Below are 112,412 nucleotides of genomic sequence, written 5' to 3' on the forward strand. Positions count from 1 at the left end.
CGGGCTTGCAATCGACCGCGACGACCCGGCCTATTCCATCGCCTTTACAGAGGTACAGGCGGATGCGCCGGTTTTCCCTTCCACACGCGCCGTGCTTGAAATTCAGGGCCTGACCGGAGCGGCGTATATCGAGCTTTCCGGCGGCAACAAGGATGGCGAGCGCATTCTGCAGAAAGCCGTCGAAAGCGGTGTTCCGGCCGAGCTGACGGCCGATCTTTCCAGCGTCACCAACCTGCTTGCCACCGCCGACAAGATACTGAAGCGCGCCGATGGCGCCATCGGCGAATTGCAGGGCTTCGTGCAGGATGCGCGCGGCCCGCTGACGCAGACGGTTCGCAATGCCGAAAAATTCTCCGATGCGCTGGCGGCAAACTCCGATGGCATCAAGAATTTCATTGCCAGCCTCAGCTCGCTTTCCACCACCGTACAGTCGGTCTCGGTGCGCCTCGACGGCACGCTGAGCGCCATCGAAGATCTGGTGAAGGCAGTGGATGCCGGCAAGATCGATTCCATCCTGTCCAATGTCGACAAGGTGACGAAGGATGTCGCGTCGGCTTCGAGCGATATTCAGGGCATCATGGAAACGGTGCAGAGCACGGCGCGCAATTTCGAGGCGGCAAGCACGGAAGTGCAAACGGTCGTCAAGCGCGCGGATGAGCTTCTCGCCTCCGTCGATCCCGCCAAGGTGGGCACCGTGGTTGACGACGTTTCCTCTGCGACCGCCGATGCGCGCGATGCTGTCGCGAACTTCAAGCGGATCGCCGATGATGTGGGCGCACGGCGCGCCGATATCGATCAGGCGGTTTCCGATTTCACCGAGATGGGCCGCAAGCTGAACCTGGCCTCCAGCCGCGTTGATGGGATTCTCGCCAAGGTGGACGGCATGCTCGGCACTGACGACGCCAATTCGCTGTTTGCCAAGGCGCGTGAGACGCTCACCTCCTTCAAGGCGGTGGCCGACAATCTCAATGCCCGCATCGGGCCGATCGCCGACAATCTGACCCGCTTCTCAAGCTCGGGCCTGAAAGATTTCCAGGCATTGATCGGCAGCACGCGACAGACGGTGGACAATCTCAACAATGCCATCACCAATATCGACCGCGATCCGCAACGGTTGATTTTCGGCGGCGAAACCGTGAAACAATATGACGGCAGAACAAGGCGCTAAGAGGGGTATGGGCCAATGAGACTATCGATGAACGGCCAACGCCGCGCCCTCGTTCTAGCTCCGCTGTTTGCTGCAATGATGGCGGGCTGCGCGGGCGCGCCGAAGAACGATACCTTCGATCTCTCCGTCTCGCCGGCGGCGGTGACGCAGGGGCCGTCGCTGAAAAGCCGTCAGCTGCTGATTGCCGATCCGACCGCCCTGAAGGCGCTGGACAGCGAAAACATCGTGGTGCGGCTTTCGGGCTCGGAAGTGCAATATCTCGGCAATTCGCAGTGGAGCGACCGCCTGCCGCGTATGGTGCAATCCAAGCTCGTGGAAGCGTTCGAGGATACCGGCAAACTCGGCGGCGTCGGCAGGCCGGGGCAGGGGCTGGCGATCGATTATCAGGTCGTGAGCGATATCCGTGCCTTCGAGATCGATACGGCGAAGAACCTCGCCAATATCGAAATCTCGGTGAAGCTCCTCAACGACCGAAACGGCACGGTGAAGGCGCAGGAGGTGTTCCGTTCCAGCGCCCGCGTCAGCGGCTCAGGCAACGCCAATTTCGTGAAAGCACTCGACCAGGCCTTTGCCGCCGCGACGCGCGAGATTGTGGCCTGGACGCTGAAGTCTCTCTGACGGTTGGTCCGTGCAGGCGCGGTGCCGGCACGGACGCTATCGGTATTTTCCCGATCGTTTCAGGCGGCGTCCTGCTGCGACTTCCATTCCGGCAGGGGGAAGACGCGGTCGTAGCTCCAGTTGAAGACAAAAGCATAGACCACGTAAAAAAGCGCGAAGGAGATATCCATCACCAGCGCGTGGGCAAGGCTGATATTCAGATACCAGGCGATGAAGGGCATCAGGACGATCAGCAGGCCGAGTTCGAACAGCACCGCGTGCCCGACCCGAATGGCGGGTGTCTTGAGCGTGGTGCCCTTCAGGCGCTGCATGGCGTGATCGAAGCCGAGATTATAGACGTAATTCCAGATGGTCGCGAGCGTGGCGCTGACGAGGCCCACGACGCCGATATCCTCCATGGGCATGCCAAACAGCAATGCGCCGAGTGGAATGACCAGCAGAAGCCCGATGATCTCGAAACTGAGGGCGTGGCGGATACGATCTTGCAGGGAGCGCATTCTATTCTCCGGTTTGTGACCGGGCCGTCCCGCATGCTGTCGCCGATGTGGCCGAGGTCGTCCTCGCGCCTGGTCATATATAGCTTTCGGGCGGATTTTTCAAGCATGGGGGACTTGGGGAGTGTTCCGCCTGCTTCGTCTCGCCGCCGCGGAAGAAAAAACAGGCGGCGACACGTTCATTCTTTCGACTGCACCAACGAAACCGTGATCGGAACAAGACCAGTGCATTTTCGTTATCGCTTACGGAAGGAGTCGTGCAATGCAGCAGAATTCCCTCGAAGGAAGAACGATCAAGGCCGCCAACCAGGCGAAGGTTTCGACTTACACGCCAAGCCTGATTTCCCTCAAGGGAAGTTACGTGGCGATGATATTTCGCAGACCGCTTTGCGGAAATCCGCTGGATCTGCGGAAGAAATAACAAAGCACGGCCAGTTCTGGCGCACCATTCGCATATCGAAACGACGACTGCCGACGTTAAGTTTATAAGGTGTCTCTAAAGTGTGATTTTCAATCCGGTTCGTCTCCACCTAGACTGGAGATTGCCATAAAAGCGAAGGGAGAATGACATGAAATCAGTTCTCATTATCGCCGCTGTCTTTGGTTTTTCCGCCAGCGCAGCGCTTGCGGAATGCGCGGGTCATGAAAAGATCAACGCTTCCGTCCCTGCCGTCGACCGCGAATTCAAAACCGCAAGCATCGTTCCGCCGACGGAACCGGCTGACAAGCCCGTCGTCATCCTGAAAAAGACCGATCGCCTTCCCGCCGCGGCGGTTGCCACGACCGGCGAGCCCGAAGCCGCAATGCAACGCATGCAATAAGACAGGACCATGATCTCTTCATTCTGAAAATCCCGTGCGCGATGTGATCCGCACGGGATTTTTCATTACCTGGCTGCGTCGCGCCGCCGCCGTTTTGCAGCGTTTGAACGTCACCAGAAAGGCAGACAGCCTCAGCTGTCGAGCTTCAGCGACAATTGCCGCGGTCCTTCGCTCTTCTTGAGCACGTAAAGCGGCCGGGTGATGATGACCTCGGTGCGCCGCTGCAATTCGCGCCGGCGTTCCAGCGCGCGCTCGCGCATGTCACGGGAACGGGCCACGACGGTGAGGGCATTTTCTATGGTTGCGTCTGCTGTGTTCATCGCTGACCTCCATAATGTTCACTATATGTTCTCATTATTGGCCGCTTGTGTCAACACTAAGGCAGGCTGTCAGCGCCATTCCGACATTGCTGGGTAAACAGGGGCGTATCACGTGGCAGCGGGCGTGGGGCCCGGCACGGCTCCGCAAGGCGCATCATGCGCCTGCGGTGGAGACGTTTAGCCTACGCCAGCCTGGGGATCGGTGTGTGGGGATAAATATCAGAAGTACCCGGGCGCTGATCCGCCCCGGCGGCAGGGTGCATTCAGGAGTGGGGGCGTTGGTCCGGCGCTGGGAGCGTCGATAACATATCGGTGAGATGTTCGCTGGCGAGCGCCACGATGGCGAGTGCGGCCTGCTGGCGGTTCCAGCCGGCATGTTCGGCTTTTTCAATGAGCCCCTGAATGGAGGGTTCCAGTGCAAACTGGCACTCGGCCTGATAGTCCATGGTGTCGATCGAAAGCGACGGGGAATTGATTGCGGCCCGCATCGTTTGGTCTCCCTGTTTTCCGTCATGTCCTTCAAACGCGAAACGCAAATTGGAACATGCACATTCAGAGGCCGGTGATACCGGATATGCCCCGCAGGGCCCGATATCACTGGCAGCGAATCCCCCAGCAGGCGGGAGTTAACGGCAAGTGCCTGTCGCTGTCAACGAATGCCCGGTAGCGATGAGGCGGGGATGCGCTTTTTCAGAGGCTTCGGTTGCGGAAGGGTTTTCGTCTCCAGATCAGCAGAGCCATGACATAAAGCGCGAAAAGGACGAACCATGTGACCGGAAGCACCATGAAAAGCGCCGCGAAAGCACAGCTTCCCTCGAAACAGGAGCCGAGGAGCCCGGAATCGGCAAGGGCTGCCGATAATAAAAACGCACATACCCCGCTCCCGACCGCGCCGAGGACGAACAGCAATATGGTGATGAGTAATCTCATAATCTCGATCATAGGGATGATTGAGACAGCTTTGCGGAAGTAACGTCACCGCAACGCCGAGAATCGCGCTTTCGTCCGCTTCATCGCAAGATTTTGAAGAGGCATCCCGGGATCGTTGGTTGCCTCGACGCAGCATGACTGAAAAACCGCCCGGGGATTATGTCAATTTCCTTTCTGTGGCGCGGTTTTAACGTATATCTTGATTAATGGTGGTATATTTTGTAATATATTGTGTAATATAAATATTATTGTGATGGATTTGAGAAAGTTCATTAGTATTTTTGCTTCATAATTTTGTATCTAGGTTAGGCGATATATCCCATTTTTATTTCATTGATATTTTAACCATCACTTACTGACAAGCGGCACGGGCTCACCATCCTGCGGCTGTTTCGCGAGGAAAGGATAGCAAATTTGTTCATTCTTTCATTCCCGGCTTGCCCGACCGGCAAGCTCTCGGGCCTTGTGGCCTGCGCCATCGTGCTGACAGGTTTCCTGACGCAGGCTTCCGCTCAGTCGCGCGCCTGCAACGACCCTACGCCTGTCGGCAATCTCAACGAAATGTTCGATGCCATCTTCGCCTGCTGGGCGCCGCCGGAGGACACGGAGGGACTGGTGGTGACGCTGCAGTTCATTTTGCACAAGGACGGAAGGATAAGGGACAAGGTGGTGGTGATTGCCGCGCGCCCGCAGGAGGATAGTCCAAGACGCAGGGCCTTCATCGAATCCGCCATCGAGGCGGTAAGGCGGGCGGCACCTGTTCCCTTTACCGAGCAGTTTGGAAGCCGTATCGCCGGCCGGCCGCTGGCGCCGCGTTTTGTCGGTGTAAAAGAGCCTGTGCCGACGCTGGAACTTTAGAGGAGGTCAGGCGAAAACACGCGCGCCGCTTCGAGCGCTGGCGTCGTGACTGCCGGCAGCAAATTTACTGCTATCGCGCGGAATGCCAGACCTAAGACGAGGCTTCCGAATCTCACGCGATGCTTCAATCCGGCATCGCAACGTCTTGTCATTATGGAGAAATTTGGTGGGTGATGTAGGGCTCGAACCTACGACCCGCTGATTAAGAGTCAGCTGCTCTACCAACTGAGCTAATCACCCGACCGGCACCGTGTGGCGGTGTGAGGGGGCGTATAAAGGGGAAGTTTGGGCTTGTCCAGCGCGTAAATGAAATTTCTTCGATTTTTGTGACGAAAAAATTTCGGCCGCGCTGGAAAAGCCTGGAAATACGGGGTTTTACGGATTTTTTCTTTTCGTCATCCGCGCCTGAACGCCCGCCCGATAAAGATGAGGATGCAAGCGCCGATGAAGCCGGCGATCAAATATCCCAGCCAGCCGGTCAAAACGATTCCGAAGACCGAAAGGATGGCGTTGGCGATGATGGCGCCGACGATTCCGAGAAGGATGTTCATGAAAACACCCATATTGCTTTTCATGAATTGTTCGGCGAGCCACCCCGCGACGCCACCGATGATGATGGCTGCAATCCAGCCAATGCCAGCAGATTCCATGATTTCCTCCCATGTTTGCTGCACGATCAAAGGTGATGATTCGCGCGGGGAAAAGCAAGGTAAACTCCTGAAAACCTCGCTTCATGCGGGTGGTTTTCCGCGCTGCAGGCGCTAAATAGCCTGATGCGGTGCAAGAGATGAAAGGCGTGGATGTGCGGTTGATGTTTGGCGGATGGATGAGCGGCAGGCGGGTGCTTCACAAGCGGGCGGGCCGTGGCCGGCGTAGCGGCGGACTTGCCGCCTTTCTGGTTGCGATTTTTGCGCTTTTCAGCGTCTTGAGCGTTGCGCCTGTCTCGGCGCAGGAGGCGACGACGCCCACGGCGCCGGGCGCCATCCAGCCCTCGACCATCGAGCAGGCAAAAGCCGATCTGGAAAAATGGAAATCGGATCTGGCGTTTATTTCGGGACAGGTGGAGGCAGGCGGACGCGATGACGCCCAGCTTGTCGATCTCAAGGGGCGGGCGGACGGTATCGCCGCCGATGCTGCCGCAACCAACACCAAGCTTCGCGCGCGACTGGACCAGATCAAGACCCGGCTGGATGCACTGGGTGCCGCGCCCGGCGAAGGGCAGCCTCCGGAAGCCGACATGGTGACGGACGAGCGTAACCGGCTGACGGCGGAACGCGGCGAAGTGAATGCCGTGGCCGGCGAGGTGGAGGCCACGGCCAATAATGCCGCACAAATTTCCAACAATATAACAGCCGTCCGCCGGGCGCTGTTTGCCGCAACGCTGTTCAAGCGAACGGAAGTCTCCGCCGAGACGCTCGGTGATGCCTCGTCCGCCTTCCTGACGGAACTCACCAACCTCAACAATGCCTTCAGCAGCTGGGCAGCCTATGTATGGAATTACAAGCGGCTGCCGATGTTCGGGGCGGTGACGCTGTCGATCATGGCCGCATTGCTGTTTCTGGTTGGCGGCTACCGTCTTTTCGGCAGTCGTATGGAGCGGCGCGCCTTCACGGGGGCACCATCCTATTTGAGACGGCTATCGGTGGCCTTCTGGTCCACCATGGTGCAGTCGCTGTCGCTGTTCCTGTTTCTGCTGACGTCGGCGTTTTTCCTTGATAATTTCAACGTGTTGCGGTCCGACATCGCGCCGATCCTGTTCGGCGCCATGGCGGTCACGGGCTTCGTTTATTTCGTGTCGCGGCTGAGCTATGCGATCTTTGCGCCGACGCAGCCGGAATGGCGCCTGCTGAAGGTTTCCAATCGCGGCGCACATCAGCTGTCCTCGGCCGTGCTTTTGATGGCGCTGGTGAATGGTCTCGATTATCTGTTCGGCACCATCAGCGAGACACTTTATTCGCCGCTTATCGTCACCGTCGCCAAGAGTTTCGTCGCCTCGATCATCATCGGCCTCATTCTGCTCGCCGTATCGTTCCTGAGGCCGGTGATCGGCGAGGGGCAGGATTACGAGACCGGCAACCAGCGCCTGCCGCGCTGGCTCGTCATTCTGCTGCGCATCGGCGGCCTCGTTCTCATCGGCGCGTGCCTGACGGGTTATGTCGGTCTTGCGCGCTTCCTCGCCACGCAGATCGTTGCGACAGGCGCGGTGCTGGCCACCATGTATATCGGCATTCTCTCAGGCAAGGCCATTTCCCGGCAGGGCGCCTTCGCCGAATCGCTCGTCGGCCGTTACCTTGCCCGCCGTTATGGCCTTGGACCCGTGCCGCTCGATCAGGCCGGGCTTGTGGCGGGGCTTGGCATCTATGCCGTGGCCTTGACCTTCGGTGTGCCGCTCATCCTGTTTTCCTGGGGCTTCCAGCCCGGCGATATAGAAAGCTGGGCTTATCGCCTGCTGACGGGCATCACCGTCGGCAATGCCTCGATCTCGCTGATCGGCATTTTCGGCGGCATTCTCGTCTTCGCCATCGGTTATATCATCACGCGCTGGTTCCAGAAGTGGCTGGACAGCAACGTCATGGCGCGCGGCCAGGTGGATGCCGGCGTACGCAACTCCGTCAAGACAGGCATCGGATATCTCGGCATTGCGGTTGCGGCCATTTTCGGCGTGTCTTCCGCCGGCCTCAACCTCTCCAGTCTGGCGCTGGTCGCTTCCGCCCTTTCGGTCGGTATCGGTTTCGGCTTGCAGAATATCGTGTCGAACTTCGTCTCCGGCCTCATCCTGCTGGTGGAGCGCCCGTTCAAGGTTGGCGACTGGGTGGTGACGGGAACGACCGAAGGCACGGTCAAGCGGCTTTCGGTGCGCGCCACGGAAATCGAGACCTTCCGCGGCCAATCGATCATCGTGCCGAATTCCGAATTCATCAATTCCTCCGTTGGTAACTGGACGCACCGCAACCGCATCATGCGCGCTGAAATACCGGTCTCCGTTGCCTATGATTCCGACCCGCAGCGGGTCATGGACATTCTGCTTGAGCTGGTGCGCGCCCAGCCGCCGGTATTGCGCAATCCCGAGCCGCATGTGGAATTCCTCCGTTTCGGCGACTTTTCGCTGGATTTCGAACTGCGCTTCCATCTCGCAGACCTCTCGAATGGGCTTGCCGTGAAGAACTCCCTGAGGATCGCCATTCTCCAGCGCTTCCGCGAGGAGGGCATCGCCATCCCGTTCCCGCAACGCAACCTCAACATCCACGTGGAAGGCGACGCCAATCCGCAGATGCTGGCAGCCCTGCTTTCGGAGGAGGGCGACAAGGCGGTGGTGGCCCATACGGGCGCCGCATCGCCAGAGAAAGAGGCGCCGAAAAACGACAAGGCGACAGAGCCGAAGGAGAAACCCGGCGCGAAAGCGTAGATCGCTGTTGATCGCGGACATTGAGTTCCGGCCAGTGGGCTCGCCGGTTTTCCCCTTCTCCCCGGCAGCGAGAAAGGTCGCGGCAGCGGGTTGAGGGGGCGCGCTCTGCGGAGTCCGGCAACGTTGCCCCTCATCCGATCCTCCGCGCCAGCTTCTCTCCGGCGGGAGAAGAAAAGAGCGGCAAAGCTGTGCAACGTTCGTCCGGCACGCTCCGCAATTTCTTCCCTGTCGCAGCACCCTATGGCCATGTCGCAATCAGGCGGCTGAACAACCCGCAAGCGCTTCATATTCCTCCCATCCAAAGCTGGCGGAATAAGGCAAAGCCAGCGCTTTTCAGGGGTTCTGTAAATGAAGACACATGCACGGGCGGTGGTGATCGGTGGCGGCGTCGTCGGCGTCTCGACGCTTTATCATCTGGCCAAGAAGGGCTGGAGCGACAGCGTGCTCATCGAGCGCAAGGAGCTGACCTCCGGTTCCACCTGGCACGCGGCCGGGCTTCTGCCGCTGTTCAACATGAGCTACTCGGTTGGCCAGATCCACAAATATTCCGTGAAGTTCTACGAGGAACTGCAGGAAGAGACCGGCATGAATGTCGGTTTCTCCAAGGTCTCCAACATCCGTCTCGCCCGCACCAAGGATCGCTGGGACGAATATATGTATTATGCCGGCATTGCCGAGACCATCGGCGTGCGCGTCAACATGCTGACGCCGGAGCAGGTGAAGGAGATCTGGCCGCTTTGCGAGACGGACGGCCTGCTCGGCGCCATCCAGCATCCTGACGATGGTTATATTCAGCCCGCCGATCTGACGCAGGCGCTGGCCAAGGGCGCGCGTGACCGCGGCGCGACCATCTATCGCAACACGACAGTCACCGCCATCGAGCAGCTTGAAGACGGTCACTGGAAGGTGACGACAGACAAGGGCGAGATCATCGCCGAACACATCATCTCCTGCACGGGCTCCTTTGCCCGCAAGACCGGCGAGATGGTCGGCATCAACATTCCGGTCATTCCGGTCGAGCATCAGTACATCGTCACCGAGCCGCATCCGGCCATTCAGGAACGCCGCCGCCAGGGCTTGCCGGAAATGGGCGTGCTGCGCGAATCCGACTCGGCCTGGTACATGCGTGAAGAGGCGGGCGGGCTGATCCTCGGTCCTTATGAAGTTGGCGCGCCGGTCTGTTATGTCGACGGTCCATCCGATGACAGCGAATATGAGCTGTTCCAGGAAGAACTCGATCGACTGATGCCGCATATCGAAACCGCCATGGTGCGCGTTCCGGCCTTCGGCGAAGTCGGCATCAAGAAGGTCTACAATGGCGCGATTGCCTATACACCTGATGGCAATCCAATCGTCGGTCCTGCGCCGGGCCTGAAGAATTTCTGGCTGAACGAAGGCCATTCCTTCGGCATCACCGCCGCTGGTGGTGCTGGCTGGCAGCTGGCCGAATGGATCGTCGATGGTGAGCCGACGCTCGACCTGATGGGTGTCGATCCGCGCCGCTTCGGCCCTTACGCAACGGAAGGTTACCTCATCGCCAAGAACGAGGAAGCCTATGCCAACGTCTTCACCATGCATTACCCGGATGAAGAGCGCTCTGCCGCGCGCCCGCTGAAGACGACGCCGGTTTATGACCGTCTGAAGAAGCTCGGCGGCGTGTTCGGCTCCGTCTATGGCTGGGAGCGCGCCAACTGGTATGCGCCCGAAGGTTACGCGCTGCGTGAGGAAGACCTCGGCGTTGGCGCCGACGTCATCACCAGTCATAACCATGCACCGGCTCTGGATGACGGCCGTATCGTTGAGAAGTGGTCGTTCCGCCGCTCGAACTACTTCGAGCATGTCGGCAACGAAGTGAAGAACGTGCATCAGAATGTCGGCGTGCTCGATATGTCGGCCTTCGCGAAGATGGAGGTTTCCGGCCCCGGCGCGCGTGCCTGGCTCGACAGCATTCTCGCCAATGCGGTGCCGAAGAAGCGAGGCCGCATCGCGCTCACCCATCTTCTGACGCCGAATGGCGGCGTGAAGGCGGAGTTCACGGTCTATGAATGGGCGCCGGGCCGCTTCTACATGGTTTCGGCCGGTGGTCTCGAAGCGCATGACCATGACGTGCTGTTCCGCCTGGCGCCGACCGATGGCTCGGTCGTGCTGCAGCCTATCACCCAGAAATACGGCGTGCTGGTTCTGGCCGGTCCGAAATCGCGTGATCTCCTGAAGAAGCTGACCCGCACCAGCCTTGAGAACAAGGACTTCCCCTGGCTCACCGGCAAGCAGATTTCCGTCGGCGTTGCGACTGCGCATGCGCTGCGCGTCAACTTCGTGGGTGAACTTGGCTGGGAGTTGCATCACCCGATCGAGATGCAGAACTACATCTTCGACCGGTTGATGGAAGCCGGTGCCGAATTCGGCATCAAGCCTTTCGGTATCCGCGCCATGGTTTCCATGTCGCTCGAAAAGTCCTATCGCAATATGGGCCGCGAGCTTTCGGTGGAATACAATGCCTATGAATCGGGTCTCGACCGTTTCCTGCGCCCGGAGAAGAGCTTCATCGGCCGCGACGCACTGGTGGCCTACAAGGAGGCGGGCCTGAAGTCGGTCTTCTCGACGCTCACCGTGTCGGGCAATACGGATGTCGATGCGCGCGGTTCGGAAGCGATCTTCGATGAAAACGGCGCACTTGCAGGGCGCGCGACGAGCGGCGGTTTCGGCTGGCGTCTCGGCAAGTCGATCGCGCTCGCCATGCTCAAGCCGGAATATGCCGCAGTCGGCACCAAGCTCAAGATCCGCATTCTCGGCACGTCCTATGACGCTGAGGTGGTGGAAGAAAGCCCGTTCGACACCGACAACGCGCTTCTGCGCGCATAAGACCAAAATCCCCTCCCAAAGTCGGAATACGGCCCCTCGCGGGCCGTATTTCCGTTTAAGTAAGCATGTGCTCAACTGATGCTTCAGGAAAAGTGCTATTAATCATTCTGAAAAATGAGCCTGCTATCTTCCGCTGACATACGATGGGGGATCGGGGCAGAATGAATTTCCTGGGCATCACGGGCATGCAATATTCGGGCGTGCCTTTTACCAATAACCGCATTTTACTGGCGGAAGACAGTAACGTATTTACCCAGATGGTGAGCCGGCGGCTCAACGAGATGCTGGGCGTTACCGTGGAAGTATGCCGCTCCTTCGAGGAATTGCAGGCCTGCTACGAACATTCTTCCGAGCCGGTGACGCTCGCCATTTCCAACATCAACCTGCCGGGCGCGGAAAAGGGTGAAGCGCTGGAATATCTGATCGATCTATCGATCCCGACTATCGTTTTCACCAGCACCTTTCACGAGGCGACGCGTGAAACGCTGATCGCCAAGGACGTGGTGGATTATATTCTGAAAGACAATATCTTCGCCGTGGATATGCTGACGGAATCCGTCTGCCGCTTCCTCACCAACCACCGCCATCATGTGCTGATCGTTGACGACAGCCCGACGGCGCGGGCGCTGCTTTCGAGCCGTCTCAAGCGTTATAATTTCCGCGTCAGCCTGGCAGACAGCGGTGCGAAGGCGCTCGATATTCTAAGGGCCAACCCCGATATCGGCCTCGTCGTCACCGACTATAACATGCCCGACATTGACGGTTTCGAGCTGACGCGGCGCATCCGCACCGTGCGCGGCTCCCATGAACTGCGCATCATCGGTGTTTCCTCCTCCACCAACCGTCTGCTGTCGGCGCGTTTCCTGAAGGCTGGCGGCAATGATTTCATGCTGCGGCCCTTCATTGATGAAGAGTTCTATTGCCGCGTCAACCAGAACCTCGATACGCTGGTGCAGATACAGCTGGCGAAGTCCGGGGTGCGGCCGGCTGCGTGAGCCGGACGCTCGTCTTCAAAGCTGAGATTCAAGCGGCAGGAAACGCATGATGCCGGCGATGAGGCGGCGGCCGATAGCGGCGTCTGGCTCGCGCCGGTAGGTCTTGGTACGGCCCTGTTCCTCCGTCGTCCAGACGATGCGGTTGCTGCTGTCGATCTCCAGTTCAAAGCTCATCGTGCGGCGGATTTCCTCGGCGAATATTTCGTCCATGCAAGCGACCAGCGGCGGCGATGTGAAGACCACGCCCATCTCCGTGTTGAGGGAGGCCGAGCGCGGATCGAAATTCAGCGAGCCGATATAACCTGTCATGCCGTCACGCGTGAATGCCTTGGTGTGCAGGCTCGCCTGTCCGGAACCGCGCAGGGTGAAGTTCGGCTGGTCCACCTGCGAACGCAGCTCGTGCAGGCGCACGCCGCCCGAGAGAAGCGGCTTGCGATAACGGGCATATCCGGCGTGAACGGCGGCCACATCCGTCGCCGCCAGGGAATTGGTTAGGATGGCCAGCGATACGCCCCGTTCGGCAATATCAAGGAAAATCTCAACGCCCTGTTTGCCGGGAATGAAATAGGGGGATGTGACGTGCAGGCTGTCGCTTGCCGCCTGCAGCAGGGGCAGCAGGCTTTCCATCAGGAAGTTGTGGCCCTTCCGCCGCTTGCCTGCCGCTTTTTCCGGAGGATCGGCAAGCACATCCACGGAACCCACCCAGTGCATGCGGTCCGACATCAGGAAATGATCTCGGTCATACTGGCTTTCAACGCGCTCAAGATAAGGTTTTGCGGCTTCGCTTTTTGGCAGGGCGTCCAGCTCGCGCCGTAATCTTGCGAGTTTGCTCGGCCTGCGCGCCAGAAGCGAGCGAACGGGGACGGAAACGGCGCTGTTCCAGTAATCATCGAAGATTTCCGTTGCGTCGGCCACGACGTCACCGAAGCCGAGAATATCGAAATCGTGGAAATTCGCCCGTTCGGCCGCATCGAAATAGGCGTCGCCGATATTTCGACCGCCAACGATCACCGCGCGGCCATCGGCAATCCAGGCCTTGTTATGCATGCGGCGATTGACACTGCGAAAGCGCAGCAAAAGTTCCATGCCGCGATGGAGCATGTTCTCCCGCGCCCGGGTGGGGTTGAACAGGCGAAGTTCGATGTTGGGATGGCTGTCGATGGCGTGGAAAATTCGGTCTGACATGGAGACGCCGAGATCATCGAGCAGCAGCCGTACCCGCACGCCGCGATCGGCCGCCGCGATGACCTCGCGCATCATCAGCCGTCCCGTCAGGTCCGCATTCCACATGTAATACATGAGATCGAGGCTACGCCCGGCCGCGCGCGCCGCCGCGACGCGCACCGCAAATGCATCGAGATTGGAATGTAGCAGGCACAGCGCATTCTTTTCGCTCCAGCCGTTCTTTATGGTCTGCCAGTGCCGATCCAGCACAGTTTCGTCCTCAGTGACGGGCAGGGCGGCGGAGGGGCGTTTGGGAATGGATTTTTCCCGCTGTTTACCGATGACGACAAACAGGCTCGGCCCGACGAGCAGCAGAAGAATGATGATGAAGACCGTAAATGCAGTCACTTGTTTTGATCGCTCCCGGCCTGGAGAGTATCAGGCGGGATGGAAACGCGCGAGGGAATAAAGCGTTCATTTCGGTTCGGCGGCAGTATGAAAAACCGGTACAGGCGCGACAACGGGCTTGCCAAACACATAAGTGCGTGCTTATGTGTATTTATGACAGAGAACGATATATTCCGGGCACTGGCCGATCCCACGCGCCGTGCCATTTTCGAAAAGCTGGCGGATGGTGCCATGAATGCCTCTGCCCTGCGCGAAGGGATCGAGATCAGTCAGCCGGCCATGTCGCAGCATCTTTCGGTTCTTCGCGGCGCCGGGCTAGTGGTTGAAAGACGGCAGGGCCGTTTCGTCAATTACGAGGTCGATCCGGAGGGGCTGACACGCATTGCTGCGTGGCTCGGCAAATATCGCGCCTACTGGCCACAGCGCATTGAGGCTCTCAAACTCCTGCTGAAGGATATGGACCAATGAACAGGGATGCAGCGGAAGCGCCGAAAAACGGCATTGAACTTGAATATGATCTGGACGAGCCGCCGCAAAAGGTCTGGCGCGCCATCAGCATTGCAGCGTTCCGTGAAAACTGGCTGCCGAACGAGGCTCTGGCGGAACCTGACGCGATCGACATCAAACCCGGCGAGGAAGTGCGCTACCGGCTGCGTGAAGACATTCCACCATTTCTGGAAAGCACCGTAACCTTCAGGATCGCGGCCAATGCCGAGGGCGGCACGAGCCTTCGCATCATTCATGAACTGCCCACAAATACCGGCCGGACGATGAAGGCCGCCGCAAACCACAACGGCCCGCCGATCAAGCTCGCCGCCTGATCCCACTCGTTTCCCGACATTTTCAAACACAGGAGTTCGCCGATGCGCGAAGTGATGCAACTCGTCCCTATGGTCGTCGAACAATCATCAAGGGGAGAAAGATCTTTCGACATTTATTCGCGCCTGCTGCGGGAAAGGATCATCTTTCTCAATGGCGAGGTCAACGATGCAGTTTCAGCGCTCGTCTGCGCGCAATTGCTGTTTCTCGAAGCGGAAAACCCGAAGAAGCCGATCTATCTTTATATCAATTCTCCGGGTGGCGTCGTGACGAGCGGCCTGGCGATGTACGATACGATGCATTACATCCGCGCCCCGGTTCACACACTCTGTATGGGCACGGCCCGTTCCATGGGATCGTTCCTGCTAATGGCGGGCGAACCGGGCGAGCGCACAGCACTTCCCAATGCCAGCATCCACATTCATCAACCGCTGGGCGGTTTCCAGGGACAGGCATCGGACATGCTGATCCACGCCGAGGAGATGCAGCAGACCAAGCACCGCATGACGCGGCTTTACGCCGAACATTGCAAACAGAGTTATGAGAAATTCGAAGCGGCCATGGATAGGGATTTTTTCATGACGGCGGAGCAAGCGTTGGAATGGGGTCTGATCGACCGCGTTTTGGGCGTTCGTGAGGATATCGCGGCGTAGTGCCGGGTACTATCCGCAAGATGTTGTTTCCATATCAACACAAAAGGCAGCGCCATGCGCTGCCTTTCAAAGGTCTATCCGGATGATCAAATATCCAGATTATCTGCAAAAGCCGCCCGCTCCTGAATGAAGCGGAAACGGGCATCGGCCTTGGTGCCCATCAGATTGTCGACAGCCTCGCGCGTGCCCTCGAAGTCCACGTCATCGATCTCGACGCGCAGCAGGGTGCGCTTTTCGGGGTCCATGGTGGTTTCCTTGAGCTGGGCGGCCATCATTTCACCGAGGCCTTTAAAGCGGCCCACTTCGACCTTTTTGCCCTTGAAGACGGTTTCCATCAGCTCGGCGCGGTGGGCGTCGTCGCGGGCATAGGCGGATTTCGCGCCCTGACGGATGACGTAGAGCGGCGGCACTGCCAGATAGAGGTGGTTGCCGCGAATGAGTTCCGGCATTTCCTGATAGAAGAAGGTGATGAGCAACGAGGCGATATGGGCGCCGTCGACGTCGGCATCGGTCATGATGATGATGCGCTCATAACGCAAATCTTCTTCGCGGTACTTGGTGCGGGTGCCACAGCCGAGCGCCTGGATGAGATCGGCGATCTGCTGGTTGGCGGAAAGCTTTTCGCGGCTGGCACTGCCGACGTTGAGGATTTTACCACGCAGCGGCAGAATGGCCTGATTGGCGCGGTTGCGCGCCTGTTTGGCCGAGCCGCCAGCCGAGTCACCCTCGACAATGAAAAGTTCGGCGCCTTCGGCCGTGTTCTGGGAGCAATCCGCGAGTTTGCCGGGCAGGCGCAGCTTGCGCACGGCGGTCTTGCGGTTGACTTCCTTTTCCTTGCGGCGGCGCATACGCTCTTCCGAGCGCTCGATGACCCAGTCGAGCAGCTTTGCCGCCTCGGCCGGGTTGCCGGTCAGATAATGGTCAAATGGATCGCGCAGCGCGTTTTCGACGATGCGCTGGGCTTCGACGGTGGCGAGCTTGTCCTTGGTCTGGCCGACGAATTCCGGCTCGCGGATGAAAACGGAGAGCATGCCGGCCGCCGAAATCATCACGTCATCGGTGGTGATGTCCTTGGCGCGCTTGTTCTGCGTCAAGTCGGCATAGTTCTTCAGGCCCTTGGTGAGCGCGATGCGCAGGCCCGCTTCATGCGTGCCGCCTTCGGGTGTTGGGATGGTGTTGCAATAGGAATGGATCTGCGTGTCGCCGCCGTACCAGGTCACCGCCCATTCCAGCGCGCCGTGACCGCCGGTCTTTTCGGTACGGCCTGAGAAAATCTCGCGGGTGACGGTAAATTCCTTGCCGAGCGTGGCGGCGAGATAATCCTTCAGGCCGCCCGGGAAATGGAACACGGCCTTTTCGGGGATTTCTCCATCGGCCGGCACCATGCCGGGATCGCAGCTCCAGCGGATTTCGACGCCGCCGAAGAGGTAAGCCTTGGAGCGGGCCATGCGGAAGATGCGGGCCGGTTCGAATTTCGCGTGATCGCCGAAGATTTGCGGATCGGGATGGAAACGCACGCGGGTGCCGCGGCGATTATGCACGTCGCCAAGCTCTTCCAGCGGACCGATCGGCAGGCCGCGCGAAAAACGCTGGCGGTAAAGCTTGCGGTTTCGCGCCACTTCCACTTCGAGAAGATCGGAGAGCGCATTCACCACGGAGACGCCGACGCCGTGCAGGCCGCCAGAGGTCTCGTAGGCCTTACCGTCGAACTTGCCGCCGGCATGCAGCTTGGTCATGATGACTTCGAGCGTCGATTTGCCCGGAACCTGCGGGTGGTTCTCCACGGGAATGCCGCGGCCGTTATCGGTGACCGTCAGGAAGCCTTCGGCATCGAGATGAACCTCGATGAAATTGGCGTGACCGGCGACGGCCTCGTCCATGGAGTTGTCGATGACTTCGGCGAAGAGGTGGTGCAGCGCCTTCTCGTCCGTGCCGCCGATATACATGCCGGGACGCATGCGCACCGGCTCGAGGCCCTCAAGCACGCGGATCGATGATGCGCCGTAGTCGTCACCGGCTGGAGACGCGGGCGGCGGAGGGGCAGACGACGCGACGGGGGCCGCGGCTGCAACGGCTGCGGGTTTCTGCTGCACGTTCACATTGGCAGCAGCGGTCGCCGGGGCCTTCACGGGCTTCGCCGCGTCCTCGTTCGTGTCCGTGTCGCTGTTTCGTGCCGCCGGAAGACCGGAGAAGAGATCGTTGCTGTCGTCCATCATGTCCAAAGTTCAAAAGCGTGTGTCAGAATTTCGCCATGCGAATCATTTTGCCATCAGCGTCAATATACCGCCAAACGTGGTTCCCGTCCGATTGAACCGGGGTCCGCCTAGGCAAGCGCGGCGCATCCTATGTCACGATTGTGTCAGGGTTTCGCAACAGGAGGATTGCGCTGCCGGCCTTGCGATGGCAAGTCTCGCAGCCACGAATGAACGGTTAGCCAAGGCATGTCCACAGCTCATTTCACGTTTTGTACTCTTTTCAGCCTGACTGTGGCGGCCATGCCCGTCGCAGCCTCCGCCGCCGACGGGCCGCTGCGGCCTTTCAAGGACGAGTTGTTTTCCGCGCAGACGGTGCTTTCCACGGGCGATGGCGGCGCATCCGAAGTCATCGACTACAAGGAGATGCGCGACATCAACGGCCGCGACGAGGTGCCGGAGCGGCGGGTGAAGCGGCAATATGTGGATATGGCGCCGAAGAAGGTGCAGGCACTGGAAACCGTGACGTTCGCGGGCAGGGCGCTTGAGGTCGGTCGCGTCGGCCCGGCCAGCGGGCAGGCGTTCACCATCATCTTCATCCATGGGCGCGGCGGTGACCGGCGGCTTGGCATGAACGACTATACGTTCGGCGGTAATTTCAACCGGCTGAAGAATCTGGCCGTCGCCAATGGCGGCACCTATTACGTGCCGAGTGTTCGTTCCTTCGATGAGAACGGCGTTGCCGACATTACGGCGCTGATTGCGGATGCGGCCAAAAAATCCGGCGGCAAGCCTGTCATATTGACCTGCGCCTCAATGGGCAGTTTCATCTGCTATGGCATTAGCCGCGACAAGGCAGCCGTTGCCAATCTCAAGGGAATGGCGATCCTGGGTGGCGCGGTCGATCCTGACTTTCCCAAAAGCGCTTTCGCGAAGGCGAAGAAGCCGGTCTGGTTTACCCATGGCAGCGCCGACAAGGTTTATTCGGCCGATCAGCAGGCGACGATCTTCCGTACGCTGTTGAAGGCTGGGGAGCCCGCGCGGTTCACGCGCTATGAGACTGGCAGCCACGGCACGCCGGTGCGGATGACCGACTGGCGGGCGGTTCTGAACTGGATTTTGAGCCGATAAGGGATCGCGGCGGGCTCGGTCACGACAAATTTTGCCAGATTTGCCGCTCGTTTTAACTCTTGGGCCGCTTTTTTGTACCAATTGCTGCCCGCTGCGGTTAAAGGAATATCCGGGAAATTGCGGCAGAGCTTCTGTCGTGATCAAGGGCCGTCAGCGGCTGAGGGATGGGGCGCCGCCAGGGCTGCGCCCCGAGACAAAGGGAATGGGATACGCATGACGCCGAATGTTCGACCGCTTGTTGCCGGAAACTGGAAGATGAACGGCACGCGTGCCTCGCTCGACCAGATCAAGGCCATGGCAGAGGGTGTCAAGGGCGCGCTGTCCGGGAAGGTGGATGCGCTGATCTGCCCGCCTTCAACGCTGCTTTATGTCGCGACCGCGCTCTGTGACGACAGCCCGCTGATGATCGGCGCGCAGGATTGCCACCAGAACGCCTCCGGTGCCCATACTGGCGATATTTCCGCCGAGATGATTGCCGACTGCTTCGGCACCCACGTCATCGTTGGTCACTCCGAGCGCCGCACCGACCATGCCGAGACTGATCACCTGGTTCGCGCCAAGGCATCTGCCGCCCATGCGGCCGATCTCATCGCCATTGTCTGCATTGGCGAAACGGCCGATGAGCGCAAGGCGGGCCAGACGCTCGATATTTTGAAGCGTCAGCTTGCCGGCTCGCTGCCGGATGAGGCAACGGCGGAAAATACCGTTATCGCTTATGAACCCGTCTGGGCGATTGGCACCGGCCTTACGCCGACGGTGGACGATGTGCGCGAGGCTCATGCCTTCATGCGCGACGAGCTCGTCAAGCGCTTCGGCGATGCCGGAAAGACCATGCGCATCCTTTATGGTGGATCGGTAAAGCCGGCTAATGCGCTGGAACTGATGGGCGTTGAAAACGTCGATGGCGCGCTGATTGGTGGCGCGAGCTTGAAAGCGTCGGACTTCCTGTCCATCTATGCGGCATATGAGCGACTGACGGCCTGAATGAGGCTTTCCTGAAAGAGTATCGGGAAAGGGGCTTGGAATAAGCCTTCGCCTCATGTAAAGAGCCGCAAAACCTTCTTTATGGTGCTCCGCGCGGGGCATGGAATGGATTGTCATGCAGACCGTTTTGATTGTTATTCACCTCATGATCGTGCTGGCGCTTGTCGGCGTGGTCCTGATCCAGCGTTCCGAAGGCGGCGGCCTCGGTATCGGCGGCGGTTCGGGCTTCATGTCCGCGCGCGGAACGGCCAATGCCCTGACGCGCACCACCGCGATCCTTGCGGCGCTGTTCTTTGCAACGTCGCTCGGCCTTGGTCTTCTGACCCGTTACGAATCGCGTCCGACCGATATCCTGAACCGTATTCCGGCCACGCAGGGCCAGGGTAACGGCATTCTCGACACGCTCGGCCCGTCGACGACGCCTTCGACGCCGGCTCCGGCTGAAAATGGTGTTCCGACCAATAACGGCGCTGCTGCTCCCGCACAGACCACACCGGCTCCGGCTGCTTCCGGCACGGCCGCTCCGGCCCCGGCGCAGCCCGCCGATCCGAACACAGTTCCGACCGGTCAATAAGCCCGGTTCTGATTTAACGCTCCGGCAGGCCAAAAGCCTGCCGGTTTTCTTTTGTTCGCATTCCGGCCAGTTGAATTGTGAATTCGTCAACAGCGAATTTGCAACAGCATGAAATTTGGGCTGGCGGAATCAGAGGTAAAAAGGTATCCGGTGAATCCCATGGCGCGATATGTATTCATCACAGGCGGCGTGGTCTCCTCTCTCGGTAAGGGCATCGCAGCTGCTGCACTCGGAGCTTTGCTGCAATCCCGTGGTTATCGGGTGCGGCTTCGCAAACTCGACCCCTATCTGAACGTCGATCCCGGCACCATGAGCCCGACACAGCACGGTGAAGTGTTCGTGACTGACGACGGTGCCGAGACGGACCTCGACCTTGGCCACTATGAACGCTTTACCGGGCGTTCGGCCACCAAGACCGACAACATCACCACCGGTCGCATCTACAAGAACATCATCGACAAGGAACGGCGCGGCGACTATCTCGGCGCAACGGTTCAGGTCATTCCGCATGTCACCAACGAGATCAAGGATTTCGTGATCGAAGGCAATGACGATTACGACTTCGTCATCTGCGAGATCGGTGGCACAGTGGGTGACATCGAAGCGATGCCGTTCATGGAAGCGATCCGTCAGCTCGGCAACGACCTGCCGCGCGGCACGGCGATCTATCTTCACCTGACGCTGATGCCCTATATTCCGGCGGCAGGCGAATTGAAGACCAAGCCGACCCAGCATTCCGTCAAGGAACTGCAGGCGCTCGGTATTCACCCCGACATCCTTTTGGTGCGCGCTGACCGGGAAATCCCGGAAGCCGAACGCCGCAAGCTTTCGCTGTTCTGCAACGTGCGTCCTTCCGCCGTCATCCAGGCGCTGGATGTGGCGAATATCTATGACGTTCCGATTGCCTACCACAAGGAAGGCCTCGATTCGGAAGTGCTGGCCGCTTTCGGCATCGAGCCGGCGCCCAAGCCGCGTCTGGAGCAGTGGGAAGAGGTCTGCAACCGTATCCGCACGCCGGAAGGCGAAGTGACGATTGCGATCGTCGGCAAATATACCGGCCTCAAGGACGCGTATAAGTCGCTGATCGAGGCGCTGCATCACGGCGGCTTTGCCAACCGCGTCAAGGTCAAGCTCGAGTGGATCGAGTCGGAAGTCTTCGAAAAGGAAGATCCGACGCCCTATCTCGAAAAGGTCAACGGCATTCTGGTGCCGGGCGGTTTCGGCGAGCGTGGTTCGGAAGGCAAGATCATGGCGGCGCAGTTTGCGCGTGAGCGCAACGTGCCCTATTTCGGCATCTGCTTCGGCATGCAGATGGCGGTCGTGGAAGCGGCCCGTCATCTGGCCGGCATCGAAAATGCCTCTTCGACCGAATTCGGTCCGACGTCCGAGCCGGTTGTCGGCCTCATGACCGAATGGGTGAAGGGCAACGAGCTGGAGAAGCGCTCCTCCAAGGGTGATCTCGGCGGCACGATGCGCCTCGGCGCCTATAAGGCGGCGCTGAAGAAGGATACCAAGATCGCCGAGATTTATGGCTCCACGGATATTTCCGAGCGCCACCGTCACCGCTACGAGGTGAATGTGGACTACAAGGACCGGCTGGAAGAATGCGGCCTCGTCTTCTCCGGCATGTCTCCGGATGGTGTGCTGCCGGAAACGGTGGAATATCCTGATCATCCGTGGTTCATCGGCGTTCAGTACCATCCGGAATTGAAGAGCCGCCCGCTCGACCCGCATCCGCTTTTCGCTAGCTTCATCGAAGCGGCGGTGGAACAGAGCCGGCTGGTTTGACGGTTTGAAGGATTGTGAAGAGGGCCGCGAAAGCGGCCCTTTTTTGTTTGCGGGAAGTCAGGACATCTCCTCCGTCACCCCGGACTTGATCCGGGGTCCAGTGCGATCAAGTCTTTGATCGCAAAAGACTCTTTTCACGGCGCAGACGCGCCGTGGCTGGACGCCGGATCTAGTCCGGCATGACGGAGAACTCTTCCCCGACTGACCATCCTGAGATTCGTTCGGAATGGGCTTGTCTTTAGTTGAGCAAACAAAAAAACGGGCCCGAAGGCCCGTTTTGCATTCCACCAAAATTCAAACAGGCTTACTTCGGCCCGATCATGTTCTCCGGGCGCACATACTGGTCGAATTCCTCGTTGGTGAGGTATCCGCCACCAACGGCTTCCTCGCGCAGGGTCGTGCCGTTCTTGTGGGCGGTCTTGGCGATCTTGGCGCAGATGTCGTAGCCGAGCTTGCCGTTCAGTGCAGTGACGAGCATCAGAGAGTTTTCGACCCCCTTCTTGATGTTGTCTTCGCGGGCCTCGATGCCGACGACGCAATTGTCGGTGAAAGAGACGGCCGCGTCGCCCAGAAGCTGGACGGACTGCAGGAAGTTATAGGCCATCATCGGGTTATAGACGTTGAGCTCGAAGTGGCCCTGCGAACCGGCGAAGGAGAGCGCTGCATTGTTGCCGAAGATGTGGGCGCAAACCTGCGTCAGTGCTTCCGACTGGGTAGGGTTGACCTTGCCCGGCATGATGGACGAGCCGGGCTCGTTTTCCGGCAGCGAGAGTTCGCCGAGACCGGCGCGGGGGCCGGAGCCGAGGAAGCGGATGTCGTTGGCGATCTTGAAGAGTGCCGCTGCTGCCGCGTTGATCGCGCCATGCGAGAAGACCATGGAATCATGCGAGGCAAGCGCTTCGAACTTGTTCGGCGCGGTGACGAAGGAAAGGCCGGTGATCTTCGAAATTTCCTCGGCCACCTTTTCGGCAAAACCAACAGGGGCATTGAGGCCCGTGCCGACGGCCGTGCCGCCCTGGGCGAGCTTGGAAAGCGCAGGCAGGGTGGTTTCGATGTTGGCGATGGCGGAGGCGACCTGCGCGGCGTAACCGGAGAATTCCTGGCCGAGCGTCAGCGGCGTTGCATCCTGCGTGTGGGTGCGGCCGATCTTGATGATCTTTTCGAACTGCTTGACCTTGGCTTCCAGCGCCTGATGCAGGTGCCTCAGGCTCGGCAGCAGGTGGTGAACGATCTGCTCGACGCAGGCGATGTGCATCGCCGTCGGATAGGTATCGTTCGAAGACTGGCTCATGTTGACGTGGTCGTTGGGATGAACCGGCTTCTTGCTGCCCATTTCGCCGCCGAGCATCTCGATTGCGCGGTTGGAAATCACCTCATTGGCGTTCATGTTGGACTGGGTGCCGGAGCCGGTCTGCCAGACGACGAGCGGGAAATGTTCGGTCAGCTTGCCGTCGATGACTTCCTGTGCGGCGGCGATGATGGCTTCACCGATCTTTGGGTCGAGGCCGGCGAGCGCCATGTTGGCGCGGGCGGCGGCCTGCTTGACGATGCCGAGCGCGCGAACGACAGAGGCGGGCTGCTTTTCCCAGCCGATCTTGAAGTTGCCGAGCGAGCGCTGCGCCTGCGCGCCCCAGTAGCGATCGGCCTGAACTTCAATAGGGCCAAATGTATCGGTTTCCGTCCGTGTGGCTGTCATCAATCTTGCCTTTTTACTCGTGTTCCTCCGCCAAAACGGCGCCTTCGCCCGCCTTGCGCGGCCGATATATAGAATCATCGCGGCGGCAAAGAAAGCCGCTGCAATGCGGCGCGGGAAGATATTTCCCGTCGTTGCGCGGCGATTTGCCTGCAGCGAATGCAGCAAGGCGAAAAACCCGGCCGCGTGGCATTTTTACTACGTCATGAAAAGGCAGGAAAACCGGGCTTGTACCGGGGCGGGCGCTCAAAGCAAAGTGAATGAAATAAATAGAAATTTAACCATTCTCGCCAATTCTGGAAATTACGTTTTTACGGCTTTGGCTGTATTATGAGGTTCATTTCGGCACGATTTTGAGCTTTGGGCGTTTTCTTTTCAACAGGCCGTTGATCGGCTAGACAGGCATGAAACTAATGCCCGCCGTTTTTGCCGGTGGTGCTGGGTGCTACGAGGATCAAATTGCAAGTCACATCTGGAAAATCATCGGCAGCACTGGTGCTGGCTCTCGGTCTTTCCGTTTCCACCGCTCTTCCCGGCAGCGCCGGTGCGGTGACCCTGATGGACCTCCTGCGCGGCGGGCCCGGCAAGATCGCGCGGGATCGCGGCGAGTTGCCGCCGGCCGGCATCGTCACCTCGCCATCCGGCTCCGGATCGGGTGCCGGTCAGAGTGCTGATGCTTCCGATCCCGAGCCTTTGCCCCGCGTTTCCGGCCCACGCTATTATGATTACAAGGCGGATACAGCCCGGGCGGTGAACACCGCGAATTTCGGCGAAGGCCTTGCCAATCTCAAGTTCAGCGCCACGCCCGAGATCGCCAAGGCGCTTGAGGCTTATTACGGCGCTGGCGGCAAGACGTTGTGGGTATCCGGTGGCGAACTGACCGAGCGCGCCAACGCCGCCATCGCTTTCCTGGAGACGGTTGGCGAAAGCGGTCTCGATCCCGCCGATTACAGCATTTCCGCACCGGCCAAGGATGTGACTGCGAGTATCAGCAGCAATGTTGCCGGCACCACATCGAACGGCACACCGGTCGAGACGGCTTCGGCGCCTGTTTCCGATGCCTATCAGCGGGCGCAGATGCAGTTCGAGCTGGCGCTGTCCGCCAAGGTTCTCGCCTATGTGCAGGATACGACCCGTGGCCGCGTCGATCCGAACCGGCTGTCCGGTTACCATGATTTCAAGCGCAAGACGGTGAACCTCGCTCCCGTGCTGAAGCTTGCTGGCCTTAGCCCAGATGTGGCCGCTTATCTGCGCAGCCGCGAGCCCTCCAGCGCCGAGTATCAGGCGCTGAAGGCAGAGCTTGCCCGCCTGCGTGGCGAGGGCGATGCCGCCCATGTCGTTCGTGTTCCCGCCGATCTGGTGCTGAAGCCCGGCAACAGCAGCGCTGACATGGCGAGTGTCGTCAAGGCTATCGAACATCGGGCTTCTCCCGCCTTCAAGGCGGAACATGCCGCAACGATCTCCGCTTACCAGCAGACGCCGGATTACACGCCCGATCTCGTCGATCTGGTGAAGGCGTTCCAGAGCGAAAATGGCCTGAAGGCGGATGGCGTCATCGGTCGTGCGACCGTGCGCGCCATGGTCGGCGAAAGCAACGACGCGAAGATCGCCAAGGTGCAGGTGGCCATGGAGCAGATCCGCTGGCTGCCGGCCGATCTCGGCCAGCGTTACGTCTTCATCAACCAGCCCGCCTTCATGGCCTATTACCACAATGATGGCGTCGAACAGTTCGGCATGAAGGTCGTGGTCGGCTCCAAGGCCAACCAGACCTATTTCTTCCAGGACGAGATTCAGACCGTCGAGTTCAACCCCTATTGGGGCGTACCGCAGTCGATCATCATCAACGAGATGCTGCCGAAGCTGCGCCGTGACCCATCATACCTCGATCGCCTGGGTTACGAAGTGCAGGTGAATGGGCGCGCCGTGTCATCCTCCAGCGTCAACTGGTATGGCTCGACCAACGCCGTTTCCGTGCGCCAGCCGCCGAGCAGCGACAATGCGCTGGGCGACCTGAAAATCCTCTTCCCCAACGCACATGCCATCTACATGCATGACACGCCGGCCAAAAGCTTCTTCAACCGCGACATGCGGGCGCTGAGCCACGGCTGTATCCGCCTGGTCGACCCGCGCCGCATGGCGGCTGCCGTTCTCGGCACCAGCGTTGACAAGGTTGGCGAGCAGATTGCGTCAGGCAAGAACCGCGCCGTGCAGGTGCCGGAAAAGATTCCGGTTTATGTGGCCTATTTCACCGCCTGGCCGGATAAGGACGGCAAGGTCCAGTTCTTCGATGATGTCTATGATCGCGACAGCTACGTGCAGAAGGCCTTTGCGGTGACGACGAAGGCAAGGGCCAGCTCGATCTGATTGGGGTCTATTCAAAAGAAAAGCGCCGGAGACGGCGCTTTTTTTGTTTTATGGATCGGTTTTGGAGTAGTTCGGCTGCAGACCCTGTCAGGGATGTTGGGCGTAAATGGGTACTCCGTCACCCCGGACCTGATCCGGGGTCCAGCGCGATCAAGTCCTTGATTGCAAAGGCTCCTTTCACGGCGCAGACACGCCGTGGCTGGATGCCGGATCAAGTCCGGCATGACGGACGGCAGGGAAGTCGTTTAGCTCTCATTGATGTCGAAAGTGCCGTTTCCTTGCGTTTGTCGCTCAGTCTCTCAAGCCGCGGCCGCACCCCTTGCAATCAGCTTCTCGAACAATGTCGGTGTCAGCGCATCAAAATTATCGATTACTACATCCGGCTTCAGCTCGGCCATCGGTACATCCGTGTAACCGAAAGTGACGCCGATGGAGGGCACGTTGGCGTTTTTCGCGGCGAGGATATCGTTGATGCTGTCGCCGACCATGACCGTGCGCCTGATATCGCCGCCAGCCCTTTCGATGGTCCCCAAGATATGGCGCGCGTCCGGCTTGCGGAATTCGAACGTGTCGCCACAGGTGATGGCCGCGAAATACGGCGTAAGGCCGAGTTTGTCGAGCAGCGGTACAGCGAGGACTGCGGTCTTGTTGGTGCAGACGGCAAGCGTGATGCCGGATTGCGAAAGCGCATCCAGCGTTTTGACGATGCCGGGGTAGGGGCGGCTTTCGCCGGGCATTTCAGCGCGGTAATGGGTGATGAAGCGTTCGTAGAGCGGATCGATTTCGGCTTCCGGCAGCTCCGTTTCGCGCAGTGCAAAGGCCCGCTTGATCATGACCCGCGCGCCCTGGCCGACGAGATGCGTCAGGTCGTCGTAGGTGACGGGCGCAAGCCCGGCGGCGGCAATGGTATGGTTGAGGCTCGAGACGAGATCAGCGGCGGTATCGACCAGCGTACCGTCGAGATCGAAAATGGCGAGCGGGGAGAGCGGGCGGGATGTCACGGAAACGGCCTCTTGTAGAATGCGGGGCTGAGCTATTCATGCTTTCATTCGCGCCAAGCCTAGGCAAAGCCACCTGTCTTTGCAACCGCATCACAACGTTCTGTTCGTTGCCTTGAAAAAGGCTTTCGTTTGGCTTTCGACCCGTGTAAACAGCACGGCGACGACAAAGCTACCGGAGTTTCAGGCACATGGATGCCCGCCAGATGAAAATCAAGGCCGCCGAGGCCGCATTGTCCCATGTACAGGATGGGATGCGGCTCGGTATCGGCACGGGTTCGACGGCCGAGGAATTCGTCCGGCTTCTGGCCGAGAAGGTCGCCGCCGGCCTCAAGGTCGAGGGCGTGCCGACATCCGAGCGCACCGCGCGTCTGTGCGTCGAGCTTGGCGTGCCGCTGAAATCTCTCGATGAATTGCCGGAACTGGATCTGACCATTGACGGTGCGGATGAGGTTGACCACGCGTTGCGGCTCGTCAAGGGCGGCGGCGGTGCACTGCTGCGCGAGAAGATCGTCGCGGCGGCATCCGCACGCGTGATCGTCATCGCCGACCAGAGCAAGGTTGTGGAGACGCTGGGCGCCTTTCCTCTGCCCATCGAGATCAATCCGTTTGGCCAGGTTGCGACCCGCATCGCCATCGAAAAGTTGGCATCGCGGTGCGGCCTGTCGGGTGAGTTGAAGCTTCGCTCTTCCGGTGACGGCGTCTTCATGACGGATGGCGGACACCTTATTCTCGACGCATCTTTTGGCCGTATTCCTGATGCAGAAGCGCTAGCACGCGAGCTGAACACGATTCCCGGTGTCGTCGAGCACGGACTTTTCATAAATTTGGCATCGCTTGCCATTATCGCTGGCCCTGAAGGCGCCCGCGTGATGCAGGCAGTATAACAGGAGCGAGATTTTCATGATCAAACTAGCGGGACTGGGCAAAGCTGCCGCTGCTTCGATCCTCATTTCCGGCATCGTGTTCGGTACTGCCGCACGCGCCCAGGAAATTTCCGAAGCGCATGTTGCTGCCGCGCGGCAGGCGATCGCCTCTCTTGGCGTTACCGACCGTTTCGACGACATTCTGCCGGGACTGGCCGAACGTCTGAAGGCCGAACTTATTCAGGCTTCGCCGAATGTTCAGGATGCGATCACCGCGACGGTTGACGCCAAGGCGCTTGAGCTTGCACCGCGCCGCGCCGATCTCGAGCGTGAGGCCGCGCTGACCTATGCACGTGCTTTTTCGGTCGAGGAACTGAACGCCATCTCCACCTTCTACAGCAGCGAAGCTGGCAAGAAGCTGTTGAAGGACGGCCCGATTGCGACCCGCGAACTGATGAAGGCTGCCGATATCTGGGCCGCCGGTATCAACCGCGATCTCAACGCTGCCAGCATGACCGAACTGCAGAAGGTCGCCGGCGCTGATCTGAAGCCGCTTCCCGCGGATCACAATGCCACGGGTGGCGCTCCGGCTGCCAAGCCATAAGGCGCTTTTCCAGGTTCAGAAATATTCAAAGCCCGGCCGCAAGACCGGGCTTTTCATTTGTGCGCCGCAGCACCTATATGTGGGCGTGAATGCACCGCTGCCCGTTTGCGGCTGATGGCGGTTTTGATCAGGGGTTTTGACTATGACAGCTTATGACTACGATCTCTTCGTCATCGGTGGCGGTTCCGGCGGCGTGCGCAGCGGCCGTGTGGCTGCCTCGCTCGGCAAGCGCGTGGCGATCGCCGAGGAATACCGCTATGGCGGCACTTGCGTCATCCGCGGCTGCGTGCCGAAGAAGCTGTTCGTCTACGCCTCGCAGTTCCCCGAGCATTTCGAGGATTCTGAAGGTTTCGGCTGGAGCGTCGGCGAGCGCAGCTTCGACTGGAAAAAGCTGATCGCGGCGAAGGACAAGGAAATCACCCGTCTCGAAGGGCTCTACCGTAAGGGTCTGGAAAACGCCAAGGCCGATATTTTCGACAGCCGGGCGGAACTCGTGGATGCCCATACCGTCAAGCTGACGAAAACCGGCGAAACCTTCACCGCCGAGCGTATCGTCATCGCTGTCGGCGGCACGCCGAACGAACACAAGGCGCTGCCCGGCCACGAGTTGACGATTTCGTCCAACGAGGCTTTCGATCTCGAGGAGCTGCCGAAATCGATCCTGATTGCCGGCGGCGGTTACATCGCGGTGGAATTCGCCAATATCTTCCACGGGCTCGGCGTTGAAACGACATTGATCTATCGCGGCAAGGAAATCCTGTCGCGCTTCGATCAGGATATGCGCAAGGGCCTGCATGAGGCGATGGAGGCCAAGGGCATCCGCATCATTCTGGAAGACATCATCGAGGAAGTCAGCAAGGACGGCGCCGGCGGTTTCGTGGCCCGCACCAAGCAGGGCGCTTCGCTGCATGTGGGCCTGGTGATGCTGGCGCTTGGCCGCGATCCGAATACCAAGGGGCTCGGTCTCGAGAATGCCGGTGTGGAGGTGGACGCCCGCGGCGCGATCGTCGTTGACGATTATTCGCGCACGAACGTGCCCAGCATCTTCGCACTTGGCGACGTCACCGACCGGGTACAACTGACGCCGGTGGCGATCCACGAGGCGATGTGCTTCATCGAGACGGAATACAAGAACAACCCGACCAAGCCGGATCACGAGCTGATTGCGACGGCGGTATTCTCGCAGCCGGAAATCGGCACTGTCGGCCTTTCGGAAGAGGAAGCCGGCAAGAAATACCCGGAACTGGAAGTCTATCGCGCCCAGTTCCGTCCGATGAAGGCGACGCTATCTGGCCGTCAGGAGAAAACGATCATGAAGCTGATCGTCAATGCCGCTGACCGCAAGGTCGTCGGCGTGCATATCCTCGGCCATGAGGCCGGCGAGATGGCGCAGCTTCTCGGCATCACGCTGAAAGCCGGCTGCACGAAGGATGACTTCGACCGCACCATGGCCGTTCACCCAACGGCGGCAGAGGAACTGGTGACAATGTATTCGCCGAGCTATCGCGTCGTAAACGGCGAGCGGGTCTAGCTCATCTTCCGCTCCGGCTTCCAGCTCGTCTCTGCCTGATAATGGCGGCTGCCATCGAATAACGCCTCGTTGCCCTTCAGGAGAGCGACGAGGCGATCTATGGCGAGCCGCATTTCCGGGGCGTGCCGGTCGTCGTCGTTGACGATGATCCAGAGCGGATGGGACAGTTCCTCGATGATCTCGCCGTCGCGGACGAGGCCGGGGACGTTGTCACCAATAAAGCAGGGCAGGACGCCTTTTCCGGCCCCGCTCTGGATCAGGCTCGGCAAAAGGGCAGGGGCATTCGTCCAGGTGTGGATCAGCGGTTCCCGATGCCGGAACACCCATTTTTCGGCGTCGGATTTCGCGACCTCGGTGCCGATCGAAATCCATTGCTCAACATTCTTGCCTGAGCTGTCGCGCGCGCGATAGGCGCAATAGGCAACGTCGACCGATTTCCGGACGGCGAAATTCCCGGCGGCTGGCCTGACGTGCCTGATCGCGATCATGCCGCGCTTGTAGGTCAACTCGTCGTCATTCTCACATTGCTTGCAGCACAGGCGGAAAGCGTCCGACGGGCCGCGAATGGCCGCCGCATTGGTGGCTATGAATCCGGCAATCCAGATGTCACTCGACAGAGAAACGATCGGTAGCGAAAAAGCGTCGCTGTGCCATTGAGTGATTTCCGCCGCGCTGTTGCGCATGGACCTTACCTTCTCGAACAGGACCTGGCCGTCCGGTGCGAGCCGGTATCCGTTCTGACTCCGAATAAAGAGCGTTCGCCCCATTTTGCGTTCAAGAAGCATCATCTTTCGGCCAATCGTCGGCGCACTGAGCCCGGCTTTACCCGCCGCGCCGGCGAGGCCGCCCTCTGTGGCGACAATGTCGAAAAGCCTCAACTCGTCCCAGTCCACTTCTGTCACGGCATCCTCTCCACATCATGGCAGCATCTTAGCCGCATCAGGGCCTGTCTTCTCCGTTCAGATATGAAACGGGTCTTTCAGTCCTGCCTCTATGCTTGCTGCAGGGCGCAACCTAACTCGTCTCCAACAAAGGAGACAGACATGTTACCCGAAACCATGTTCCTTATGGAGAAGATTAGACACATGGAAATCCGCCACGGAAGAGGCGGGTGTGTTTCCGAATGGGAGAACTGGCCTTGCTCGCCACTGGACCGGCTTGTGGTGTTTCTCTTGCATCTGCCCCATTCCCTGCGCCGATATCTCTGCATCAAGCCCGGAAGTCGGTGACTTCGGAGGGATGGGCAACCATCCACGGAAACTATTTAAATCGTTTGAAATCATTTTTCTCCTTCATGGCGGATCAAAACGGTCCGAAAGAGGGCGGGCGGCGCGCGGATGTCTATGCAAAGCCTGTGCTTGGAGCTATAAGCCGCTCAAATTTCCGAGGCGGTCGCGCGGCGCTTGCGCGGTCGAAAGAAGGGTAAGAACATGGCACAGAATTGGACCCCCGGCAGCTGGCGGCAGAAACCGATCCAGCAGGTTCCCGAATATCCTGATGCGGCAGCGCTTGCGGCAACGGAAGCCACGCTTGCAACCTATCCGCCGCTGGTATTTGCCGGTGAGGCCCGCCGCCTCAAGAAGCAGCTTGCCAATGTGGCGGAAGGCAACGCCTTCCTGCTGCAGGGCGGCGATTGCGCCGAGAGCTTCCTCGAGCACGGCGCGGACAATATCCGTGACTTCTTCCGTGCCTTCCTGCAGATGGCCGTGGTGCTGACCTATGGCGCACAGCTGCCAGTCGTAAAGGTGGGACGCATTGCCGGCCAGTTCGCCAAGCCGCGCTCTTCCAACGTGGAAGTGCAGGATGGCGTGACGCTGCCGTCCTACCGCGGTGACATCATCAACGGCATCGAATTCAACGAAGCCTCGCGCATTCCGAGCCCGGAGCGTCAGCTCGACGCCTATCGCCAGTCGGCGGCGACGCTGAACCTGCTCCGCGCTTTCGCAATGGGCGGTTATGCCAACCTCGAAAACGTTCACCAGTGGATGCTCGGCTTCATTAAGGACAGCCCGCAGGCCGACCGTTACCGCAAGCTGGCCGACCGAATCTCCGAAACCATGGACTTCATGAAGGCCATCGGCATCAGCGCGGACAGCAATCCGAGCCTGCGCGAGACCGACTTCTTCACCAGCCATGAGGCGTTGCTGCTTGGTTACGAAGAAGCCTTGACCCGTATCGATTCCACCTCTGGTGACTGGTACGCCACGTCGGGCCACATGATCTGGATCGGTGACCGCACGCGTCAGCTCGACCATGCGCATGTGGAGTATTTCCGCGGCATCAAGAACCCGATCGGCCTGAAATGTGGTCCGTCGCTGACGCCCGACAATCTGATCGAGCTGATCGACGCACTGAACCCGGCAAACGAGGCCGGCCGTCTGACGCTGATTTGCCGTTTCGGCCATGACAAGGTGGCGGACAGCCTGCCGAAGCTCATCCGTGCTGTCGAGAAGGAAGGCCGCAAGGTCGTCTGGTCCTGCGATCCGATGCATGGCAACACGATCACGCTCAACCACTACAAGACGCGCCCGTTCGAGCGTATCCTGTCGGAGGTCGAAAGCTTCTTCCAGATCCACCGCGCCGAAGGCACGCATCCGGGCGGCATCCATATCGAGATGACCGGCAAGGACGTGACGGAGTGCACGGGTGGCGCGCGCGCCGTGACGGCGGATTCGTTGTCCGACCGTTACCACACCCATTGCGACCCGCGCCTCAATGCCGATCAAGCACTGGAACTGGCGTTCCTGCTGTCAGAGCGCATGAAAAGCGGGCGCGACGAGAAGCGCCTGGCAATCGCCAGCGCTTGATGGAAGAGCTGAAAGTCTCTCTGCGCTTGCGCGAGGTCTGATCGTGCCGGACTGAAGATCTGGTCCGGCTTCGGGAGTGTGAGGCTCCCGCTCGCGCTTCAGCCTCTGGTAATGATAAAGCCGCCGGATTTCCGGCGGCTATTTTTATCTGTGGCTATAGGCTTACTGTACCAGAGCCGGCTGCTGGCAGCGGACATCGGTAACACGAACATCGGCTTCGCCGATCTTGACGCCGAGAACCAGAAGCGTGTTGTAAAGCAGCGTATCAACCGGTGCGGTGACGAGGGACAGCGTGTTGGCGAGCGCCGTCTGGATGACGCCGAGGCCGCCAAGGTTGAGGAAGAGAATCCTGATGTCGAGATCAAGGTTCTTCAGCAGCGAGCTGACGAGCGTCGTGACGGTATCCTTCGTGGAGACGCTCTTGATCTTGCCCTGGGCAATATCCAGCTGCGTGAAGGTCAGCTTGGTCTTCGTCATGTTGGTGGCGTTGATGAGGGCGCTGCCGTTGACGGCAAGCAGGGCAGAATCCACGATTGCCGCCTTTGTCACGCGCGGGTCCCGTCCGAAATTGGCGAAGGCCGTGGTATCGACATTGCCAAGTGCAATTTCTGCAACGCCGGGAACAACTTCGACATCAACGGTTCCCTGTCCGCCGCCCGTGCAGCGAATGTCCGCAAGCCGGGCTTCCGCGTGGGCGACTTCCACATAAAGCGGGACATTGACCTTGAGGCCGGCGATTGCCTGGAGCCCATCCACCACGACATTGACCGCAAGGCGGGTCTGGGCGGTACGGACCACGGTGCCCTGGCCGCCAACGGCGAGCGAAGGCGTTTCGACCGGCGGCTGGCCGATGGCGAGTGTCACCTTGGCCGAGGCGAGGCCGAGAACATTAGCGCCGAGATCAAGCGCCAGCTGGTTGCCGCCATTACCGGCAACGGCTGCGGCATTGAGAAGGTCGAAGACGCTGGCATTGACCTTGAGATTTTCCCCGCTGCCAATGAGCTTTTCGGTGAAGGGACCGAGATTGACGATTTCTTCTAGCTTGAGCTTGATGTTGCTCTTGCCGGCGGTTTTTTCCAATGTCTTCAAAACGGTGACGACGGCTGGCTGCAGGCCCGTCGTTTTCGTCAGCGCGTTCAGGAACTTGCCGTAGGTAATCTCCGTCTGCAGCACGTCCTTGTAGGTGCCGGCGGTGAGGCCAAGATCGATCGCTAGAGCTTCGACGACATGCAGCGCGTTGACATCGGCATCGACGAGGGCCTGATAGTCCATGAGCTTGAGCGAGACCGTGGTGCCGAGCAGACCGCCGAGCAGGCTGTTCAGGAGGCCGTCATTGAGGCTGGCAAGCCGCGATCCCACCGAGAATGCGGCGACTTTCTGAGACGAGGCGGTTCCGGCGGCCGAAATCCTTGGCGGCGTTGTAAAGGCCGAAGCGAAGAAGATCTGGCCCTTTTCGAAGATGTTTACTTTCACCGCATTGGTCGGCTGGGCGTTTTCGACGAACCGCTGTCCGACCGGGAGGCTGGCATCCGGTTCATAATGGCCTTTGACAACCTCGGCGTAGCCGTGGGTTTTGGCAAACTCATTCCGGGGATCGAAAGGCTGCAGCCCGGTTGGCGTTAGCAGCCCCTGCGCCGTCCTGACGCCGAGGTCCAGGCCGTTGAGTGCAAAATATTGCTGCACCGTCTTTTCGGCGTCGGTGACGTTGGCTGCTGCCGAAATGGCCGCGAGATCGGCGGTTTGCTGCAATTGCCGCTTCTGCAGGGTCAGATAACCGTAATCGACGCCAATCGCCAGGATGCCGATAAAAAGCGGCGCCGTCAGGCCGGCGGAGATGGCGATGTTGCCGGCGCGATCCCTCAGGAATCCGGAGAGCAGGGAATGGATGGTCCTCATGTCATGCTCCTCCGATCCGGATGGTGGAAAAACGCCGGATGACCGGCTCGGGCAGGGTGTAGCTGTAGAGGCTCCAGATCGGCAGATCACGGGCGTCATATTCGACTTTCACCGTGAACTGGTTGGCATTGGCGGGATCAGTGGCGACGTTGACCGTGAAGTGTCTTTTATCCAGGAAGGCGTAGCCGAGATCGCTCTTGGCGACGAAGTCCCGGGCGAGCTGCTGGCGCTCGGTTGTGTTAAGACCGGCGACCGCCGTTCTTGCCGCGTCGGCGGCGATCTGCTGCACCGAATAGGCCGCCATCAGATAAATGCCGTAGGCAATCATGGTCAGGAGGACGAGAAAGAAGATTGGCGCGACAATGGCGAACTCGACAGCGTTCGAGCCGGACCGATCGCGAAGGAAACGCACTGCATTACGCATAAAGCACCCCCGTTCCTTAAGGCACCAAGGTTCGATGCCTTGATTTATTATTTTCGGAAATGCTAATTTATAGGTGTTAATTTTGTGTTGACGTGCGCTTATGGGTTGCAGGCCTGTGTAAACCTTCGCGTCTGCTTCAGATCAGGCGCAGGCCCTTGAAGCTGGCGTGGCCATCCTTGCCGATGATGATATGGTCGTGGACGGCGATACCGAGCGGCTTTGCCGTATCGATGATGGTCTTGGTCATCTCGATATCCGCACGCGAAGGTGTCGGGTCGCCGCTCGGGTGATTGTGGATTAAAATCAAGGCGGTAGCGGATAGTTCGAGAGCGCGGCGCACCACTTCGCGGGGATAGACCGGTGTATGGTCCACGGTCCCGTGCCCCTGCACTTCGTCGGCGATGAGGACATTGCGCTTATCGAGGAACAGGATGCGGAACTGTTCGCGCGTTTCATGGGCCATGGCGGCGTGGCAATAATCGATGACCGAGGACCAGGAACTCAGAACCTGCTTGTTGCGGATTTCGCTTTTCAGCATGCGCTGGGAAACGGAGGCGACGAGCTTCAGGTCGAACGCCACGGCTTCGCCCACGCCCTTCACCTCCTGCAACAGCGGCAGAGGTGCACCGAGTACACCGCCCAGCGTGCCGAAACGGGCAAGGAGCGCCTTGGCGATGGGCTTTGTGTCGCGCCGCGGTATCAGCCGGAACAGTAAAAGCTCCAGCAACTCATAATCGGCGAGCGCCGCGTCGCCGCCATCGCGATACCGCGCCCGCAGCCGGTCCCGGTGACCATGATAATGGGCGGCATCCGCCGGCGGTTCGATGACAGGCACCGGCTTCTTCACCGCATTTCGCGGCTCGGCGAAAAAACCGCGCTCGTCCGCCCCTTCGAAGAGATCGCCTTCGCCCGCCTGAAAGCCGGACGTCGTGGAAAGCTCGGCGGGAGGCGGGGCGGGGCGTCTTGCCATGGGCGGTCTGGCCTTATGAAGGGGTAAGCGGCGGCAGGCCCGGACGGTCGAAGCCGCCGGGCGACAGCGTGAAGATCTCGCAGCCGGTGGCCGTGACGCCAACGGCGTGTTCATATTGGGCGGACAGCGAACGGTCGCGCGTCACCGCCGTCCAGCCGTCGGAAAGCACTTTCACATGTGGTTTGCCAAGATTGATCATGGGCTCGATGGTGAAGATCATGCCTTCCCGGATTTCCGGGCCTTCGTCCGGACGGCCGTAATGCAGGATGTTTGGCGTATCGTGGAACAGCCGCCCAACGCCGTGCCCGCAGAAATCGCGCACCACCGAGCAACGTTCGGCTTCCGCATAGGTCTGGATCGCCGCGCCGATCGCGCCGGTGCGCACACCGGGCTTTACAGCCGCGATACCACGCAGCAGGCATTCATAGGTCACTTCCATCAGCCGCTCGGCAGCGCGCTTGATCTGGCCGACCGGATACATGCGGCTTGAATCGCCATGCCAGCCATCGAGCACATAGGTAACATCGATGTTGACGATATCGCCTTCCCGCAGCGGCTTCTCATCGGGAATGCCGTGGCAGACCACATGGTTGATCGAAGTGCAGACGGATTTGGTATAACCACGATAATTGAGCGTTGCCGGCAGCGCGCCGTGATCGGCGCCGAATTCGAAGACGAAACGGTCAATGGCGTCCGTTGTCACACCCGGCTTGACGATTGCGGCGAGTTCATCGAGACAACGCGCCGTCAGCTGGCACGCCTTGCGCATGCCGTCGAAATCCTCAGGGGTGTAGAGGCGGATGACGCCTGTATTCTTGAGGGGGGCGGAGGCGGCGTCGATATAGGTGACCATCATAGTGCTTTCTGTCTCTTTACGTCCCTGTTCATAAAACAGCCGGACGCCACTCGTCCATCTTAACCGTTCCGTTGACTGAAATTTGTGCCGGGGTGACCGCGCATTTCACGGCATAAGCCTCCACGCCCCGCGCCATTGCCCGTTGGAAAGCCAGCGCATAGACCGGATCGAGATCGTCGCAGATGCGCATCCGGTCGCAATCGCCGCGCTGGATGAGATAAAGCATCACCGCCCGGTGACCGGCTTCCGCTGCATCGCCCAGTTCCTCGAGATGCTTTGCGCCGCGTTTGGTGGCGGTATCGGGGAATTCTGCAAGGCCCTTCTCGCGCATGAAATGTACGTTCTTGACTTCCACATAGGCGTCCGGCCGACCGGGTTCGGATAGCAGGAAATCAATGCGGGAATTGCGCCCGTATTTCTGTTCTCGGCGGATTATCGAATAGCCGGCGAGTTCCGGGATACGGCCGTTCAGGATCGCCTCTTCCGCCAGCCGGTTCGGCATGCCGGTATTGATGCCGACGACGGTGCCATCGGCCTCGACCATTTCCAGCATATGACGGTATTTACGGGTGGGGCTGTCATGTTGCGACAGCCAGATGCGGGAACCCGGCGTCGTCAGCCCACGCATGGAGCCGGTGTTGGGGCAGGACCCGGTGATCGCCGTGCCGTCTTCCAGAACTGCGTCGAAGAGGAAACGTTTGTATCGGGAGATCAGCGTTGCGGGAACGAGCGGGGGCGTGAAGAACATGATGCCTTGAGGTAAGCTTGTGTGTTTGCAGGGTCTTTTTGTCCCTCATCCCTGTGCTTGTCACAGAGAACCAGCCAGCCCAAGTCCTTGGGCTGAAGCAAGTCTTTCGCCGCGTAGACCGGCGCCTACTGGATTCCTGTGACAAGCACGGGGATGAGGGTGACGGGGAACGCCTGTGGAAGAGGCCTTTCTGCCGTGTACTGGTCATCTTTTTCACAGATATTCTACAAAAGAACATAGGTTCCCGGCGCATCGCCGAGCACCGGGCGCTTGCCGTCCTCCGGTTTCCGCGCCTTTACCTTCTCGGCGTTCTGGCTTTCGATCCAGTTCTGCCAGTGCACCCACCACGAACCCTTATGAGGTGTGGCGGCGGCCTGCCAGGCGTCGAAGTCTCCGGCTGGTGATGGCCCCGTCCAATACTGATACTTCTCGAGCTGCGGCGGGTTCACGACGCCGGCAATGTGGCCGGAAGCGCCGAGCACGAATTCCACCGGCCCGCCAAACAGGGCAGCACCCGTGAACACCGATTTCGCGGGCGCGATATGGTCATCGCGGGTGGCGAGATCGTAGACGGGTATGTTGATGTCGCCGAGATTGATGCGCTTGCCGGCAACGCGCATCAGACCGCGGGCGAGATTGTTCTCGAGGTAACAGTTGCGCAGATAGTACGAGTGGCTGGCAGCCGTCACCCGGGTGGAATCGGAGTTCCAGTAGAGCAGGTCGAATGGCAGGGGTTCGGTGCCGCGCAGGTAATTATCGACCACATAGGGCCAGATAAGATCGGAGGCGCGCAGCATGTTGAAGACGGTGGCCATGATCGAACCGTCAAGATAACCGACGGCCTGCATGTGTCTGTCGAGCGCGTCCAGCTGACCTTCGTCCACGAAGACCTTGAGGTCTCCGGCATGGATGAAATCGGTCTGGGCGGCGAGCAGCGTGGCGCTGCGGATGCGCTCATTGTTCTGCTGTGCATGCAGCGCCAGCGCCGAGGCCAAAAGCGTGCCGCCGACACAATAACCGACGGCGTTGATCTCCTTTTCGCCAGTCCGTTCCTCGATGGTATCAAGCGCAAAGTCGATGCCTTCGCTGATATAATCGTCCCAGCCTTTTTCGGCCAGACCGGCATCCGGGTTGATCCAGGATACCATGAAGACGCTGTGGCCCTGTTCGAGGCACCAGCCGACGAAGGATTTCTGCGGGTTGAGATCGAGAATGTAGAACTTGTTGATCCAGGGCGGCACGATCAGCAGCGGCCGTTTGAAGACCTTTTCCGTCGTCGGCTCGTAATGGATGATTTCGCAAAGCGCGCTTTTCGCAACGACCTTGCCTGGTGTGACGGCAATGTTCTGGCCAATGACGAATTTGCTGTAATCGGTCTGGCGAAGCTTCAGATGGCCGTTTCCGGCCGCGACATCCTCCGCCAGCTGCGCCATGCCCTTGACGAGATTGGCGCCGCTGGAGGCTACCGTCTCGCGGAAGACCTGCGGATTGGTGAAGACGAAATTGGCCGGAGAAAGCGCCTCTGTCACCTGCCGCATGTAAAACAGCGCCTTGGTGCGGGTGTGCTCATCCAGCCCCTCCGCCTCCGTCACCATCCGGTCTGCAAAACCGACGGTCGTCTGATAGGCCTTGAGAAGAAAATCGAAGAACGGGTTGGCCTGCCAGTCGGCATCGGCAAAACGTTTGCTTCTGCGCTGTGCAGGGCCGCTTTCGGCCGTTTTCTCCGAGGTCGAATCGGAGGCTCCGGAAAATTGCGCCACCGATTTCGACCACAGATCGTAATAGCTCGACAGCAGATGGGTCTGCGCTTCCAGTGACCGCTTCGGCTCGGCCATCCAATATTCGGCGACATCGGAGAGCGTCTTGACCAGATCGGTCACGGGATCGGCGCTCGTCTGCGGAATTTCGCCGCGTTCGCGTGGCGCCAGCCATTCACCGGCAGCCTTGCCGAGGTTTTCGAGTGCGCGTGCGATGTTGATCGCGAAGGTTTCGGGGTCGCGGATCAGGTAGGCCTCGGCGGAACTGGCGTCGAAGCCGGGCGTTTTGTCACCCTTTTTCGTGCCCCCGCCGTCAACACCTGCCATGCACCATCCTCCACCAAATTTGTGTTTGCACATTCTGCATGAAAACGAATACAAGTTCCACCAGCAAGGGGAGGCCGCAAAGGGCCGAACCGCGGTCGAATTCGATATCGGCAGATATCCTTACAGGCGGAACATGACGATGGGCAAGCACATGGGCAAATGCGGCACATGGGGAACATATGCGGAAAGCGCCGCAAGAATAGCGTTCCTCTCGCTCTCCGGCGCCATGCTCGTCACCACGCTTGCCGCCTGCAAGGCCCCCGAGCCGATTGTCGCGCCCGCCCATATGCGCCGTCCGACGGCTGAAATCGTCGGACCTCGCCCGGTCAGCGACACCGCGGTAAGCCAGAAGCGCGACACCGGGACCTATCCGACGTTCTCGCAGCCGCTGACGGCCGCTGGCACGCAGATGGGCGACGACGAAGCCTCAACCATGGAATCGAGCCTGTCTCGCCTCGGCGCGGCACGGCGCAACGGCCAGATATCGGAAGCCGAATATAAGCGCCGGGTGGCCGAGCTGCGGGCGCTGGCAGAAAATCAGAAGCCGGTTGCAACGCCTGCATCGCAGTGACGAGCTGGGCGAGTGCATGTCACTTGTTTCTTCTCCCATAGGGGAGAAGTCCGCGGCAGCGGGATGAGGGGCAAGCTCTCCGCATATCTCCGCGTTTGCCCCTTCATCCGGCCCGTCGGGCCACCTTCTCCCCGCCGGGGAGAAGAAACAAGCGGGGATGCCGAACGTCCTACAGCGACAATCACGGCTGAAGGTTCTGTCGGCCCGGCAATCATAACTCCTTCTTTACCCTGCCTTTGAACCTTCCGCTTACCGAAGATGTTAAGCGGATGGATGCGGTTTGCAGCTTATGGTGCAGCCATAACAAACAGGCCGCTGAAAAAGCGGCGCACAGGGTGAAATATCATGAAATGCATCGCCGCTTTGCTGGTCCTTGCCGGTTTTGCGCTCGCACCAGCTCAGGCGCGGGCGCCGCACATCAATTTCGGAACGTCCGCACTTCAGGGGCGATGATCGAGGGGGGCGGCTGTCAGTCGTTGCCTGCCGCTTCACTCAGCGCATCGAGATCGGGCACGGTGATGTGACGGTTGTTCTCGATGCGGATAATGCCTTCCTTTCGCAGCTTTGTCATTTGCCGGCTAACGGTCTCGATGGTGAGACCGAGGAAATCGGCAATGTCGGCACGCGAGAGCGGCAGGTCGAAGCATGACTTGTCGTCGTTTTCCGGGTCGATATGGGTGGCGATCATATAAAGGAAGCTGGCAACCTTTTCCTGCGCCGATTTGCGCCCCAGTGTCAGCATCCAGTCACGTGCCTCGTCCAGTTCCTTGAGTGACTGGCTGTGCAGCTTGCGTTCCATATCAGGCACTTCGGAGACCATGCGGTCGACGACGCGGCGCGGAAAGAGGCAGATTTCCACATCGGTTGCGGCTTCCGCCGTCATCTTGCTTTCCGCCATGAACGGACGGCCAAGAAAATCCGGTGCGAATTGCAGGCCGACGATCTGCTGGCGGCCATCCGACATCATTTTCGACAGCTTTACCACGCCATTCAGGATATTGCCGTAGGAGGTGACGAGCTCGCCCTGGCCAAGAAGCTCATTGCCGGCCTCCAGCTTTTTGCGGCTGGAATGGCGGTTCAGATCGCAAAGCTGCTGCGGTGTCAGCGTGCTGCAAAGACCGCCGTGACGCGCCTCGCAGGAGCGGCAAACAACCGGCTCTTCCGAATTGTGGATGGTCTTCTGCAGCGTGTCCATAAGCCTTTTCCAATGCTGGCTTTGCGGGACGATTGCGACTCTGGATATCAAATCCGGTCTCTTTAAAGGCGTGTGCGCTGTAGCCGTCGTCCCCGCGTCTACTTTAGCAAGAACTTATGGCTCAATTTGATTGAAGTCAAAGTTGCAAACTGTCGCAGCCGCTACTGAAAGAGGGGAAATCGACATTTTCTTGATAAAAGGCAAATCGGGTGATGAATATCGACCTTCTTCACAAATATTCCGGGGCAGTGCCGCGTTACACGAGCTATCCGACCGCGCCGCATTTCCACGAGGGAATCGATAATACGACCTATCGCGGCTGGCTCGGCGCACTCGGTCACAGGAATCGCCTGTCGCTTTACCTGCATATTCCCTATTGCGACCGGCTTTGCTGGTTCTGTGCCTGCCATACCAAGCACACGCTGAAATACGAGCCGATTGCTATTTATCTTGAAGCACTTAAGCAGGAAATTGCTGCGGTCGGCGCACTTGTTTCGCCTGACGCCGTGGTGAGTGCCGTGCATTTCGGCGGCGGCTCGCCGACCATGCTTGACCCGCAGGACATGCAGGACCTGATGGACTGTCTGCGGCGTCACTTCACTTTCGGGCTGGCACCAGAAATCAGCGTTGAGATGGATCCCAACGATCTGGACGAAAGCCGCTATGACGCGCTTGCCGCCATCGGCATGTCGCGGGCGAGCCTCGGGGTGCAGGATTTTGATGACAAAGTGCAAAAAACCATCAACCGCATCCAGTCTTTCGAGCAGACGAAATCCGTGGTGGACGCCGTGCGGGCGAGGGGCGTTCACTCAGTCAATTGCGACATTCTTTACGGGTTGCCGTTCCAGACATGCGAGACACTGAAAACAACGGTCGATCAGATCGTATCGCTTGACCCTGATCGCATCGCGCTTTTTGGCTATGCCCATGTTCCCTGGATGAAAAAACACCAGTCGCTGATCCCCGAACATGCGCTGCCCGATGTTGCCGAACGCTACCGCCAGATGACGGTGGCGGGGGAGATGCTGAGGCAGGCCGGATACAGCCAGATCGGCATCGATCATTTTGCCCGGGCGACCGACACATTATCCCAGGCCGCCCAGGCGGGTGCCCTGCGCCGCAATTTTCAGGGCTACACGACCGATACTGCCGATGCGCTGATCGGGCTTGGCGCATCATCCATCGGCCGGCTGCCGCAGGGCTATGTGCAGAACATGGTGGCAACCGGTGAATATCAGCGCATGGTGGGTGAGGGCGGTCTTGCCGCCGTGAAGGGCATTGAGTTGTCGCAGGACGATCATCTGCGCTCGCATGTGATCGAAAGGTTGATGTGCGATTTCTCTATCGATCTTTCGGACTTGCAGCACCGTTTCGGTAAGGTGAGCCATTCCGTGAGGGACCAGGCGCAGCAGTTTGCCGCAGGCGACAGGGACGGTCTGGTGCGGCTGGATGCCGATATTTTTGCCGTGACGGAGGTGGGAAGGCCGTTTGTACGTAATATTGCGGCAATCTTCGATACCTATCTCGGCAATGGGCGCGGCCGTCATTCGGTTGCTGTTTAGGCAACAGTTTTGGGGCAAATTTCAAAGTTACGTCACGAAACCATTGGCTTTTTTGCGCGACTTGCCTATGTGGTGCGTCAGAAAGAATAATTCATACGAACGACAATAAGGATTATGGGCGTGACAGCTACATTCGACAAGGTTGCCGACATTATCGCCGAAACCAGCGAAATCGACCGCGAAACCATTACGCCGGAGAGCCACACGATCGACGATCTGGGCATCGACAGCCTCGACTTTCTTGATATCGTTTTCGCGATCGACAAGGAATTCGGCATCAAGATTCCGCTCGAGCAGTGGACGCAGGAAGTCAATGAAGGCAAGGTTTCCACGGAAGAATACTTCGTGCTGAAGAACCTTTGCGCCAAGATTGACGAATTGCGCGCGGCCAAGGGCTGATATGACGGTGCCCGCTTCCGGCGGGCATTTTCTTTTGATGCCGCCTGCGGGCAAACCATGACTAACCGACCAGAGACGGGCCGGACGGATGCTGCTTGAATATTTCCAGATGATCGACAAGGTCGAGGCCGTGGACATGACGGCGCGCACGTTGAAGGCGCGGTCCGTTGTTCCCGATAAAAGCCCTGTTTTCGAAGGCCATTTCCCCGGCATGCCGCTGGTTCCGGGTGTGCTTCTGATCGAGACAATGGCGCAGGCCTCCGGCATGCTGGTTCTGGCATTTTCCGATTTCGCGTCCATGCCGTTCCTGATGTCGGTCGATGGCGCCAAGATGCGGACTTTCGTGGAGCCGGGTGCTGTTCTCGACATCGAGGCAGTGCTTGAGCATGACGGTTCGGGCTTTGCGGTTACCAAGGCAAAGATCACCTCCGATGGCAAGAAGGTCTGCGACGCGCAGCTGAAACTGCGCACCATGCCCTTCAGCGAGATCCCGCTTGGGCCTATCGTCAAGAAGCGGGCGGAAGAAGTTTGCCTGATGGCGGCGATTGCCGCCGATGCACGGAAATAAGCTTTTTCATTCGTTTCGGAGAAGACAGTTTTTCCTGTCGGCCCGGTTTTGATGCACGAAAATCGTGGGCTCGCGACGGTGGATCGGGTCTTCGCCATTGCCAATCCGCACCGCGCGCTTTATTCCGCAACGCATGAAGTGGTTGTTCGCAACCGCTGTTGGATAGCCGTGACCGTTTCGGCGGGGCCGGCTGCAAAGGATGACAGACGATGAAATCTGACAATGATGTGGTGATAACAGGGGTCGGCATCGTGACCTGTCACGGCGTTGGCAGCCAGGCGCATGTGGCGCTTCTTTCGGGAACCGCCGCGCCGGCGACGATTGTCGAGACGGAAAAATTCAAGCCATATCCGGTTCATCCCATGCCCGAGATCGACTGGTCGGCACAGATCGCCAAGCGCGGCGACCAGCGCCAGATGGAAAACTGGCAGCGTCTCGGCGTTTTTGCCGCCGGTCTTGCACTTGATGATGCCGGCTTGAAGGAAAATGCCGAAGCCTGCGCCACCATGGATATGATCGTTGCTGCCGGCGGCGGCGAGCGCGACATCAATGTCGATACGCTGATCGTTGACGAGGCTTTGAAGCGCAACGACCGCGAAAAGCTGCTGAACGAAAAGCTGACGACGGAACTGCGCCCGACGCTGTTTCTCGCCCAGCTTTCCAACCTGATGGCCGGCAATATCTCCATCGTGCACAAGGTTACAGGCTCTTCCCGGACCTTCATGGGCGAAGAAGCGGCCGGCATTTCCGCCGTCGAAACCGCGTTCCATCGCATTCGTTCGGGCGAATCGAGCCACGCTCTCGTGGGCGGCGCCTTCTCTGCCGAACGTCCAGACATGATCCTGCTGTTCGAAGCCATCGGGGCGCATGCGCAGGGCGAATGGCAGCCCCTGTGGTCGCGCGAAGGCCAGGAAGGCGGCGGCATGGTTTCCGGCTCGCTCGGAGCCTTCCTCGTACTGGAATCACGCAAGCATGCCATCGAGCGCGGTGCGCGCATCTATGCCCGCATCGACGCCATCGAAGGTGATCGCGGCAGCCGCGACGACGGCAAAATGGAAAAGCGCATGGAGCGTCTGCTGGCCCCGGCAACGGACAGCGCCGCGACCGTCGTCTTCTCCGGCGCCAGCGGTTATGACGGCGTTACGGCCCGTGAGAAGCACATTCTCGAAAAGACCTTGCCGAAGGCTGCCATCCGCGGTTTCGGCGGTGTCACGGGCCATGGACTTGAGGCGCAGTTTCCGCTCGGCCTCGCTCTGGCGGCGCTGACGCTTGAAAGCGGTGCCAAGGTTCCTACCTTCGACGCGAATGCGGAAAAGCCAATGGGCGAGGCGGCGACCGAGGCTGTCGTCACCACTGTTGGCCATGTCCGCGGCGAAGGTGTCGCCGTTCTGTCCCGTGACGTGTGAGGAGAAAGACCATGACCAATTTTAAGGATCATCTCGGTCGCCCGATCGTCGCCGTCACCGGCATGGGCATCATTACCTCGCTCGGTCAGGGGCTTGCCGATAACTGGGCGGCGCTGACCTCGGGTAAGTCAGGCATTCACAAGATCACCCGTTTCCCGACCGAAGGGCTTTCGACCAGGATCAGCGGCACGGTGGATTTCATCGATATTCCGGTTCCGAATTCCGTCGAACGTTCCTATGCCTTCGCGCGCGAAACCACCATCGAGGCGCTGGCGCAGGCCGGCATTTCCGGTGACTTTGACGGCCCGCTGTTTCTCGCAGCGCCGCCGATCGAGCCGGAATGGAGTGCCCGTTTCGAGCTTGCCGACCGCTCTCCGCCAGCCACCCAGCCGGGTGATGCCTATGAGCGGTTCCTGACGGCCTTCCGTCAGCGTCCCGATCCGGCATTCCAGGAAGCAGCGCTGTTTGGTGCCATCTCCGAGCGTCTGTCTGACCGTTTCGGTACGCGCGGTCTGCCGGTTACCCTGTCGACCGCCTGTGCATCCGGCGCGACCGCGATCCAGCTCGGCGTCGAGGCCATCCGACAGGGCCGCGCCGAACGGGCTTTGACGGTCGCGACCGATGGTTCTGTCAGTGCCGAGGCGTTGATCCGCTTTTCGCTGCTGTCTGCCCTTTCGACCCAGAACGACCCGCCGGAAAAGGCTTCCAAGCCGTTCAGCAAGGACCGCGACGGTTTCGTGATCGCTGAAGGTGCGGCAACGCTGGTGCTGGAATCGCTCGAAGCCGCCGTCGCACGCGGCGCGAAGGTTCTCGGCATCATCAAGGGCGCCGGTGAAAAGGCTGACAGCTTCCACCGTACGCGCTCTTCGCCCGATGGCGGCCCCGCGATTGCGACGATCCGTGCGGCACTGGCCGATGCGGGCGTGGCCGAAACCGATATCGGTTATATCAACGCCCACGGCACCTCGACGCCTGAGAACGACAAGATGGAATATGGCTCAATGCTGGCCGTCTTCGGCGAAGGCCTGAAGAACATTCCGCTGTCGTCCAACAAGTCGATGATCGGTCATACGCTGACCGCCGCAGGTGCTGTGGAAGCGGTGTTCTCGCTGCAGACCATGCTGACTGGCACGCTGCCACCAACAATCAACTATAACAATCCCGATCCGACCATCACGCTCGACGTGGTGCCGAATGTGAAGCGGGATGCCGAGGTGGGTGCGGTTCTGTCGAATTCCTTCGGGTTCGGCGGGCAGAATGCAAGCCTTGTCATGACGCGGGAACCGGCTTAACCGGTTCGTTACAACAGGGGCGTTTCCGAATGACTTGCGGAAATGCGCCCGTTTCTTTGATTTCGCATTCCAGCCGCAAAACCGTTACAGAGTTTTGCTGGAATGATTTTAGATAACGCCTTCGGGCGAAGGACTGATATATGCGCGCTCTTCAACTCGTCGACGACCGGAAGCTCGAAAAAGTGGATCTGCCCGAACCGGATGCGCCGGCGCCGGGCGAGGTAACGCTGCGCGTCAAGGCCGTGGCGCTCAACCACATCGATGTTTGGGGCTGGCGCGGCATGGCTTTCGCCAAGCGCAAGATGCCGCTCACAATCGGTGCAGAAGCCTCGGGTGTGGTGGAAGCCATCGGTCCGGGCGTATCCAACGTGCTGCCCGGCCAGCTGGTCGCGATCTATGGCGCGCGCACCTGCGGGCTGTGCAAACCCTGCCGCGAAGGCCGCGACAATCTGTGCGAACATGTCCAGGGCGTGCACGGTTTCCATCTCGACGGTTTCGCGCAGGAAAAGATCAATATTCCTGCCCGCCAGCTCGTGCCGGCGCCGCATGGCGTCGACGCCGTCGGTGCTGCTCTTGCGCCGGTGACGTTTGGCACGGTTGAGCACATGCTGTTCGACAATGCCAAGCTGGAGTCCGGCGAAACCATCCTCATTCACGCCGGCGGTTCGGGCATCGGCACGGCGGCAATCCAGCTTGCGAAGAAGATGGGGTGCACCGTCATCACGACAGTCGGTTCCGATGATAAGATCGAACGGGCGAAGGCGCTCGGGGCCGATCATGTGATCAACTATCGCACAGACCGTTTCGAAGGCGTCGTGCGCAAGCTGACGAAAAAGAAGGGCGTCGACGTCGTGTTCGAGCATGTCGGCAAGGATACCTGGGCGGGTTCGATGTTCTCGCTGAAGCGCGGCGGTCGTCTCGTCACCTGCGGTTCCACATCCGGTGTTTCCACCGACATCAACCTGATGATGCTGTTCCAGCAGCAGCTGAAACTGCTCGGCTCCTTCGGCTGCCGTATGGAGAACATGGCCAACGCCATGCAGAAGATGGCACGTGGCATCGTGCGTCCGGTCATCGACACCGAAGTGACCTTTGACGATATCGACCGGGCGCTGGAGCGCATGGAGACGCGTCAGGTGTTCGGCAAGATCGTGCTGCGGATGGACTGAGCATCTTGAAGCTGTTCCTGACACGGATCGTCCTGAAACTGGACCACTTCCGGCAGTGGCTGATTGCGACATTCGCCTTCGGCCTTCTCAACCTGCTGAAGCTCTTTCCCGCCGATGCGGGCATTCGCGCCGCTGACAGACTGGCACGCTGGGTGGGGCCGAAAACCGGCCGCCACAAGCTGATGCTCTACAATCTGGCCCGCGCCTTTCCGGAGAAATCCGAAGAGGAACGGCTGGCAATCGCCATGGACAGCTGGGCTAATATGGGCCGGCTGGCGGCGGAATATGTCTTTCTCGACCGGCTGTTCGATTTCGATCCGGAAAAGAACGAGCCGGGACGCATCGAGGTCCAGGGCATCCCGACCTTCCTCGAGCTGCGCGACAATCCGCGGCCTTTCATCGTCTTTACCGCCCATAGCGGCAATTTCGAACTGCTGCCGGTTGCCGGCTCGGCTTTCGGTCTCGATGTGACGGTGCTGTTCCGGCCACCGAACAATCCCTTTGTGGCCGAGAAAGTGTTCAGTTTCCGCAAGGAGCGCATGGGCAATCTCGTGCCCTCGCATGCCGGCTCCTCCTTCGCGCTGGCGCGGCAGCTGGAAAAGGGCGGTGGTGTGGGTGTGCTCGTCGACCAGAAATTCGGCAAGGGACTGACGACGAAGTTCTTCGGACTTGAGGTTCGCACCAATCCGCTTCTCGCCAAGCTGGTGCGGCAGTTCAATTGCGATGTCTATCCTGCCCGTTGCGTGCGCCTGCCCGATAATCGCTACCGGCTGGAAATCGAACCGAAGGTTGAGATTCCGCGCGATGACAAGGGCAATGTAGACATTCAGGCGACGGCGCAGCTTCTGAACGACAAGGTGGAGAGCTGGGTGCGCGAATATCCCGGCCAATGGCTGTGGTATCACGACCGGTGGGACGTTAAGCACCAGATTTGAGGATGCTGGCTGGCTCGTGCTCTCAGAGCAATTTTCACAAAATTAGGCGCAGGAACTGTGCTTTTCGAAATTTTTCCATAGTAGTGGAACCTCATTTTTCGTTCATGGATTATCGAAATTGAAAAAATAGCAGCGGCTGTGATATTTTGAACAACAATCCCCGCCGTGTTTTCGTGCTTCGTTACGTCATTTTTAAGCGCGGAGACGCTATTATCAGGGATAATTGGTCTATCCTTTCGGATTAGGATCGGGATGTTTGCCCGTTCAGGGAGAGTTGGGTTGAAAGATTTGATTGAGCTGTTCTGGCTGCGTTATACGGAACTGCAATCTGCCGTTGGTAAAAACGAGGCCGACAAGATCGCAGTGCTGGAGCGTGAACTGGAGCAGCTTCTCGAGCGCGTCGTCGGACGCAAGACCGAAAGCTCCGAAGACATTCGCGAGCAGTTCCGTTTTGCTATCGATCTCCTCAACCACGAGGCGGAAGACCTTGGCTGCGTGCAGCGCAATTCCGAACTTCTGCGAACGCTCGTCGACCGTTACGTCGGCATGCCGCTCAAGGCGAAAGTGATCGGTGACGAAGATGCAGACAGCCTCGAATGGCACCACCGCCATCTGATCCTCGATGAAGATATGCTCAACGATCTCGATGAGCCTGTCGTCATCGTGTCCCCCGGTTACCGCGTGTCCTTTGCCAATGCGCTCGACGCCTTCCAGCGTAATGCGCCGGAAGGGCTCGTCGGCTGCCACATCGCCGAACTCGTCGGTGTCCACCGTTTCCAGAACGCACTCAGGGAAAAGCTCGATAATTGCTTCAAGGGCGATACGTCGAAATATACCTATGCGGAAGACCAGAACGGTCGCACAATCGTCAAGTCGCTCGAAATGTCGCCTTGTTATTCTTCCGCCTACAAGCTCGTGGGTGCCATGGTGGTCATCCGCGAAATTGCCGATCGCAGGCGCCGCGCTGCGGGTTGACCCAAGCTCCCCTCATATCCGAAGGACGGGCTGAACGCGCCCGATCGGTCCCTTATTTCGGGAAGACGGTTTCCCAGATCGTGGCGATGGACCAGGCGGACGAGGCGTCAATCAGAAGCTTCGTCGCCATTGCCAGACACGACAGAACCAGAAGCGGGCGGATGATCTTCGCGCCGTTTTTCATGGCGAAACGCGACCCGATCTGCGCCCCGATGAATTGGCCGAACCCCATTGCCAGTCCAAGCTTCCACAAAACCGCGCCGCCCATCGCGAAGACGACGAACCCGCCGAAATTGGAGCCCAGATTGAGAAGCTTGGTATGGGCTGTCGCCTTCAGCATGCCAAAACCGGCAAGTGCCACGAAGGCGAGCATGTAAAAGGAACCGGCGCCCGGACCGAAGACGCCGTCATAAAAGCCGATCAGCGGCGCGGCGGTAAATCCGAACACCAGCGGTGTGATGCGGCGATGGCTGTCTACATCGCTGAGCTGTGGCTTGAAGGCGAAATAGATCGCTATGGCGATCAGCAGGAAGGGCATGATGGTGCGCAGAAGATCGGCAGGCACGAAGGCGGCCGTCAGCGCCCCCAGCATTCCGCCGGCCATCGCCATCAACCCCATCGGCAATTGCTCTTTCAGATTGACATGGCCACGTCTTGCGTAAGCGAGAGTGGCGGAGGCCGAACCGAACTGTGCCTGCAGCTTGTTCGTGCCAAGCGTATCGAGTGGCGGTATTCCCATGATCATCATTGCCGGAATGGTGATGAGACCACCGCCGCCGGCAATGGAATCGATAAAGCCGGCGAAAATGGCGACGCAGAAGAGGACGAGGAAAACGTTGAGGGCGATGTCTTGCACTTGGCATGTCCGGGCAGGCGGAAGGAGAGGCCCCTTCTTTCACCGAAAACGCGGTCGCGCAATATTTTTCTGTATGGTCTGAGGGGCGCCGGGGGATTGCGGTGCTGCCGCTTATCGTTATGTTTCCGTGGCGCGTCGCCGGAACGACGGATGGCGCCTGACACATGTGGATGAGGACATTATGCATAAAGTGATATTCGATACGGACCCCGGTGTGGATGATGCCATGGCGCTTCTGTTCCTGCACCGCCACCCCGATATCGATCTGATCGGCGTCACCACCGTTTTCGGCAATGCGCCCATCGACATCACCACCCGCAATGCGCTTTTCCTCAAGCGGGAATGGCAGATGACCGCGCCGGTCGCGAAAGGGGCGGGCGTAACCTTCGATCCGGCCCGCAAGGAAGGCCACTGGCCGACCTTCATCCATGGTGAAAACGGCCTCGGTGACATCGATATCCCCGACACCATCGACCTGCCGCTAGACCCGCGGCCCGCGCATCGCTTCATCATCGAGACGGTCAAAGCCAATCCGGGTGAAGTGACGCTTATTGCCGTTGGCCGCATGACCAATCTGGCGCTGGCTTTGCGCGAAGAACCTGATTTCGCGGCGCTGGTGAAGGACGTCATCGTCATGGGCGGCGCCTTCGACATCAACGGCAATGTCTCGCCGGCGGCCGAGGCCAATATTCATGGCGATCCGGAAGCGGCCGATCTTGTCTTCACCGCGCCGTGGCGCGTGGTTGTTGTCGGTCTCGATGTCACGACAAAAACCGTGATGACCAGCGCCTTCATGGCTGAGATGGCAGAGGCGGGCGGCAAGCCGGTGCAGCTGCTTTCGGACCTGTCGCAATTCTACATCGATTTCTACAAGACCCGCACCGGTGACGGCATGGTGGTGCACGACAGCTGCGCCTGTGTTTATCTCGTCGCGCCGGAACTGTTTACCACCCGCAGCGGCCCGGTGCGCGTCGTCTGCGGCGGCCTTGCCGACGGCCAGACCATCCAGAAGCCGGACGGACGCGCCTTTCCGCCGGGCGACTGGGACGGGCATCCGAGCCAGCTGGTCTGCACGGATATCAAGCCGGAGCGCGTGCTTTCGGTCATCCGCGCGGCAATTGTGAAGGGCGAGCGCGGCTGAACGACAGGAATGGCCGTTCTTGAGCATGGCTTGCCTTGCATTTTCCCAGAATCTGGCGTTATGCAAGTTCCCTGATCATAGTGCGCGATCCGCCTTGCCGGAGGGCTTGAAAAGGCGGTGCCGGTAGGAAGGGCGGATCACCGCTAGGCGGCGTTGGCCCAAGAAAACCCTTGTGGGTTTTCCCGTACTTTGCGCTACAATGAATAACGCCTGCCGGGTCGGTTCGTGTCGGCGGCGTTTAACAACAAAAACGAACCTTCGTTATGGACCGTAAGAACCGGTCCATTCCCATGAGGAAAGAGATGGAAGAGTTTCACAAGGTCCGGCGTCTGCCGCAATACGTCTTCGAACAGGTCAACCGTTTGAAAGCGAGCGCGCGAGCGGCCGGGGCCGATATCATCGATCTCGGCATGGGCAATCCCGACCTTCCGACCCCGAAGGCCATCGTCGACAAACTTTGCGAGGTCGTTCAGGACCCGCGTACCCATCGTTATTCCTCGTCCAAGGGCATTCCCGGTCTTCGCCGCGCGCAGGCGGCCTATTATGCCCGCCGCTTCGGCGTTAAGCTGAACCCCGACACGCAGGTCGTCGCCACGCTCGGCTCCAAGGAAGGTTTCGCCAACATGGCGCAGGCCATCACCGCGCCGGGTGACGTGATCCTGTGTCCGAACCCGACCTATCCGATCCATGCCTTCGGCTTCCTGATGGCGGGCGGCGTTATCCGCTCGATGAATGTCGAGCCTGACGACAGCTTCTTCGGGCCGCTGGAGCGCGCCGTGCGCCACTCCATTCCGAAGCCGCTGGCGCTGATCGTCAATTATCCTTCGAACCCGACGGCGCATGTCGCGTCGCTCGATTTCTACAAGGACGTCATCGCCTTTGCGAAGAAGCACGAGATCATCGTGCTTTCCGACCTTGCCTATTCGGAAATCTATTTCGACGAAAGCAATCCGCCGCCCTCCGTTCTCGAGGTTCCCGGTGCGATCGACGTTGCGGTGGAATTCACTTCCATGTCGAAGACGTTTTCCATGCCCGGCTGGCGCATGGGCTTTGCCGTTGGCAACGAGCGGCTGATCGCGGCGCTGACCCGCGTGAAGTCCTATCTCGATTACGGCGCCTTCACACCCATCCAGGTTGCTGCGACCCATGCACTGAACGGTGACGGCTCGGACATTGCCGAAGTGCGCAATGTCTATCGCCGCCGTCGCGATGTCATGGTCGACACCTTCGGCAAGGCGGGCTTCGAAGTACCGCCGCCGGCAGCCACCATGTTCGCCTGGGCGAAGATCCCGGAAAAATTCCGCCATCTCGGCAGCCTGGAATTCTCCAAGCTTCTGGTCGAGAAGGCCGATATTGCCGTTGCTCCCGGCATCGGCTTCGGCGAGATGGGCGATGATTACGTCCGTCTCGCGCTCGTGGAAAACGAGCATCGAATTCGTCAGGCAGCGCGCAATCTGAAGCGTTTCCTGTCGACAGCAGACGAAACGATGCACAACGTCGTTTCGCTCAACGCCCACAGATAAGGGCAAACCCAGGGCGGCCGGGTCTCGGCCGCCACCATCACCAGCAATCAGGAACATACCCATGGCAGATTCATTGAGAATCGGCATAGCGGGGCTCGGCACTGTCGGCGCTTCGCTCGTGCGCATCCTCCAGCAGAGAAGCAACGAACTTGCGATTACCTGCGGACGCGCAATTGAGATTATTGCCGTAAGCGCGCGCGATCGTTCGCGTGACCGCGGCATTGATCTCACGGGTATTACCTGGTTCGACACGCCGGAACAGATGGCGAGCGAAGCTGACATCGATGTGTTTGTCGAACTGGTCGGCGGTGCTTCCGGACAGGCCGAAAATGCGGTGCGGGCAGCGCTGTCGCGCGGTCTCCATGTGGTGACAGCCAACAAGGCGCTGCTGGCCAAGCATGGTGTCGAACTGGCGACCATTGCCGAAGACAAGGGCGCGCTTCTGAACTTCGAGGCGGCGGTCGCTGGCGGCATTCCCGTCATCAAGGCCCTGCGTGAATCGCTGACCGGCAATCACGTGACGCGCATCTACGGCATCATGAACGGCACCTGCAACTACATCCTCACAAAGATGGAGAAAGAAGGCCTGTCCTTCCAGGCCTGTCTGAAGGAAGCGCAGCGGCTGGGATATGCAGAGGCTGATCCCGCCTTCGATATCGAAGGTAACGACACCGCGCACAAGCTTTCCATTTTGACCACGCTTGCCTTCGGCAACAAGATCGCTGCCGACGACATCTATCTCGAAGGCATCACCAATATTTCGATCGAGGACATCCAGGCGGCTGCCGATCTAGGTTATCGCATCAAGCTTCTCGGCGTGGCGCAGGTCACCGAATCCGGTATCGAGCAGCGCGTCCATCCCACCATGGTGCCGCTCGATTCCGTCATCGCGCAGGTCGATGGCGTCACCAACGCCGTGGCGATCGAATCCGACATTCTCGGTGAATTGCTGATGGTCGGACCCGGCGCCGGCGGCAACGCCACGGCATCCGCCGTGCTTGGCGATATCGCCGATATCGCCAAGAGCCGTCCCGGTGCACAGCGTGTGCCGGTGCTCGGCCGTCCGGCGAAATCGCTGACGGACTATCGCCGCGCCAAGATGAAGAGCCACGAGGGCGGTTACTTCATCCGCTTGACGGTGAAGGATCAGGCCGGTGTGTTCGCCTCCATCGCCAGCCGCATGGCTGACAATAACATTTCGCTGGAATCCATCGTGCAGCGCCAGCGCGTGCACGTGGAAGGCGCGCCGCAGACAATCATCCTTGTTACGCACGCGACAATGGAAGATGCGATCCGCAAGGCGGTAAAAGCGATCAAGAACGAGAAATATCTCGTCAGCGAGCCCCAGGTCATCCGCATCGAGCGGACCTGAAGCGCGACGCTACTGTCGTGAGATCAAAAACCGCGTTTCCATCCGGAAACGCGGTTTTTTGTTGCTTGGGGGACCGGCGCCTTCCTGCGGTCTGGTGGCCGCCAAATTTGAGGGGACGGTGCGTGAAGCGCTGGAAAGCAGGGCGATTCGGCCTTATGGTTAATCGTGTTCACCAAGCGAGGGAGGCGTGGCCGTGACATCGATCATCCTGTTCAAGGACAACAAGCGCCAGGGCGCTCCGGCGAGCCATCACAGGGCGCGGCCGCACAATGCCAATGACAATATTCGCAGCATGGAATTCGATATGGCCGAATATGAGCGTAACTGGTGTTCGCTCGCGGTATTTTCGCTGCTGCTGCTTGTCGCGGCCGTCTCGATTGTCAGCCCTTTTTTCTCGATTTTCTCGACGTGATTTCGTCAAGGCGCGTTTTTGCTTGAAAAACGCAGCATCGCCATTTAGCCCGTTCTAACCATTAGAGCGCCTGTTGGCGCGAATGACAGGACGAATGGACAGGATGGTAATGATGGAGCCGGCCGATACCGTGGCCCGCGCATTTTTAAGCGTGGAGCGGTCGGCAACAGAACAGCGGTGGGTGTCTCGGCTGGATCAGGCCGGGCAGAACCGTGCGCTGGCCATGTCCCAGGTCCACGGTATTCCGGAACTGATCGCCCGGGTGCTCGCCGGGCGCGGTGTAGGGGTGGACGATGCCCTGGCGTTCCTTGATCCCACCATTCGCTCCCTGATGCCCGACCCGCATGTGCTGACCGATTGCGAGAAGGCCGCCGAGCGGCTTGTGCGCGCCATTGAAGCGGGTGAGAAGGTGGCGATCTTCGGGGATTACGATGTCGACGGCGCTGCTTCCTCCGCGTTGATGTACCGGTTTCTTGCACATTTCGGGCTGACGCCCGAGATCTACATTCCCGACCGAATTTTCGAGGGTTACGGGCCTAACCCGGCGGCGATGCAGCAGCTGGCCGCCAATGGCGCGACGCTGATCGTGACGGTGGACTGCGGATCCACCAGCCATGAATCGCTCAAGGCGGCAAAAGAGGCACGAACGGACGTTGTGGTCATAGACCACCATCAGGTGGGTACGGAACTGCCGCCGGCGGTGGCGCTGGTCAATCCCAACCGGGAGGACGATCTGTCGGGGCAGGGGCATCTCTGTGCCGCTGGCGTGGTGTTCCTCGTGCTCGTCGCCACGCTTCGCGTTCTCAAGGACAGGCGGCACCGCCAGGCCTTCACGCTCGATCTGCTGTCATTGCTCGACATCGTTGCGCTTGCGACGGTCTGCGATGTGGTTCCCCTGAAAGGGCTGAACCGCGCCTATGTGGTGAAGGGCCTGATTGCCGCACGCCACATGAAAAATGCCGGCCTTGCCGCGCTGTTCAAGAAGGCGGGGCTGGGCGGGCCTGTGACACCCTATCATTTCGGTTTCCTGATCGGGCCCCGCATCAACGCCGGGGGGCGTATTGGCGACGCTGCGCTTGGCAGCCGATTGTTGACGATCGATGATTCCTCGCAGGCCGAGGTGATTGCCGAGCGGCTGGACGAGCTGAACCGCGAGCGACAGGCGATGGAAGCGGCGATGCTTGCGGAGGCCGAAGCGGAGGCCCTGTTCGAATATGGCGACGGCTCGGGTGCCGGTGTTATCGTCACCGCGCGTGAAAACTGGCACCCCGGCATTGTCGGCTTGTTGGCCTCGCGCCTGAAGGATCGCTTCCGCCGCCCGGCTTTTGCCATTGCCTTCGATCCCTCCGGCAAGGGCACCGGCTCCGGCCGTTCGATCGCCGGCTTCGACATGGGGCGGATGGTGCGCGCTGCCGTGGAGGCCGGCCTGCTGGTCAAGGGCGGCGGTCACGCCATGGCGGCAGGCCTCACGGTTGAGCGCGCCAATCTCGGCAAGCTCAGGACCTTTTTCGAAGAAGCCGCGGCAAAGACCGTAAACGAGCTGGTAGAGAGCAGCGTATTGAAGATTGATGGCGCCATCGGCGCTTCGGGGGCTACGTTGCAGCTTGTCGACCAGCTGGAACAGGCCGGTCCCTATGGTTCCGGTCATTCTCAGCCGATCTTTGCCGTTCCGGCGCATCGCCTGCGTGATGTGCGGCTGGTGGGCACATCCCACGTCAAGATCACGCTGGAGGCCATGGATGGCTCACGGCTGGACGGAATCGCGTTCCGCGCCGTCGAGGCGCCCCTGGGACAGATGCTCATGAATGCCCGCGGACGGAATATTCACGTCGCGGGTACTGTTGGCGCCGATCTCTGGCAGGGGCAAAGGCGGGTTCAACTGCGTGTTCTGGACGCCGCTTTCGCGCCCTGAAAGGGGCCACCAATCTATCTCGACTGTCACCGGCCAACGGTTGTCGCTGACCTCTGCACTACAACAGGATATCTTTACGCGATGCGTGAAGATTTTCGTTTATGCTGCTGATTTTAAGGAAGAAGCAAGTGGCACGCCCTAGGGGAGTCGAACCCCTCTTTTCAGAATGAAAATCTGACGTCCTAACCGATAGACGAAGGGCGCGTGCGCTTGTGGTGTGGCGCCCTTATAGTCAGGCTCCCGTTGCTCCGCAAGCGGAAAAACTGATTTTTTTCGCTTTGCGGCGAGTTTTTTTGGCAGGGCGGAACGGGCTGTGGAAAACCCGGTCGGACCGGCCCAAATCCTTGAATTACCGCTCCAATCTCGCGCGGCACGAGACGCGACGAAGCGGTGCAAGTGTGCAAAGCCCAGCATCGTGGCCGTTGAGCTGGCAACGCTCTGCCGAAGCCCGGGACTTCCTGATGATCTGGGAGAGGGGAAAGGCAAGCCGGGTGAATTGCGCGGCGGCATTTCGTCCGGCTTGCCTTCCATCGGGGGGACAGGCATCTAACGTGCCGACGGCAAATCGGTTCCGCAGCAATGATGAGATGCTGGAATTATTGCGATTTTATCGAATGATTTCGTAGTGTGGGAGGTAACCAGCAAAGCAAGTGGCACGCCCTAGGGGAGTCGAACCCCTCTTTTCAGAATGAAAATCTGACGTCCTAACCGATAGACGAAGGGCGCGTGCGCTTGTGGTGTGGCGCCCTTATAGTCAGGCTCCGGTTGCTCCGCAAGCGGAAAAACGCATGATTTGACAAAAAAATGACACGGGTGGCCAGAAGCCCTGAAAAACAAGGATTCTTGTTTCGTAACAAAAGGTTAAAGCGTGCTTGGTCCCGCGGTTTTGCGCTTCTAACGGAAGAGAATGATGTGGGGGAACGCGTTGGTGGGCAGTGATTCACTCAAGTGGCTCCGGGACGTGAGAAGCGCAGCGTCATGAAAAGCCAAAGATCACGCTAGATCTGGACCTGGGTTGTCGTCATAAAAAAACGGGGCCCAAGGGCCCCGTCCGATGATGCTTGGTCTCAATGCAGGATCTGGCTGAGGAACAGGCGGGTACGCTCGTGCTGCGGATTGTCGAAGAATTCGGCGGGCGAGTTCTGTTCGACGATCTGGCCCTGGTCCATGAAGATAACGCGGTTTGCGACCTGACGCGCAAAGCCCATTTCGTGGGTCACGCACAGCATGGTCATGCCGTCTTCTGCGAGGCTGACCATGGTATCAAGCACTTCCTTGACCATTTCCGGGTCGAGCGCCGAGGTCGGCTCATCGAAGAGCATGATCTTCGGCTTCATGCAGAGCGAGCGGGCAATCGCCACACGCTGCTGCTGACCGCCGGAAAGCTGGCCCGGATATTTATGCGCCTGCTCGGGAATCTTCACGCGCTTCAGATAGTGCATCGCCACTTCTTCGGCTTCCTTCTTGGGCATCTTGCGAACCCAGATCGGCGCCAGCGTGCAGTTTTCGAGGATCGTCAGATGCGGGAAGAGGTTGAAGTGCTGGAACACCATGCCAACTTCGCGGCGCACCTCGTCGATCTTCTTGAGGTCGTTGGTAAGCTCGATGCCATCAACGACGATGCTGCCCGACTGGTGCTCTTCCAGACGGTTGATGCAGCGGATCATGGTCGATTTGCCCGACCCGGAAGGACCGGCGATGACAATGCGCTCGCCCTTCATGACCTTCAGGTTGATATCACGCAGCACATGGAAATCGCCGTACCATTTGTTCATGCCGGTGATTTCGATTGCGACGTCCGTCGCCGAGACGGTCAGTTTTTTTGCCTGGGTTTCTGCCATTTTGAGCGTCCCTTATCGTTTATGCCCGGTGTCGAGGTGCCGTTCCATGAACAGCGAATATCGCGACATGCCGAAGCAGAATATCCAGAATACGAAGCCTGCGAAAATATAGCCAGTCATGGCGGTGACGGGCGTGGCCCAGTTCGCATCCGATTGGTTGAGTGTGACAATACCGAGCAGGTCGAACATGCCGATGATCGAGACCAGCGACGTGTCCTTGAAAAGCCCGATGAAGGTGTTGACGATGCCCGGAATGACGAGCTTCAGCGCCTGCGGCAGCACGATCAGCCTCGTCTTCTGCCAGTAATTCAGGCCGAGCGAGTCCGCACCTTCATATTGTCCCTTCGGAATGGCCTGCAGGCCGCCGCGGATCACTTCCGCCATATAGGCGGAGGAGAATAGCGACACGCCGACCAGCGCACGCAGGAACTTGTCGAAAGTCCAGCCGTCGGGCAGGAACAGCGGCAGCATGATGCTGGCGAAGAACAGGACGGTGATCAGCGGGATGCCTCTGATGACCTCGATGAAGAGGACACAGAGCATCTTGATGACCGGCAGGTTCGAGCGTCTGCCGAGAGCCAGAAGAATGCCGAAGGGCAGCGACACCGTTATCCCGAAGAAGGACAGGATGAGCGTGACCATCAGGCCGCCCCAGAGCTGCGTTTCCACCTTCGGCAGGCCGAAGACGCCGCCGATGAGCAGGAAGAACGCAATGAAGGGCAGGATGATGAAGAGCGCCAGCGCATTGAGACGCTTGAACGGCGCCTTCGGTATGAGCATCGGGACCAACAGGATCGCGAACGTCACCATCACGAGGATGGGACGCCAGCGCTCGTCAATGGGGTAACGGCCGAAGACGAATTGTCCGAGCTTGGCCGAGACAAAGGCCCAGCAGGCGCCGGACTGTCCGTCCGGAAGCGCGCCGCCCTGTGAAGCGGTGAGACACGCAATACGGTCGCTGCCGGTCCAAACCGCGTCGATAAACAGCCACTCGATGATCGGCGGCACGATATAGACGAGGAGGGCAATAGCAAGGACGGTGAGCACCGTATCCTTGGGCGTGGCGAAGAGCTTGGTGCGCAGCCAGTGGGTTACGCCCACCGCGCTCGATGGCGCGGGGCGGGCTTCCTCAATGGTCTGGCGCACGAAGGCGTGGTTGCTGATCGTCATCGTCATCTCTCCACCAGAGCCATTTTCGCGTTGAACCAGTTCATGACCACGGCCGTGAGCAGGGACAGCGAGAGGTAGATGACCAGCCAGATGGCAACGACTTCAACCGCCTGACCCGTCTGGTTCAGGATCGTACCGCCAACGGAGACGATATCGGCAAAGCCGACGGCGACCGCAAGCGACGAGTTCTTTGTGAGGTTGAGGAACTGACTTGTCAGCGGCGGAATGATGATGCGCATGGCCTGCGGCACGACGATGAGACGTGTCGTGGTGCTGGAGCGAAGCCCAAGCGCGTCGGCAGCTTCCGTCTGCCCCTTCGCCACGGCCTTGATGCCGCCGCGAACGATCTCGGCGATGAAGGAGGCAGTGTAGAAGGACAGCGCCAGGAACAGCGACATGAATTCAGGCGCGACGACGGCGCCGCCCGAAAGGTTGAAGCGTCCGGCGATGGGGTAATCGAATGTCAGCGGCGCGCCGATTGCGAGGAACGTGGCGAGCGGCAATCCGATGACGAGCAGCGTTATCGTTATTCCGGTGCGGAATTGCTGTCCGGTTTTTTCCTGTCTGGCTTTCGCCCAGCGGTAAACAAGCACGCTGACGACGACGGCGACAAGAAAGGCCAGCGGCACGAGCCAGATTCCGTCCCCCCAGAGCGGTTTCGGAAAGAAGAAGCCACGATTGTTGAGGTAGGTGCCGAGCGGCAGCTCGAGCGATTCGCGTGCCTGCGGCAGGACCGAGATGACGCCCTTGTACCAGAAGAAGATCACGAGCAGCGGCGGGATGTTGCGGAAGATTTCCACATAGGCCTGCGCGAGCTTAGAGATCAGCCAGTTGTTGGACAACCGGGCGATACCGACGATGAAGCCGATGATCGAGGCGGCGATGATGCCAAAAAACGCAACCTGGATCGTGTTGAGAATGCCGACGAGCAGCGCCCGGCCATAGGTCGCGTCGCTGGTATAAGCGATCAGCGACTGGCCGATGTCGAAGCCGGCGCGTCCGTTGAGGAACCCGAAGCCGGATGAAATGTTTGAACGTTGAAGATTGGTGATCGTATTCGTCACGATGACCCAGACGAAGGCGGCCAGGATGACGACCGTCAGGACCTGGTAAAAAATGCCGCGTATGCGTGGATCGTAGATAAGTGACGACGCGCTTTGCGCGCGCGATCGTTGCGAACTGACCGCGTTGCCTGCCATAGGCACCTTTCCCTTTTATATGCTCTTTGCGAGCTTATTTATATAATTTGAAGCGGAGGCCGGGTGTTGCCCAGCCTCCTTATGATCTAGCCGATGATGGGGCCGATCAACGGACCGGCGGTGCGTATTGCAGGCCGCCCTTGGTCCAGAGCGCGTTCTGGCCGCGCTCGATCTTCAGAGGCGAGCCGGCGCCGACGTTGCGGTCGAAGACTTCGCCGTAGTTGCCCACCAGCTTGATGATGTTGTAGGCCCAGTCATTGGTCACGCCGAGATCGGTACCGATCTTGGTGCCTTCTTCCGTGCCGAGCAGGCGCTTCACGTCCGGATTTGCGCTGTTCTTCTGCTCGTCGACGTTCTTGGAGGTGATGCCAAGTTCTTCGGCATTGACCATGGCGTAGTGAACCCAGCTGACGATGTCGAACCACTGGTCGTCACCCTGGCGAACGGCCGGACCAAGCGGCTCCTTGGAGATGACTTCAGGCAGAACGATGTTTTCTTCCGGGTTCTTCAGCTTCAGGCGGATCGCGTAAAGGCCCGACTGGTCAGTGGTGTAGACGTCGCAACGGCCGGCATCATAAGCAGAGGTCGCGTCGGCTTCCTTTTCGAAAACCACCGGGTTGTACTGCAGATTGTTGGTCTTGAAGTAGTCGGCGAGGTTGAGCTCCGTGGTCGTGCCGGTCTGTACGCAGACGGCGGCGCCGGAAAGCTCGAGAGCGGACTTCACGTTGAGGCTCTTCTTGGCGATGAAGCCCTGGCCATCGTAGTAGTTGACGGTACGGAAGTTGAAGCCCAGCGACGTGTCGCGGCTGATCGTCCAGGTGGTGTTACGGGTCAGAACGTCGACTTCACCGGACTGGAGAGCCGGGAATCGGTCCTTGCTCGAAAGTGCGACGAACTTGGCCTTCGAAGGATCGCCGAAAACCGCTGTGGCAATACCACGGCAATAGTCCACGTCGATACCGGACCACTCGCCCTTGTCATCGGGATTGGAGAATCCCGGAATGCCGGCGCTGACGCCGCAGGTGACGAAACCCTTGCCCTTTACATCCTGAAGCGTCGCAGCCGAAGCGACCGAGGCTCCTCCCAAAACTGCTGCGCCGATGGCGGCCGACAGAATTGCCTTTTTCATTTTTCCCAACCTTTGTTTGTTATCGTCACTTGGAAGAGGACCGGCATGTTTGTTCTGCCCCAGCTCCCCCTTCAGCGAGATCTTTTCGATCCGCTTTTTCTATCACAATCGCAATTGGCAGCGGGGTCAAGACGTGCGGGCAATAATTGTGCCTATAAAACGGAATTTTCCAAAATTTGGTCGTGAAGTGTGCAAAGGGTGAAAATATAAGCATATTTTTGCGGAAATTTGCACTTGCACAGTATTTGTATACTTGTTGTATTCTGGCTGGCGATGGATCAATCCCGGCGGTTGTTGCGTCCGGGCGGGACTTGACCTTGCGGTTCGCTCTCAGCATTGTCGCACGCGTCAATGTTCCTTCGAAAGCTGATCTGAAATGACCAAGACAAATGACCTGCTTTCCGCCGCAGGTGTGAATACGCGCCTCACCCATGGCGGCAATGATCCCGCGGACTGTTTCGGTTTCGTCAATCCGCCAATCGTGCGTGGCTCGACGGTGCTTTTTCCCGACGCGGAGACGCTTTCGACCGAAAACCAGAAATATACCTATGGCACCCACGGCACGCCGACGACCGATGCGCTCTGCAATCTTGTCAATGAGCTGGAAGGGTCTGCCGGAACCATTCTCGTGCCTTCGGGCCTTGCGGCCATCACGGTCCCGTTCCTTGCCTATCTCGGCGCTGGCGACCACGCGCTGATCGTCGATTCCGTTTATTTTCCGACACGTCGCTTCTGCAATACGATGCTGAAGAAGCTGGGTGTCGAAGTGGAATATTACGATCCGGCCATCGGGGAGGGCATAGAGGCTCTCATCCGGCCGAACACGAAGCTGGTGCATCTGGAAGCGCCGGGTTCCAACACCTTCGAAATTCAGGATGTCAGGCTGATCACCGATATCGCTCATCGGCATGATTGTGTTGTGACGATGGACAATACCTGGGCGACGCCGCTTTATTTCAAACCTTTGGATTTTGGCGTCGATGTTTCCATCCACGCTGCCACCAAATATCCCTCGGGCCATTCGGATGTGCTGATGGGCTTCGTCTCGGCCAATGAAAAGCACTGGAAGGCGCTTTATCAGGCCAATACCAATCTCGGAATCTGCGTCACTTCGGACGATGCCTATCAGATCCTGCGCGGCATGCGCACGATGGGAATCAGGCTGGCGCACCATCAGAAAAGCGCGCTCGACATCGCCACATGGCTGGAGAGCCGGGACGACGTCGTGCGCGTGCTGCATCCGGCGCTGCCGAGCTTTGCAGGGCACGATCTCTGGAAGCGCGATTTCAAGGGTGCAAGCGGCGTCTTCTCCTTCGTACTGAAGGCGGAAGAAGGCAGATACAAGCAGACGGCGGCCGCGTTCCTGAATGCGCTGACCCTTTTCGGGCTCGGTTACTCCTGGGGCGGCTACGAATCGCTTGCCGTTTCGGTCTCGCTTGTCGACAGGACCATCGCCAAGGGTCCCTCGGAGGGACCGGTCATCCGCCTGCAGATCGGGCTTGAGGATGTCGCCGATCTCAAGAAGGACCTCGAGGCCGGCTTTGCAGCCGCGGCCGCGGTTTGATCTCAGCCCTTGGCGCGATAGCCGTAGAGCCAGTCGAAGTCCTTCACGAAGGCGTCGGTGGGACGCGTGGAAAACACGAAGTCCCGCGCGATACGCACCGGGCCTGTGGCGTGATAGGCAAAACGATTGAGAGAGGCCCGCTTGCGGGCCTTTTCTATGCGCGGCAGGCGCAGCGCCTCGAAGGCGGCAAGAGCCTGCGGCGCGGGCAGGGTGGCTGCAGCATCGCTGCCCACCATGGTTCCCGCGAGTTCAAACGCATCTTCGATCGCCATGGCTGCCCCCTGGGCGGCGAACGGCATCATGGCATGCGCTGCGTCGCCGATCAGCACCGTGTCCCGGCCATTGTGCCAGCGGCCGGGGCCGGCCTGATAAAGCGGCCAGAAGGTCGGGTTTTCGGACGAATCGAGCAACCGGACGATGTCAGGGCTGAAGCCGCGAAACTGTTCAAGAAGCAGGGCTTTCTGCCGCCCGCTCGATTCCGCCCGCCACGTCGCGCCGGGATCGGCGCCCAGCGCGATGGCGACGATGTTGAAACCGCCGACTTCTTTCAGCGGATAGGCGACGATATGGCCACCCGAGCCGAGATAGGCCGTGACGGCGCTTTTGTTGATGGCCGACGGCACGGCATTGGCGGCAACGGTGAAGCGCCAGGCGACATTGCCGGAGAAGGTGGCGGTGGGAGCGGCAGGAACGGCAAAGCGGGCCGCCGACCAGACACCGTCCGCGCCGACAATCAGATCATGGTCGCGGAATGTGGTTGCGGCAATCACATCGGCCGTCGCGTTTTCGATGCGTTTGCCGAGATGCAACCGGCATAGCGGATTGTCTGTCACCGTCTGGAGAAGTGCGCTTTGCAGGGTGGAGCGGTGCAGCACGCCATAGGGTGCGCCCCAGCGTGTACGCGCCACCGCGCCCACAGGCAGGGAGAGCAGCGTTGCGAGCGATTTTCCGGAGGCGAGTTCGACACTGACGGGCTCGGTCCAGCGCGCCTCGATGGCAGGCAGCACGCCAAGCGTGGCGAGAATGCGGGCGGCATTGGGCGAAATCTGCAGGCCGGCGCCTACTTCCGTCAGTTCGCCGGCCTGTTCGATGATGTCGCAGTCTATACCGTGCCGGGCAAAAGAAAGGGCAGCGGTGAGACCGGCAATGCCGGCACCGATAATGGCTACGGATTTTATGGGCATGATGCGCCCCGATCAGGAAAAGTGGAGGTCAGGCAGCCTTCACGTGGAAAACGCAGCCCGGAGGATTGGTCTGCTCGGCCTTCAGCGACGGATTGTAGCGATAAAGGGTGGAGCAGTAGGAACAGACCTTCTCATTGTCGTCGCCCATATCGATGAAGATATGCGGATGATCGTAAGGAACGGAAGCGCCGGTGCACATGAATTCCTTGACGCCGATCTCGATCATGCGGTGTCCGCCATCGTTCTGGAAGTGGGGAATGGTATGCCCGGCCATGTTCGTCTCCAAATGCAATATCGTTGTAGAGCCGCAATCCGTCTTCGCATGCCGGCTCGTCGTTGCGGATATGTAGCCTCAAACGCATTGCATCTCCATAAAAATCGTCAGCAAAACATGTTCAACATTGCTAATTCCTGCCATATGGTCCGGCAAAAAGGATGTCCTTGATGAATCTCAACACGCCGCAGTTTTCCGATTTTTTCCATGACGGCCTTCGCCTCGCTTATTTTGACGAAGGCGATCCGGCGGGAGACCCGGTTTTGCTGATCCATGGCTTTGCATCCAGCGCCAACGTCAACTGGGTCCATCCTGGCTGGCTGAAGACGCTGGGAGATGCCGGCTACCGGGTGATCGCCATCGATAATCGCGGCCATGGCGCAAGCGACAAGCCGCATGATACGGAGGCCTATTATCCGTCCGTCATGGCCGAAGATGCGGTGGCGCTGCTCAACCATCTCGGCATCGCAGAGACGCATGTGATGGGTTACTCCATGGGTGCGCGCATTTCCGCCTTCCTGGCCATGGCGCATCCCGAGCGCGTGCGTTCTCTGGTCTTCGGCGGGCTCGGTATCGGCATGGTCGAAGGTGTGGGCGACTGGGACCCGATCGCAGAGGCGCTTCTCGCGCCTTCGCTCGATGTCGTGACCCATGAGCGCGGCCGCATGTTCCGAGCCTTTGCCGATCAGACGAAAAGCGACCGCCTGGCGCTTGCCGCCTGCATCGAGACATCGCGGGTTCTCGTCACACGCGACCAGGCGGCAAAGATAGATGCGCCGACGCTGATCGCGGTCGGAACGAAGGACGATATTGCCGGCTCCGGTGAAGAGCTCGCTGCCATCATGCCGCACGCGCGGGCGATCGACATTCCCGGCCGCGACCACATGCTGGCCGTCGGCGACCGCGTGTTCAAGGCGGCGGTGCTGGATTTCTACCGTTCGTTCTGAGTTGACGCATTTTCGAGGAAAAACGGTGCAGGCTTTCCGCGCAGAAGCGCGGCAAAGCGCAGTTCGGCAAGAAACGGTTTTTCAAGCTGCATGAAGAAAAACTGAAGCCGTGCCGCCTTTAAAGTCGTCATTCGAATCCCATTTCTAATGCACGTCTTTTTCTGTATAAAGAACGACCACTGCAAACGAGGAGACCGTTCATGGTCGCACGTACCGAGGCCCGTCAGCCTGAACAGCTGGCGATCGTCGACCCGATCTGGGGCAGCCTGCTGCATGAAGCGCGCAGCGCCGCCGCACAGGATCCGCTGCTTTCAGCCTTTCTTTATTCGACGATCCTCAACCACCGGTCTCTCGAAGAATGTGTGATCTACCGTATCTGCGAACTTCTCGACCATCCGGACATACAGGCCGTGCTGTTGCGTCAGACCTTCCAGGACATGCTGGATGACTGGCCGGAATGGGGAAGCGTTCTCCGCGTCGACATCCAGGCCGTTTACGATCGCGATCCGGCCTGCACGCGCTTTATGGAACCGCTGCTTTATTTCAAGGGTTTCCAGGCCATCCAGACCCATAGGCTTGCCCACTGGCTGCTGCAGAAAGGCCGCAAGGATTTCGCGCTTTATCTGCAGAGCCGGTCTTCGAGCATTTTCCAGACCGATATCAACCCCGCAGCACGCATCGGCAAGGGCATCTTCCTCGACCACGCCACCGGGCTGGTGGTTGGCGAGACGGCAGTCATCGGCGATAACGTCTCCATCCTGCATGGCGTCACCCTCGGCGGCACCGGCAAGGAAGGGGCGGACCGTCACCCGAAGATCGCCAACGGTGTGATGATCGGCGCGGGGGCGAAAATCCTCGGCAATATCGAAATCGGCAGCTGCTCGCGCATCGCCGCAGGATCTGTAGTGCTGAAGCCGGTTCCGCCGAAGACCACGGTTGCCGGCGTGCCGGCGCGGGTGGTGGGAGAAGCAGGGTGTTCTGAACCCTCGCGCCTGATGGACCAGCTCATCGGAGCCGATATCTGAGCGGCACTGTCGCGTTGACAGGTGGCCGGGTTTTTGCCGTCGTCCGTGTGGAAGACACGGATGACCTGCCGCTTTCACTTTACTTTGGCCTTTGTCCCATGCCAAAAGCGGGCCAACGCGAACCGCACAGGAGAATAGTGGTGAAAGCCGACGAAATCAAAAAACTCGACGCCTACTTCAAGCGTACCTTCAACCCGACGATGGTGGTCAAGGCGCGTCCGCGCAAGGACGATTCCGCCGAAGTGTATCTTGGCGAAGAGTTTCTCGGCGTCGTTTACATCGATGACGAAGACGGCGACCGTTCCTACAATTTCTCGATGGCGATCCTCGACGTCGACCTGTGATCGTCACCGTTCGGTGACCCAAGGGGCCTCCATTCATCGCCCGCGGTGGTTCACGCCGCGGGCGATTTGTTTTTCCGTTGCACGATCCGCATCGTCAGGCGACTTTCCGGCCGCAATGTTACCCGCATCAGCGGTGCCGCAGTTGCCGTTGACCTGTTTTCCAGATGAAGGCCTTGCAGAAGAACGGCCAGAATCGCGACGGCTTCCATCATCGCAAAAGCATTGCCGATGCAGATGCGGGGCCCCGCCCCGAATGGCATATAGGCATAGCGGTGGCGCGCCTTCGCCTTTTCCGGTTCGAAGCGCGACGGATCGAAGCGCTCGGGCTCGTCCCACAAGGCGGAGTGGCGGTGCACGGCATAGATGGGCACGTAAAGAACGGTGCCCGCCGGAATATCATGCCCGCCGAGCCTGAAGTCTTCAAGCGCCGTGCGTGTAATGACCGGAGCTGGCGGGTAAAGCCGCATCGCTTCCGAGAACACCTGTCGGGTATAGGTCAGGCCGGCGATATGTTCCGCCGCGACCGGTTCACCGGCGGTGACGGCGTCGATTTCCTCGAGGATTTTTCTCTCCGTCTCCCGGTTCTTCGACAGAAGGTGAAACGTCCATGCGAGACCGAGCGCCGTCGTTTCGTGGCCGGCGGTGATGAATGTCAGGAGATTGTCGACGATTTCCGTGTCGGTCATCATGCGTCCGGTTTCAGGATCCCTGGCCTCCAGCAGCATCGAGACGAGGTCGTTCCTTTCGGATGCATTTTTCCGCCGTCCGGCAATCACCTTCGCAAGGCTTTCGCGCAGATAACCGACGGCGATCCGGGCCTTGCGCCGGCCGGGATGAGGTAGCCATTCCGGCGCCCCCAGCATGGTGAGCGCGAAGGTCCAGCCTGTCGGTTTCAGATAATCGGTAATACTCTGTTCGACCCGCGCAACATCAATTCCGTATCCACCGGACATCATCGTTTCGACGATGATGTCGAACGTGGTTCGCATCATTTCGTGGCCCACGTCGATGTCACCAATGGAAGGAGAGCGCCAGCGCGCTTCCGTGCGTCGTGCCGTCTCGATCATGACCGGAAGCAGATCCAACAGCTTTTCGTGGCGGAAAGCGCCTGCGACGGATTGCCGTTGCCATTTCCAATGGTCTCCGTCGGCGGTCAGAAGTCCCTGACCGAGGGCCGGGCCGAGGACGCGCCGCACATCTTCACCCTTGCCAAGCAGATGGGCGTTCTTGACCAGAGCCTCGTGGATCAAAACCGGGTCGGCGAGATGCACGCGCATCGTATCGCCAAGGCGAGTGAAAACCGCAGGTTCATGAAAGATTTCCGGCGGCAACGCCTTCAACGGATTGCGGATAATGGAGAGAGCGAGACGCGCGGTGGCGAGCTTCGATACGGTTTGTGTCCCGATCGCCTCGGGCGAGGGGCTGCGAAGGCCGGTGTCGGTCATCTGCGGGTCCTTTATGCGCGTTGAACTATGGCAACATGCTGTTAAGGTGTTTACCTTATACCGGTAATTTAAGGTGTGTGCCTTAATTTTCAATGGTGGGGTGAAATTTCTATGATGAACGGCGCGAAACGGCCGGGGCGATCCCTGACACGTGAAAAAATTCTAGATGTTACGCTCGGTCTCTTCAACGAACGTGGCCCGGACCGTGTGACAACGGCCGAAATCGCCGGCGATGTGAAAATAAACGAGGGCAATCTCTATTATCATTTCCGCACCAAGGAATCGCTGGTCCTTGCCCTGTTCGCCCGCTTCGAAAACGATGCGCTGGCGCTCGTCGCGACTGTTGACGGAGCGGACGAGGCGGCTGCGGCGACTTATGCCGGCTTTCTGCGGCAGTGGTTCTCTCTCGTCTGGAACTACCGCTTCCTTTTTCGCGATCTTGTCGGTCTGGTGGCGTTGGCACCGGGGCTGGTGGAGCCCGTCCGAACCATAAGCGCCGCCATGCGTCTGGCGGTCGGCCACATCGTCACGCGGATGCAGAATGCGGAGCTGGTGGACATTCCCGAACCGGAGCGCGAGGCGGTTTTGACGAATTTGTGGATCGTCTCGACCTATTGGGCGTCCTATCTTAATCTGCAGGAAGGTGTCAGCGAATTCGGGTCGCAGCAACTGGAGTGGGGGCTGCGGCAGGTATCCAGTCTGTTCAGGCCTTATCTTTCTTCCGAGGCAATGGCCGAGCTGGAGGCACTGGGAGAAGGCGAGAAATAATGTCCCCGACAGGGGATATTTGCGCCAATGGAAAACCGCCCGTTTATAGCGGGCGGTTTCATTACACCGGTTTTCCGGTGCAGGCGTCAGGCCGCCTTGAGCAGGTCGCCATGCGGATCGAGCACGAACTTGGTGGCTGCGCCCTGGTCGAAGCTCTCATAGCCCTGTACGGCATCGTCGAGCGCAATGATCCTGGCGTTGACGATGTCGGCAATCGGCAGGCGGTCGTGCAGGATCGCCTGCATGAGCTGGCGGTTATATTTCAGCACCGGTGTCTGGCCGGTGTGGAAGGATTGCGCCTTCGCCCAACCGAGGCCGAAACGCAGTGACAGGCTGCCCTGTTTGGCAGCATCATCCACCGCGCCCGGATCTTCGGTGACATAAAGGCCTGGAATGCCGATCGAGCCGGCGGCGCGGGTGATTTCCATCATCTGGTTGAGAACGATCGCCGGCTGTTCGCCGCCTGCGTGGCCGCGCGCTTCAAAGCCGACCGCTTCGATCGCGCTGTCCACCTCGTTGGTGCCGACAATCTCGGCGATCATGTCGCCCAGCCGGTCGCCCTTCGAGAGATCGACGGGTTCGAAGCCGACTTTCGCAGCGTGGGCAAGACGATCCTTGTTGAAATCGCCGATCATGACGACCGCGGCACCCAGAATGCGGGCGGAGGCGGCAGCCGCGAGGCCGACCGGGCCGGCACCGGCGACATAAACAGTGGAGCCGACGCCGACACCGGCCTTTACTGCGCCGTGGAAGCCGGTTGGCAGAATGTCGGAGAGCATGGTGAGGTCGCGGATCTTCGACATCGCCTTGTCACGATCCGGGAATTTCAGCAGGTTGAAATCGGCATAGGGGATGGTGACATATTTCGCCTGACCACCGATCCAGCCGCCCATGTCGACGTAGCCATAAGCGCCGCCGGCGCGGGACGGGTTCACCGTGAGGCACACGCCGGTATCCTGCGACTTGCAGCAGCGGCAGCGGCCGCAGGCGACGTTGAACGGCACGGAGACGATGTCGCCAACCTGCAGCATCTCAACGTCGATGCCCTTCTCGATGACTTCGCCGGTGATTTCATGACCGAGAACGAGGCCCGGCATCGCCGTGGTGCGGCCGCGCACCATGTGCTGGTCGGAGCCGCAGATATTGGTGGAAATCACCTTGAGAATGACACCGTGCTCGATGCGGCGGCCATCCGGCGCCTCAAGCTTCGGGTCGTCAATGTCGCGGACTTCGACCTGACCCGGCCGCATGTAGACGACGCCTCTGTTCCTGCTCATATCCATCTCCTCCATGGTTTGAACACCGTACCTGTCCGCTCCTCCGCGGGCAGATGACTTCATGGGTGCAGCAAACCATGAGAGGGGAGATGTGGCGTTCGGGAATACGACACGCGGTGTGGTCGTAACGACACCGCGTTTCGCCCGATGTCACGGTGGTGTTATCTGTCGAGCGGTTTCCTGAGGCGGCCGGCGGCGTCCTGAATATATTGCCAGGCGACACGGCCTGAGCGGCCGCCGCGGGTGGTTGCCCATTCCAACGCCTCGTGATGCAGTGTCTCGCGGTCGAGACCCAGATCGAAATGCGTGGCATAGCTGTCGATCATCGTCAGATAATCTTCCTGACCGCATTTGTGGAAACCGAGCCAGAGGCCGAAGCGATCGGAGAGCGACACCTTTTCCTCAACCGCTTCGGATGGGTTGATGGCAGTGGACTGCTCGTTTTCCATCATGTGACGCGGCAGAAGATGGCGACGGTTGGAGGTCGCATAAAACAGCACATTGTCAGGACGTCCCTCGATGCCGCCGTCGAGCGCTGCCTTCAGCGATTTATAGGCGGTGTCGTCATGGTCGAAGGAGAGGTCGTCGCAGAAAACGATGACGCGCTGGCCGGAGGCCTTGAGGATGTCGAGCAGGGCGGGCAGGGTGTGGATGTCCTCGCGGTGCACTTCCACCAGCTTGAGCGAAACACCGCTTGCCGCACGCACATCTTCGTGAACGGCCTTCACCAGCGATGACTTGCCCATGCCGCGCGCACCCCACAGCAGCACGTTGTTGGCGGCGAAACCTTCCGCGAAACGCAGCGTGTTTTCGTGGAGAATGTCGCGGACATGATCGACGCCGCGGATGAGTTTCAACGCGATGCGGTTGGGGCGGGCAACAGGCTGCAGGAAAGAGTTCAGCGGCGCCCAGACAAAACAATCCGCCGCATTCCAGTCGTTTACGGCGGGCGCCGGTCCCGCCAGCCGTTCGACGGCATCGGTGAGCCGGCGCAGTTCTGAAAGAAGCAGGGAGGCCGTTTCTTCTCGAATCATGGTGTTTCTTCCGCTTGTCTGATGTTCAAAACTCTGTTTTGCGCCCGGCCTAGCATGGTGTTTGGCGCCCATAAAGGTTAAGAGGTCCGGAATCGGTACGGCGAGGGCCCTGCATCTGTTGCAATCCCGGCGTTCCCCACTATATTCCGGCGGCTTGAAAGCTGGGGCGGCATACGAGGTCGTGCCGTAATCGTTGAGGAGTTTTATATGTTCATTAGTCAAGCTTTTGCCCAGGACGCAGCGGGCGGCACGTCGGCGCTGGGTTCCGGCCTTGAAATGCTTTTCCTGTTTGCGCCGCTCATGGTGGTCTGGTATTTTTTCCTCATCCGTCCGCAGCGCGCACAGATGAAAAAGCGCCAGGAAACGCTGACCAATATTCGCCGCGGTGATCAGGTCGTTCTCGGCGGCGGCATCGTCGGCAAGGTGACCAAGGTCATCGATGACAGTGAACTCGAAGTCGAAATCGCCGAAGGCGTGAAAATCCGCGCTGCCCGTGCTTACATTGCCGAAGTGCGCGTGAAGGGCGAAGTGGTCAAGACGGAAGCAGCTTCCTGATCCTGCCGGACAACCGAATGCCCGATTGCGAATTTTGACGGGTTGCGCAGAGCGCGACCCCAACCCTGACCGAGATCGAAATGCTTCATTTTTCCCGTTGGAAAACAGTCTTCATCTGGCTGCTTGTGCTGGCAAGCGTCGTCATCGCCTCTCCCAATCTGTTTACGGACAAACAGCTGGAGGGCATGCCTGCCTGGTACAAGGACAATAAGGTAACGCTCGGTCTCGACCTTCAGGGCGGTTCCCACATCATGCTCAAGATCGAGCGTTCCGACATCGTCAAGGAACGGCTCGAAACCATCGTGGGCGATGTGCGAACGCAGCTTCGCGATGCCAACATCCGTTATTCGGGCTTGACCGGCAACGGCCAGCAGATTCAGGTCCGCATCAGCGATCCGGCGCAGCTGGAAGCCGCCAAGAACGCACTTCGCGACCTGACGCAGCCGGTATCCGCCGGTACGCTGGTCGGCGGCTCCATTACCGAAGTGACGATGAATGATGGTGGCGACAATCTGCTGCGTCTCAATCTCACGGATGAGGGCATCGATTACCGCCTGTCATCAGCCGTTTCGCAGTCCATCGAAGTCGTGCGCCGCCGCGTTGACGAAGTCGGTACGACCGAGCCGCTCATCCAGCGTCAGGGTTCCGACCGCATCATCGTGCAGGTGCCTGGTCTTCAGGATCCGCAGCGCCTGAAGTCACTTCTCAACCAGACCGCAAAGCTCTCCTTCCGCATGGTTGACACCACCATGCCGGTGCAGGAAGCCATGAACGGCCGTCCGCCAGCGACGTCCGAGGTTCTCTATTCGCAGGACGATCCGCCGGTTCCCTATCTCGTGGAGCGCCGTGCGCTCGTTTCCGGCGACAATCTCGTCGACGCGCAGGCAAGCTTCAACCAGCAGACCAATGAACCCGTCGTCACCTTCCGCTTCGACAGCCGCGGCGCGCAGCGGTTTGCGCAGGCGACGCAGCAGAATGTCGGCAAGCCTTTCGCCATCGTGCTCGATAACCAGGTCATTTCCGCGCCTGTCATCCGTGAGCCGATCATTGGCGGTTCGGGCCAGATTTCAGGTAATTTCTCGGTGCAGGGCGCGAACGACCTTGCTGTGCTGCTGCGCGCCGGTGCGCTGCCGGCGACGCTGACGGTGGTTGAAGAGCGTACCGTCGGTCCGAGCCTCGGTAACGACTCCATTACCGCCGGTCTGACGGCAAGCGCCATTGGCGCCGTGGGCGTCCTCATCTTCATGTTCGTGTTCTATGGCTTCTTCGGCCTGCTGGCGAATATCGCTCTTGTGGTCAACGTCATCATGCTGCTGGCCGTCCTCAGCGTGATCGGATCGACGCTGACGCTACCGGGTATCGCCGGTATCGTCCTGACCATCGGCATGGCTGTCGATTCCAACGTTCTGATCTACGAGCGAATACGCGAAGAGGTGAAAAGCGGCAAACCACTGATCCAGTCACTGGATAATGGCTTTACCCGCGCCTTTGCGACCATCATTGACGCCAACCTGACGACGCTGATCGTGGCGAGCGTGCTGTTCTACATGGGCACGGGCCCGGTCAAGGGCTTTGCGGTTACGCTGGCCGTCGGTATCATCACGACCGTCTTCACGGCCTATACACTGACAGCGTGGATGTTCGGTTACTGGGTCCGCCGCAGCCGTCCGAAGCACCTGCCGAAGGGCGTTCGTACCGCCATGTTCGATGGTCGCGACATCCCGTTCATGCGCTACCGTCGCGTGGTGTTCATGATCACCGGCGTCATCATGCTTGCCTGCGTTGGCGGTTTCATCGCCAAAGGTCTGAACCTCGGTATCGATTTCCAGGGCGGCTCCGTCATCGAAGTCCGTGCCAAGCAGGGTGAGGCCGATCTGGCCGATATCCGAGATCGTCTGAACCAGCTCAACCTGGGTGAAATCCAGGCTCAGAATTTCGGTACGCCGCAGGATGTTCTCATCCGCATTCAGGCGCAGGAAGGCGGCGAAAATGCCGAGCAATCCGCCATCACCATGGTGCGCGGCGAGCTTGAGGACAAATATGACTTCCGCCGCGTTGAAGTTGTCGGCCCCGCCGTTTCCGGTGACCTCACCTTCACCTCCACGATCGGCATCCTGCTCGCCATGACGGCGATCATGATCTACATCTGGGTTCGCTTCGAATGGCAGTTTGCGCTCGGCGCCGTCATTTCGATGGTGCACGACGTGGTCTTCACAATCGGCCTCTTCGTGTTCCTGGGGATAGAGTTCAACCTCACCAGTATCGCGGCGATCCTGACGATTATCGGTTATTCGCTGAATGACACCGTCGTCATCTATGACCGTATCCGCGAAAACCTGAGGCGCTATAAGAAGATGCCGCTGTCGATGATTATCGACGTGTCGCTGAACCAGACGCTGTCACGTACCATCCTCACCGGCTTGACCGTGCTTCTGGCGCTGCTCGCGCTCTACCTCTTCGGTGGCGAGGTCATCCGCTCCTTCACCTTCGCCATGCTCTTCGGTGTCGGTATCGGCGTGTTCTCGTCGCTCTACATTGCCGCTCCGGTGCTGATCGCCTTCAAGCTTCGTCCTGATAGCAAGGACGCGGAAGACGAGAAGGATGAAAAGTCCGGCAACGCCATCGGCGGCAAGCCTGCCGTCTGATGGCCGGCGGGATCGAAATACGCCCGGCCCATTTTCCCGGCCGGGCGCCCATAGATGCTTATGGCAATGGCGGCTTCCGCTTTGCCGACATGTCGCATCGAGGCTCGCTTCTGCTCCTGCCTTCGGGCATTTACGGGTGGGAGCCCGTTGATGCCAAACAACTGAGCGTCGGGCATTTCGAAAAGGTTCTTGCGGAAGCGCAGGATATCGAAGTGCTGCTGATCGGCACGGGAGATGGTATGCGGGTTCTGCCGAAGGAGCTGCGCGCGGCTTTCAAGGAGGCGGGCATTTCCATTGATCCGATGAGCACGGGTGCCGCCGTACGCACCTACAATATCATGCTTTCGGAATCGCGCGCCGTGGCTGCGGCGTTGATTGCCGTCGAAGGCTGACGTAACGCTCCGCGCGGGGAACCATGGCACCCACAGAAAATCTCGACGTCTGCCTTGCGACGCTGCGCGATACGGATCGTGACCGCTATCTCGCCTGTCTTCTGTCTCCCGCGGACAGGCGCAATGCTCTTGCAGCGCTTTATGCCTTTAACGCCGAGATTGCGCGTATTCGCGATTCCGTGCGTGAAGCGCTGCCAGGTGAGGTGCGTATGCAATGGTGGCGCGATCTGCTCGAGGGAAGTCCCCATGGGGACAGCCAGTCGCACCCCGTTGCGTCGGCGCTTCTGGAAACGATCGAGCGTTACAGGCTGCCACGATCGGTGCTTTCCAACATGATCGAGGCGCGCATCTTCGATCTCTACGACGATCCTTTCGAGGATCGCAACGCGCTTGAAGGCTATGCAGGGGAAACCGCTTCGGCGCTGATCCAGCTTGCCAGCCTCGTTCTGTCTCCGGAAGAGGCCGCGGCAAGCGCGGAAGCGGCCGGACATGCGGGTGTGGCGCAAGCCATGGCCGGCATGCTGCTGCTCATGCCACTGCACCGTCGCCGTGGTCAGGTGTATATTCCAGCCGACATGCTCTCGGCCGCCGGGCTTGACCGGGAGACGTTCCTGGAAGGCACGGACCGACAGCGGATCGGCATAGCCATCGAACTGTTCGCGGCCCATGCACTGGATCATATCGAGAAGGCAAGACGCGCTCGCATTTCGGGCAACGTCTTTGCGGCCTATCTGCCCGTCGCCATTTCCGGACCGGTCATAACGGCCGCGCGAAAGGCTGGCGCGGGCGTGTTTGAAGGCGAAGTGCAATTATCGCAGCTTCGTCGGCAATGGCTGTTGGCAAAAGCCTCTTTCCTCAAGCGCTTCTGATCGTCGCTCCTGGCGCCGATGCGGGGAGCCATACTTCGCGCAAGCCTCGTTTCCTATCAAAGCGAACCGGGTTCGCTTCGTTTCGATTCGCGACCCATGATGTTTGGTTGCTGAGGGAGCGTTCCGGATGAATATGGCGATCTGGATTATCGTTTTCGTGCTGCTTTTGGTCTTTGCCGTTTATGCCTGGCGCATGTCGCGGGCGACGGATGAGGACAACAGCCATGATGTCGGGCAGGCGATCATGGATTTCGCCCGCGCCTTTCCCAATGAGGCGATCAGAAGCCTGCACATGACGGCAGATGGAGGCGCTGCCTTTGTGCGGCTGCACGACAACAAGGCCGGTTTCATGCGCAACATGGGTTCTCATTACGTCTGCGTGATGATCGATCCCGAGCGGATACGGGTGGAGAGCCTGGAAAGCGGAGACGGTTTCGTCGTTACCTTCTTCGACATGCCGAAATATAGCGGTTCATACCGATTCAAATCGGCAGGAGAGGCGGCCGAAGTCTCTCTCTGGCTGCTCGGCAGTCTGGTCGAGGCGCAGGATCATCACGATGAAGGGCCGCTGCCTTCCGGCACCTGATGGCTATCGCATGGCCCGTCACTGCCCGTCGAGCGGCGGCCGATTGGCCCCTGCCTGCTGGCGTTCGCGCCAGATGATGAACAGGCCGGATGCGACGATGATGAAAATACCGAGCCATTTCGACGGCGTCGGAAAATCCGAGAACAGCGCATAACCGAGGATCGTCGCCGAGATGATCTCGAAATACTGGAACGGCGCCAGCAGCGAGAGCGGGGCCAGCCTGAAAGCCCTGACGATCAGCAGATGCATGTAGCCGGATATCGATCCTAGCAGCACGAGCAGAGCCAGGGCCAATCCCGATTGCGGCAGCGAGACGGCGAAATCCTTGTCGCCGAGCGCATCGCCGGCAAGAAGGGCAGCTCCCATGAATAGCGTGCCGGCAATGCCCGACATGGTCTGCATCACAAGCGGGCTGTCGGCGTCGCCGATGGCTCGGTTCAGGAAGAGGTAGAGCGTGTAGAGGAAGGCGCAGGCCACCGGCAGCAGCGACGTCCAGCCGAAGATTTCGAAGCTCGGCTGAATGACGATCATCGCGCCGCCGAAGCCGACCACGATCGCCGTCCACCGCTTCCAGCCGACCCTGTCGCCGAGAAACAGAGCCGACATCATCGTCAGCATGAACGGTTCTACGAAATAGATCGCGAACACATCGGCAAGCGGCATGTATTTGACTGCGGCGAAGAACATCAGGCTGGCCGAAGCGTGCAATACGCCGCGCAGGCAGTTCATCCAGGGGCGCTTTGCGCTGAAAAGCGCGCTCGGTGAGACCATGAGCAGCAGCGGCAGGGTGCAGACCACCTGGAAGAAGAAGCGATAGAAGGTTACCTGCGCCGGTGACATGCCGCCGACCACGGCCATGTATTTGGCTATTGCGTCCATGACGGGCAGCACGAACATGCAGGTCGCCATGATCGTCATGCCCTTGGCGACATCGCTGAAACCGGTCTGGCTGGTCATGGTTCGAATAGCGCTTTCGACCGGAAGGTCCATTGAGAGAAGGGGGCGCTAAAGGCTGCCCCCCTTCGCAGGTCAGGCGGCCTTCTGGCGCGGCAGGCTCTTCATATCAATGACGAAACGATAACGCACATCGCTTTTTATCATGCGTTCATAAGCATCGTTGATCTGATCGATATCGATCATCTCGATTTCGGCGGCGATGCCTTTTTCGGCGCAGAAATCCAGCATTTCCTGGGTCTCGGGAATGCCGCCGATCATCGAGCCGGCAAAGGTCTTGCGGCCCGGAATGAGACTGAACGCCATTACCGACAGCGGCTTTTCCGGCGCACCCACCTGTACCAGCGCGCCGTCTCGCTTCAGCAGGGCAAGATAAGCGTTGATGTCATGGTCGGCGGCGACGGCATCGATGATGAGGTCGAGGCTCGAAGCGGCCTTTTTCATCTGATCCGCATCGCGCGAGACGATCACCTCATGGGCGCCGAGTTTTTTTGCGTCTTCAGCCTTGCCGGGCGACGTCGTGATCATCACCACCGTCGCGCCCATGGCATTGGCGAGCTTCACCGCCATATGACCAAGGCCACCGAGACCGACAACGCCGACCCGCTTGCCAGGGCCTGCATTCCAGTGGCGCAGCGGGGAGTAGGTGGTAATGCCCGCGCAGAGCAGGGGTGCGGCAGCGGCCGGATCGAGACCTTCGGGTATGTTGAGAACGTAACGGTCATCGACCACCACATGAGCGGAGTAACCGCCAAGCGTATGGGCGTCGCCGCCCATCGCCTTGTCAGGCGAATTATAGGTGCCGGTCATGCCGTTTTCGCAATATTGCTCCAGCCCCTCGGCGCAGCTTGCGCATTGCCGGCAGCTATCCACGATGCAGCCGACGCCGACGCGGTCACCCGTCTTGAACCTGGTGACATCCGAACCCACGCGGCCGACACGGCCGATGATTTCGTGGCCGGGAACGCAGGGGTAAAGAGAGCCCGGCCATTCGCTGCGGGCCGTGTGGATATCGGAGTGGCAGACGCCACAGAATTCGATTTCGATTTCGACATCGCGCGGGCCGGGATCGCGACGCTTGATGGTCGCAAGCTTCATCGGTGAAGAACCGTCGTCGCAGGCGTAAGCGGATGTTGTGAACATGATCGTTCCTCCTCTTGTGTTGATCGATGCATCAAACACCGGCCTGCGGCAAGGGTTGCGGCGGTCAGCCGCCAGCGCCGGTTTCGGGGACTGCCGGGCCAAAAACCTCCTCGAAGGCCTCGCGCAGCAGGACGTCGACATCACCGATCATAACCGGCAATCCAAGATCGACAAGGCTGGTAACGCCATAGGCGCTGATGCCGCATGGAATGATGCCGGTGAAGTGCGAGAGATCGGGATCGACATTGATCGCGAGCCCGTGAAAACTCACCCATTTGCGCAGACGGATACCCAGTGCGGCAATCTTGTCTTCTGCCAGGCCGCCATCCGGCAGGAGAGGTTTCTCGGGGCGCCTGACCCAGACGCCGACGCGATCCTCCCGCCGCTCGCCACGCACATTCATCTTATCAAGCGTGCGGATGATGACATCCTCGAGTGCCGCAACATAGGCGCGGACATCCTGGCGGCGGCGTTTGAGATCAAGCATGACGTAAGCGACCCGCTGGCCAGGGCCGTGATAGGTATATTCGCCGCCGCGCCCCGTGGCGAAGACCGGGAAACGATCCGGTTCGATCAGATCGGCCACATCGGCGCTGGTGCCGGCCGTATAAAGCGGCGGATGCTCCAGAAGCCAGACGAGTTCGTCCGCCTCGCCAGCTGCGATGGCGCTAACCTCGCGCTCCATTTCCTCTACCGCCTGCTCGTAAGGCACAAGGCCATCGGAGATTCGCCAGCGAACGGGCGGCGAACCAGCGGCGGGGAGCATTTTTGTCTCGATATCCGTGCGTGTAAGCATGAAAAAGTCCTTTCCACAGCCTTCTCGCAAAATGGCGTCACGGCCGCAACCCCAGCATTTCCGGGCTTCCTGCATATAGGATGGTGCAGTGCGATTTTTAATTTCAAAAAACTGTCACGACGCTCTTGTGCACCCAAAATCCTTTTGCTACATGCACCCCCGTCGGCGCAAGTCGACGCCTACCACGATGCGGTCGTGGCGGAATTGGTAGACGCGCAGCGTTGAGGTCGCTGTGGGGCAACCCGTGGAAGTTCGAGTCTTCTCGACCGCACCAAAGAAACCCGCTCCGGCGGGTTTTTTCTTTTTTAGCCAATCGGTTAGCCCTGACCCCACAAGACGCCAGGCTGCGTCGGAGCCAATTCGGCTACCGTGTTTTATCTTGCCGTCAGCATTATAAAAATTACGGGCGGCAAATCATTGACCCGACGCCGCCCGAATTGAATGGCCGGACTGAACTAGCGTCGGTAACGCTGTCCGTCCCCGACACGGTAGGGGTCCCCATCCATTACCTGATCCATTCGCCACTCGTTTCCACGATATGGGCTATGCCACGTCTGGCATCCGGCCAGAAAGACGGTTGCGGTCAGCAATCCGAAAGTAAGGGCGGCTCGCATCATCTTGAACTCCTCGAAATGTCATCCCAGCCATGTAGGCGCACGCCCGCATTTTTGCGATACCTCGTCGAAATTTGTCGTCCGTTTTAGAACGGCGCAACAATTTGGATTGCCGGAAAATTCCGGTGGATATTGATGCACGCTTTGGTAGCTCGTCTGCTCCCCCCACAAAACGAGGGGTGGAATATGAGAGGTCTGATGTTAGCTTTTGTCAGGAAATAATATCCGGGGGTTTTCGTGCAGGGGGACAAGACGGATTCAGACAATGCGCTTGGTTATTACATGTGGAGCATTTCCGACAACAGGCTGATCATGGATGCGATTACCGCGGAATGCCATGGATTTTCCGAACCGGTTGCATCACGCGGGGTAACGATCGAGGAGATTCTGGAAAGGATCGATATTGAGATGCGCGATCGGGTGGCACAGGCCATTTTCGACAGCATCACCACGGGCGTCTTTTTCGATCAGCGTTACAAGGTCAACCTGCCTGACGGCTCAAGCCGATGGATCGCGGCAAAGGGCAGGGCGATCTTCGATCCGGAGGGCACGCCTTTTCTCGGTATAGGCAGCGTCCGGGATATCACGCTGAAAAAACCTTACCAGTTTGAACCACGCCAGTAACGACAACAAAAAAGAGGCGGCTTTCGCCGCCTTTTTTCGTCTGCGCCTTGCCGGGACATCAGAACACGGCGAGATATTTCAACAGCGAAATAATGCCGATAATAATGACGATAACCTGTGCGATCTGTTTGGCGCCGCCGCCAACGGGCAGTCGCGCGATGAGCCACAAGACAAGCACAATCACCAGGAAGGTGATCAGAATGCTGACGAGCGTAGATGTAACCATATGTCCCAGCTCCCTATTGAAATTCGATATTCAACGATGGTTCACCGTTGCGTGAGTAAAAAGGCGCCAGCCGGTATTTTGTTCCATGTGGTCGATTGCGCGCGATTAAATTAGGATTTTCTGAATGACCGAGAGCGTGAGGATGAAATCGAGGCCGGTCGGCGCTTCCGTCAGCGTGGGGCGGCTTGGCCGTCCTCATGTGTCGTCGGTCACCGGTGGCGCTCTGGACATCGTCACGGGGGTTTCGGAGCCAGGGTTTAACCCAATCGATCTTTTATACTCCTCGCTGGCCGCGTGCCTGGCGCTCAGCGTCCGCATCGCAGCCAGCAGCTTGGGACTGCTCGATCTGTTCGAGGGTGTTCGTGTTGATGTCTCCGGCGAGAAATCGGCTGATGAGCCCTATCGCATCATCCGCTTCGACATTCGGATGGAGATCGCCGGAAACTTCAACGCGGCGGAGCGACTGGCGCTTGCGCACAGGGCGGAGGATATCTGCACCGTCAGCAACACGCTGAAGGGCGATGCGGAATTTGTGCTGTCGATTACCAGCTGACGGTTACGGCTTCCTCGACTTTTCCCATTTCTTCACCAGCCGGTCGCGTCTTAGCTTCGAAAGCCGCTTCACCCAGAAAATGCCGTCAAGCTGGTCAATCTCGTGCTGGATGCAGATGGCGTGAAATCCCTCGACGGCCTGACGGTGCTCCGTGCCGTCGATGTCCTGAAACCTCACTTCGATCTTGGATGGCCGCTCCACTTCGTCCGTGAAGCCCGGCATCGAGACGCTGCCCTCCACATGTCGCATGGTCTGCGTGGCGCGGCCGATGATTTCGGGATTGACGTAGGTAAGGACGGTCCCCGGCGTCAGTTCCAACACAAAAACACGCTGCTTCACGCCGATATGGGCGGCGGTGATGCCGACACCCGGGGCGGCGCGCATCGTGTCGATCAGGTCGCTGACAAGATCCTGCAATTGCCCGTCAAACACCGTGACCGGCTCGCAGATTTCCGACAAGCCGGGATGCGGATAGGGCAGGATAGGCCTGGTTGCCAAGGAAATGCTCCGTTCGTTTCAAATCCGGGCGGCGGCGGCGAGCGCCTTTCCCTCCGCTGTCGCTTCCAGGAAGCTGCGCTGGGTGCGGGCATCGCGTCTCGTTACCTGCACGAAGCGCGGTGACAGACCGGCGATTTCGCGCAGAACGAGGGCATGTGCAAGACCCAGCCTGTTGGCAATGCCGCGGCTGTCTGTGGCTATATTGAAGTCGACCGCAATCAGTATCGCCGCGCCGGTGGATGTGAGCAAGGGCTGCGATCGCTCTTGAACCCTTGCCACCGCGGCCATGAAGGCATCAGCGGACTGTTCCTCATTCATCAGGAGGCATCCGGGCGCAGGCGGACGGACACGAGCACGGATTTAGACGTCGGTGTAAAACTGTCTTTGCCATAGCTCGACAGCGGCACCAGCACATTCAGTTCCGGATAATAACCGCCGATGCTGCCCCGCGGAATATTGTAGGGCACCAGCCGGAAATTCTGTGCGATGCGTTCGATCCCATCGCCATATTCGCCAACGACATCGACACGCTGGCGGGAATGGGCGCCGAGCGCTTGCATATCCGCCGGGTTCATGAAGATGACGTGGCGTTCGCCATAAACGCCACGATAGCGGTCGTCCATGCCGTAGATCGTGGTGTTGTATTGATCGTGGCTGCGGAAGGTCTGCAGGACGAAAAGGTTCTCGCGCGTGAGCGCCTGCTGGTGTTCGGTCTGTTCGGGCAGGGGGCCGCTGAAAAAGATCGCCTTTTTCGCCGGTGTGTTCCATTGCCGTTCCGCAGCCCTATTTGGCAGACGGAAGCCGCGCGGCACGCGAACGCGTTCGTTGAAATTCTCGAATCCGGGTATGACCCGCTCGATCATGTCGCGGATAAGATCGTAATCATCAGCGAGCGCTTTCCAGTTCACAGGCCCGCTGCCCAGCGTCGCTTCTGCGATGCCGGCGATGATGGCGACTTCCGAGCGCAATTCGTCCGACGCCGGTGGATTGATGCCGCCGGAGCCGTGCACCATGCTCATGGAATCCTCGACCGTGACGATCTGCGCCCGGCCTGCCGAATTGCGGTCGATCTCGGTTCGCCCCAGGCAAGGCAGCACGAACGAGGTTTCGCCCGGCACGAGATGCGAATGATTGAGCTTGGTGGCGATGTTGACGGTGAGCTTCTGATTTTCGAATGCCTTGATAATAAGCGGGCTATCGGGCGTGGCGCGCAGGAAATTACCCCCGAGCGCAATAAAGGCTTGCGCCTTGCCCTCAAGCATGGCCGCCACAGCCTCCACCGTATTGTGGCCGGGCTTGCGCGGCATGGTAACGCCGAGTTCCTTTTCCAGCGCATCGAGAAGTGCGGGCGGTGCTTTTTCATCGATGCCGACGGTGCGGTCGCCCTGAACGTTGGAATGACCGCGCACGGGGCAAAGGCCCGCACCGGGACGACCGACATTGCCGCGCAGCAACATGAAATTGGTGATCTCGCGCACGATGACGACCGAGTGACGATGCTGAGTGACGCCCATGGCCCATGTCGCGATGACGGAGCCGGCCTTCATGTAGATGTGGGCGGCTTCTTCGATCTCCTCGCGGGTGAGGCCGGACTGGTCGAGAATGGTCTCCCAGCTCGTCGCTTCGACGGCGGCACGGTAGGCCTCGAACTCCGCTGCATGTTCGGCGATGAAGTCGTAGTCGATGATGGCGGGTTCGCCCGCCGCCCTTGCGGCGTCGTCAGCGGCGAAGACCGCCTTGCTCATGCCGCGCACCGCCGCCATGTCGCCGCCCTGGCGCGGCTGGTAATAATTGGTGGCAATCTTCGTGCTGCCGCCACTGATCATCTCGATCTTGTCCTGCGGGTCTGCAAAGCGCTCCAGCCCCTTTTCGCGAATGGGATTGAAGACGGCGATCCGGGCGCCGCGCAGGGCGGCGCGGCGCAGGTCGCCCAGCATGCGCGGATGATTGGTGCCAGGGTTTTGCCCGATCACGAAAATCGCGTCGGCCTTTTCAAAGTCCTCGAGCAGCACCGTTCCTTTGCCGACACCGATCGATGCGTTCAATCCGACACCGCTTGCCTCGTGGCACATATTGGAGCAGTCGGGGAAATTATTGGTGCCGTAAAGCCGCACCATCAGCTGATAAAGGAAAGCCGCCTCGTTGGAAGCGCGGCCGGACGTATAGAATTCAGCCCGGTTCGGGTTGTCGAGACCGTTGAGGATGCTGCCGATTTCGGTAAAGGCCTCGTCCCACGATACGGGCAGGTATTTGTCGCTCATCCGGTCATAGCGCATGGGATGGGTGAGACGCCCCTGTTTTTCCAACTCGTAATCGGACCAGCCGCGCAGTTCGGAGACGGTGTGGCTGGCGAAGAACGCCGGCGGCACGCGGGCTTCGGTCGCTTCCCAGGATACCGCCTTGACGCCGTTTTCACAGAACTCGAAAGAGGAGCCGTGTTCCGGATCGCCCCAGGCGCAACCGGGACAGTCAAAACCATCCGGCTGATTGGTCTTCAACAGGGTGCGGACGCCCGAGATCGGTGCCCCGGATTCCAGAAGGCGCTTGCCGACGCTTTTAAGTGCGCCCCAACCGCCTGCGGCGGACGATGCCTTGCCGATGAAACCCGTCTTGCTCATGGTTTGCCACCCCGAAACCGACTTTCCGCGTCCGGTCGGCGCGGTTTGTCCTTTGTCAAAAACATCTTCAGAAGCGCCCATCCGCATCGGCTGTCAACGCCTTTGTTGTGCGTTGCGGTAAAACCAGCGTCATGGCTATCAACCTTGGCTGCGGAACGGCGTAAAGGGTGCGGGCGTTGTCGTAAAACAAGCGGCACGGATCGGCTATTCATGCTTATAAGCCGCACTCCGCCCGATCCTGCCGGAGAGGCGAAGAGGAATGACGAATGGAATTTTCGCGACACGCGCGAAGCTTAGGTATTTGCAGCTATCCGGTTGTTGACAATATGCTTTTTAACGCCATTCTGCCTTCGAATTCGAGCATTGCGGCATTTGAATACAAGGGGACGCCAGATGACAGACCGTGACGACGACGCTGTCGCGCCCGATGAATTGAAGCCGTTGGATGCCCCGTCGGATATTTATGCCGAAGATGGCTCGGTGCGTTCCGATTTTCTGACGATGGTGGGTGCGGCAATCGCCGATCGCGACCTCTTGTTCCTGCGCAAGAATGTGGCGCGGCTGCATGAATCCGAACTCGGAGACCTGCTTGAATCCATTCTCCCGGAACAGCGCCACGCGCTTGTGCGGCTGCTCGGTTCCGATTTTGATATGACGGCGCTGACCGAGGTGGATGAAGGTATCCGCCTCGATATCGTCGATCAGATGTCGAACGAGCAGATCGCTGCCGGTATCGGCGAGCTCGATTCGGACGACGCCGTCTACATTCTTGAAGACCTCGACGACGAGGATCGTAAGGACATTCTCTCGCAGCTGCCCTTCACCGAACGCGTGCGGTTGATGCGGGCGCTGGACTATCCTGAGAGCTCGGCCGGTCGGCGCATGCAGACGGAATTCGTCGCCGTGCCGCCATTCTGGACTGTCGGGCAGACTATTGATTATCTGCGAGAGGAGGAGGAACTCCCGGACTCCTTCACCCAGATTTTTGTCATCGATCCCACTTTCAAGCTGGTCGGCGCGCTCGATCTCGACAAGGTGCTGCGGGCCAAGCGCCAGGTGAAGATCGAAACGATCATGCATGAGACAAACCATTCCATTCCAGCAGAAATGGACCAGGAAGAGGCAGCGCAGCTCTTCGAGCAATACGACCTTCTGTCCGCCGCCGTGGTGGACAATAACGGCCGGCTGGTCGGCGTGCTGACCATCGATGACGTGGTCGACGTCATCCAGGAAGAGGCCGAGGAAGACCTTCTGCGTCTCGGCGGTGTGGGTGACGAAGAGCTGTCGGACTCCATCGCCAGCACGTCGCGTTCCCGCGTTCCGTGGCTCGCCGTCAATCTCATCACTGCCTTTCTGTCCGCTTCCGTCATCAGCCTGTTCGATGCGACGATCCAGCAGATCGTCGCGCTGGCGATCCTGATGCCTGCGGTTGCCGGCATGGGCGGCAACGCCGGATCGCAGACCATGACGGTATCGGTGCGCGCGCTCGCCACCAAAAGCCTCGATATTAACAATGCCGCCCGCATTATTCGGCGCGAGGCGGGGGTGGGCATTCTGAACGGCATGCTGTTCGGCTGCGCCATCGGTGTTGTCGCGGCGCTATGGTTTCAGGACATCCATATTGGGGGCATCATCGCCACGGCCATGTGTCTCAACATGCTCGCGGCGGCCCTGGCGGGAATTCTTATTCCGCTCGTCCTCGACAAGTTCGGAGCTGACCCTGCCGTCTCATCCGCCGTCTTCGTAACGGCGGTAACGGACATTGTCGGGTTTTTTGCCTTCCTGGGAATAGCGACCTGGTGGTACGGAATTTCGGGATAGGCGAGGGCGGCCATAAAATTGACTTTTACGTGAAGGTCAAATAATAATGATCCGGTTAGGAATCGGATAGGCCCGTGAACAAATATTATAGCATAACCGAACTGACCCGAGAATTCGGTGTTTCCACCCGCACACTCAGATTCTATGAGGATGAAGGGTTGATCCATCCTGAGCGGCGCGGGCGCACCAGGCTTTTCCGTGCAGCGGACCGCCGTCTCATTCAGGAAATCCTGCGCGGTCGCCGTATCGGTTTCACGATAGCCGAAATCCGCGAGATCATTCAGGTCTACAAGGAGCCGCCGGGGGAATCGGGCCAGCTTGTGCTCCTGATGAAGAAGGTCGATGAAAAGCGCGCTGATCTTCGGCAGAAGCGCAAGGATATCGAGGAGACGCTGGCGGAGCTCGACAATGTCGAAGAGGCCTGTCTGACGCGTCTTGCCGAAATCGGCGTCGGGACCTGAGCACTGCTTTTTAGCGGTATCGCATATTCCGTTGACGCAACTGTCGGGAACGGCTCCAAGACTCTCCGCTTTACTTCATATGAAACGAGCGGGTTCGGCTTGCCCCGCCGACGAGAATGTCGCGGCAGCGGGATGTGGGACATGATCTCGATTTATCACCGACGTTCGCCCCCTGATCCGACCCTTCGGGCCACCTTCTCCCCGGAAAGGGGGAGAAAAGACGGCGACCGCTGACGCTCTGGCTGCCTGCGCTACTGCGCCTCAACAGTGCACTGCTGTGCCACTTCGCTGACCTTCGTCTGCTGATCCGCGGTCAGCTTGCCTTCCATCATGATGTCGAAAAGGCTTTCCGCCTGGAGCTTCTCCAGCGTGCAGCCGCAGAAGCGCTGGCACAGCTCCAGCCCGTTCGCCTGTTCGACGCAGCTTTTTTCGCAGCTTGATTTGTATAGTTCGACCTGATCGACAGGCGGGGGTGGGGCGACGAGCGAGAGGGTGTAAACAAGCCCGATTAATACTGGCTGGTGGATGAGATAGAAGGCAAGGCTGTGACGGCCGGCGCTTGCAAGAAGGTTGCGAGGTGAACTCGGGCTTCGAAAGCGGTCGAGCCAGCCGCGCGGCGAGACGAATTGCGAGACCGCAAGCCCGGCGAGGAACGGCGCAAGCCAGGGCAGCAGCGGGACATAATCATTCGAACGGGGTGGCTGGGTGGAAAAGCCGATCCAGGCCAGCCATTTTGCATTGAACAGTTCGGATTGCAGATATTGCGGCAGGATAAAAGCAATCACAGCGAAAAGCAGTGTCACGGCTGCGGGTGCCCTGAGGAACAACAGTCCCACGAGGCTTGCGGCGGCAATATTATGCAGGATGCCGAAGAAGATGAAGCTGTCCGGAAAGGCAAAATAGGTGGCGATGGTGATGAGCAGCGCCGAACCGGCCACCATGGCGAAACGCTTGCCGAAGGATGGCCAGTTCACGCCCTTGCCGTGGGCGAGAAACAGGCTGAAACCCGCAAGGAACAGAAATGACGTGGCGATGCCGCGTGCGTAAAGCTTCCAGAGGCCCGTGGTTGCCGTGCCTGGTTCGAGATAACCGAAATATTCCAGATTCCACGTGAAGTGGTAGGACGCCATGGCGATGAGGGCCAGCCCGCGGAGCGTGTCGAGGCCGCCTATGCGGCCTTTACGGCGGTTTTCGTTGGCGACTGTGTTTGTGTCCATGGTTTCCGTGTTTCAGCTTTCGGTAAGGCCGGGGTCTTGCTCGGCTTGGCCCTTGAAGTGCGGCTATTTCAAGGCCTGTTTTCTTCCATGATGGCGCGTCGCGCCTCGGAAAAGAACTGGCGGCGCAAGAGCGCGACAATGATGATGACCGTGCTGGCGATGAAGACATAGGGGCTGATGAACCAGCCGAGATAACCGATGGACAGAAAGATGGTCCGCAGGCCGTCATTGAAGTTCTTGGCGGCGATGATGTTCATCTTGATGACGTTCTCGGCCGCGCGTTCCGCCGCCTCGCGGTCGGCGCCGACGTCGTGCACCATGGGAATGGCGCCGAAGAGGATGGTGCAATAGTTGAACAGCCGGTAGGACCAGCCGAATTTGAAGAAGGAGTAACCGAAGAGACAGGTGAGCCCGATGACCTTCAGTTCAAAAGCCGTGCGACCGGCATAATGCACGAAAGGCATGTCGCGAAACACCGACTCGACCTGCTCGGTCGCCCCCAGAAGGGCAAAACATCCGCCGATGGCGAAGATGGAGGTGGAAGCGAAAAAGGCGGTTCCGTTCTGCAGGCCGGCCATGATCTGTGTGTCGATCATCTTCAGGTCGCGCTTCAGCGAATTCATGATCCAGTCGCGACGGCGCTCGGCCATGGCCTGGTTGAGGCTGGCGCGCGAAAACAGCCTCGTTCCCGTCGTCACATGGGTGTAGGCGGCCCATAGAAGGATGAAAACGACAATCGCGATATAGTCGATGACGGTCATTACGGGCAGGCCACCTTGCTGTTTGCGAATCTTCGAAACCATATTGATTTGAAGGCCATGGCAAGGCAATGGCGGCGGCTGACGTCGCTCCCATATTCTCTTTTGGCGTTGCGGTTTCATCATTCGGTTTAACGCTAACTTTCCGGTAACCAAGTCGCTTTATCAGTCCTGTCGCGGACGACAGGTCCGCCGGTTCCGGGTTAAGGTTTTGCGTACCGGTTCCGCCTGGTTTTTCACCAACGGCAGGGACGGATTGACAGGATGGACGTTCGCACCTAGCTTTTCTTCCGGACCGGTGTTTCCGGTATCCGGAGCATCAAGACTGATATGCCCTGCATCCTGCAGGCAGGTCTTGTTTTTTCCGGCCCGGTATCAGCGGCAGTCCGGCGTGAGCAACCGGGGGACGCCTTTTCTACGAATCGTTCCCTTCATGTCCGCCTGTCACTGGCTCGCGACCCGGCGAAGATGCCGGTCCGTTTATTCTCTTCCTTCAGGTTTCCCATGACAGATAATAACCGCTCCGTTTTCATTCTTGGCGGCGCGCGCTCCGGCAAATCGCGTTTTGCGGAAGAGCTTGCCATAAAAGCGGGCGGAAACCTGCATTATCTGGCCACCGGCCGGGCTTGGGATGACGAGATGCGTGACCGGATCGCCCATCATCAGGCGCGGCGTGGCGGCGAATGGACCACCCATGAAGCGCCCGTCGATATCGCCGCCATGCTGGAGCGGCTGGACCGGCCGGACAATGTCGTTCTCGTCGATTGCCTCACTTTGTGGCTTACCAATCTGATGATGGAAAATGCGGATTTCGATGCTGCCTTCGCGGCACTTGAGGCGGCGATCCTGTCGGCTCGGGCGAAGCTGATTTTCGTTTCCAACGAAGTCGGTCTCGGCATCGTGCCGGAAAATCGCATGGCGCGGGAATTCCGGGATCATGCGGGGCGGCTGCATCAGCGAATCGCCGCCATTGCCGGTGAGGTCTTTTTCGTCGCCGCCGGGTTGCCCCTAAAAATGAAGGGCTGAAGCGGCACCCGCGAAAGCGCGGTCGACATCGCCGTATTCTTGTTTATAGGCAAATTTCCCCTGTAAATGCGAGCCGCATTTTGGCGAGGCTGCGACAGCTTTGCTTTCTTGATCTGGATCAAGGTCGCTTCCCATTCCCGGTGGCAATGCTCCAACCGACGCAAAGGCGCACGTCCGCTCTCCCAGGCGCATGCAGTGCCTTTCGTCGGTCGGCTTGCACGTTGGGGGAAACCAACAATGAACTACACACTGGAAACCGCGATCGTGGCCCTTGGAGCCTTTCTCGCGTTGCTCGGGGCGGCATTCGCCCATGACAGTCTTTTCGCCGCCCATATGTGGGTGCTGTTCTTTACGCTGCTGGTCAGCACGGTGCTTCTGTTGCGCCGTGTCTCCTTTGCGCCCGTCGATCCGGCCGCGCGGGCCCGGCGCAAGTCGGAATACTTCGACGGAGTCGTACGATACGGTGTCATCGCCACCGTCTTCTGGGGCGTCGTCGGCTTCCTGGTCGGCGTCGTGGTGGCGCTGCAGCTTGCTTTTCCGGATCTCAACATTGCGCCCTATTTCAATTTCGGCCGTGTAAGGCCGCTGCACACGTCGGCGGTGATCTTCGCTTTCGGGGGAAATGCGCTGATCGCCACCTCATTCTACGTGGTGCAGAGAACCTGTCGGGCACGCCTGTTCGGCGGCGATCTCGGCTGGTTCGTGTTCTGGGGCTACAACCTCTTCATCGTCATGGCCGCCACCGGCTATCTGCTCGGCATAACGCAGGGACGCGAATATGCGGAGCCGGAATGGTATGTCGATATCTGGCTGACGATCGTCTGGGTTGCCTATCTCATCACGTTCCTCGGCACGATCCTGACACGCAAGGAGCCGCATATCTATGTGGCGAACTGGTTCTACCTGAGCTTCATCGTGACGATTGCCATGCTGCACATCGTCAACAACCTCGCCATTCCCGTCTCTTTTCTCGGCGTCAAGAGCTACTCCGCCTTTTCGGGCGTGCAGGACGCGCTGACGCAATGGTGGTATGGCCATAACGCCGTCGGCTTCTTCCTGACGGCCGGCTTCCTCGGCATGATGTATTACTTCATTCCGAAGCAGGTGAACCGCCCGGTTTATTCCTACCGCCTGTCGATCATCCACTTCTGGGCGCTGATCTTCATGTATATCTGGGCAGGCCCGCACCACCTGCATTACACGGCACTTCCGGACTGGGCGCAGACGCTTGGCATGGTGTTCTCGATCATGCTGTGGATGCCATCATGGGGCGGCATGATCAACGGCCTGATGACGCTTTCGGGCGCCTGGGACAAGATCCGTACCGATCCCATCGTGCGCATGATGGTGATGGCGGTTGCCTTCTATGGCATGGCCACCTTCGAAGGCCCGATGATGTCGATCAAGGCCGTCAACTCGCTCAGCCACTATACCGACTGGACCATCGGCCATGTGCATTCGGGCGCGCTCGGCTGGAACGGCATGATCACCTTCGGCGCGATCTATTATCTGACGCCCAAGCTGTGGGGCAGGGACCGTCTTTACAGCCTGCAACTCGTGAACTGGCACTTCTGGCTCGCCACGCTCGGCATCGTCATCTACGCCGCCGTCATGTGGGTGGCCGGCATCCAGCAGGCGCTGATGTGGCGCGAATATGATAGCCAGGGCTTCCTTGTCTATTCCTTCGCGGAATCGGTGGCAGCGCTGTTCCCCTATTATGTGATGCGTGCACTGGGCGGCCTGATGTTCCTCAGCGGCGCGCTGATCATGGCCTACAACGTCACCATGACCATCCTCGGTCATCAACGCGAGGAGGGCGCCAGCAAAGGCGCGGCTCCTTCGCTGCAGCCCGCTGAATAGGAGGGGCCGATGTCCATACTCGACAAACACGGCGTCATCGAACGTAACGCCACCCTGCTTCTGGTCGGCTCGCTGCTGGTGGTCTCGATCGGCGGTATCGTGGAAATCGCACCGCTCTTCTACCTCGAAAACACCATCGAGAAGGTGGAAGGCATGCGGCCCTACACGCCGCTGGAGCTGGCCGGGCGCAACATCTACATTCGCGAGGGATGTTATGTCTGCCACAGCCAGATGATCCGTCCGTTCCGCGACGAGGTGGAACGTTACGGGCATTACAGCCTGGCGGCGGAATCCATGTACGACCATCCTTTCCAGTGGGGTTCCAAGCGCACCGGGCCTGACCTGGCGCGCGTGGGTGACCGTTATTCGAACGAGTGGCACGTGCAGCATCTGGCTGATCCACGCTCGGTGGTGCCGGAATCGATCATGCCGTCCTATGCCTTCCTCAAGACAACGCCGCTCAAGATCACTGACATCTCCATGGAGCTGAAGGCCAACCGTGCTGTCGGTGTGCCCTATAGCGACGAGATGATCGAGAAATCCGCGGCCGATCTCGCCGCCCAGGCGGACCCGAATGCGGATTCGTCGGAACTGCTGGCGCGCTATCCCAAGGCCAAGGTCGGCGATTTCGACGGCGATCCGGCAAAGCTCACGGAAATGGATGCGCTGGTCGCTTATCTCCAGATGCTCGGCACGCTGGTCGATTTCTCGACCTATGACGATGCCGCCGGTTACCGGTGAGGAGGCGGAACGATGGAAACCTACACGGCCATGCGCCACTTCGCCGATAGCTGGGGCCTGCTTGCCATGACCCTGTTCTTCGCCGGCGTCGTCATCTTCACGCTTCGCCCAGGCTCGAAAAGGGCCGCGGACGATGCGGCCAGCATTCCGCTCAGGGAGGACTGAACATGTCCGAAAAACACATCGATAAAATCAGCGGCGTCGAAACCACCGGCCACGAGTGGGACGGTATTCGCGAATTGAACAACCCCATGCCTCGCTGGTGGGTGTGGACATTCTACGCCACGATTGTCTGGGCCATCGGCTACACCATCGCTTTTCCGGCATGGCCGCTGATTTCAGGTGCAACTCAGGGCGTCCTCGGCTGGAACAGCCGTGCCGAAATCGCCGCGGACCTGGCCGATGCCAGACAGTCTCAGAGCATCTATGTCGACAAGATCGCCAATTCGTCGCTTGCCGACATCCAGGCGGACCCGACGCTGATGCAATTTGCCCTTTCGGGCGGTGCTGCCGCTTTCAAGGTCAATTGCATTCAGTGTCACGGTTCTGGCGCGGAGGGCGGGCAGGGTTATCCCAACCTCAATGACGACGACTGGATGTGGGGCGGCAGCGTCGATGACATCTATACGACGGTGAAGCACGGCATCCGCTTTCAGGATGATCCAGACACACGTGCTTCGGAAATGCCGGCCTTTGGCGGTATGCTGCAGCCGGATGAAATTCGTCAGGTTGCCGCTTATGTGTTCAGCCTCACGGGAACGCCTTCCAACCCGTTGCTGGTGGAACCCGGAAGGCAGCTGTTTGCCGACAATTGTGCCTCTTGCCATGGGGAAGATGCCAAGGGCAACCGCGAATTCGGTGCACCCAATCTTGCCGACGCCATCTGGCTGAAATCTCATGGCGAAGAGGGGATCGTTTCGCAGATACGCTCTCCCAAGCATGGCGTCATGCCCGCCTGGGGTGAGCGCCTCGGTGACACGACGGTCAAGCAGCTTGCGATCTTCGTGCACTCGCTGGGCGGCGGCGAATAAGAGCGTCTGAGCAAAAGCAGGGGCCGCATCATGCGGCCCTCGACTGTTTCCATTCTTCTTCGATGATGCAGCTCGGCTGCGGGCGGAGAAAACCGGCGCTCGAGCCGCGAGGCGTCCCGCCCCTCAGGACGTGACCTTATCGAGCGCGCGTTCGATGCGCTTTGCCGCTTGCCAGAGGTCTTCCATCCTCTCGAGGCTTGCTTCCTCCAGCGTCTCGCCATTTTCGCCAAGCGATTTTTCGATGTGGTTGAAGCGCCTGCGAAATTTCGTGTTGGTGCCGCGCAGCGCGTTTTCCGGATCGGCCTTGACGTGACGGCCGATATTGACGAGGGCGAAGATCAGGTCGCCCAGTTCGTCTGAGACCTTTTCAGGCCTTCCTTCCTCCAGCGCTTCGCGCAGTTCGGAGATTTCTTCTTCGATCTTGTCGAGAATGGGGGCGGGGTCCGACCAGTCGAAACCGACGCGCGCCGCGTGCTCCTGCAGTTTGAGCGCTTCGGTCAGCGCCGGCTGGCTGCGTTGCACACCGCCGAGAAAGCCGGCCTTGAAATCCTCCGTGATGCCCCGGCGCGCACGGCGCGCTGCGCGCTCGCGTTTTTCCTCGGCCTTGATCCGGTCCCACTGCAGCTTGACGCTGTCGGGCGTATCGGCCTCGGAGGCGGCAAAGACATGCGGGTGTCGGCGGATCATTTTCGAGGTGACGGCATGCACCACATCGCCGAAGGCAAACTCACCGCGCTCCTCGGCGATACGTGAATGAAAGACGACCTGCAACAGAAGATCGCCCAGTTCTTCGCAAAGATCGTCCATGTCCCTGCGCTCGATGGCGTCGGCGACTTCATAAGCCTCTTCAATCGTATAGGGCTTGATCGTCTCGAAGGTCTGGACGACATCCCACGGGCAACCGGTTTCCGGCTGGCGCAGGGCTTCCATGATCTCGATCAGGCGGGAAATGTCCTTCGAGGCTTCCATATGCTCAAACCTTCGCTTGTGTTTATGCCGGTCCGGCCGTCCAGTTCCGCGCTTAATTCAGAGGAATATCGTTGCCGCCCTTCGACGACTGATAGCTGGTGGACAGATCGTCATAGGCCGCCTTGATGCGGGCGGTCTGCGCCTTCAACGTGCTCTTCAGCGGATCCTCCTCGGCTTCCACCAGATCGGTGATGAAATACGAGTTCCAGAAAGCGTTGTTGCGGCGATAGCCGCCCGGCTCCAACCCGAAGACTTCCTTCAGAATTTTCAGATCATGCGGGATCGCGAAAGCGTCGCGCGAATCCTCGTGGCTGAAGAAGGAGTAGAAATTGTCGAAACCGGCCCAGGTGATGGCGGACATGCACATGGTGCAGGGTTCGTGGGTGGAGAGGAAAATCAGGTCCTTCGTATTCGGTTTTTCGCCCAGTTCGTAAAACCGCTTCAGCGTATGCACCTCGCCGTGCCAGAGCGGATTTTCCAGCTCGTTGTTGGTTTCCGCAACCACCAGCGACAGGTCGGACTTACGCAGGATTGCCGCGCCGAAAACCTTGTTGCCAAGGCTGACACCGCGGGCTGTCAACGGCAGGATATCGTGTTCGATGACATCAAGAAGGCGGACGGAAAGTGGCTGGCTGGTCAAGGGGGCGGTCCTTCTTGCCGCTTGTATAAAGCGGTCTTCGCATGGAAAACAGATGGCAAATTGTCTTCCCTTGTTCGGCGCGGGGGCCGGGTTTGTCAAGGGATTCGCGCTGCGCTTGGAAGCCTCCAGGCGTGCGGGAAACAGAGGCCGGTTTGTTTTCCTCCAAAACCGGGGTGTTCGAGAAATAAAAATCCAGGTGCCGGAAAGGCTTGAATTTCTGTTTCTTCAATCTTGCGCCGCGATGCGGGATATATGTCCAATGCACAACGAACATGATTTTTCCGCTGCCGGCGATCGCCTTTCAACCTTCCCCGCATTCTTCCGGGTCGAGGGCAGGCAGGTTGCCGTCTTCGGAAATGGCGATGAGGCCTTCGCAAAGGTCAGGCTTCTTGCCAATACCAATGCGCATATCGTTGCCTATGCCGACGAGCCGGAGGCTGATTACGCAGTTTATCTCCTCGAACACGGCATCGATCATCGGCCTCATGCTTTTGCCAGCCATCTGATCGACGGTGCGACCCTGGTTTTTGCTGCAACTGGCGAGGCTGTTCTGGACAGGGACATCGTTGCTGCCGCGCGTTCCCGGAAAATCCCCGCCAATGCGGTGGACCAGCCGGAATTCTGCGATTTCTTCACGCCGGCGCTTGTGTCCCGGGCACCCGTCGCGGTGGCTATCGGCACCGAAGGGGCAGGGCCGGTGCTCGCGCAGATGATCCGCGCGCGCATAGACCAGATGCTGCCGCCTTCACTTGGCAAGCTCGCACATCTCGCCGTGCAGTATCGCGGTGCAGCGGAACAAACCGTACCGAAGGGCGCGTTGCGGCGCAATTTCTGGCGGCGATTTTTCTCCGGTGCGGTTGCGGATGCCGTCGCCGTCGGCGACGCCCCGGCCGCCCATCAGGCTGTCGACCGTCTTCTGCGGTCGCCCGAACGCAGCGAAGGCCGCGTATGGCTTGTCGGCGCCGGGCCCGGTGCGGAAGATCTTCTGACGCTGCGCGCGCAGCGCGTGCTGATGGAAGCCGACGTCATCGTTTACGATGCGCTGGTACCGCAGGCGATCATCGATATGGGCCGTCGCGACGCCGAGAGGCTCTCGGTCGGCAAGCGCAAGGGCTGCCATAGCAAGTCGCAGGACGAGATCAACCGCCTGCTGGTGCGTCTCGGCAAGGACGGCAAGCGCGTCGTACGCCTCAAATCCGGCGATCCCCTGGTTTATGGCCGTGCGGGCGAGGAGATGGCAGCGCTGCGCGATGCCGGCATCGCTTACGAGATCGTGCCTGGCATCACGTCGGCCTTCGCCGCCGCTGCGGATTTTGAACTGCCGCTGACGCTGCGTGGTGTCGCCTCGTCGCTGATTTTCACCACCGGTCACGATCTGACTGGCGATGTTCTGCCCGACTGGGCCCGGCTTGCCGTTTCCGGTGCGACCATTGCCGTCTATATGGGCCGCAGCGTCGCTGCCTCGGTGGCCACAAGGCTTATCGAAGCGGGGCTCGGTGTGGAAACCACCGTCGCCGTTATCGAAAACGCCAGCCGCGCTGATCGCCGCCTGCTGCACGGAACATTAAACGATCTGCCCGACCTTGAACATCGCGATGAACTGACCGGTCCTGTCATGGTCATCATCGGCGATGCGGTGGCAGGCGCCAATTTCGACAGGTCCGAGGCGCTTGCGCTTGCCGGAAGGCCGGCGGACCTCAAACGGGAGTATGTAAATGGCTGACAAGGTTTTGACCGCCAACCGCCTGAGCGATGGCATTGCCGTCTGGCTCGACGCCAACGGCGAATGGACGGAAAACCTGCAGGGCGCAATCGTCGCCCGCCATGCGGAAGCGGTCGCCTCGTTCGAGGAGATCGGCAAGCGGGATTTTTCCGCCAACAAGGTCGTTGACGTTAATATCGTCGACGTTGTGGAAGAGAACGGCAAGCTCTGGCCGACGCGCCTGCGCGAGCGCATTCGCGCCGCCGGCCCGACCGTGCACTATGCGACCGGCTACAAGCCGGCCGATGCAGCATTTATCGCAGTCTGAGGAAGAATATGTACCGTTACGACGAGTTCGATCACGCATTTGTTGAAGGCCGCGTGGCGCAGTTTCGCGATCAGGTTGAGCGCCGGCTATCCGGTGAGCTGGCCGAGGACGCATTCAAGCCATTGCGCCTGATGAATGGTGTCTATCTTCAGCTGCACGCCTATATGCTGCGCGTCGCCATCCCCTACGGTACGCTGAATTCCAAGCAGATGCGGATGCTGGCGCATATTGCCCGTAAATACGACCGGGGTTACGGCCATTTCACCACCCGTCAGAACATCCAGTATAACTGGCCGCGCCTCTCTGATACCCCGGATATCCTCTCCGAACTGGCAAGCGTGGAAATGCACGCGCTGCAGACCTCTGGCAACTGCATTCGCAACGTCACTGCGGATCATTTCGCTGGCGCTGCGGCCGACGAGGTTGCTGATCCGCGTCCTTATGCCGAGATCCTGCGCCAATGGTCTTCCGTGCATCCGGAATTCTCGTTCCTGCCGCGCAAGTTCAAGATTGCAGTGACGGGTGCCGAACGCGATCGTGCGGCCATTCAGGTTCACGATATCGGCCTGCATCTTAAAAAGAACGACAAGGGCGAGATCGGCTTTGCCGTTTATGTCGGTGGTGGACAGGGGCGCACGCCGATGATCGCCAAGAAGATCCGCGACTTCCTGCCGGAAGAAGATCTCCTGTCCTATACCACGGCCGTGATGCGGGTTTATAACCTGCATGGTCGTCGCGACAACAAATACAAGGCGCGCATCAAGATCCTCGTGCATGAGACGGGTGCGGAAGAACTGGCCCGTCAGGTCGAGGTCGAATTTGCGGAACTCAAGAACACCGAATTGAAGTTGCCGGATGCCGATATCGCCGCCATCACCGCCTATTTCGCGCCGCCGGCGCTGAAGGACCGGCCGGAAGGCTGGGAAAGCCTGGCGCGCTGGAAGCGGGCCGACGAGGGTTTTGCCCGTTTTGTGGAGCAGAACGTCGCCCCGCACAAGCATCCGGACTACGGCATGGTAACGATCTCGCTGAAGCCGATCGGTGGCATTCCGGGCGACGCGACGGATGAGCAGATGGAGCTGGTCGCCGATATTGCTGCGGAATATGCCTTCGACGAAATCCGCATCAGCCACGAGCAGAACATCATCCTGCCGCATGTGGCGCTGGCTGACCTCGAGCCGGTCTATCGTGCACTTGTAGGCGCGGGTCTTGCGACCGCCAATGCCGGGCTCATCACCGATATCATTGCCTGTCCCGGGCTGGATTATTGCGCGCTTGCCAATGCGCGCTCCATTCCGGTGGCGCAGGAAATTTCCACCCGCTTCGGTTCGCCGGAGCGTCAGGCGGAAATTGGTGAGCTGAAGATCAAGATTTCCGGCTGTATCAATGCCTGCGGCCACCACCATGTCGGTCATATCGGGCTGCTGGGCGTGGAAAAGAAGGGTGCGGAACTTTACCAGATCACGCTTGGCGGATCGGGTGACGAAAACACCTCGATCGGTGAGATCATCGGTCGCGGCTTCGAACCGGAAAAGGTGACCGACGCGGTTGAAACCATCGTCGACACCTATCTCGGGCTTCGTCTTTCAAAGGAAGAGAATTTCCTTGAAGCCTATCGCCGCGTCGGGCCGCAACCGTTCAAGGATGCGCTCTACGGTTCCGCCGCCGAAGCCGCCTGAGGAGAATGTCATGACGAAAATCTGGACCCGCGACGGCTTCGTGGAGAACGATCCCTGGGTGATCGAAACGGAAGAATTAAAAGCGGTGGCCGAGCAGAAGCCCGTGCTGCCGCTTGCCGATTTTCTGGTTCGTGCGGCCGAAAGCAACGATATCGGTCTCGGGGTGCTGATTGCGCCTGCCGATGATGTGACCCGGCTGGAACCTTATCTCGACCGTATCGAGCTTGTCGCGGTGAGTTTCCCGGCTTTCAATGACGGCCGTGGTTTGAGCCACGCGTCGCTGCTGCGCAGCCGCCTCGGTTTCACAGGCGAGGTGAGGGCGATTGGCGACGTGCTGATCGATCAGGTGCCGCTCATGCTGCGTACCGGCTTCACAAGCTTTGCGGTGACGAATGGTACGGCGATCCGCCGCCTGTCCGAAAATCGCCTGCCGGAAATTCCGGTCTATTACCAGCCGACGGCCAGACCTGCGAGCGACGGCGAGGCTTATAGCTGGCGTCGGCGTGCGTCTCTGTGACACGTTGCACGGAAATATGAGTTTCTGATACATATTTCCTACGCACATGGCAGTATTGACATTCTCATGCCTTCAAACCGGAGCAGAAATGGTATAATTGCCCGGTCGGAGAATGTCGCTCATCGAATAGAATGGACGGAACCTAAATGAACGCGCCAGCCAAGACGGAAGATTTCGCGATCAAGATACCCGATGGTGTTTACGCCGAGACGGTTTTGTCGGTGGAACATTATACGGATCATCTGTTCCGTTTCCGCATGACGCGTCCGGCCGGCTTCCGTTTTCGTTCCGGCGAATTCGCCATGATCGGCCTGATGGTCGGCGACAAGCCGATCTATCGCGCCTATTCCATCGCCAGCCCCGCCTGGGACGAGGAGTTGGAATTTTTCTCGATCAAGGTCCCGGATGGCCCGCTGACCTCCCATCTTCAGGCGATAAAGCCTGGCGATACCGTTTTGATGCGGAAGAAACCGACAGGCACGCTGGTTCTCGATGCGCTAACGCCCGGCCGACGGCTTTACATGTTCTCCACCGGCACCGGCATTGCGCCTTTCGCGAGCCTGATCCGCGATCCCGAGACCTATGAGAAGTTCGAAGAGGTCATCCTCACCCATACCTGCCGCGATGTGGCCGAACTGAAATACGGTTTCGATCTGGTCGAGGAAATCAAGAACCACGAGTTCCTCAGCGAGATTGTCGGCGACAAGCTCAAGCATTATGCCACGGTGACCCGCGAAGATTATCCCTTCAAGGGCCGCATCACCACGCTGATCGAAAACGGCAAGCTGTTTTCCGATCTCGGCGTACCCGCGCTCGATCCGGCCATTGACCGCGGCATGATCTGCGGTTCCTCGGCGATGCTCAAGGATACCAAGGAACTGCTTGAGAATGCCGGTCTTACCGAAGGCGCCAACAACAAGCCTGCCGAATTCGTGATCGAACGCGCTTTCGTCGGCTGACGGAACACGGTCTACGACATATAAGGAGGCCAGATGGCCTCCTTTTCTGTTTGCGCCGTTACTGCCTTCCTTGAGATAGGCCATCATTATTCTGTTTAGGCGCTATCTCGTTGCGATAGAGCAGGAAAAGCCCGATGGCGATTGCCGCAATGCCGCCGCCGACAAGGTGCGACAGTGAATAACCGCCCTTCGTCACCAGCCAACCTGCGACGACATTGCTGAATGACGCGCCGATTCCTTGAACCATCATGACGCTGGCAAGACCGACATTAAAGCGGCCCGTGCCCTTCAAAATTCTCTCCACCGCAACCGGCGTGACTATGCCGAGCAGCCCCGCTCCGACACCGTCCAGAAACTGGACGGGGAAAATGACCCAGAAGTCCGTAAAGGCGGAAGCGAGAACGCCGCGGATCGGCAGTGCGACCAGCGCGATGATAAAGACGGTTGAGAGACCGAAACGTCGTATCAGCCAAGGCGCCATGGCAGCGACGAAAATCATCGCAAATTGCGCGACGCCGGTAATGATCGCAGTGGTGCGGAAGGGTGTCTGAAGTTCGATGGCGAAATCCTGCGCGATCAACCGGCCCATCGGCGCGTTGCCGAAGTGGAAGACGAGCAGGATGATGGCCAGAAAGATAAGTCCGCGTTCCTGCAGCAAGACCGCGATGCCGGATGGACCGGGTTCGCCCCTGTCTTCGCCAAGGCCGCGCGCCACCTTGTGGTCGATGCGTTCGGGGTCGATGGCCGCCGTCGCGACCAGAGCACCCGCAGCGGTCAGCAGCATCAGGCCGATGATGCCGTCCATGCCGAAGAAAGTGACGACGACATAAGTCGCGAAGAGCGATGCGAAATTGCCGCCGTGGTTCCAGAACTCGTTGCGCGAAATCTGATGGGAAAACAGGCGCTCGCCGACAAGGCCGAGCGTGAGGCCGGCAAGCGCCGGGCCGACCACGGCGCCGACGACGGCCGTCATGATCTGGCCGGTCCAGACGATCCAAACATCGGGAAAGATCAAGGTGATCAGCGCGCCGATGGTCACGAGGACGACGGGTATGGCAATCAGCGTCCTTTTCCACGTCGTTCCATCTACCAGGGCGCCACAAAGCGGCGTGGCGAGCAGACCCACGAGGCCGCCGACCGTGGCGATCATGCCCAGCGAGAGCGAAGACCAGCCCCGTGTCGCCAGAAATGCATCCAGAAACGGCCCGAGACCGTCGCGGGCGTCGGCGAGAAAGAAATTCAGTGCAGCAAGGGCAAAAAGCGTGCGATCCGAGATGCCACCGCTATGCGGCAGGCCGCCGGAAGGAAGGCGGCCGTGTGGTGCCGCAACGCCTACAGTCGTCATGAAAATACTCCGATAAATATGCAGGGAATCGAAAAATTGATCGAGGCTGGCGGAAACATCTGTGCCCGCATTTGGTTGCATTGGCACGACATCAGCAGGGATGTTCCGATATTTTTGCCCGTTGCGGGATTAGCTGGAGGAACGTTTAACGGCATTTGTGAGTTAGGCTTCGTGGAAAAACGGATAATCGCCATGAAGATCAAGGCTCTTGCAGTTTTATTTTCGGTCGGATTGCTCGCAACCCAGCCTGCTTACGCGGACGAGGGCGCATTTCTCTCCTCGCTGAAGGGCACGTGGGCGGGAAAGGGAACCGTAATTACCCGGATCGGCACACCGCCCATTAACGTCAGCTGCACGCTGAATTCCAACGCGGGATCATCGTCACTCAACATGTCCGGCACTTGCCGCGGTCTTCTGGTGGTGAGGCGCGCGATCGCAGCCGATCTCTCGGAGAAGGGCGGGCGCTATAGCGGCGCCTATACGGGCCCTTCCGGTCGGCCGTCCGCACTATCGGGCACAAGAAAAGGAAACGCCATCAATCTGACGGTGCGATGGAACCGCGATATCAACGGCGACCGCGTTGCCGCCATGACCATCGAAAAGGTCGGCGCCAACGGCTTGCGGCTGCGCACGACCGATAAGGACGGCAGGACCGGCAAGACAGTGGTGACGAGCGACATCCAGCTGGTGCGTTGAAGAGCTTAGGCATAGCATCTCCACTTCTTCAGCTGAATTCAAGCAGCAACGGGCAATGATCCGAGACTTCGGGCTGCCTAACGACGTCGAAATGATCAACTTTCACAGCCGGATTGACCAGCAGGTAGTCGGCATATCTGTTCTGTTTGGCGTAATGTGAGGTTCTGGTATCTGTGAAACCGCGGGTCGTGACGAGCTCGACAAGATTGAGTTCATTCAACACGGTAAAGGTTTCGCTGTCGGGCAGGACATTAAAATCGCCGCAAACGATGACCCGGTCGCCATCCTCCGCAATGTTCTTGACGAGGTTCACAAGTCGTTTTGCCTGCGCCAGGCGGGCGGCGGTATCGTGTTTGCCGTCGAGGTCGCGTAGCCCATGCATATGGGCAATGACAGCCGGCTGTCCGGTGGCAAAGTCGAAAACCCTAATGGCGTGACCGGTGCGTGACCGTGGATGATCGCCATATCCGTCCGCAGAAAAGGTCCCATGGACGAAGCCCTGTGCCTGGGCAACGATGGCGATGGACTTGCGAACGAATGTGGCCAGTCCCCATTGGGAAAAATATCTAGTCGTACCGTGCCAGAGATCACCCTGCGCCGCGGGGCAGAATATCGCGACATGATCCGGCAGGGCATCGGCGACATCGCGGAGGAAATTCGCTCTCTGCGGAAGCTCGATGCCGTGATCACGATAGGTCAACCAATCCTCTTGGGCAGCGGGCGTATGCACCACTTCCTGCAGGCACAAGATATCCGGGTCGGACAGGGAGATGTAAGGGACGAGTTCGTCGTGGAGCTTTCCGCCCCAACCGTTCAGGCAGATAAGGCGCATGCACACTCCATCGCTTGATTGTGTGATCCGATTTAGCATGGAAGCGATGAAGATCAATCACACCCCATTCTTTTTCACTGCCGGGATTACGCCCACCTGAATGAGGAAGGCCCGAATTGCTTCGGGCCTTAGTCGTTCGAGCCCACATTGGCGCTGCGGCGCTGCCTTACATTTTCGGCAGCAGCACCTTGTCTATGACATGTATGACGCCGTTGGATTGTTTAACATCAGCGATGGTGACATGGGCGACCGTGCCATTCTCATCGGTGAGTGTGATTTTTCCCATGCTTTCTTTTGCCTTGAGTACGCAACCGCCGACCGTCTTCACGTCGTGCTCGCCCTTGTCATCCTTGATCATTTTTTCGATGGCGGATGACAGTGCATTGGCTGCAACGACGTGGCAGGTGAGAACCTTGACCAGCTTCTGCTTGTTCTCTGGCTTCAGAAGATCGTCGACCGCGCCTTTCGGAAGGGCCGCGAAAGCCTCGTTGGTGGGTGCAAAAACCGTAAACGGTCCTTTGCCCTGAAGTGTTTCCACAAGTCCGGCAGCCTTTACCGCGGCGACGAGGGTCGTGTGGTCTTTCGAGTTCACCGCATTTTCAACGATGTTCTTGTCCTCGAACATCGCCGCGCCGCCCACCTTGGGGTTCGCGGCATAGGCCGAAACCGTGCCGATGGAAAGAGCTGCAGCCAGCGTCAGGGCGCGAACGGAAAGCTTGTACATCATTATTCCTCCTTGTGAAATCCAAGGCCCCGAAAGGTGGCTCTTCCAGCGGCCGCTATCGGTTATCCGTAGCGACACAAGAGACGGAAGCCGGTCTCGCAAAGTTTCAGGCGAGCCGGAAAAAAAGATAAATGGCTGATTTAAAACAAGGTCCGGGCGCGCAAACGCCGAGGGTTCGTCCTGCGACGGGACGGAAAACGAAAAAGCCCGGATCGCTCCGGGCTTTCTGTCTCGAACGAAGGACAGCTTATTCGGCCGCCTCGGCATAGGCCTCCATCGGCGGGCAGGTGCAGATGAGGTTGCGGTCGCCATAGACATTGTCGATGCGGTTGACCGGCGACCAATATTTGTCGATGCGGAATGCGCCGGGCGGGAAGCATCCCTTTTCGCGGCTATAAGGACGGTCCCATTCGCCGACGAGGTCCTCGACCGTATGGGGCGCGTTCTTGAGCGGATTGTTCGTCTTGTCCGCGCGGCCTTCCTCGATGTCGCGAGCTTCCTCGCGGATGGCCAGCATGGCATCACAGAACCGGTCGAGTTCCGCCTTGGTCTCGGATTCCGTCGGCTCGATCATCAGCGTGCCGGCAACCGGCCAGCTCATGGTCGGCGCGTGGAAACCGCAGTCGATCAGGCGCTTGGCCACGTCATCGACAGTCACGCCGCAGCTGTCTGCCAGCGGGCGGGTGTCGATAATGCATTCATGTGCCACGCGTCCCGTTTCGGATTTGTAGAGCACGTCATAAGCACCCTTCAGCCGCTCGGCGATGTAGTTGGCGTTGAGGATCGCAACCTTGGTTGCCTGCGTCAGCCCTTCGCCGCCCATCATCAGGCAATAGCTCCAGGAAATCGGCAGGATGGACGGCGAACCGAACGGGGCGGCAGACACCGCACCCTCGCGGCCGTCGGTCGCCGGATGGCCGGGCAGGTAAGGAGCAAGATGCGCCTTGACGCCGATCGGCCCCATGCCCGGACCACCGCCACCGTGCGGAATGCAGAAGGTCTTGTGCAGGTTAAGGTGCGAAACGTCGGAGCCGATATCGCCGGGACGGGCAAGGCCCACCATGGCGTTCATGTTCGCGCCATCAAGATACACCTGACCGCCATGCTTGTGGGTGATCTCACAGATCTCGCGAACCGTTTCCTCGAACACGCCGTGAGTGGACGGATAGGTGATCATGCAGCATGAGAGGTTTTCGGCGTACTGCTCTGCTTTTGCACGGAAATCATCAATATCGATATCACCGTTATCACGCACTTTCACCGGCACCACCTTCATGCCCACCATCTGCGCCGAGGCAGGATTGGTGCCATGCGCCGAGGTCGGAATGAGGCAGACATCACGGTGTGTCCCGCCATTGGCGAGGTGATAATTGCGGATGGTCAAAAGCCCGGCATACTCGCCTTGCGCACCGGAATTCGGCTGCATGGAGAAGGCGTCGTAACCTGTGACCGAGCACAGCTTTTCGGAGAGATCGTCGATCATCTCCTTGTAACCGAGTGCCTGATCGGCCGGTACGAAGGGATGGATGTCGGAAAATTCCGGCCAGGTGATCGGCAGCATCTCTGCCGTCGCATTGAGTTTCATGGTGCAGGAACCGAGCGGGATCATCGAGCGGTCGAGCGCCAGATCGCGGTCCGAAAGACGGCGGATGTAGCGCGTCATCTCGCTTTCGGCACGGTTCATGTGGAAGATCGGATGCGTCATGTACTGGCTGGTACGCAGCAGCTCCTTCGGCAGGCGATAGTCCGGCGTGAAATCCGAGACCGAGAAATTGCCGCCGAAAGCGCGCCAGACGGCTTCCAGCGTTGCCGGGCGCGTACGCTCGTCAAGGCTCATGCCGATCTTGGTGGCGCCGACCTTGCGCAGGTTCACCCCTTCCGCGACGGCCGAACGCAGGATAACGCCCTGCATATGGCCGACTTCGACGGTGATCGTGTCGAAGAAGGTCTCCGGCTCGATGGTGTAACCGAGCTTTTCCAGTCCCTTGGCCATCAGCACGGCCTTCTGGTGGGTCTGCTGGGCAATCGCCTTGATGCCCTGCGGGCCATGGAAGACGCCGTACATCGAAGCCATGACTGCCAGCAGCACCTGCGCCGTGCAGATGTTGGAGGTGGCCTTCTCACGGCGAATATGCTGCTCGCGGGTCTGCAGCGACAGGCGATAGGCGCGGTTGCCGCGCGCATCGACCGAGACGCCGACGAGACGGCCCGGCATGGAGCGCTTATGCGCATCCTTGACGGCCATGTAAGCGGCATGCGGACCGCCGTAGCCGACCGGAACGCCAAAGCGCTGCGAGGTGCCGATGGCGATGTCAGCGCCCATTTCGCCGGGAGATTTCAGCAGCGTCAGGGCCAGAAGATCGGCGGCGACGGCGGCAATCGCGCCCGTCTGATGCAGGCGGGAAATCAGGCCGGAGAAATCGCTGACATGTCCGTGCGTGCCGGGATACTGGAAGATCGCGCCAAACACGTCGACCGGATCGAGATCGGTGAAGGGGTTGCCGACAATCACCTTCCAGCCGAGCGGGGCCGCACGGGTCTCGATCAGCGCGATGGTCTGCGGATGGCAATTGGCATCCACGAAGAAGGCGGTCGCCTTGGATTTCGCGACGCGCTGGCACATGGCCATGGCTTCGGCGGCCGCAGTCGCTTCATCGAGCAGCGAGGCGTTGGCGACGTCAAGGCCGGTCAGATCGCAGACCATGGTCTGGTAGTTCAGCAGCGCCTCAAGACGGCCCTGGCTGATTTCCGGCTGGTATGGCGTATAGGCCGTGTACCAGGCCGGGTTTTCCAGAATGTTGCGCTGGATGACCGGCGGCGTGATGGTGCCGTAATAGCCCTGACCTATCAGCGAGGTCAGGACCTGGTTCTTGTTTGCCGTCTCGCGAAGACGATCCAGCGCCTCACGTTCGGTCAAGGCCGCACCCCAGGTGAGAGGCACTTTTTGACGGATGGAGGAGGGAACGGTGGCGTCGATTAGCGCGTCGAGGCTCTTATAGCCGACGACCTTCAGCATCTCGGCCATTTCCGACGGCGACGGCCCGATGTGACGCCGGTTGGCGAAGTCATAGGGCTGATAGTCGGTGAAATGGAATTCGGTGGGCGTCGTCATTACGCGATCAGCTCCTTGTAGGCTGCCTCGTCGAGCAGCGTATCGGCATCTGCAACGTTGGAAAGCTTGAGCTTGAAGAACCAGCCGGCGCCTTGAGGATCGGAATTGACCAGCGAGGGGTCGTCGACGATGGCCTGGTTGATCTCGACCACTTCGCCATCCAGCGGACAATAGACATCGGAAGCCGCCTTGACGGATTCAACGGTTGCGGCTTCTCCATCCTTGGAGAAGGTGGCACCCACTTCCGGCAATTCGACGAAAACGAGATCGCCGAGCTGTTCAGCGGCGTGGCTGGTAATGCCAACGGTGGCGACATCGCCTTCGAACTTCAGCCATTCGTGTTCTGCAGTAAATTTCAGCATCGTGTTCTCTCCGGAGATGGGATGAAATTATCGTTTGTAGGTGGGCTTGATGAAGGGCAGGGCGGCGACGGTGACGGGCAGATATTTGCCGCGCACTTCCGCGAAGATCGCAGTGCCGGGAGCGGCGTAAGAAACAGGCACGTAACCCATGGCGACGGGGCCTTCGACCGAAGGACCGAAACCGCCCGAGGTCACTTCGCCGATTTCCGTCTTGCCTTCAGCATCCGCAAAAAGCTTCGAATGGCCACGCACCGGTGCCTTGCCCTCGGGCTTCAGGCCGACGCGGCGGCGCGATGTACCGTCCTTCAGTTCACCAAGAATGCGTTCCGCGCCCGGGAAACCGCCTTCGCGATCACCGCCGGCGCGGCGCGCCTTCTGGATCGCCCATTCCAGCGATGCTTCGATGGGGGAGGTCGTGGTGTCGATGTCATTACCGTAAAGGCAAAGGCCTGCTTCCAGGCGCAGGCTGTCACGCGCGCCAAGTCCGATGGCTTCGCAATCGGGATGTTCGAGCAAGGCCCTGGCGATCTCTTCTGCCTTGTCTGCCGGCGCGGAAATTTCAAAGCCGTCTTCACCGGAGTAACCGGAGCGGGAGACGATGCAGGCAACATCGTGCAGCGGCACCTCCTGCACGTCCATGAATTTCATCTCGGAAACGCCCGTCCAGAGTTCGGCCAGTACCTCCTCGGCGCGGGGGCCCTGCAGCGCGATCAAGGCGCGGTCCTCGAGAAGGGTGATTTCGCAGCTGTCTGAAAGATGCGCCTTCATATGGGCGACGTCGGCATCCTTGCAGGCCGCGTTGACGACGACGAAAAGGTGATCGCCGCGATTGGTGATCATCAGATCATCAAGAATGCAGCCCTTGTCGTCGGTGAAGAAACCGTAGCGCTGGCGGCCTTCCTTGAGGCCGAGAATATCCACCGGCACCAGCTTTTCCAGTGCCTGTGCGGCATCGGCGTTGTTGCCGGACTTTGCCTTCACAATCACCTGCCCCATATGGGAGACGTCAAAGAGACCGGCTGAGGTGCGGGTTTGAAGATGCTCCTTCAAAACGCCGGCCGGATATTGCACGGGCATGTCGTAACCGGCGAATGGCACCATGCGGGCGCCAAGCGACAGGTGCAGGGAATGAAGCGGCGTGGTTTTCAGCGCGGCGGTATCGTCCAAGGACGCCTCCAGGGTTGCGCGAGCAATCGCGCGGGCTCAGGTCGTGGCGCAGATGCGCCGGTTCAAGAGCCCCCTCTGTCCTTGTCGCCTGAGATTGTTATCCCTTCGGCGAGCCGTCCTTATGAAAGGTGGCTTCTCTCCAGAGTTCCGTCGTCATCGCTGGTCCTTTTGCCTGAGAGTTTCCGGGGCGGTTGCTCCTTCGGCACCGCATTGAAGCGGTTTCTCCCAACGATGATGCGACGCTCATTATCTTCGAAGACCCGCTATTGGCAAGGACCAAATGACGCATCTGAACAGATTCTTGCTCCATCTGCGCCATCATCCCTCATCTCTCTCGCAACGACGTTTTGATATTGTCATTCCGTCATCATTCCAACGAATGGGAATGGCGGTGGAAAGACGCCGTCATTCCGATTTTTTTGCCGGCAGACCCTTGCGTTTCGTTGAGGCAAAATCCTCAAGTTCCTTTTCCGTCATGGACTTCTCCATGCTTTTTGAAGCACCTTTTAAACTGGATTTCTTCGTTTCGCCCCTTTTGGCGGCGAGTGCTGCACCCGCGGCTTTCTGCTGGGCTTTCGATTTGGCAGGCATGTCATGTCTCCCTTAAACGATCCGTGTTGCAGGAAAATGCCGCCTTGCGGCGATTGTTCCTCATACACGTCAAGCCTGCGGCAAAATTCCCCTTTGAAATCGAAGGGAAGCGCGATATCGCATGAGATCATGGGCGCACATCGAAAAAGACGGCTGACAGGGATCGAGAAAATGCTTCGCATTTTCTGTGCAATCCTGATGCTGTCGCTCGGTTTTGCCCATAGGCCGGCGCTTGCCGCAGCCCCCGCAGTCGCGCTCGATGAGAGCTACCGGCTGCCTGATGGCACCTTTGCGGAGATCTGCCTCGGCCATGGCGGCGGGGTGAATGCCTCGCATGCCAAGGAGGGGCCCGCCCATTCGGGCGACGCGATCCTGTTTTGCGAGGCCTGCCTGCTGGCCTCGTCCATTCTTCTGCCGGTCCCCGACAAGGAAAGCTGGCTGAAGACCGAATTTGCCTGGCTTGAGAACCGCCCGTCCACCGATTGGCGTTTCCACCCGGTCCCGACGATCCGCAAACCGGTCGCACGCGGCCCGCCAGCCTTGTCCGCCTGATTTTTCATCTTACAGGATCATCGCCGCCGAACCGGTGGCAAGAAACGGCTGCTTGAACCCGAAGGGCTGGCAGTCGCAGGGACAGACAAATGAAAACCACCAAGATCATCACATCGACCCTTTTTATCGCCGCGGTTTCCACCGCGCAGGCTTTTGCTCACGCCACCTTCGTTGACGGCTCGGCCGAACAGGAAAGCACTGTCGTCGCCGCTCTTCAGGTGCCGCACGGTTGCGAAGGCGAGCTTGCCACGACGGAAGTGCAGATCAAGCTGCCGGAGGGCTTCATTTCCGCCAAGCCGCAGCCGAAGGTCGGCTGGGAGCTGGAGGTCATCAAGGGCGATTACCAGAAGGCCTATAAAAATCACGGCAAGGAGATCAAAAGCGGGCCCGTCGAAATTCGCTGGAAGGGCGGCAATCTGCCGGACGAATTCTACGATACCTTTGCCGTGCAGGGGAAGGTTTCCGGCGTCGAGGTGGGGCAGGAACTACCCTTCAAGGTGACACAGCTTTGCGGCGACAAGGGCAAGGTTTCCTGGGATGAAGTGGCTGCAGCCGGTGTCGATCCCCACTCGCTGAAAAATCCGGCGCCGACCATCAAGGTCACCGCCAATGCCCATGCGGGCGGCCATGATCACGCAGGCATGAGCATGGATATGGATGTCGTGAAGGCTGGCAATCTCGAAGTGTCTGGCGGCGCGACGAAGGCCATGTTGCCGGGCCAGCCCGTCGGTGGCGGTTATGTGACGATCATGAATGGCGGCGATAGCGACGACAAGCTGATCGCTGTCGAATCGTCTGCCGCCGGACGCGCTGAAATCCATGAAATGGCCATGGTCAATGACGTGATGAAGATGCGCAAGCTGGACGAGGGCATCGTCATCCCCGCCGGTCAGACCGTGGAATTGAAACCGGGCGGCCTGCACATGATGTTCTTCGACGTGAAGAAGCCCTTTGCCGAAGGAGACAAAGTGCCGGTAACGCTGATCTTCGAAAAAGCCGGGAAGGTCGACGTCATACTGTCTGCGGGAGCTGCCAAGGGCGGCGGCGACCATCAACATAATTGACCAATGAAAAGCGGCTACCGGAACGCGTGACAGGTCCGGTAGCCGCAAGATTTCTCATTTGTCCGGTCTATTGTTTCGGCGCCGCGGCGGAAAACGGATGACGCTCGCTTTTGGTGATTTCCGGAAGCCGGGTGTAGATATCTAGAAACTCAACCTGACACCAAGCTGAATGCCACTCCCGCAACGACAGGATTGACATCTAACAAGCGACATCAGGGTGTCTGTCTATCATCCTGATTCAAAAGAATATCATCTGCTTTTTTGGGGAGGTTGTTTTCCTCGTATGCCTCCACGGCCTGCTCAAGCGTCGCCTGCGGTTCCTGATGCTGGCTGGCGACGGTCAGGAAATAGAGGGTGAGGGCTGGTGGCTTGATCACAGTCATCATGCCGCGAAGCTGGAAGTCGTCGCTGTTCTCGGCCTTGCGCGCGAGTTCGTGAATGGCCTCTTCGACCTCGCTCCGGCGCGGCACGCGCTGTGACGGTTTTACAGCCTCCAGCGCATAGGCTGCCGTGTTCGCAGAAACGGAAAGAACCTGTGTCATCCAACCTCCGGCCATCGTTGCCGACCTTCAAAAACCGCAGGTTAGCATCTGCGTGTTGTTGGAAGGCTAAATCGCGGAGGCGCAATTTAATCGTATTTTAACAGCTGGCAGTGCCCGGCCAAGGGTTT

The 112,412-nt window shown here is 59.4% G+C and carries 110 protein-coding genes, 4 tRNA genes and 1 riboswitch (1 of these 115 running past the window's edge); of the genes, 63 read left to right on the top strand and 51 right to left on the bottom strand.

What is annotated here, in order from left to right; translation table 11 throughout:
- Together BLU28_RS08390 and BLU28_RS08395 are read left to right on the top strand one after the other, a co-directional pair.
- Nucleotides 1-1,168: the 3' portion of an MlaD family protein gene (locus BLU28_RS08390; RefSeq protein WP_004442026.1), read on the top strand. Its footprint begins 203 nt before the window's first position; only the last 1,168 of its 1,371 coding nucleotides appear in the window; its start codon lies off the left edge, out of view; its stop codon occupies nt 1,166-1,168.
- 15 nt (nt 1,169-1,183) lie between these two features.
- Nucleotides 1,184-1,786: an ABC-type transport auxiliary lipoprotein family protein gene (locus BLU28_RS08395; RefSeq protein WP_077986284.1), complete on the top strand. Its 603-nt coding sequence runs from the start codon at nt 1,184-1,186 to the stop codon at nt 1,784-1,786.
- Nucleotides 1,787-1,845: 59 nt separating this feature from the next.
- Here the strand turns inward: BLU28_RS08395 and BLU28_RS08400 are convergent, their stop codons facing one another.
- On the bottom strand, nt 1,846-2,283 hold the full coding sequence (locus BLU28_RS08400; RefSeq protein WP_004442023.1) for a PACE efflux transporter: 438 nt from the start codon (nt 2,281-2,283) through the stop codon (nt 1,846-1,848).
- Between the two features lie 259 nt (nt 2,284-2,542).
- Here BLU28_RS08400 and BLU28_RS26285 point away from each other — a divergent pair, with 259 nt between their 5' ends.
- Both BLU28_RS26285 and BLU28_RS08405 read left to right on the top strand, forming a co-directional pair.
- Nucleotides 2,543-2,701: a hypothetical protein gene (locus BLU28_RS26285; protein WP_004442022.1), complete on the top strand. Its 159-nt coding sequence runs from the start codon at nt 2,543-2,545 to the stop codon at nt 2,699-2,701.
- A gap of 148 nt (nt 2,702-2,849) precedes the next feature.
- Nucleotides 2,850-3,101 (top strand): hypothetical protein, encoded by a 252-nt coding sequence (locus BLU28_RS08405; RefSeq protein ID WP_004442021.1) that lies wholly within the window; start codon nt 2,850-2,852, stop codon nt 3,099-3,101.
- 131 nt (nt 3,102-3,232) lie between these two features.
- On the opposite strand, the gene BLU28_RS08410 is transcribed toward BLU28_RS08405, so the two are convergent.
- The 3 genes from BLU28_RS08410 to BLU28_RS08420 all read right to left on the bottom strand — a co-directional run bounded on the left by BLU28_RS08410 (nt 3,233) and on the right by BLU28_RS08420 (nt 4,363).
- Nucleotides 3,233-3,421, bottom strand: coding sequence for a hypothetical protein (locus BLU28_RS08410; protein WP_004442020.1), 189 nt, complete (start codon nt 3,419-3,421; stop codon nt 3,233-3,235).
- A gap of 263 nt (nt 3,422-3,684) precedes the next feature.
- On the bottom strand, nt 3,685-3,909 hold the full coding sequence (locus BLU28_RS08415) for a hypothetical protein (RefSeq protein WP_077986283.1): 225 nt from the start codon (nt 3,907-3,909) through the stop codon (nt 3,685-3,687).
- Nucleotides 3,910-4,111: 202 nt separating this feature from the next.
- A complete protein-coding gene (locus tag BLU28_RS08420) occupies nt 4,112-4,363 on the bottom strand; it encodes a hypothetical protein (RefSeq protein ID WP_004442017.1) in 252 nt (83 codons plus the stop codon).
- A gap of 402 nt (nt 4,364-4,765) precedes the next feature.
- On the opposite strand from BLU28_RS08420, the gene BLU28_RS08425 reads away from it, so the two are divergent.
- The gene (locus BLU28_RS08425; RefSeq protein ID WP_222856666.1) at nt 4,766-5,209 is read left to right on the top strand and encodes an energy transducer TonB; all 444 of its coding nucleotides are present in this window, start codon (nt 4,766-4,768) and stop codon (nt 5,207-5,209) included.
- A gap of 164 nt (nt 5,210-5,373) precedes the next feature.
- Here BLU28_RS08425 and BLU28_RS08430 read toward each other — a convergent pair.
- Together BLU28_RS08430 and BLU28_RS08435 are read right to left on the bottom strand one after the other, a co-directional pair.
- Nucleotides 5,374-5,449: transfer RNA gene (locus BLU28_RS08430), tRNA-Lys, on the bottom strand.
- A gap of 155 nt (nt 5,450-5,604) precedes the next feature.
- Nucleotides 5,605-5,859, bottom strand: a complete 255-nt coding sequence (locus tag BLU28_RS08435; RefSeq protein ID WP_004442014.1) for a GlsB/YeaQ/YmgE family stress response membrane protein — start codon at nt 5,857-5,859, stop codon at nt 5,605-5,607.
- A gap of 137 nt (nt 5,860-5,996) precedes the next feature.
- Between BLU28_RS08435 and BLU28_RS08440 the strand changes: the two genes are divergently transcribed.
- The 3 genes from BLU28_RS08440 to BLU28_RS08450 all read left to right on the top strand — a co-directional run bounded on the left by BLU28_RS08440 (nt 5,997) and on the right by BLU28_RS08450 (nt 12,472).
- Nucleotides 5,997-8,615: a mechanosensitive ion channel family protein gene (locus BLU28_RS08440; RefSeq protein WP_092651272.1), complete on the top strand. Its 2,619-nt coding sequence runs from the start codon at nt 5,997-5,999 to the stop codon at nt 8,613-8,615.
- A gap of 348 nt (nt 8,616-8,963) precedes the next feature.
- Nucleotides 8,964-11,477 carry a GcvT family protein gene (locus BLU28_RS08445; RefSeq protein ID WP_060942363.1) on the top strand — a complete coding sequence of 838 codons (2,514 nt, stop codon included), beginning with the start codon at nt 8,964-8,966 and terminating at the stop codon, nt 11,475-11,477.
- Between the two features lie 161 nt (nt 11,478-11,638).
- Nucleotides 11,639-12,472: a response regulator gene (locus BLU28_RS08450; protein WP_004442009.1), complete on the top strand. Its 834-nt coding sequence runs from the start codon at nt 11,639-11,641 to the stop codon at nt 12,470-12,472.
- A gap of 15 nt (nt 12,473-12,487) precedes the next feature.
- On the opposite strand, the gene BLU28_RS08455 is transcribed toward BLU28_RS08450, so the two are convergent.
- Nucleotides 12,488-14,044 (bottom strand): phospholipase D family protein, encoded by a 1,557-nt coding sequence (locus tag BLU28_RS08455; RefSeq protein WP_077986282.1) that lies wholly within the window; start codon nt 14,042-14,044, stop codon nt 12,488-12,490.
- A 153-nt stretch (nt 14,045-14,197) separates the two neighbouring features.
- Between BLU28_RS08455 and BLU28_RS08460 the strand changes: the two genes are divergently transcribed.
- Genes BLU28_RS08460 through BLU28_RS08470 form a run of 3 tightly spaced genes read left to right on the top strand, consistent with a single transcriptional unit; the run spans nt 14,198 to nt 15,516 of the window.
- Nucleotides 14,198-14,512: an ArsR/SmtB family transcription factor gene (locus tag BLU28_RS08460; RefSeq protein WP_006697387.1), complete on the top strand. Its 315-nt coding sequence runs from the start codon at nt 14,198-14,200 to the stop codon at nt 14,510-14,512.
- Entirely contained in the window at nt 14,509-14,865 is a 357-nt protein-coding gene (locus BLU28_RS08465) for an SRPBCC family protein (RefSeq protein WP_006697388.1), read from the top strand. The genes BLU28_RS08460 and BLU28_RS08465 overlap by 4 nt, the downstream gene beginning before the upstream one ends.
- A 42-nt stretch (nt 14,866-14,907) precedes the next feature.
- Nucleotides 14,908-15,516, top strand: a complete 609-nt coding sequence (locus BLU28_RS08470) for an ATP-dependent Clp protease proteolytic subunit (RefSeq protein WP_072494408.1) — start codon at nt 14,908-14,910, stop codon at nt 15,514-15,516.
- Nucleotides 15,517-15,602: 86 nt separating this feature from the next.
- Here BLU28_RS08470 and parE read toward each other — a convergent pair whose 3' ends face one another.
- Nucleotides 15,603-17,732: a DNA topoisomerase IV subunit B gene (parE, locus tag BLU28_RS08475; RefSeq protein ID WP_077986281.1), complete on the bottom strand. Its 2,130-nt coding sequence runs from the start codon at nt 17,730-17,732 to the stop codon at nt 15,603-15,605.
- 225 nt (nt 17,733-17,957) lie between these two features.
- Between parE and BLU28_RS08480 the strand changes: the two genes are divergently transcribed.
- The 4 genes from BLU28_RS08480 (at nt 17,958) to BLU28_RS08495 (ending at nt 22,185) form a co-directional block, all read left to right on the top strand.
- Nucleotides 17,958-18,839 carry a dienelactone hydrolase family protein gene (locus BLU28_RS08480; protein ID WP_077986280.1) on the top strand — a complete coding sequence of 294 codons (882 nt, stop codon included), beginning with the start codon at nt 17,958-17,960 and terminating at the stop codon, nt 18,837-18,839.
- Nucleotides 18,840-19,052: 213 nt separating this feature from the next.
- A complete protein-coding gene (gene tpiA, locus BLU28_RS08485) occupies nt 19,053-19,823 on the top strand; it encodes a triose-phosphate isomerase (RefSeq protein WP_077986279.1) in 771 nt (256 codons plus the stop codon).
- A gap of 115 nt (nt 19,824-19,938) precedes the next feature.
- Nucleotides 19,939-20,397 carry a preprotein translocase subunit SecG gene (gene secG / locus BLU28_RS08490; protein WP_077986336.1) on the top strand — a complete coding sequence of 153 codons (459 nt, stop codon included), beginning with the start codon at nt 19,939-19,941 and terminating at the stop codon, nt 20,395-20,397.
- 159 nt (nt 20,398-20,556) lie between these two features.
- The gene (locus BLU28_RS08495) at nt 20,557-22,185 is read left to right on the top strand and encodes a CTP synthase (protein ID WP_006697393.1); all 1,629 of its coding nucleotides are present in this window, start codon (nt 20,557-20,559) and stop codon (nt 22,183-22,185) included.
- A gap of 304 nt (nt 22,186-22,489) precedes the next feature.
- Here BLU28_RS08495 and fumC read toward each other — a convergent pair whose 3' ends face one another.
- The gene (fumC, locus tag BLU28_RS08500) at nt 22,490-23,881 is read right to left on the bottom strand and encodes a class II fumarate hydratase (protein ID WP_060942550.1); all 1,392 of its coding nucleotides are present in this window, start codon (nt 23,879-23,881) and stop codon (nt 22,490-22,492) included.
- Here fumC and BLU28_RS25950 point away from each other — a divergent pair.
- Both BLU28_RS25950 and BLU28_RS08505 read left to right on the top strand, forming a co-directional pair.
- Nucleotides 23,871-24,212 (top strand): hypothetical protein, encoded by a 342-nt coding sequence (locus BLU28_RS25950; protein WP_135855988.1) that lies wholly within the window; start codon nt 23,871-23,873, stop codon nt 24,210-24,212. The genes fumC and BLU28_RS25950 overlap by 11 nt on opposite strands.
- 125 nt (nt 24,213-24,337) lie before the next feature.
- Nucleotides 24,338-26,242 carry a L,D-transpeptidase family protein gene (locus tag BLU28_RS08505; RefSeq protein ID WP_459166524.1) on the top strand — a complete coding sequence of 635 codons (1,905 nt, stop codon included), beginning with the start codon at nt 24,338-24,340 and terminating at the stop codon, nt 26,240-26,242.
- A gap of 299 nt (nt 26,243-26,541) precedes the next feature.
- On the opposite strand, the gene BLU28_RS08510 is transcribed toward BLU28_RS08505, so the two are convergent.
- Nucleotides 26,542-27,243 carry an HAD family hydrolase gene (locus BLU28_RS08510; protein ID WP_035210905.1) on the bottom strand — a complete coding sequence of 234 codons (702 nt, stop codon included), beginning with the start codon at nt 27,241-27,243 and terminating at the stop codon, nt 26,542-26,544.
- A gap of 188 nt (nt 27,244-27,431) precedes the next feature.
- On the opposite strand from BLU28_RS08510, the gene rpiA reads away from it, so the two are divergent.
- The 3 genes from rpiA (at nt 27,432) to gor (ending at nt 30,241) form a co-directional block, all read left to right on the top strand.
- Entirely contained in the window at nt 27,432-28,127 is a 696-nt protein-coding gene (gene rpiA, locus BLU28_RS08515) for a ribose-5-phosphate isomerase RpiA (RefSeq protein ID WP_077986278.1), read from the top strand.
- 16 nt (nt 28,128-28,143) lie between these two features.
- Nucleotides 28,144-28,710 carry a DUF2059 domain-containing protein gene (locus tag BLU28_RS08520; protein ID WP_004441989.1) on the top strand — a complete coding sequence of 189 codons (567 nt, stop codon included), beginning with the start codon at nt 28,144-28,146 and terminating at the stop codon, nt 28,708-28,710.
- Between the two features lie 142 nt (nt 28,711-28,852).
- Entirely contained in the window at nt 28,853-30,241 is a 1,389-nt protein-coding gene (gor, locus tag BLU28_RS08525) for a glutathione-disulfide reductase (protein ID WP_037093218.1), read from the top strand.
- On the opposite strand, the gene BLU28_RS08530 is transcribed toward gor, so the two are convergent.
- Complete coding sequence (locus BLU28_RS08530) at nt 30,238-31,143, bottom strand: LysR family transcriptional regulator (protein ID WP_077986277.1); 906 nt, start codon at nt 31,141-31,143, stop codon at nt 30,238-30,240. The two genes, gor and BLU28_RS08530, sit on opposite strands and share 4 nt — an antisense overlap.
- A 528-nt stretch (nt 31,144-31,671) precedes the next feature.
- On the opposite strand from BLU28_RS08530, the gene BLU28_RS08540 reads away from it, so the two are divergent.
- Nucleotides 31,672-33,048, top strand: a complete 1,377-nt coding sequence (locus BLU28_RS08540) for a class II 3-deoxy-7-phosphoheptulonate synthase (RefSeq protein WP_004441981.1) — start codon at nt 31,672-31,674, stop codon at nt 33,046-33,048.
- 162 nt (nt 33,049-33,210) lie between these two features.
- On the opposite strand, the gene BLU28_RS08545 is transcribed toward BLU28_RS08540, so the two are convergent.
- The 6 genes from BLU28_RS08545 to BLU28_RS08570 form a co-directional block, all read right to left on the bottom strand.
- Nucleotides 33,211-34,944: a TadG family pilus assembly protein gene (locus BLU28_RS08545; protein WP_034498925.1), complete on the bottom strand. Its 1,734-nt coding sequence runs from the start codon at nt 34,942-34,944 to the stop codon at nt 33,211-33,213.
- A 1-nt stretch (nt 34,945) separates the two neighbouring features.
- Complete coding sequence (locus BLU28_RS08550) at nt 34,946-35,368, bottom strand: TadE/TadG family type IV pilus assembly protein (RefSeq protein ID WP_077986276.1); 423 nt, start codon at nt 35,366-35,368, stop codon at nt 34,946-34,948.
- Nucleotides 35,369-35,504: 136 nt separating this feature from the next.
- Nucleotides 35,505-36,338 carry a RadC family protein gene (radC, locus tag BLU28_RS08555; RefSeq protein ID WP_004441977.1) on the bottom strand — a complete coding sequence of 278 codons (834 nt, stop codon included), beginning with the start codon at nt 36,336-36,338 and terminating at the stop codon, nt 35,505-35,507.
- Nucleotides 36,339-36,351: 13 nt separating this feature from the next.
- The gene (gene map, locus BLU28_RS08560; protein ID WP_006697403.1) at nt 36,352-37,191 is read right to left on the bottom strand and encodes a type I methionyl aminopeptidase; all 840 of its coding nucleotides are present in this window, start codon (nt 37,189-37,191) and stop codon (nt 36,352-36,354) included.
- Nucleotides 37,192-37,222: 31 nt separating this feature from the next.
- Complete coding sequence (sfsA, locus tag BLU28_RS08565) at nt 37,223-37,942, bottom strand: DNA/RNA nuclease SfsA (protein ID WP_004441973.1); 720 nt, start codon at nt 37,940-37,942, stop codon at nt 37,223-37,225.
- Between the two features lie 224 nt (nt 37,943-38,166).
- A complete protein-coding gene (locus BLU28_RS08570; protein WP_077986275.1) occupies nt 38,167-40,026 on the bottom strand; it encodes a PHA/PHB synthase family protein in 1,860 nt (619 codons plus the stop codon).
- A gap of 139 nt (nt 40,027-40,165) precedes the next feature.
- Here BLU28_RS08570 and BLU28_RS08575 point away from each other — a divergent pair, with 139 nt between their 5' ends.
- Complete coding sequence (locus BLU28_RS08575) at nt 40,166-40,597, top strand: hypothetical protein (RefSeq protein WP_004441969.1); 432 nt, start codon at nt 40,166-40,168, stop codon at nt 40,595-40,597.
- Nucleotides 40,598-41,066: 469 nt separating this feature from the next.
- Here BLU28_RS08575 and fnrN read toward each other — a convergent pair whose 3' ends face one another.
- On the bottom strand, nt 41,067-41,792 hold the full coding sequence (fnrN, locus tag BLU28_RS08580) for a transcriptional regulator FnrN (protein ID WP_004441967.1): 726 nt from the start codon (nt 41,790-41,792) through the stop codon (nt 41,067-41,069).
- 212 nt (nt 41,793-42,004) lie between these two features.
- Between fnrN and hemN the strand changes: the two genes are divergently transcribed.
- The 8 genes from hemN (at nt 42,005) to BLU28_RS08620 (ending at nt 50,098) form a co-directional block, all read left to right on the top strand.
- Nucleotides 42,005-43,354 (top strand): oxygen-independent coproporphyrinogen III oxidase, encoded by a 1,350-nt coding sequence (gene hemN / locus BLU28_RS08585; protein ID WP_077986274.1) that lies wholly within the window; start codon nt 42,005-42,007, stop codon nt 43,352-43,354.
- Nucleotides 43,355-43,468: 114 nt separating this feature from the next.
- Nucleotides 43,469-43,753, top strand: a complete 285-nt coding sequence (locus BLU28_RS08590) for an acyl carrier protein (RefSeq protein WP_003495848.1) — start codon at nt 43,469-43,471, stop codon at nt 43,751-43,753.
- 88 nt (nt 43,754-43,841) lie between these two features.
- A complete protein-coding gene (locus BLU28_RS08595) occupies nt 43,842-44,321 on the top strand; it encodes a 3-hydroxyacyl-ACP dehydratase FabZ family protein (RefSeq protein WP_077986273.1) in 480 nt (159 codons plus the stop codon).
- 209 nt (nt 44,322-44,530) lie between these two features.
- Nucleotides 44,531-45,727: a beta-ketoacyl-ACP synthase gene (locus BLU28_RS08600; protein WP_077986272.1), complete on the top strand. Its 1,197-nt coding sequence runs from the start codon at nt 44,531-44,533 to the stop codon at nt 45,725-45,727.
- Between the two features lie 11 nt (nt 45,728-45,738).
- Complete coding sequence (locus tag BLU28_RS08605) at nt 45,739-47,019, top strand: beta-ketoacyl-ACP synthase (RefSeq protein ID WP_077986271.1); 1,281 nt, start codon at nt 45,739-45,741, stop codon at nt 47,017-47,019.
- Between the two features lie 140 nt (nt 47,020-47,159).
- Nucleotides 47,160-48,188, top strand: a complete 1,029-nt coding sequence (locus BLU28_RS08610; RefSeq protein WP_077986270.1) for a zinc-binding dehydrogenase — start codon at nt 47,160-47,162, stop codon at nt 48,186-48,188.
- 5 nt (nt 48,189-48,193) lie between these two features.
- Nucleotides 48,194-49,123 (top strand): lipid A biosynthesis lauroyl acyltransferase, encoded by a 930-nt coding sequence (locus BLU28_RS08615; RefSeq protein WP_045533594.1) that lies wholly within the window; start codon nt 48,194-48,196, stop codon nt 49,121-49,123.
- A gap of 279 nt (nt 49,124-49,402) precedes the next feature.
- Nucleotides 49,403-50,098 carry a nitrogen regulation protein NR(II) gene (locus tag BLU28_RS08620; protein ID WP_006697409.1) on the top strand — a complete coding sequence of 232 codons (696 nt, stop codon included), beginning with the start codon at nt 49,403-49,405 and terminating at the stop codon, nt 50,096-50,098.
- 52 nt (nt 50,099-50,150) lie between these two features.
- Here the strand turns inward: BLU28_RS08620 and BLU28_RS08625 are convergent, their stop codons facing one another.
- Entirely contained in the window at nt 50,151-50,954 is an 804-nt protein-coding gene (locus BLU28_RS08625; protein ID WP_004441947.1) for a TSUP family transporter, read from the bottom strand.
- Between the two features lie 181 nt (nt 50,955-51,135).
- Between BLU28_RS08625 and BLU28_RS08630 the strand changes: the two genes are divergently transcribed.
- The 5 genes from BLU28_RS08630 (at nt 51,136) to recJ (ending at nt 57,314) form a co-directional block, all read left to right on the top strand.
- Nucleotides 51,136-52,095, top strand: coding sequence for a nucleoside hydrolase (locus BLU28_RS08630; protein ID WP_077986268.1), 960 nt, complete (start codon nt 51,136-51,138; stop codon nt 52,093-52,095).
- 302 nt (nt 52,096-52,397) lie between these two features.
- Nucleotides 52,398-53,618, top strand: a complete 1,221-nt coding sequence (locus BLU28_RS08635; protein ID WP_004441943.1) for an LL-diaminopimelate aminotransferase — start codon at nt 52,398-52,400, stop codon at nt 53,616-53,618.
- A 61-nt stretch (nt 53,619-53,679) separates the two neighbouring features.
- Nucleotides 53,680-54,990 carry a homoserine dehydrogenase gene (locus tag BLU28_RS08640; RefSeq protein ID WP_077986267.1) on the top strand — a complete coding sequence of 437 codons (1,311 nt, stop codon included), beginning with the start codon at nt 53,680-53,682 and terminating at the stop codon, nt 54,988-54,990.
- 187 nt (nt 54,991-55,177) lie between these two features.
- Nucleotides 55,178-55,402, top strand: a complete 225-nt coding sequence (locus BLU28_RS08645; RefSeq protein ID WP_022556200.1) for a hypothetical protein — start codon at nt 55,178-55,180, stop codon at nt 55,400-55,402.
- A 103-nt stretch (nt 55,403-55,505) separates the two neighbouring features.
- Nucleotides 55,506-57,314 carry a single-stranded-DNA-specific exonuclease RecJ gene (gene recJ, locus BLU28_RS08650; protein ID WP_077986266.1) on the top strand — a complete coding sequence of 603 codons (1,809 nt, stop codon included), beginning with the start codon at nt 55,506-55,508 and terminating at the stop codon, nt 57,312-57,314.
- Between the two features lie 129 nt (nt 57,315-57,443).
- On the opposite strand, the gene BLU28_RS08655 is transcribed toward recJ, so the two are convergent.
- The 6 genes from BLU28_RS08655 to BLU28_RS08680 form a co-directional block, all read right to left on the bottom strand.
- A tRNA-Glu gene (locus tag BLU28_RS08655) sits at nt 57,444-57,518 on the bottom strand.
- A gap of 447 nt (nt 57,519-57,965) precedes the next feature.
- Nucleotides 57,966-58,040: transfer RNA gene (locus BLU28_RS08660), tRNA-Glu, on the bottom strand.
- Between the two features lie 341 nt (nt 58,041-58,381).
- A complete protein-coding gene (locus BLU28_RS08665; protein WP_004441935.1) occupies nt 58,382-59,155 on the bottom strand; it encodes an amino acid ABC transporter ATP-binding protein in 774 nt (257 codons plus the stop codon).
- Between the two features lie 12 nt (nt 59,156-59,167).
- Nucleotides 59,168-60,325, bottom strand: coding sequence for an amino acid ABC transporter permease (locus BLU28_RS08670; RefSeq protein WP_004441933.1), 1,158 nt, complete (start codon nt 60,323-60,325; stop codon nt 59,168-59,170).
- A 2-nt stretch (nt 60,326-60,327) separates the two neighbouring features.
- Nucleotides 60,328-61,524 (bottom strand): amino acid ABC transporter permease, encoded by a 1,197-nt coding sequence (locus BLU28_RS08675; protein ID WP_004441931.1) that lies wholly within the window; start codon nt 61,522-61,524, stop codon nt 60,328-60,330.
- Nucleotides 61,525-61,630: 106 nt separating this feature from the next.
- A complete protein-coding gene (locus BLU28_RS08680) occupies nt 61,631-62,653 on the bottom strand; it encodes an amino acid ABC transporter substrate-binding protein (RefSeq protein ID WP_004441929.1) in 1,023 nt (340 codons plus the stop codon).
- A gap of 376 nt (nt 62,654-63,029) precedes the next feature.
- Between BLU28_RS08680 and BLU28_RS08685 the strand changes: the two genes are divergently transcribed.
- Nucleotides 63,030-64,217: a cystathionine beta-lyase gene (locus BLU28_RS08685; RefSeq protein ID WP_077986265.1), complete on the top strand. Its 1,188-nt coding sequence runs from the start codon at nt 63,030-63,032 to the stop codon at nt 64,215-64,217.
- Between the two features lie 2 nt (nt 64,218-64,219).
- On the opposite strand, the gene BLU28_RS08690 is transcribed toward BLU28_RS08685, so the two are convergent.
- The gene (locus BLU28_RS08690; protein WP_072494394.1) at nt 64,220-65,401 is read right to left on the bottom strand and encodes an FAD-dependent monooxygenase; all 1,182 of its coding nucleotides are present in this window, start codon (nt 65,399-65,401) and stop codon (nt 64,220-64,222) included.
- A gap of 28 nt (nt 65,402-65,429) precedes the next feature.
- Entirely contained in the window at nt 65,430-65,675 is a 246-nt protein-coding gene (locus BLU28_RS08695; RefSeq protein WP_004441925.1) for a zinc-finger domain-containing protein, read from the bottom strand.
- Nucleotides 65,676-65,845: 170 nt separating this feature from the next.
- Here BLU28_RS08695 and BLU28_RS08700 point away from each other — a divergent pair, with 170 nt between their 5' ends.
- A complete protein-coding gene (locus tag BLU28_RS08700) occupies nt 65,846-66,622 on the top strand; it encodes an alpha/beta fold hydrolase (RefSeq protein ID WP_004441923.1) in 777 nt (258 codons plus the stop codon).
- On the opposite strand, the gene BLU28_RS26290 is transcribed toward BLU28_RS08700, so the two are convergent.
- The gene (locus tag BLU28_RS26290; RefSeq protein ID WP_004441921.1) at nt 66,607-66,753 is read right to left on the bottom strand and encodes a hypothetical protein; all 147 of its coding nucleotides are present in this window, start codon (nt 66,751-66,753) and stop codon (nt 66,607-66,609) included. The genes BLU28_RS08700 and BLU28_RS26290 overlap by 16 nt on opposite strands.
- Before the next feature lie 69 nt (nt 66,754-66,822).
- Here BLU28_RS26290 and cysE point away from each other — a divergent pair, with 69 nt between their 5' ends.
- Nucleotides 66,823-67,647, top strand: coding sequence for a serine O-acetyltransferase (gene cysE / locus BLU28_RS08705; protein WP_004441918.1), 825 nt, complete (start codon nt 66,823-66,825; stop codon nt 67,645-67,647).
- 140 nt (nt 67,648-67,787) lie between these two features.
- Nucleotides 67,788-67,991, top strand: coding sequence for a DUF3126 family protein (locus BLU28_RS08710; protein ID WP_003524869.1), 204 nt, complete (start codon nt 67,788-67,790; stop codon nt 67,989-67,991).
- A gap of 50 nt (nt 67,992-68,041) precedes the next feature.
- Here the strand turns inward: BLU28_RS08710 and BLU28_RS08715 are convergent, their stop codons facing one another.
- A complete protein-coding gene (locus tag BLU28_RS08715) occupies nt 68,042-69,436 on the bottom strand; it encodes a cytochrome P450 (RefSeq protein WP_077986264.1) in 1,395 nt (464 codons plus the stop codon).
- Nucleotides 69,437-69,547: 111 nt separating this feature from the next.
- Here BLU28_RS08715 and BLU28_RS08720 point away from each other — a divergent pair, with 111 nt between their 5' ends.
- Nucleotides 69,548-70,204: a TetR/AcrR family transcriptional regulator gene (locus BLU28_RS08720; protein ID WP_022556193.1), complete on the top strand. Its 657-nt coding sequence runs from the start codon at nt 69,548-69,550 to the stop codon at nt 70,202-70,204.
- A gap of 86 nt (nt 70,205-70,290) precedes the next feature.
- Here BLU28_RS08720 and fdhA read toward each other — a convergent pair whose 3' ends face one another.
- A complete protein-coding gene (gene fdhA / locus BLU28_RS08725) occupies nt 70,291-71,481 on the bottom strand; it encodes a formaldehyde dehydrogenase, glutathione-independent (RefSeq protein WP_077986334.1) in 1,191 nt (396 codons plus the stop codon).
- A gap of 161 nt (nt 71,482-71,642) precedes the next feature.
- Entirely contained in the window at nt 71,643-72,515 is an 873-nt protein-coding gene (locus BLU28_RS08730; protein WP_045534977.1) for an ATP-binding protein, read from the bottom strand.
- 207 nt (nt 72,516-72,722) lie between these two features.
- On the opposite strand from BLU28_RS08730, the gene yajC reads away from it, so the two are divergent.
- The 5 genes from yajC (at nt 72,723) to BLU28_RS08755 (ending at nt 77,562) form a co-directional block, all read left to right on the top strand.
- On the top strand, nt 72,723-73,070 hold the full coding sequence (yajC, locus tag BLU28_RS08735) for a preprotein translocase subunit YajC (protein WP_004441911.1): 348 nt from the start codon (nt 72,723-72,725) through the stop codon (nt 73,068-73,070).
- Nucleotides 73,071-73,150: 80 nt separating this feature from the next.
- Nucleotides 73,151-75,715 carry a protein translocase subunit SecDF gene (gene secDF, locus BLU28_RS08740; protein ID WP_004441909.1) on the top strand — a complete coding sequence of 855 codons (2,565 nt, stop codon included), beginning with the start codon at nt 73,151-73,153 and terminating at the stop codon, nt 75,713-75,715.
- Nucleotides 75,715-76,107: an Mth938-like domain-containing protein gene (locus BLU28_RS08745; protein WP_004441908.1), complete on the top strand. Its 393-nt coding sequence runs from the start codon at nt 75,715-75,717 to the stop codon at nt 76,105-76,107. The genes secDF and BLU28_RS08745 overlap by 1 nt, the downstream gene beginning before the upstream one ends.
- Before the next feature lie 23 nt (nt 76,108-76,130).
- On the top strand, nt 76,131-76,976 hold the full coding sequence (locus tag BLU28_RS08750; protein ID WP_077986263.1) for a phytoene/squalene synthase family protein: 846 nt from the start codon (nt 76,131-76,133) through the stop codon (nt 76,974-76,976).
- 127 nt (nt 76,977-77,103) lie between these two features.
- The gene (locus BLU28_RS08755; protein ID WP_004441904.1) at nt 77,104-77,562 is read left to right on the top strand and encodes a hypothetical protein; all 459 of its coding nucleotides are present in this window, start codon (nt 77,104-77,106) and stop codon (nt 77,560-77,562) included.
- An 18-nt stretch (nt 77,563-77,580) separates the two neighbouring features.
- Here the strand turns inward: BLU28_RS08755 and BLU28_RS08760 are convergent, their stop codons facing one another.
- From BLU28_RS08760 to lipB, 3 genes are all read right to left on the bottom strand, one after another.
- Nucleotides 77,581-78,519 (bottom strand): DMT family transporter, encoded by a 939-nt coding sequence (locus tag BLU28_RS08760; protein WP_162749519.1) that lies wholly within the window; start codon nt 78,517-78,519, stop codon nt 77,581-77,583.
- Between the two features lie 72 nt (nt 78,520-78,591).
- Nucleotides 78,592-79,659, bottom strand: a complete 1,068-nt coding sequence (locus tag BLU28_RS08765; protein ID WP_035208785.1) for an NAD(P)-dependent alcohol dehydrogenase — start codon at nt 79,657-79,659, stop codon at nt 78,592-78,594.
- A 64-nt stretch (nt 79,660-79,723) separates the two neighbouring features.
- Entirely contained in the window at nt 79,724-80,455 is a 732-nt protein-coding gene (gene lipB, locus BLU28_RS08770; protein ID WP_044460040.1) for a lipoyl(octanoyl) transferase LipB, read from the bottom strand.
- A 189-nt stretch (nt 80,456-80,644) separates the two neighbouring features.
- On the opposite strand from lipB, the gene BLU28_RS08775 reads away from it, so the two are divergent.
- Nucleotides 80,645-80,729: transfer RNA gene (locus BLU28_RS08775), tRNA-Leu, on the top strand.
- Nucleotides 80,730-81,306: 577 nt separating this feature from the next.
- Entirely contained in the window at nt 81,307-81,693 is a 387-nt protein-coding gene (locus tag BLU28_RS08785) for a PAS domain-containing protein (protein WP_022556187.1), read from the top strand.
- Nucleotides 81,694-81,751: 58 nt separating this feature from the next.
- On the opposite strand, the gene BLU28_RS08790 is transcribed toward BLU28_RS08785, so the two are convergent.
- Nucleotides 81,752-81,919 carry a Thivi_2564 family membrane protein gene (locus BLU28_RS08790; RefSeq protein ID WP_003502827.1) on the bottom strand — a complete coding sequence of 56 codons (168 nt, stop codon included), beginning with the start codon at nt 81,917-81,919 and terminating at the stop codon, nt 81,752-81,754.
- Between the two features lie 124 nt (nt 81,920-82,043).
- Here BLU28_RS08790 and BLU28_RS08795 point away from each other — a divergent pair, with 124 nt between their 5' ends.
- Nucleotides 82,044-82,472, top strand: coding sequence for an OsmC family protein (locus tag BLU28_RS08795; RefSeq protein ID WP_077986262.1), 429 nt, complete (start codon nt 82,044-82,046; stop codon nt 82,470-82,472).
- A 3-nt stretch (nt 82,473-82,475) separates the two neighbouring features.
- Here BLU28_RS08795 and BLU28_RS08800 read toward each other — a convergent pair whose 3' ends face one another.
- The 3 genes from BLU28_RS08800 to BLU28_RS08810 are packed head-to-tail and all read right to left on the bottom strand — an operon-like array spanning nt 82,476 to nt 85,588.
- A complete protein-coding gene (locus BLU28_RS08800; protein ID WP_077986261.1) occupies nt 82,476-82,970 on the bottom strand; it encodes a peptide deformylase in 495 nt (164 codons plus the stop codon).
- Nucleotides 82,971-82,988: 18 nt separating this feature from the next.
- A complete protein-coding gene (locus BLU28_RS08805; RefSeq protein WP_006697425.1) occupies nt 82,989-83,288 on the bottom strand; it encodes a hypothetical protein in 300 nt (99 codons plus the stop codon).
- The gene (locus BLU28_RS08810) at nt 83,288-85,588 is read right to left on the bottom strand and encodes an FdhF/YdeP family oxidoreductase (RefSeq protein WP_077986331.1); all 2,301 of its coding nucleotides are present in this window, start codon (nt 85,586-85,588) and stop codon (nt 83,288-83,290) included. Before BLU28_RS08810 ends, BLU28_RS08805 begins: the two co-directional genes overlap by 1 nt.
- A gap of 393 nt (nt 85,589-85,981) precedes the next feature.
- Between BLU28_RS08810 and mgtE the strand changes: the two genes are divergently transcribed.
- Together mgtE and BLU28_RS08820 are read left to right on the top strand one after the other, a co-directional pair.
- Nucleotides 85,982-87,409 carry a magnesium transporter gene (gene mgtE / locus BLU28_RS08815; RefSeq protein ID WP_004441871.1) on the top strand — a complete coding sequence of 476 codons (1,428 nt, stop codon included), beginning with the start codon at nt 85,982-85,984 and terminating at the stop codon, nt 87,407-87,409.
- Between the two features lie 74 nt (nt 87,410-87,483).
- Nucleotides 87,484-87,870, top strand: coding sequence for a MerR family transcriptional regulator (locus BLU28_RS08820; RefSeq protein ID WP_004441868.1), 387 nt, complete (start codon nt 87,484-87,486; stop codon nt 87,868-87,870).
- A gap of 251 nt (nt 87,871-88,121) precedes the next feature.
- Here BLU28_RS08820 and BLU28_RS08825 read toward each other — a convergent pair whose 3' ends face one another.
- Nucleotides 88,122-89,087, bottom strand: a complete 966-nt coding sequence (locus BLU28_RS08825; protein WP_077986260.1) for an acetyltransferase domain-containing protein — start codon at nt 89,085-89,087, stop codon at nt 88,122-88,124.
- Between the two features lie 68 nt (nt 89,088-89,155).
- Nucleotides 89,156-89,848 carry a DUF599 domain-containing protein gene (locus BLU28_RS08830; RefSeq protein ID WP_006697428.1) on the bottom strand — a complete coding sequence of 231 codons (693 nt, stop codon included), beginning with the start codon at nt 89,846-89,848 and terminating at the stop codon, nt 89,156-89,158.
- A 501-nt stretch (nt 89,849-90,349) separates the two neighbouring features.
- On the opposite strand from BLU28_RS08830, the gene cobU reads away from it, so the two are divergent.
- From cobU to ccoP, 5 genes are all read left to right on the top strand, one after another.
- Entirely contained in the window at nt 90,350-90,871 is a 522-nt protein-coding gene (cobU, locus tag BLU28_RS08835) for a bifunctional adenosylcobinamide kinase/adenosylcobinamide-phosphate guanylyltransferase (protein ID WP_004441859.1), read from the top strand.
- Between the two features lie 237 nt (nt 90,872-91,108).
- Entirely contained in the window at nt 91,109-92,731 is a 1,623-nt protein-coding gene (gene ccoN, locus BLU28_RS08840; protein ID WP_035208797.1) for a cytochrome-c oxidase, cbb3-type subunit I, read from the top strand.
- Between the two features lie 9 nt (nt 92,732-92,740).
- Complete coding sequence (ccoO, locus tag BLU28_RS08845) at nt 92,741-93,472, top strand: cytochrome-c oxidase, cbb3-type subunit II (RefSeq protein ID WP_003495954.1); 732 nt, start codon at nt 92,741-92,743, stop codon at nt 93,470-93,472.
- 12 nt (nt 93,473-93,484) lie between these two features.
- A complete protein-coding gene (locus tag BLU28_RS08850; protein WP_004441852.1) occupies nt 93,485-93,637 on the top strand; it encodes a CcoQ/FixQ family Cbb3-type cytochrome c oxidase assembly chaperone in 153 nt (50 codons plus the stop codon).
- 2 nt (nt 93,638-93,639) lie between these two features.
- Complete coding sequence (gene ccoP / locus BLU28_RS08855; RefSeq protein WP_077986259.1) at nt 93,640-94,503, top strand: cytochrome-c oxidase, cbb3-type subunit III; 864 nt, start codon at nt 93,640-93,642, stop codon at nt 94,501-94,503.
- A gap of 123 nt (nt 94,504-94,626) precedes the next feature.
- Here ccoP and mazG read toward each other — a convergent pair whose 3' ends face one another.
- Genes mazG through BLU28_RS08870 form a run of 3 tightly spaced genes read right to left on the bottom strand, consistent with a single transcriptional unit; the run spans nt 94,627 to nt 96,386 of the window.
- Complete coding sequence (gene mazG, locus BLU28_RS08860; RefSeq protein WP_077986258.1) at nt 94,627-95,472, bottom strand: nucleoside triphosphate pyrophosphohydrolase; 846 nt, start codon at nt 95,470-95,472, stop codon at nt 94,627-94,629.
- Nucleotides 95,473-95,524: 52 nt separating this feature from the next.
- Nucleotides 95,525-96,112 (bottom strand): deaminase, encoded by a 588-nt coding sequence (locus BLU28_RS08865; protein ID WP_077986257.1) that lies wholly within the window; start codon nt 96,110-96,112, stop codon nt 95,525-95,527.
- A complete protein-coding gene (locus tag BLU28_RS08870) occupies nt 96,078-96,386 on the bottom strand; it encodes a hypothetical protein (RefSeq protein ID WP_022556178.1) in 309 nt (102 codons plus the stop codon). Before BLU28_RS08870 ends, BLU28_RS08865 begins: the two co-directional genes overlap by 35 nt.
- On the opposite strand from BLU28_RS08870, the gene cysG reads away from it, so the two are divergent.
- The 5 genes from cysG to BLU28_RS08895 all read left to right on the top strand — a co-directional run bounded on the left by cysG (nt 96,372) and on the right by BLU28_RS08895 (nt 101,297).
- Nucleotides 96,372-97,835 carry a siroheme synthase CysG gene (gene cysG / locus BLU28_RS08875; protein ID WP_077986330.1) on the top strand — a complete coding sequence of 488 codons (1,464 nt, stop codon included), beginning with the start codon at nt 96,372-96,374 and terminating at the stop codon, nt 97,833-97,835. The genes BLU28_RS08870 and cysG overlap by 15 nt on opposite strands.
- Nucleotides 97,828-98,142, top strand: a complete 315-nt coding sequence (locus BLU28_RS08880) for a DUF2849 domain-containing protein (protein WP_004441838.1) — start codon at nt 97,828-97,830, stop codon at nt 98,140-98,142. The genes cysG and BLU28_RS08880 overlap by 8 nt, the downstream gene beginning before the upstream one ends.
- 8 nt (nt 98,143-98,150) lie before the next feature.
- A complete protein-coding gene (locus BLU28_RS08885) occupies nt 98,151-99,821 on the top strand; it encodes a nitrite/sulfite reductase (RefSeq protein ID WP_077986256.1) in 1,671 nt (556 codons plus the stop codon).
- 10 nt (nt 99,822-99,831) lie between these two features.
- A complete protein-coding gene (locus BLU28_RS08890; protein ID WP_077986255.1) occupies nt 99,832-100,338 on the top strand; it encodes a DUF934 domain-containing protein in 507 nt (168 codons plus the stop codon).
- Nucleotides 100,339-100,484: 146 nt separating this feature from the next.
- Nucleotides 100,485-101,297: a ferredoxin--NADP reductase gene (locus BLU28_RS08895; RefSeq protein WP_022556175.1), complete on the top strand. Its 813-nt coding sequence runs from the start codon at nt 100,485-100,487 to the stop codon at nt 101,295-101,297.
- Between the two features lie 58 nt (nt 101,298-101,355).
- On the opposite strand, the gene BLU28_RS08900 is transcribed toward BLU28_RS08895, so the two are convergent.
- On the bottom strand, nt 101,356-102,642 hold the full coding sequence (locus BLU28_RS08900; protein WP_077986329.1) for an MFS transporter: 1,287 nt from the start codon (nt 102,640-102,642) through the stop codon (nt 101,356-101,358).
- A 192-nt stretch (nt 102,643-102,834) separates the two neighbouring features.
- Here BLU28_RS08900 and BLU28_RS08905 point away from each other — a divergent pair, with 192 nt between their 5' ends.
- A complete protein-coding gene (locus tag BLU28_RS08905; protein ID WP_004441826.1) occupies nt 102,835-103,338 on the top strand; it encodes a hypothetical protein in 504 nt (167 codons plus the stop codon).
- Nucleotides 103,339-103,366: 28 nt separating this feature from the next.
- On the opposite strand, the gene BLU28_RS08910 is transcribed toward BLU28_RS08905, so the two are convergent.
- The 6 genes from BLU28_RS08910 to BLU28_RS08935 all read right to left on the bottom strand — a co-directional run bounded on the left by BLU28_RS08910 (nt 103,367) and on the right by BLU28_RS08935 (nt 110,126).
- A complete protein-coding gene (locus tag BLU28_RS08910; protein ID WP_006697439.1) occupies nt 103,367-104,170 on the bottom strand; it encodes an endonuclease/exonuclease/phosphatase family protein in 804 nt (267 codons plus the stop codon).
- 166 nt (nt 104,171-104,336) lie between these two features.
- Complete coding sequence (locus BLU28_RS08915) at nt 104,337-104,894, bottom strand: fasciclin domain-containing protein (RefSeq protein WP_006697440.1); 558 nt, start codon at nt 104,892-104,894, stop codon at nt 104,337-104,339.
- 247 nt (nt 104,895-105,141) lie between these two features.
- Complete coding sequence (gcvP, locus tag BLU28_RS08920) at nt 105,142-108,006, bottom strand: aminomethyl-transferring glycine dehydrogenase (protein WP_077986254.1); 2,865 nt, start codon at nt 108,004-108,006, stop codon at nt 105,142-105,144.
- Nucleotides 108,006-108,368, bottom strand: a complete 363-nt coding sequence (gene gcvH, locus BLU28_RS08925; RefSeq protein WP_004441817.1) for a glycine cleavage system protein GcvH — start codon at nt 108,366-108,368, stop codon at nt 108,006-108,008. Before gcvH ends, gcvP begins: the two co-directional genes overlap by 1 nt.
- Before the next feature lie 27 nt (nt 108,369-108,395).
- Entirely contained in the window at nt 108,396-109,535 is a 1,140-nt protein-coding gene (gcvT, locus tag BLU28_RS08930) for a glycine cleavage system aminomethyltransferase GcvT (RefSeq protein ID WP_035208805.1), read from the bottom strand.
- 150 nt (nt 109,536-109,685) lie between these two features.
- Nucleotides 109,686-109,773: riboswitch (glycine riboswitch) on the bottom strand.
- 167 nt (nt 109,774-109,940) lie between these two features.
- On the bottom strand, nt 109,941-110,126 hold the full coding sequence (locus BLU28_RS08935; RefSeq protein ID WP_006697443.1) for a DUF3008 family protein: 186 nt from the start codon (nt 110,124-110,126) through the stop codon (nt 109,941-109,943).
- 171 nt (nt 110,127-110,297) lie between these two features.
- On the opposite strand from BLU28_RS08935, the gene BLU28_RS08940 reads away from it, so the two are divergent.
- On the top strand, nt 110,298-110,678 hold the full coding sequence (locus tag BLU28_RS08940; RefSeq protein ID WP_077986327.1) for a hypothetical protein: 381 nt from the start codon (nt 110,298-110,300) through the stop codon (nt 110,676-110,678).
- Nucleotides 110,679-110,767: 89 nt separating this feature from the next.
- Nucleotides 110,768-111,742 carry a copper chaperone PCu(A)C domain-containing protein gene (locus tag BLU28_RS08945; protein ID WP_077986253.1) on the top strand — a complete coding sequence of 325 codons (975 nt, stop codon included), beginning with the start codon at nt 110,768-110,770 and terminating at the stop codon, nt 111,740-111,742.
- 212 nt (nt 111,743-111,954) lie between these two features.
- Here the strand turns inward: BLU28_RS08945 and BLU28_RS08950 are convergent, their stop codons facing one another.
- The gene (locus tag BLU28_RS08950; RefSeq protein WP_077986252.1) at nt 111,955-112,284 is read right to left on the bottom strand and encodes a hypothetical protein; all 330 of its coding nucleotides are present in this window, start codon (nt 112,282-112,284) and stop codon (nt 111,955-111,957) included.
- Nucleotides 112,285-112,412 lie beyond the last annotated feature (128 nt).

The organism is Agrobacterium pusense (genome assembly GCF_900102105.1).
Taxonomy (GTDB): domain Bacteria; phylum Pseudomonadota; class Alphaproteobacteria; order Rhizobiales; family Rhizobiaceae; genus Agrobacterium; species Agrobacterium pusense.

Bases quoted from the DNA above. Each gene is read 5' to 3' on its own strand.
- map (WP_006697403.1), bottom strand. From the start codon at position 37,191: ATGGTCACCTATATCGACGCCGCCTCCGCCCCCCTCAAGAATACAGGC.
- cysG (WP_077986330.1), top strand. From the start codon at position 96,372: ATGCACAACGAACATGATTTTTCCGCTGCCGGCGATCGCCTTTCAACC.
- BLU28_RS08630 (WP_077986268.1), top strand. From the start codon at position 51,136: ATGCATAAAGTGATATTCGATACGGACCCCGGTGTGGATGATGCCATG.
- BLU28_RS08950 (WP_077986252.1), bottom strand. From the start codon at position 112,284: ATGACACAGGTTCTTTCCGTTTCTGCGAACACGGCAGCCTATGCGCTG.
- sfsA (WP_004441973.1), bottom strand. From the start codon at position 37,942: ATGTTCTTCACGCCCCCGCTCGTTCCCGCAACGCTGATCTCCCGATAC.
- BLU28_RS08915 (WP_006697440.1), bottom strand. From the start codon at position 104,894: ATGTACAAGCTTTCCGTTCGCGCCCTGACGCTGGCTGCAGCTCTTTCC.
- BLU28_RS08690 (WP_072494394.1), bottom strand. From the start codon at position 65,401: ATGCCCATAAAATCCGTAGCCATTATCGGTGCCGGCATTGCCGGTCTC.
- BLU28_RS08465 (WP_006697388.1), top strand. From the start codon at position 14,509: ATGAACAGGGATGCAGCGGAAGCGCCGAAAAACGGCATTGAACTTGAA.
- BLU28_RS08575 (WP_004441969.1), top strand. From the start codon at position 40,166: ATGGGCAAGCACATGGGCAAATGCGGCACATGGGGAACATATGCGGAA.
- BLU28_RS08900 (WP_077986329.1), bottom strand. From the start codon at position 102,642: ATGACGACTGTAGGCGTTGCGGCACCACACGGCCGCCTTCCTTCCGGC.
- BLU28_RS08790 (WP_003502827.1), bottom strand. From the start codon at position 81,919: ATGGTTACATCTACGCTCGTCAGCATTCTGATCACCTTCCTGGTGATT.
- BLU28_RS08810 (WP_077986331.1), bottom strand. From the start codon at position 85,588: ATGAGCAAGACGGGTTTCATCGGCAAGGCATCGTCCGCCGCAGGCGGT.
- cobU (WP_004441859.1), top strand. From the start codon at position 90,350: ATGACAGATAATAACCGCTCCGTTTTCATTCTTGGCGGCGCGCGCTCC.
- BLU28_RS08910 (WP_006697439.1), bottom strand. From the start codon at position 104,170: ATGCGCCTTATCTGCCTGAACGGTTGGGGCGGAAAGCTCCACGACGAA.
- yajC (WP_004441911.1), top strand. From the start codon at position 72,723: ATGTTCATTAGTCAAGCTTTTGCCCAGGACGCAGCGGGCGGCACGTCG.
- BLU28_RS08440 (WP_092651272.1), top strand. From the start codon at position 5,997: ATGAAAGGCGTGGATGTGCGGTTGATGTTTGGCGGATGGATGAGCGGC.
- BLU28_RS08830 (WP_006697428.1), bottom strand. From the start codon at position 89,848: ATGACCGTCATCGACTATATCGCGATTGTCGTTTTCATCCTTCTATGG.
- BLU28_RS08480 (WP_077986280.1), top strand. From the start codon at position 17,958: ATGTCCACAGCTCATTTCACGTTTTGTACTCTTTTCAGCCTGACTGTG.
- gcvP (WP_077986254.1), bottom strand. From the start codon at position 108,006: ATGACGACGCCCACCGAATTCCATTTCACCGACTATCAGCCCTATGAC.
- BLU28_RS08685 (WP_077986265.1), top strand. From the start codon at position 63,030: ATGACCAAGACAAATGACCTGCTTTCCGCCGCAGGTGTGAATACGCGC.
- cysE (WP_004441918.1), top strand. From the start codon at position 66,823: ATGGTCGCACGTACCGAGGCCCGTCAGCCTGAACAGCTGGCGATCGTC.
- BLU28_RS08730 (WP_045534977.1), bottom strand. From the start codon at position 72,515: ATGATTCGAGAAGAAACGGCCTCCCTGCTTCTTTCAGAACTGCGCCGG.
- BLU28_RS08750 (WP_077986263.1), top strand. From the start codon at position 76,131: ATGGCACCCACAGAAAATCTCGACGTCTGCCTTGCGACGCTGCGCGAT.
- BLU28_RS08695 (WP_004441925.1), bottom strand. From the start codon at position 65,675: ATGGCCGGGCATACCATTCCCCACTTCCAGAACGATGGCGGACACCGC.
- BLU28_RS08680 (WP_004441929.1), bottom strand. From the start codon at position 62,653: ATGAAAAAGGCAATTCTGTCGGCCGCCATCGGCGCAGCAGTTTTGGGA.
- BLU28_RS08495 (WP_006697393.1), top strand. From the start codon at position 20,557: ATGGCGCGATATGTATTCATCACAGGCGGCGTGGTCTCCTCTCTCGGT.
- BLU28_RS08665 (WP_004441935.1), bottom strand. From the start codon at position 59,155: ATGGCAGAAACCCAGGCAAAAAAACTGACCGTCTCGGCGACGGACGTC.
- fnrN (WP_004441967.1), bottom strand. From the start codon at position 41,792: ATGGACACGCTGCAGAAGACCATCCACAATTCGGAAGAGCCGGTTGTT.
- BLU28_RS08895 (WP_022556175.1), top strand. From the start codon at position 100,485: ATGAACGCGCCAGCCAAGACGGAAGATTTCGCGATCAAGATACCCGAT.
- BLU28_RS08720 (WP_022556193.1), top strand. From the start codon at position 69,548: ATGATGAACGGCGCGAAACGGCCGGGGCGATCCCTGACACGTGAAAAA.
- BLU28_RS08885 (WP_077986256.1), top strand. From the start codon at position 98,151: ATGTACCGTTACGACGAGTTCGATCACGCATTTGTTGAAGGCCGCGTG.
- mazG (WP_077986258.1), bottom strand. From the start codon at position 95,472: ATGGAAGCCTCGAAGGACATTTCCCGCCTGATCGAGATCATGGAAGCC.
- BLU28_RS08550 (WP_077986276.1), bottom strand. From the start codon at position 35,368: ATGCGTAATGCAGTGCGTTTCCTTCGCGATCGGTCCGGCTCGAACGCT.
- secDF (WP_004441909.1), top strand. From the start codon at position 73,151: ATGCTTCATTTTTCCCGTTGGAAAACAGTCTTCATCTGGCTGCTTGTG.
- ccoO (WP_003495954.1), top strand. From the start codon at position 92,741: ATGTCCATACTCGACAAACACGGCGTCATCGAACGTAACGCCACCCTG.
- BLU28_RS08640 (WP_077986267.1), top strand. From the start codon at position 53,680: ATGGCAGATTCATTGAGAATCGGCATAGCGGGGCTCGGCACTGTCGGC.
- BLU28_RS26285 (WP_004442022.1), top strand. From the start codon at position 2,543: ATGCAGCAGAATTCCCTCGAAGGAAGAACGATCAAGGCCGCCAACCAG.
- secG (WP_077986336.1), top strand. From the start codon at position 19,939: ATGCAGACCGTTTTGATTGTTATTCACCTCATGATCGTGCTGGCGCTT.
- BLU28_RS08700 (WP_004441923.1), top strand. From the start codon at position 65,846: ATGAATCTCAACACGCCGCAGTTTTCCGATTTTTTCCATGACGGCCTT.
- BLU28_RS08460 (WP_006697387.1), top strand. From the start codon at position 14,198: ATGACAGAGAACGATATATTCCGGGCACTGGCCGATCCCACGCGCCGT.
- fumC (WP_060942550.1), bottom strand. From the start codon at position 23,881: ATGACAGCCACACGGACGGAAACCGATACATTTGGCCCTATTGAAGTT.
- BLU28_RS08805 (WP_006697425.1), bottom strand. From the start codon at position 83,288: ATGAATGAGGAACAGTCCGCTGATGCCTTCATGGCCGCGGTGGCAAGG.
- mgtE (WP_004441871.1), top strand. From the start codon at position 85,982: ATGACAGACCGTGACGACGACGCTGTCGCGCCCGATGAATTGAAGCCG.
- BLU28_RS08635 (WP_004441943.1), top strand. From the start codon at position 52,398: ATGGAAGAGTTTCACAAGGTCCGGCGTCTGCCGCAATACGTCTTCGAA.
- gor (WP_037093218.1), top strand. From the start codon at position 28,853: ATGACAGCTTATGACTACGATCTCTTCGTCATCGGTGGCGGTTCCGGC.
- BLU28_RS08405 (WP_004442021.1), top strand. From the start codon at position 2,850: ATGAAATCAGTTCTCATTATCGCCGCTGTCTTTGGTTTTTCCGCCAGC.
- BLU28_RS08605 (WP_077986271.1), top strand. From the start codon at position 45,739: ATGACCAATTTTAAGGATCATCTCGGTCGCCCGATCGTCGCCGTCACC.
- BLU28_RS08450 (WP_004442009.1), top strand. From the start codon at position 11,639: ATGAATTTCCTGGGCATCACGGGCATGCAATATTCGGGCGTGCCTTTT.
- BLU28_RS08890 (WP_077986255.1), top strand. From the start codon at position 99,832: ATGACGAAAATCTGGACCCGCGACGGCTTCGTGGAGAACGATCCCTGG.
- BLU28_RS08945 (WP_077986253.1), top strand. From the start codon at position 110,768: ATGAAAACCACCAAGATCATCACATCGACCCTTTTTATCGCCGCGGTT.
- ccoN (WP_035208797.1), top strand. From the start codon at position 91,109: ATGAACTACACACTGGAAACCGCGATCGTGGCCCTTGGAGCCTTTCTC.
- BLU28_RS08795 (WP_077986262.1), top strand. From the start codon at position 82,044: ATGACCGAGAGCGTGAGGATGAAATCGAGGCCGGTCGGCGCTTCCGTC.
- BLU28_RS08610 (WP_077986270.1), top strand. From the start codon at position 47,160: ATGCGCGCTCTTCAACTCGTCGACGACCGGAAGCTCGAAAAAGTGGAT.
- BLU28_RS08905 (WP_004441826.1), top strand. From the start codon at position 102,835: ATGAAGATCAAGGCTCTTGCAGTTTTATTTTCGGTCGGATTGCTCGCA.
- BLU28_RS08880 (WP_004441838.1), top strand. From the start codon at position 97,828: ATGGCTGACAAGGTTTTGACCGCCAACCGCCTGAGCGATGGCATTGCC.
- fdhA (WP_077986334.1), bottom strand. From the start codon at position 71,481: ATGAGCAGGAACAGAGGCGTCGTCTACATGCGGCCGGGTCAGGTCGAA.
- BLU28_RS08435 (WP_004442014.1), bottom strand. From the start codon at position 5,859: ATGGAATCTGCTGGCATTGGCTGGATTGCAGCCATCATCATCGGTGGC.
- tpiA (WP_077986279.1), top strand. From the start codon at position 19,053: ATGACGCCGAATGTTCGACCGCTTGTTGCCGGAAACTGGAAGATGAAC.
- BLU28_RS08825 (WP_077986260.1), bottom strand. From the start codon at position 89,087: ATGGACACAAACACAGTCGCCAACGAAAACCGCCGTAAAGGCCGCATA.
- BLU28_RS08745 (WP_004441908.1), top strand. From the start codon at position 75,715: ATGGCCGGCGGGATCGAAATACGCCCGGCCCATTTTCCCGGCCGGGCG.
- BLU28_RS08400 (WP_004442023.1), bottom strand. From the start codon at position 2,283: ATGCGCTCCCTGCAAGATCGTATCCGCCACGCCCTCAGTTTCGAGATC.
- BLU28_RS08570 (WP_077986275.1), bottom strand. From the start codon at position 40,026: ATGGCAGGTGTTGACGGCGGGGGCACGAAAAAGGGTGACAAAACGCCC.
- hemN (WP_077986274.1), top strand. From the start codon at position 42,005: ATGAATATCGACCTTCTTCACAAATATTCCGGGGCAGTGCCGCGTTAC.
- BLU28_RS08415 (WP_077986283.1), bottom strand. From the start codon at position 3,909: ATGCGGGCCGCAATCAATTCCCCGTCGCTTTCGATCGACACCATGGAC.
- BLU28_RS08545 (WP_034498925.1), bottom strand. From the start codon at position 34,944: ATGAGGACCATCCATTCCCTGCTCTCCGGATTCCTGAGGGATCGCGCC.
- BLU28_RS08540 (WP_004441981.1), top strand. From the start codon at position 31,672: ATGGCACAGAATTGGACCCCCGGCAGCTGGCGGCAGAAACCGATCCAG.
- BLU28_RS08935 (WP_006697443.1), bottom strand. From the start codon at position 110,126: ATGCCTGCCAAATCGAAAGCCCAGCAGAAAGCCGCGGGTGCAGCACTC.
- gcvH (WP_004441817.1), bottom strand. From the start codon at position 108,368: ATGCTGAAATTTACTGCAGAACACGAATGGCTGAAGTTCGAAGGCGAT.
- BLU28_RS08755 (WP_004441904.1), top strand. From the start codon at position 77,104: ATGAATATGGCGATCTGGATTATCGTTTTCGTGCTGCTTTTGGTCTTT.
- BLU28_RS08940 (WP_077986327.1), top strand. From the start codon at position 110,298: ATGCTTCGCATTTTCTGTGCAATCCTGATGCTGTCGCTCGGTTTTGCC.
- BLU28_RS08520 (WP_004441989.1), top strand. From the start codon at position 28,144: ATGATCAAACTAGCGGGACTGGGCAAAGCTGCCGCTGCTTCGATCCTC.
- lipB (WP_044460040.1), bottom strand. From the start codon at position 80,455: ATGCTTACACGCACGGATATCGAGACAAAAATGCTCCCCGCCGCTGGT.
- BLU28_RS08395 (WP_077986284.1), top strand. From the start codon at position 1,184: ATGAGACTATCGATGAACGGCCAACGCCGCGCCCTCGTTCTAGCTCCG.
- BLU28_RS08870 (WP_022556178.1), bottom strand. From the start codon at position 96,386: ATGTTCGTTGTGCATTGGACATATATCCCGCATCGCGGCGCAAGATTG.
- BLU28_RS08715 (WP_077986264.1), bottom strand. From the start codon at position 69,436: ATGACCGACACCGGCCTTCGCAGCCCCTCGCCCGAGGCGATCGGGACA.
- recJ (WP_077986266.1), top strand. From the start codon at position 55,506: ATGGTAATGATGGAGCCGGCCGATACCGTGGCCCGCGCATTTTTAAGC.
- ccoP (WP_077986259.1), top strand. From the start codon at position 93,640: ATGTCCGAAAAACACATCGATAAAATCAGCGGCGTCGAAACCACCGGC.
- BLU28_RS08595 (WP_077986273.1), top strand. From the start codon at position 43,842: ATGCTGCTTGAATATTTCCAGATGATCGACAAGGTCGAGGCCGTGGAC.
- BLU28_RS08850 (WP_004441852.1), top strand. From the start codon at position 93,485: ATGGAAACCTACACGGCCATGCGCCACTTCGCCGATAGCTGGGGCCTG.
- BLU28_RS08590 (WP_003495848.1), top strand. From the start codon at position 43,469: ATGGGCGTGACAGCTACATTCGACAAGGTTGCCGACATTATCGCCGAA.
- rpiA (WP_077986278.1), top strand. From the start codon at position 27,432: ATGGATGCCCGCCAGATGAAAATCAAGGCCGCCGAGGCCGCATTGTCC.
- BLU28_RS08765 (WP_035208785.1), bottom strand. From the start codon at position 79,659: ATGTTCACAACATCCGCTTACGCCTGCGACGACGGTTCTTCACCGATG.
- BLU28_RS26290 (WP_004441921.1), bottom strand. From the start codon at position 66,753: ATGACGACTTTAAAGGCGGCACGGCTTCAGTTTTTCTTCATGCAGCTT.
- BLU28_RS08675 (WP_004441931.1), bottom strand. From the start codon at position 61,524: ATGGCAGGCAACGCGGTCAGTTCGCAACGATCGCGCGCGCAAAGCGCG.
- BLU28_RS08760 (WP_162749519.1), bottom strand. From the start codon at position 78,519: ATGACCAGCCAGACCGGTTTCAGCGATGTCGCCAAGGGCATGACGATC.
- BLU28_RS08470 (WP_072494408.1), top strand. From the start codon at position 14,908: ATGCGCGAAGTGATGCAACTCGTCCCTATGGTCGTCGAACAATCATCA.
- BLU28_RS08410 (WP_004442020.1), bottom strand. From the start codon at position 3,421: ATGAACACAGCAGACGCAACCATAGAAAATGCCCTCACCGTCGTGGCC.
- BLU28_RS08445 (WP_060942363.1), top strand. From the start codon at position 8,964: ATGAAGACACATGCACGGGCGGTGGTGATCGGTGGCGGCGTCGTCGGC.
- BLU28_RS08670 (WP_004441933.1), bottom strand. From the start codon at position 60,325: ATGACGATCAGCAACCACGCCTTCGTGCGCCAGACCATTGAGGAAGCC.
- radC (WP_004441977.1), bottom strand. From the start codon at position 36,338: ATGGCAAGACGCCCCGCCCCGCCTCCCGCCGAGCTTTCCACGACGTCC.
- parE (WP_077986281.1), bottom strand. From the start codon at position 17,732: ATGATGGACGACAGCAACGATCTCTTCTCCGGTCTTCCGGCGGCACGA.
- BLU28_RS08600 (WP_077986272.1), top strand. From the start codon at position 44,531: ATGAAATCTGACAATGATGTGGTGATAACAGGGGTCGGCATCGTGACC.
- BLU28_RS08420 (WP_004442017.1), bottom strand. From the start codon at position 4,363: ATGATCGAGATTATGAGATTACTCATCACCATATTGCTGTTCGTCCTC.